The following is a 112,466-nucleotide window of genomic DNA, read 5'->3' as shown; positions in this document are numbered from 1 at the left end:
TCAGCCGGGAGATTTCCACCGAGCGGGCTCCCGCGAGCGCGTGGCCGGAGCCGGTGAGCAGTTGGACCGGTTCGTCGTAGACCCGTACCGACTCGATGCCGTCGGCCGCCCGTCCCGCCGACTGGGGGACCGCGCGGAAAGTGGCGTCGATCGTGCCGGATCGCAGGGCGGCGACGGCCGCGTCGGCGTCGAAGAGGGTGACGACGTCGAGCTCGATGCCGGGGTGCGTGCGGTGGAAGGCGCGCAGCAACTCCGCGGGGGCGAGGCGGCGGCCGATCACGTCGACGCGCAGGGCCCGGCTGCCGGGCCGTACCGAGGCGGCCGCCCGTTCCGCGGCCCGGAGCAGTTCGCGGGCGTGCGGCAGGAACGCCTGTCCGTCGATGGTGAGCCGGGCGCCGCGCGGAGTGCGGGTGAACAGCCGCGCCCCGAGGTCCTTCTCCAGCGCGGCGACCCGCTTCGAGACGGCCTGCTGGGTGACCGCCAGCCGGTCGGCGGCCTCCTGGAAGCGCCCCGCGTCCGCCACGGCGACGAAGGTGCGTACGGCGTCGAGATCCATGCGGGAAGCCTAGGGCGTCCCGCCACAACCCCAAGTTGTGGCCGGGCGCTGCCGTGGTTGTTTGATCGGCGGGCCCGGCACTCGGTTGGATGGCGTCGGCCAACGTGAGGTTGTCGGCGAGGGGGGTTCGGGCGTGGGCGGGAGACGGTCGCTGGGGCGGCGGTTCGGGTGGCTGTGGGCGGCCTACGCGGTCAGCGCCTTCGGCACCTCGTTGTCGTTCGGGGCCTTCCCCCTGGTCGCCGTCGTGGTGCTGCACGCCGGCCCCGCAGCGGTGTCCGCGCTGGCGGCCGCCGGGCTCGCGGTCGGGGCGGCGGTGGCGGTGCCGCTCGGGCCCTGGGTGGAGTTCCGCCGCAAGCGGCCGGTGATGGTCGCCATGGACCTCGTACGGTTCGCCGCCCTGCTGAGCGTGCCCGCCGCCTACGCGCTCGGGGCGCTCAGCTTCCTCCAGCTCCTGGCCGTGTCGGTGGTCGTCGCGGCGGCCGACATCACCTTCACGGCCGCCTCCGGGGCCTTCCTCAAGTCCCTCGTCGGCCCCGAGGACCTGCTGGTGGCCGGCGGGCGGTTCGAGGCCACGAACTGGACCACCATCGTGATCGGCCCCCCTCTCGGCGGGGCCGCCATCGGGCTCTTCGGACCGGTGACGACCCTGCTGGCCGACGCCGTCAGCTATCTGCTGTCGGCGCTGGGGATCCGCGCGATCGGCGGCGGCGAGCCCCGGCCCGCGCCGGCGGGAGCGGCGAAGGGTTCCCTCCTCGAAGGCTGGCGCCACATTCTGGCGAGCCCCGCCCTGCGGCCCCTGTTCTTCAACACGGTCCTGGTCAACGCCCTGATCATGGTGCCCGTGCCGCTGCTGACCGTCCTCATGCTCGGTCCGCTGGGCTTCGCCCCCTGGCAGTACGCCCTCGCCTTCTCGGTGCCCTGTCTCGGCGGTCTGCTCGGCTCACGGATCGCCCGTCCCCTGGTCACCCGGTACGGACAGCACCGCGTCCTGCTCACCTCGGGCGTCCTGCGCGCGTGCTGGCCGCTCGGCCTGGCCTTCGTCGGCCCCGGTACGGCCGGGCTGCTGCTGGTGATGGCCGTGGAACTCGGGGTGATCACCTCCTGTGCCGTCTTCAACCCGGTGTTCTCCACCTACCGGCTGGAGATGACGCCGACCGACCGGGTGGTGCGCACCCTGTCCGCCTGGTCGGTCACCGGCAAGCTGACCACCGCGGCCCTGACCGCCCTGTGGGGCCTGCTGGCCACCCTCACCGGAACCCGTGAGGCGATCGCGCTCGCCGGCCTCCTGCTGCTGGCCACCCCGCTCCTGCTGCCCAGGCGGCCCGCCACGGTGCCCGCCGTCGGTCAGGACGCGCTGCCCTCGACCGCGGGATCCCCGTGATGCCGGACCATCCGGGCCGGGGTCCCTCTCCCCGGTGAGGGCGGACCAGGGCGGCAGTGCTGGTGGCGGCACTCGCAGGCGCGGCGCGCTGCGCGCCGGTGCGCGCGCCGAGGGCCGGCTTCCGTGACCCCGTAGCCGTCCACCCGGTAGTCCTTGCCGTTTCCCCGGCCAGGCACGGGAGCAGCCCCGCCTCGGCGTTCCCCTCGCCGCGCGCGGCCTCGCCCCGCAGGCCGGCCGCGATCCTGTGTGACCTGGTGACCTGGTGACTTGGCCGACGGCGACGGCGACGGCGACGCGGAGGCCGGAGCCCTACCCGCGGACCGGGGGGGGCTCAGGCCCCCTCCGCGCACGCCCCTCAGGTCACCGGTGTCTGCACCCGCGCGATCAGCAGCGCCACGTCGTCGGAGTTGTCCGGCTGGTGCAGGGTGCGCAGCAGCAGGTCGCAGACCTCCTCCAGCGGGCCGTCGGGGCTGTCCAGCAGGTCGAGGAGCGCGTCCAGGCGCTCGTCGAGCGGATGCTGCCGGGTCTCGACGAGACCGTCCGTGTACAGGACGAGCCGGTCACCGGGGGCGAGGTCGACGGTGGTCGTGGAGAAGGCGACACCGCCCACGCCCAGCGGCGCCCCCGTGGGAAGTTCGAGCAGTTCGGGCGGCCGGCCGGGGCGCAGCCGTACCGGAGGCAGATGCCCGGCGTTGGCGATCCGGCACTGCCCGAGCCGCGGATCGTGCACGGCGTACACGCAGGTGGCGATGGAGTGGTCCAGGTCCTCGGTGATCCGGTCGAGGTGTTCGAGGAGCTTGGCCGGGTCGAGGTCGAGGGAGGCCAGGGTGGTCGTCGCGGTGCGCAGCCGCCCCATGGTCGCGGCCGCGTTGATGCCGCTGCCCATCACATCGCCGACGACGAGCGCGGTCTTGCCCTCGCCCAGCGGGATCACGTCGAACCAGTCGCCGCCGACCTCGGCCGTGGCGCCCGCGGGCTGGTAGCGGGAGGCGACCTCCAGGCCACCGGTCACCGAGGGGTGGCTGGGCAGCAGGCTGCGCTGGAGGGTGAGGGCGGTGTTGCGGGCGTCCTGGTACCAGCGGGCGTTGTCGATCTGCACCGCCGCCCGCGCGGCCAGCTCCCGCGCCAGCAGCAGGTCGTCCTCGCCGAACGGCTCCGGATTGCGGACGCGCTTGAGGTCGAGGGCGCCGAGCACCTCGCCGCGCGCGATCAGCGGCACGGCCAGGTAGGAGTGCACCCCGGCCCGGCCCAGCAGCGCGGCCGCCTCCGGTGAGCGGGCGATCCGGGCGAGATCCTCGGGCCCGACCTGCGCGACCAGGACCGGGCGTCCGGTGCGCACGCACTCGGTGACCAGGCGCTCGGGGGCGTAGCGGGCGACCTGCCCGGGCGGATCGGCCGCGCCCAGGGCCTCCGGGGCGCCGGCCGCGTCGACGGCCAGGGGGTGCATCACGGCGGGCTCGGCGGGCCTGAGGGTGCTGGGCCTGCCCTGCACCACCGCCTCCAGCAGGTCCACGGCCGCCACGTCCGCGAGTTCCGGGACGGCCACGTCGGCCAGCTCCCGGGCCGTGCGGTCCAGGTCCAGGGTGGTGCCGATGCGGGCGGAGGCGTCGGCGACGAGCGCGAGGCGGCGCCGGGCCGTCTCGGCCTCCACGGTCGCCAGATGCTGCTCGGTGACGTCCAGCACCGAACCCGCCACCCCGAGGACGGTCCCCAGAGCGTCCTCCAGGCGGTAGAGCGACACCGACCAGGCGTGCTCGGTGTCCGGGTCGGCGGGGGTGCGGCCGACCGTGTGCTGGTCGACGAGCGGCTTGCCGGTGCGCAGCACCTCGAGCGCGGCGGCCTCGAAGGCGGCCACGTCGAGATGCGGCAGGACCTCGCCGATCTTCCGGCCGACGTGTTCCGCGGCCGGGACGCCGTTCAGCTGCTCCAGGGCCGGGTTCACCGAGACGTAGCGCAGCTCGGTGTCCAGCACGGCCAGCCCGATCGGGGACTGGGAGACCATCCGGGTCGACAGCGCCACGTCCCGCTCCAGGCGGCGCACGGTCGACTGGTCGGCGCACAGGCCGAGCGCGTAGACGTGGCCGCGGTCGTCGAGGAGGCGCATGTTGCGGAACTCGACCAGCCTGGTGCCGCCGTCCTTGCGCCGGACGGGGAAGGCGCCGGCCCAGCTCTGGCCGGTCTCCATGACGTCCGCGAACAGCTTGACGACCAGGTCGGCGTGCTGTTCGTGGATCATCAGATGGGCCGCGTACCGCCCGAGTGCCTCCTGGGCGCTGTAGCCGAACAGCTCCTCGGCCTGCGGGCTCCACAGCACGATGCGGCCTTCGGCGTCCAGCACCACCGAGGCCATGCCCAGCTCGTCGAGCAGTCCGCTCGGCCGTACCGGCCCGCGCGCGGGCTCACCGGCCGGGGACGCGGGCCCGGCGCCCCGTGGCGCTGGCTCTCCGCCCTCGGGAGCGGGTATTCCGGCTGCACCCATTGCACGAACCGCCTTCGACCGTCCTCGCGGCACGCCGTACCCCCGTGCCGACTTCCCCTTGTTCTACCGCGCTCAACGGTCTCCGTGACCACGCGGTCGTGTTCTTCCACCATCCCTCAACACGGGGGCGCGCGTCCGGTGAAGTGCGCCGGGGTGACGAAGGCCCCTTCGCCGCGCCGACGGCGTCCCTCTCCGTTCCGTGGATCGCCTCCTGTTCATTCGTTTGGCCTGTACATGACCGCCGTAGGGCGCCAGACTGTCCGCCGATCCACCTCACCCCCCGCCCCAGGAGCCCCGGGAGTCATCCATGCCCCTGCGCGCCAGACAGCGTTGTCACGCGGTCTTCGCAGCCCTTCTCACCCTCACCGCGACGGCCCTCCTGGCCGCCGCCCCGCCGGCCTCCGCCGCCGACACCTGGACCGAGGCCGGCTCCGACCGCGCCAACCCCCTCACCGAGAGCCAGGGGCTCGCCTCGGTCGAGGTCCCGGCCGGATCCGCCAACCGGTACACCGGCATCGGCACCATCCCCGTCGGCGTGAGCAGCCGCGGCTGGAACCACGTCGGCGACCCGGACGCCTCCTACGACGGCCACTACATCGAGCCCTACCAGGCCGACTCCGGCACCGCGAAGATGTACCGCGTGCAGGCGCCGGACGGCACCTGGTCCGAGTACGTCCACACGCTCAGCCCCGGCGAGGCGCTGAACAACTCCTGGGTCGCGGTCTCGCCCGACGGACAGTGGATGCTCTCCGGTGAGTACGGCACCATGACCCGCTTCCTGGTCTTCCCCACACCCGGCGTCAACGCGAGCACCTCGCCCTCGGCGAACCTCCCGCAGGCGGCCACCGTCACCCTCGACCACGCCGTCCGCGACGTACAGGGCTGCGACTTCCTGAGCGCCACCCAGCTGCTGTGCTCCTCCGACGACCCGGCGGGCACGCTCTTCGGCTACACCAAGCCGCTCCTTCAGATCGACCTGTCCGCCGCCCCGACCGGCTCGGCGAACGTCACCGGGCACGTCACGGCACTGCGCCAACTGCCCCTGAGGAGCTCCTGCTCGGGCGAGTTCGAGGCGGAGGGCATCGACTACGACCGCCGTACCGGAACCCTGCGCGTGATCGTCGTCTCGCCCGGCTTCTGTGTGCTGACGGACAGCAAGACGTACCGCTTCACCAGGAGTTGAGCCGGAAGCAGGCCTTTGAAGGGCAGGTGCCGGCCGGCCGTGAAATGGGGGTCGGCACCGATGTCGGGACGCGGGGGCCGGATGCGACGGTGGGACAAATACCCCACTGAACCAAGGGAGACGTCGCATCCACCCCCGTGAGACACAGCACGCACGTCCGTCCGCGCCCCCGGGGGAGGTGACCCGTGGGACACACTGACACCCTGCTCGCGATGGGCGGCGCCTTCCTGGCCGCCGCGTTCCTCGCCCGCCTCGGCGGCCGGATCGGACTGCCGACCATCCCGCTGTTCATGCTCGCGGGCATCCTGCTCGGCCCGCACACCCCCGGCCTGGTCCTGGTCGAGGACGCGCACGACTTCGAGATGCTCTCCGCGCTCGGTCTGGTGCTGCTGCTGTTCTACCTGGGCCTGGAGTTCCATGTCGACGACCTGCGCACCGGTGGCAGGCGCCTGCTCGCGGCGGGCGGGATCTACTTGGTGGCCAACGTCGGCGCAGGACTCGGTTTCGGCCTCGCGCTGGGCTGGGGGAGCCGGGAGGCACTGGTCCTCGCCGGGGTCCTCGGCATCTCCTCGTCCGCGATCGTCACCAAGATCCTCATCGACCTGGGGCGGATCGGCCGCCCCGAGACCCGGCTGATCCTCGGGGTGATCGTGGTGGAGGACATCTTCCTCGCGCTCTACCTCGCGGCCCTCCAGCCGGTCATCAGCGGCGCCAGCGGCCCCGTGGAAGTACTTCTCCAGGCGGGCAAGGCCTTCGGGTTCCTGCTGGTGCTGGCCGCCGCCGCCCGCTACGGGACCCGCTGGATCGGCCGGCTGGTCCAGGTCCGGGACGACGAACTCCTGGTCATCAGCTTCCTCGGCGCCGCCGTGCTCGTCGCCGGGGTCTCCGAGGTGCTCGGTGTCGCCGACGCCATCGGCGCGTTCATGGTGGGCCTGATCCTGGCCGGCACGCCCTCCGGGCCCCGTATCCGGCGACTGGTCCACCCGCTGCGTGACGCCTTCGCCGCGATCTTCTTCTTCGCCTTCGGGCTGTCCATCGACCCCGGCGTCGTCACGTCCGTCGCCGGTCCCGTCGCCGCCGCGGCCGCCGTGACCATCGTGATGAACGTCGTCGCCGGCCTGCTCGTCGCCCGTCTCTACGGCTACGGCGCCCAGGCCGCCGCCGACATCGCCACGACCCTCGTGGCCCGGGGCGAATTCGCCCTGATCCTGGGCGCGATGGCGGCCGGCGCGGGGCTCGACGCGCGACTGGCGCCGTTCATCGCCGGGTATGTCCTTGTCCTGGCCGTTCTCGGCCCGGTGGCCGCGGGGCGGGCCCATCTGCTGGCCCGGGTCCTGGGGGCGCGCCGGTCCCGGGAGCCGCGGGACGACACCGCAGCGGTGCCGGTCTCCGTCGCGGCGGGGGCGGACGCCGAACGGTAGGGGCCCGTGTGGAGGAGGAGTCATGTGCCGGCCCGACGACGAACACCTCACCGACCTCGCGGCACGGCTGGAGCGCGACGACCCACGGTTCGCGCGTGCGCTGGGGTCGGGCCGGCCCGCCCGGCCCCGCGAGTACCGGCGCACCGGCGCCTGGGGGACCCTGGCCGTCGCCCTGACCCTCCTGACCTCGGGCATGGCTCTGCCCGAGGGCATTCTCGTCGCCGCCGGCCTGGTCCTCGCGGGGATCGCCGTACCCCTGTTCGATCCGCACCGGGACCGTCCGCAGCGCCAGGACCGCCGCCGGTAGTGCTCTGGGAAAGGTGGTGCTTTTCTGGGGGTGTGGCGCGGCTCGCGGGGAACCCGTCGGTCCGGTCACCGCCACGAGAGGAGCGACCACGATGGATCGTGAGCGAGCGCACGAGGAGTCCGTCTCCCTGGAGATCAGCGGATGCAGCGCGGAGGACGCGCGCATCGTCTTCGACACGCTGTCCGCGTGCTTCGAGTCCGACCGGGGTGCGGACGACGTGCCGCAGCAGTTGCACGAGTCGCGGCCGATGGTGTGGATGGGGACGTTCGAAGTGACCGAGGCGCGTTCCTGTCCGCCGCCGGCGCCCTTGTCGTCCTCCGTCGAGGCCGACGCGCAGGGCGGTTACTGGGCCATCGAGCAGCTTCGGACGACGTTGGACTCGATGTTCACGGTGCGGGACCTGTCGTCCGCGTCCGGGGATCAGGAGCGCGAACTGCATGTGCGGCTCGAGAGCCGCTGACGGGTTGCCGGGTCTTTACGACACCGTGGTGGCCGGTCGCACCCCGAGGGGTGGGGCCGGCCATCACGTGTTCGTACACCTGAAGCCACCAGAGCGTGGTCCGGATCACCCCTCCCCGGTTGTGCAACTAGTTGCATAAACGCGTCGCCGTCCTCTAGAACAGAGAGGCACGAGACCGCGACGGAGGGGCCCCATGAGCCGATACCCGCACCTGCTGAACCCGCTCGACCTGGGCTTCACCACGCTGCCGAACCGCGTCCTGATGGGCTCCATGCATGTCGGCCTGGAGGAGGCCGAGCGCGGCTTCGAGCGCATGGCCGCCTTCTACGCGGAGCGAGCACGCGGGGGAGTGGGGCTGATCGTCACCGGCGGCATCGCGCCCAACGACGAGGGACGGCCCGGTGAGGGCGGCGCCAAGCTCACCACCGACGCGGAGGCCGAGCAGCACCGGGTCATCACCGACGCCGTGCACCGCGAGGGCGGCCGGATCGCCATGCAGATCCTGCACTTCGGCCGGTACGCCTACCACCGGGACCTCGTCGCCCCGAGCCCCCTCCAGGCCCCGATCAGCCCCTTCGTGCCCCGCGAGCTCACCGACGCCGAGGTCGAGCGGACCATCGACGACTACGCCCGCGCCGCCCGCCTCGCCCGCGGGGCCGGCTACGACGGGGTGGAGATCATGGGCTCCGAGGGCTACCTCATCAACGAGTTCATCGCCGCGCAGACCAACCACCGCACCGACCGCTGGGGCGGCTCGTACGAGAACCGCATGCGCTTCCCCGTGGAGATCGTGCGGCGGGTGCGCGAGGCCGTCGGCGAGGACTTCATCATCGTCTACCGGCTGTCCATGCTGGACCTCGTCCCGGGCGGCTCCACGCTCGACGAGGTGATCACGCTCGCCCAGGCCGTCGAGGCCGCCGGGGCGACCATCATCAACACCGGCATCGGCTGGCACGAGGCCCGCATCCCCACCATCGCGACCTCCGTCCCGCGCGGCGCCTACACCTGGGTGACCAAGCGCCTCATGGGCGAGGTGTCGATCCCGCTCGTGACCACCAACCGCATCAACACCCCCGACGTGGCCGAGGAGTTGCTCGCCGACGGGTACGCGGACATGGTGTCGATGGCCCGCCCGATGCTCGCCGACCCGGAGTTCGTGAACAAGGCGGCCGCCGGGACGCCCGAGGCCATCAACACCTGCATCGGCTGCAACCAGGCCTGCCTCGACCACACCTTCAGCGGGAAGATCACCTCCTGCCTGGTCAACCCGCGCGCCTGCCACGAGACCGAGCTGGTGCTCTCCCCGACCCGGCTGACGAAGCGCGTCGCGGTCGTCGGAGCCGGCCCCGCGGGTCTCGCCTGCGCGGTCTCCGCCGCCGAACGCGGCCACCAGGTCACCCTGTTCGACGCCGCGAGCGACATCGGCGGCCAGCTCAACGTCGCCCGCCGGGTCCCCGGCAAGCAGGAGTTCGACGAGACGATCCGCTACTTCCGCCACCAGCTCGATGCCCACGCCGTGGACGTACGGCTCGACACCCCGGTGACCGCAGGGGACTTGTCCGACTACGACGAGGTCGTCGTCGCCACCGGCGTCAGCCCGCGCACCCCCGACATCCCGGGCGTCGACCACCCGAGCGTCGTCGGCTACCTCGACGTCCTGCGCGACAACGCCCCCGTCGGCGACCGGGTCGCGATCCTCGGCGCGGGCGGCATCGGATTCGACGTCGCCGAGTTCCTCACCGACGCCGGCGACAAGGCGAGCGAGGACCCGGCCACGTACTTCCGCCAGTGGGGCGTCGACATGGACTACACGGCACCCGGCGGACTCACGGCCCCCGAACGCCCCGCCCCGCCCCGCACCGTGCACCTCCTCCAGCGCAAGACCAGCAAGGTCGGCGCCGGGCTCGGCAAGACCACCGGCTGGATCCACCGCACCGAGCTCAAGCACCGGGGCGTCACCATGGTCCCAGGGGTGCGCTACGACCGCATCGACGACGCCGGACTGCATGTCACCGTCGGTGAGGAGAGCACGGTCCTGGAGGTCGACACCATCGTGCTGTGCACCGGGCAGGAACCGCGCCGGGACCTGTACGAGGAGCTCGTCGCCGCGGGCCGCAGCACGCACCTGATCGGCGGTGCCGATGTGGCCGCCGAGCTGGACGCCAAGCGTGCCATCAAGCAGGGCACCGAGGTCGCGGCGGCTCTCTAGACGAACAGACGCCGTCCCTAGGATGACCCCATGTCACTCCCGCACGCGATCCTCACCGCACTGCTCGAAAGGCCGTCGGCGGGGCTGGACCTGACCCGCCGGTTCGACAGGTCGATCGGCTACTTCTGGTCGGCCTCGCACCAGCAGATCTATCGCGAGCTGGGAAAACTGGAGGCCGAGGGGCACATCCGGGCCATTCCCACGGCCCAGCCGACCCGCGGGCAGAAGAAGAGCTACGAGGTCCTGCCCGCGGGCCGCGCCGAACTCGAACGCTGGACGGCCGCGGCGCAGGACCCCAAGCCGCACCGGGACACGCTCCTGCTGCGGCTGCGCGCGGCCGCCGTCGTCGGCACGGAGGGCCTGGAAGCCGACCTGCGCCGCCATCTCGACCTGCACCGACGGCAGTTGGCCGAGTACCAGGAGATCGAGAAGCGCGACTTCCCGCCCGGCAACGACAGCGCGCAGGCCAGGCTTCAGCACCTGGTCCTGCGCGCGGGCATCGAGCTGGAGACCTTCTGGACGCAGTGGCTCGCCGAGGCACTGCGGGAGTTGGCCGAACTCCCGGACAGCTGACGGCCTTTCGCGGGCGTACGGCCCGACCGATGGCGTTTCAGAGGCGGTACGGCCGCGAGCGCCTGCGCAGGAACCACCCCGCGGCCACCGCGCCGACCGCCACCAGGCCGCCGCCGGCCGCCAGGGTCAGGGTGCCGTAGTCCTCGGTGGCGCCGCCCAGGCCGCCCATGACACCCCGGGACGGGGAGGCCGTGGCCGTCGACGAGATCGTGGGCGTGGCGGACCCCGAGACGATGATCGACTGGGTGCCCGCCGTGCTGTTGTTGTAGGCGCACATCACGATGACGGTGTACGTCCCCGGGCTCACGTTGGACCAGGCAGCGGACTGGAGCGACGTGGTCCCCGACAGGGCGACCTGCCGCCCCTGGCTGAAGTTCGCCTGGCTGCTGGTGAGGAGCGAGGCCGTGCCCCAGCCGCCGGTGGGGGCGGTGCGGGAGCAGGCGGTGGTCGTGACCGAGACCGTGGATCCGGAGGTGCTCACGGAGATGCCCGTTGCCGCGGCGGCGGGCCCGGCGGTCAGGGCGAGCGGCAGCGCGGCGACGGCCGCGACGGTCAGGCCGGAGCGGAGAAGAAGCTGAGAAGTGCGCATGGACTGCCCTCCGGCGGCACGGTCGGCGGTACATCCGTGGCGCCGCCGAGGTGGGGGAAGCCCGTGCTGCCTCAGGGGTAGCCAACGCGCCCCCGGCCCGGTCCGCACACGGAGCGCGGCCGGACAGGTGACGGATCACCTCGTCCGGCGCGGACGTGAGCGGCCGTCACGGGGAGGCCCCGGCCCCCGTCGTCACGGACCGCTGCGCCGACAGCCCGCCCCAGGTGCCGTCGGGCAACCGCGCCCGGATCCGCACCCGGTGCCGCTCCCCGGCCTCGCGTCCCAGGTAGAAGCTGTACGTCGCCCTCCCGCGCGGAGGCGTGCCGCCGAACACGAGCGAGGTGGCCGCCCTGCCGTCGAGGTGGACCTGGTACTCCGTGACGACGCCGTCCGTCCGGGGCGGCGTCCAGGCCAGGTCGAGGTAGTACGCGCCGTCGCTCCCCCGCCGGGTGGCCGCGCGGAAGTCCGTCGGCGCCGTGTCCCGGCCGTCGTCGCTGCCCGGTGTGGTCAGGCGGACCGGGTCCGAGGCCGGCGAGAGGTTGTCGGCCGCGTCCCGGGCCCGGACGGTGAAGGCGTACCGGGTGCCCGGACGCAGCCCGGTGACCACGGCCGCCGTCTGGTCGCCGCCCACACTGTGGATCTTCGTGCTCCCCTGACAGATGTCGTACGACACCACGTCCCGGTCGTCCGTGGCGGCGGCCCAGCTCAGCTGGACGGCCCGGCTGCCCGCTGTGCGGCCGCGCAGTTCGCCGGGGCGGGTCGGGGCCGAGCGGTCCGCCGCCGTGACCGCCGGGGTCCTCGCCCACACCTCCCGGCTGGGCGGGCCGAGACGGCCCTCGCTGTCGCGGGCCCGCACGCTGAAGACATACGGGGTGGCGGGCTCGAGCCTGGTGACATCCACCATGTGCTGTGCACCAGGCACTTCCTCGACCTTTGTGGCGCCGCGATATACCTCGTAGCGCTCGATCCCCGCGCCGACGGCGTTCCACATCACGTGCACGCTGGTCGCGCTGCCCGCGGCGGCGGTGACGCCCACGGGGGCGGCGGGCAGCCGGCCGCTCTCGCCGTAGTCCGGTCCGTCCCGTCCGCAGGAGCCGACGAACACGAGGGCGGCACACAGGCACAGGGGTACGGGAACGCCTCGCACGTCGCTGCCTCCCGGACGGACACCACTGACGCAATGGTCCGGACCAATATGGCGCCGTTCGTGGGACCGCAGCAAGAGGGCGGACCGCGTGGGCCGGGCGCGGGAGGGTTTCGTATGCTGAAGGATCTCACGGCCGAACTCTCCCTGAGGGAAACGGAGTTCGCGCCGGCGGCGCGGGCCGCTGTCGTCGCTGTCCCCGCGCCCTGGCGGGTGGCCGGGAGGCCGGGGTCCGTCGGGGCCCGGGCCCCCGGCCCCTGCCCCGTCCGGCCCCCCTGCGGTGGCCGCTCCGCTGAGGCGGCATCAGATTGGGCTGAGTGCTCGTCAATGCCGCCGAGGAGAGGGTCCTTTATCGTGCGTGTCCAGTCGCTGACACTGGCCGCGGCAAGTGCCGCTCTGCTGGCCCCGACGACGTCTCCCGCCATGGAGCCCACCGCCGCCGGGACGCAGCCGGTGGTGGCGGCGCGCGAGGGCGAGGTCGGGGCCGCCGAGCTCCTGGCCAGGGCGCGCACGTGCGACCCCGTCTCGCGCGGCCGCTACCGCAGCGACGACGGCACGGCCGCGAGCATCCCGGTCTGCGGCACCCGGGACGCCGTGTTCTGGAAGGCCGACATGGACATCGACTGCGACGGCCGGCCCGGCAGCCGCTGCAACCGGCGCACCGACCCGCTGTTCTCCGACGCCACCGCCTACCAGCAGTCCGACGGCCGGTACCTGAGTGCCGAGCGTCTGCCGTACATCGTGGTGCCGGCCCCGAGCCGGATCTGGGACCACCGCGAGCACGGGGTGCGCGGCGGCGCGGTGGCGGCCGTCGTGTACGGGGACCGGGTCCAGTACGCCGTCGTCGGGGACGTGGGCCCGGGCCACATCATCGGCGAGGCGTCCTACGCCACCGCCAAGGCCCTCGGGATCCGCCCGGATCCGCGCGGGGGTGGCACACCTTCCGGCGTCACCTACATCGTCTTCAGGAACTCGCAGGTGAAGCCGATCGAGGACCATGCCGCCGCCGTCGCGACGGGGGAGCGGCTGGCGAGACTGTTCGTGCGGGAGAAATGAGCTCGCGACGCCGGCGCCGATCGCGCGACGGCGCAGGGCCGAGCCGATGCGGACCCTGCGCTCGGCCCTGGCCGTCGCCGGAAGGGGTCAGGCGGAAGCGGTCACACCTTCCGGTAGCTGTACGCCTCCGCGGCGGCCGCCTCCACCGCCGCGAGGTCCGCCCCCGTCGCCGCCGTGACGACCGCGGCCACCGCTCCCTCGACGAACGGGGCGTCCACCAGCCGTGTGCCCTCCGGGAGTTCGTCACCCTCCGCCAGCAGCGCCTTGACGGTGAGCACCGCACTGCCGAGGTCCGTCAGGACGGCGACCCCGGCGCCCCGGTCCACGGCGGCGGCCGCGCCGGCGATCAGCTCCGCGCTCGTCCCGAGTCCGCCGCCCTCGGTGCCCCCGGCAGCGGCGACGGGCACCTCGGTACCGCCGCCCGCGAGCCCCTTCGCCAGCTCCGCGACGGACGCGGCGACCTCCGCGCTGTGCGACACCAGCACGATCCCGACCAGCTTCCCGTCACTCACCTGCGGCCTCCGCGAGCGCGGCGATCAGCAGGGCGGCCGAGGTCGCGCCCGGGTCCTGGTGCCCGATGCTGCGCTCGCCGAGATAGCTGGCCCTGCCCTTTCGGGCCTGCAACGGCGTGGTGGCCAGGGCGCCCTGCTCGGCGGCCGTCCGTGCCGCGGCGAAGCCGGTACCGAGGGCGTCGACGGCCGGTACCAATGTGTCGATCATGGTCTTGTCGCCCGGGGCGGCACCGCCGAGCGTCATGACGGCCTCCACTCCGGCCCGCAGCGCCTCGGTGAGCTGTGCGGCATCGACCTCCGCGGCGTCCCCGAGGGCCTTGCCGGTCCGCCGCAGCAGCGTCCCGTACAGGGGCCCCGAAGCGCCGCCGACGGTCGAGATGAGCTGCCGTCCGGCCAGGGTGAGGACCGCGCCCGGAGTGTCCGGGGCCTCCTTCTCCAGGGTCGCGGCGACCGCGGTGAACCCGCGCTGGAGGTTGCTGCCGTGGTCGGCGTCCCCGATGGGCGAGTCGAGGGCGGTGAGCCGTTCCGCCTCGCGGTCCACAGAGGCGGCGGTCGCCGTCATCCAACGGCGGAAGAAGTCGGCGTCGAGCACTGGATCTCCTTGCGTGGTCGGTACGTCGGTCGCCTGTTCACACTCCCCAGCGCAGCCCCGCCGTCTTCACCGGCGCGTCCCACAGACGCAGCAGCTCCTCGTCCACCTGGCACAGGGTGACCGAGGCACCGGCCATGTCGAGCGAGGTGACGTAGTTGCCGACCAGGGTGCGCGCGACGGCGACCCCGCGGTCGGCGAGCACCCGCTGCACCTCGGCGTTGAAGCCGTACAGCTCCAGGAGCGGGGTGGCTCCCATGCCGTTGACCAGCACGAGCACGGGGTTGCGCGGGCTCATGTCGTCCAGGATCGCGTGCACCGAGAAGTCGGCGATCTCCCGCGAGGTCATCATCGCCCGCCGCTCCCGGCCGGGCTCGCCGTGGATGCCGACCCCGAGTTCCAGCTCGCCGGCCGGCAGGTCGAAGGTGGGGCTGCCCTTGGCGGGAGTGGTGCAGGCGCTGAGGGCGACTCCGAAGCTGCGGGAGTTCTCGTTGACCTGCCGGGCGATCGCCTCCACCCGCTCCAGCGGCTGCCCCTCCTCCGCCGCGGCCCCCGCGATCTTCTCCACGAACAGGGTGGCGCCGGTGCCCCGGCGGCCTGCCGTGTAGAGGCTGTCGGTCACCGCCACGTCATCGTTGACCAGGACCTTCGCGACCTGGATGCCCTCGTCCTCGGCGAGTTCGGCCGCCATGTCGAAGTTGAGCACGTCACCCGTGTAGTTCTTCACGATGAAGAGCACACCGGCGCCGCTGTCCACCGCGGCCGCCGCCCGCACCATCTGGTCGGGCACCGGCGAGGTGAACACCTCGCCCGGGCAGGCCGCCGACAGCATCCCGGGTCCGACGAAACCGCCGTGCAGCGGCTCGTGCCCGGAGCCGCCACCGGAGATCAGGGCCACTTTCCCTGCAACGGGGGCGTCCCGCCGTACGATCACCCGGTTCTCGACGTCCACCGTCAACTCCGGATGGGCGGCCGCCATGCCGCGCAGGGCGTCCGCGACCACGGTTTCCGGGACGTTGATCAGCATCTTCATGAGTACCTCCGGATGGGAACAACGGACGGGCTCGGCACCGCCCTGTCGGCAGTATCGACCTTGTGGCAGTGAAGGTCACGTGCTGACGCGGCGTCCCGCAGGTGCCGCAACTGCGTCCCCCGCCCCCGGCGTCCATGGCCGTAGACCCGTTGTGGTGCGCGGCTCCGCGCTCTGTTCCGGTCCATATGAGAGGCGTGGATTTAGCGGGTACCGTAGCCCTCACATTGGCGCGAAAAGGCTGATAAGGCCGAAGGGAAGGGTGGTGATAGTGGACTCTCCAGTTGCGGCGTCGTATGACGATCTGCAATCGTTGCCGGCGCTTTTCGAGGCGGTTTCGAACGGAACCGTCCCTGAGCGTGGCAGTTCCTGGCAGGCGTTGCGTGCTCTGTTCCAGGCCGCGGAAGTGGGCCTGGTGAACCTGGGGGAACTGGCGGCCGCAGCTGTGAACAAGCTCCGGGCCGGTGACGAGGCGGGAGCGACCCGTTGCCTGGAGTGGATGGTCGGTTTCGGCCGCGTATGGAACGAGCTGGCCTGGCTCGTGCAGGACTTCTCCCCTCTCGACGAGGAGGACGGCCCGCACCTTCTCGCCGTCGTGAGTTCTCCGTCGTGGCGGCACCTGGTGAATGTGGAGCGGGAGCTCGCACAGGAGCTGAAACCGCTCGCGGAATCCCGGTCGGCAGTGCAGTGGAAACGGCATGTGCTGCGGTACGCGATGCTCCAGCGGACCTGCCTCGAGTACTTCTGCGTGGCCGGGGCGCCGAGCGGGTATGAGGACTTCGTGCAGCCGGAAGCGGTCCGAGAAGCTGTGCGAGAGCGGCAGCTGCCGGGGGAAACGGTATTCATGCAGTTCCGGGCTGCCCATCAGATGCCGGAGCTGCTGGTCCAGGTCGTCAACGACCACATCGAGCGTGCCGTCGACGCGATGGACCGCGAGGAGGAGCACCGGGCCGTGCCCCTGCTCCGACGGGCGGACCGCCTTCTCGACGCCGTCGTACGCATGACGGATCTGCTGGTGGACCAGTTGACGACCGAGGAATACCACGGGATCCGGGTGGCCCTCGGCCTGACCAGCGGCAGCCATTCCGTCGGGCTGCATTTCGAACTCATGCGGGATTTGTATCCGGCCCTGGCCCGAATGTCCCAGGGCGGTTCTCAGGAAATCCGGACCCTGACCCGGACGATCGGGCTGCACATCGACCGGTGGCGGCTGGGACACATCAACCTGCCGCGTACCAACCTCGGGGGAGCGGACACCGGCACGAGAAGCCTCACGGGATCTCCCGACGCGCTGCAGACCGTGGCGCGCATGCGGGAGGCGGGCAGGTCCCGCGATCCCTACGCACAGGCGGAGCGGCCGTTCCGGGCCACGGACTGGACGTCCGACACCCCGCCGCTCGCGGAGATCGAGAGGCGTCTGCTGGGGGATGTCGCGCAGGAAACCCAGGAGCGCTTCCAGGACGTGCAGGACCGCACCGGACGGTACGCCGGATCACCGGGCTTCTCCGCTCCACCCAAGAGGTGCCCGAATCGGCCGAATTGAGGGGGAAACCAGGCCGTGCCCGATTCCGATCTCCGACGATTCCTCAGGCGTCATTTCACCGCCATCGACCTGCTGAAGATCATCCTGTCCCTCGCCTCCGGATACGGAATCGCGCTGCTCGTCGAGGACACCCGGGTGGGCGTCGGTGTCCTCGCCCTGTGCCTGCTGGCGGCTTCGGGGGCCTTCGCCATCGACCGGCTCAGGCTCGCCACGGAGGACGAGGTCTCCGGCGCGCTGCGGGAGACCAAGGAGCAGGTGCACGCCGACCTGAGCACGCTCAATCGCGAGGTCTCGACGCATCTGTCCCGGCTGCGCAACGAGTTGGACCGGCACATCGACCTCGTCCACGCGGGGGTGCGGTTCGTCCCCGACAGCCAGGGCGACGAGGAGGACGGGACGGGGTACGACGTCGCCACGGCCGCCGTGCGCAAGGCCCGCCGCCGCATCTACGTCGTCAGCGACTACAGCCCTCCCGAAGGGGAGGGGGCGACCCTCCTCGACCCGCCGGACAACAGGTCGGAGTATCTCGACGCGATAGAGGACTGCCTCAGCCGGCGCCTGTCCGTCAACGGCCGGGCGGACGGCCCCCTCTCGTACCACCGGCTCATCCAGCGGCCCCCCGAGATCTACGCCGAGATGGTCCAACGCTCCGTGAACGGCGTGGAGTTGCGCCGCGAGGACATGGCGGGGGACCTTCAGGCGTTCGGGCATCTGGCCCGGGTCATGGACATCGCCCGGCATGCCGGGGCCAACCGCCGGATCGACATCCAGATGCGGGTGATCCCTTTCCTGCCCAACTGCCCGTCGATCCTGCTGGTCGACGACGAGGAACTGCAGTTCACCATTCCGACCCGTATCGATCAGCCCGGGGACCGCTTCGCCCTGCTCGGGCTGCACGGGGTGATGGTGATGGAGGACCGCGCTTCCGGAACCCAGTTGTGCGACCACTTCAGCAGCCTGTTCGGCCGTCTGAAGACCAAGTCGCTCCCCATCGTGAAGGTCAGGGAGTGAGGTCCGCCCCTGCCGCTCCGGCCGCTGCCAGGTAGCCGAGCGTCTGAGCCAGCGCCACCTGGCCGACCGCGTCGTCGGGCGGAAGGAAGAAGGGGCTGTGCAGGCCGGCCGGGACGAAGCCGGGGCCGCCGGCCAGACCGACGAAGATCATGACCGACGGCCAGCGGGTGCCGTAGCGGGCGAAGTCGTCCCCACCGCAGGAACGCCACGGCTCGGCGAGCCGCACACCGGCCTGCCGCGCGACGGTGCGCGTGGCCTGGGTCAGCCGGGGGTCGTTGACCAGCGCGGGCTCGTCCCTGGTCTGCCGTACGCTGCCGGCGCAGCCGTGCGCCTCGGCGACCTGGGAGACGACGGAGTGCACGAGCTTGCGCAACCTCTTGTGGTCGTCGCCGTCCATCGCGCGCAGGGTGCCGAGGGCTCGTGCGCTGGACGGGATGACGTTCTCGCCGGAGCCGGCCGAGAGGTGGCAAATACTGAGGACCGCCGGATTCAGGGGATCCACCCGGCGGCCGGTCAATGTGTGCAGCGACACCACCACCTGGGCGAGAGCCAGCACCGGGTCCAGGGCCGTATGCGGATAGGCGCCATGCCCGCCCCGGCCCTCGACGAGGATCTCGAAGCCGTAGGTGGCGGCGTTGACCGTGCCGGGATCCGCTCCCAGCCGCCCCCACGGGATCTCCGGATGCACATGGGCGCCCACGGCCGCCCGGACGGCCCCGACCGAGACGTCGTCCTTGAGGATCTCCTCGGCCCCCGACGGGGTGCGCTCCTCACTGGCCTGGAACACGGCGAGCAGCGGAGCGGGCAACCTGTCCCGGAGCCGGTGCGCCGCGCGGACCAGCGCGACCAGCGCGGCGCAGTGCACGTCGTGTCCGCAGGCGTGCATGCGTCCGTTCGCGGCGGCGTAGGGGGCCTGGGTCTCCTCCCGGAGTTCGACGCCGTCGAGTTCGGCGCGGACGAGGACCGCGGGTCCCGGACCGCCCACCCGGGCCACCAGGTTCGTCGTGCCGTTCACGAACGCCGGCCGCACGGGCAGGGAGTCGGCGACGAGACGCGCGGTGGCGAACTCCTGCCCGCCCAACTCCGGCACGGCGTGCAGCCTTCGGCGCAGCGGCACGGCGAAGGCGAGCTCTGTCCGCGCAGCCGCCACGAGGTCCCGAAGCACGATGCCTCCGTTCCCAGCCTCACCCGAGCATGGCAACAGGAACGGGGACTGTACAGACGCGGACGCCTTCCCGCGAAGGCCCGGCCGGTTCACGGGAGTTCGGCGTGGCCGTCAAGCCGAGAGCAGTCCCCGTCCCAGCCAGTCGCCGGTGTCGCGGACGCCGGGCAGGGCGAAGAAGTAGCCGCCGCCCGTGGGGGAGATGTAGTCGACGAGGGGCTCGTCGATCAGACGGGTCTGCGTGGCCTCGAACTGGCGCTGTACGTCCTGCTGGTAGCAGCAGAAGACGAGGCCCATGTCCAGGTCGCCGACGGCGTCGACACCGCGGTCGTAGTTGTAACCCCGGCGCAGGATTCGGGAGTTGTCGGTTCCGGCGGTGCGCGGGTTGGCGAGGCGGATGTGCGCGTCCAGGGGGATGGCGGTGCCGTGCGGGTCCTTGGCGTAGTTCGGGACGTCGGTCTCCCCGGAGCCGTCGAGCGGGGCACCGGTGTCCTTGCGGCGGCCGAACATCAGCTCCTGCTCGGACAGCGAGACCCGGTCCCAGAACTCGACGAGCATCCGGATGACCCGGATGACCTGGTAGCTCCCGCCGTGCGCCCAGGCCGGCTCGCCCTGTCCGCCGCCCACCCACACGAGCCGGTTCATCTCACGGGCCGAGGTCACCTCCGGGTTGGCGATGCCGTCCTTGAAGCCGAGGAGGTTGCGCTGGGCGCCGCTGGGGCGGGGGACGTTCTGGAAGCCGTCGACACGCCACTTGATCTGCATCGCGCCCCGGGTGTGCTTGGCGATGTCGCGCAGTGCGTGCAGCACCGTGTCCTGGCGGGCGGCGCAGAGCTGAAGCGACAGATCGCCGTGGCACGCGGCCGGATCGAGGTTGTCGTTGGGGAAGGTCCGCATCGGGGTGAGCCGGCGCGGCTTGGCCTTCGCGAGGCCGTAGCGGTCGTCGAAGAGCGAGGCCCCTACGCCCACGGTGACGGTGAGGGCGTCGGCGGGGACGTCCGGGCCGAGGATGCCGTTGTCGGAGGGCGGCGCGCCCACGCCGAGGTCGGCCGGGACGCCACCGGTGGTGAGAAAGCGGGCACGCGAGGTCAACGTGCGCAGCAGCTCGGCCAGTTGGGCGCGGTCGTCGGCGATGACGTCGAAGGAGACGAACGTGGCCGCGGCCGGTGCGGGGGTGAGGATGCCCGCCTGGTGGGTGCCGTGGAAGGGCACCTTCGCCGTGCCGGCGTCGTCCGCGGCGTGTGCCTCGGCCGTGCCGCCGCTCGCGCTGAGGGCGAAGGCGCCGCCGGCCAGTGCCGCGCCCGCGGCTGAGGCGCCGAGGGCCGTGCGCACGAAGGAACGGCGCCCTGCCCCGGCGGGACAGCCTGATGCTTCGGTCGACGGCATGGGGTGGTTCCCTCCGAGGTGCTGGTGCTGGTGCTGGTGCTGGTGCTTGTGCGCAGGCTCGTGTGCGTGTGCGTCGGTCTTCACGCGGACTTCCTGATCTCCAGCAGGTCCGGCACCGGCGACAGATCCTCCAGGAGCTGCCCGGTGGCCCCGTTCAGCCGGGCTCGCGTGGTCGCGTCGAGCCGGTCGACCGGGGTCCAACTCCCACCGTGGTGCGCGGAGTCGAGCAGTTTCTGCACCCGGGCGATGTCGGCGCCGACGGTGGGCAGCAGACGCGGGGCGCGGCTGGTCAGCAACGGCCGCAGGACGGTGAGCAGTTCGCGGGTGCCGGCGAGATTGGCGTCGGCGGTGGCGAGTTCGGTGCCGCTGCCCTGGTCGGCGTCGCCGGTCAGTTCGAACTGGAGGGTGTTCTCGAGGATCTCGTGGGCGCGCAGCGGCAGGTCCCCGGGGTCGAAGTCCTGGGTGGGGAACGCCTTGCGCAGTCCGGCGGCGTCGGCGGCCAGCCGCTCGGCGGGCGCGGTCAGTCCGCTCGCGGACTCGCCGTGCCACAGGCCGTACTCGATCCGGTGGAAGCCGGAGAAGTCCTTGTCGTGCACTCCGCCGGGGAGTCCGTCCGGCCTGCCGTCGATCTTCTGGTCGTAGTCCTGGAAGGTGCCGTAGGCGGCGCCGAGCGAGGCGTAGGTGCGGTGCGCGGTCAGCCAGTCGGCGCGGGCCGTGCCGAGACGGCCCGCCCTGACATCGGCGCTGAGCCGCCGGGTCTGGGTGGCCAGGGCGGTCAGGCCCTTGTCGACGTAGGCCTTGTACGCCGTGAGGGGCGCGGTGAGGTCGGCGGCGGAGACCGGGACGACCGCCGTCGTGGTCCCACCGCCGCCCGTGACCCGGACCACGCGGGAGGTGACCGCCTTGCCGGTGCTGGGCACACAGCGCCAGGCGTATGTGCCGCCCGTGACGGTCGCGGCCAGATCGCGGGTGGTGCCGGGTGCGAGGCCCTCGACCTCGCCGTAGACCGCGCCCGTGTCCGGGTCCATGAGGTAGACCTCGGAGGTCCTGGTCCCGGTGTTGTGCATCCGGAAGGTCCGGCGGCCCGGCTTCGGTGCGGTGAAGCCCTGGCCGCAGTCCGTCTCGGACACGGCCACGGTCTGGGCACCGGCCGGACGGGAACCGCCGAGGGCCACGGCCGCCCCCGCCAGTACGGCGGGCACGGTGACGACCGCGACGGGGACGGCCCAGGCGGGGCGGCGCCGGGCGGACGCCGCCGGGCCGGCGGGCTTCGTCTCCCGCGCCTTCGGGGCGGGCGGCGCCGGACGGGTCGCAGCGCCGCGCAGGAACAGCGTCATCACCACCGCGAGATAGCCCGCGTACGCGGCCACCTGGAGCCAGGTCATGGTCGGCGTCAGGTTGAACACGCCCTGCACGAGGGTGCTGTACCAGGCCCCCGCGTCGACGCTGCCGCCCAGATCGACGGCGTACGACGTCCCGCCGGGCAGCACCCCGCCCTCCTGGAGGTCGCGCAGACCGTACCCGAGCACGCCCGCCGCGATGACGACGAGGACGGCTCCGGTGGCGGTGAAGAACCTCGTCAGGTTGATGTGCAGGACGCGGCGGTACAGCCCCCAGCACAGGCCCGCCGCGAGGACCAGGCCGATGCCGGCACCGGTCAGCGGACCCGCGGACTCGCCGGCCGCGCGGGCCGTGGTCCACAGGAACAGCGCGGTCTCCAGGCCCTCGCGGCCCACCGCCAGGAACGACGTGACGATCAGCATGCCCGCGCCCATGCCCAGCGCCCCGGTGACCTTCTCCCGGATCTCGCCGGAGAAGGTGCGCGCCGAGCGGCGCATCCAGAACACCATCGCGGTGACGAAGCCGACCGCCACCACGCTCAGGGCGCCGCCGAACGCCTCCTGGGCGGTCCCGGACAGGGATGCCGCGGTGAAGGTCAGCACGGCGCCGAAACTCAGGGCGAGGGAGACCGCGGCCAGGACGCCCGTCCACACCTGCGGCAGCCGGGCTCGCGCACCGGACCGCACCAGCGTGGCGACGAGAACGGAGACGATCAGCCCGGCCTCCAGGCCCTCCCGCAGTCCGATGAGGAAGCTGGGAAACGCGTCGTCCCACATGGGCGCTGAGACCCCTTCTGACAGTCGTTCTCGGCCCGCCGCGGTCGCTGGTTAGCGAAGGCACGCCTTACTTACGCCGACCATCATGGGTGCACGCAGGCAGGCTTCCGGTCATGGATCAGCAGTTATCCGGTCATCTCCCTGCAATGGGGCAGCAAAGATCGCCACGCCGCCGGTTGCCATGCACCGTGCCGCCCCGGTCGCCACGTCACCGCCGTGCGGGCGATCACCCCCGCAGCGGATTGGCGCGGGCCACCGCCAGGAGGTACCAGGCGGTGGCGCCGGTGTGCCGGTACGGGTAGTAGCCGAACCCGAAACCGGTGTCGAGCGGGCTGCTCGCCGAGACGACCCCGGAGCGCGCCGGGAGGGCCGTGCCGCCGACCGTCTGGGCGCCGCCGAGCAGGTCCTGGGCGCGCTCGATCGAGCCGAGCAGCCTGCGGGCGCGCTTCTCGTCGCCGGAGTCTCCCCGGTGGCGCAGCGCGAGCGCGAGGTGGGCGGTGCCCTCGAACCAGACGCCGTTGCGGTCGGGCCTCGGCTGGCCGTCCGCGATCGGGGCGCCCTCGTTCGCCAGCAGGCTCGCGGAGCTGAAGGTGACGCCCTCGTAGGACTGCCCGGAGGGAACCGTGCTGTTGGGGTGGTCGGCGGTGTCCCGTACCGCCAGCTCGGCCGCGGCCCAGTCGAGGGAGCGGGAGTGGGCCGGGGAGGCGAGGGCGAGGTGGGTCCAGGTCTGGGTGTCCTCCGGGACGGGGGACCTGTTGACCGTCACGCCGTCGTTGGTGCCGGTGTAGAAGAAGCCCCCCGACGGCTCCCACATCTTCTCGACGAAGGCCCTGGCCCGCGCGCGGCGCTCCCGCCAGACCCTGTCCCCGGTCAGCCGGGCCAGCCGCCCGAACAGGCCGACCAGGTCGGTGTTGTGCTCGGTCGAGGTGAACGGCAGTCTCCGGTCGGCCCCGTCGACCCCGAACTTGTAGCCGCCCAGCGGCTCGTCGGTCCGTCCCACCCGCTCGATCCACTCGCCGATCCGCACCGCGCCGGTGAGGAAGCGCCGCTCACCGGTCCGCCCGGCGAGCGCGCTCAGCGCGATACCGGCCCACGCCATGTCGCCCACGGCGGTTCCGGTGAAGCCGAACTGTGTACCCACGTTGGCCGTACCGTCCGCCTTGACGAACCCGTCCGGCTGCGGGGAGCCGTCGTAGAAGGTGTACGGCCCGACGTTGTACGCCTGCCGCAGCCGGCCGTCGTCGAACACGGGGTCGTGGGTCTGGGCGTACAGCAGCGCGTCACCGAGGGCCACGGCCCGCGACTCGCCCCCCGGGCAGGCGAGATGTGCCAGGACGGCGAGGGCGTTGTCGTACGTGAACGCCGTGCTGAACAGTCCCGCCTGGTCCGTGTAGCTCTGGGTGAGCCGGAGGGCACCGTGGTCCGGGTAGGCGTCCATGGCGGTGGCGAGGAAGGTCTGCGCGCGGCGGGGCGCGGAGGCCGCGGACGCGCCTTGCGACGCCCGGGCGGTGCCGGTGCTGGTCGCGGTGAGGGCCGCGACTCCGAGGCCGGCCCCGATGAGCGTACGGCGGCTGAGGGGCGGGCGGGGGCTGCCGGTCATGGGTCTCCTCGGGAGGTACGGGCCGCGATGGGTGAGAGCGCTCTCAAAGGGGCGGGCTCATTCTGCTGTGGCGCAGGAGGCGGGTCAACGCATGGGATCCGCAAAGTAGTTGGCGGTGTCTGGGGTGAGCCGGTTCGCGGGGGGAGGGGGGCTTCACCGGCTGCCGTCGGTGTGCGCCCTGGGCCTGCCTGCCCGGGAGTCAGCCGGACGGGGCGCTCGGCCCCGCCGTCCTCGGCATGCTGCGGACCACCCGGGCGCCGGACAGCTTCCCCCTGGGATCTGGCCGACACCGGTCTGACCGGACCAGACCGGCCCGGACCGGAACGGCGGGCGAGCGGATCGTCGCGGGGCGGAGGCGCCCTGTGGGAGGCCTTCCTGGCCGGGCAGGGGCCGTGCCAGGCGGGTGCGGGGAGGTCTGACCGACCGGGGCGATGCCAGATGGAGCGACGGCTTCCCGGGCGTCGCGACACCCCCCTCGACACTCCCTCGACACCCCCGTTGACCTCCCCACCCCCTGGGTACCCGTACGCCATGAGCACCCCCTTCCCGCCCCACGCACTGCACGACTACGCGCTGCTGGCCGACGGTGAGCGCGGGGCGCTCATCGGGCCCGACGGCGCCATCGGGTGGATGTGCGCCCCCACCTGGCACGACGAGGCAGTCTTCGCCGGTCTGGTCGGCGGTCGGGGCGCGTACGCCGTCACTCCTGTCGGCCGGTACGTCTTCGGCGGCTACTACGAGGACGGCACGCTCATCTGGCGCAGCCGCTGGGTCACCGACGACGGCATCGTCGAGTGCCGTGAGGCCCTCGCCTTCCCCGGCGACCCGGACCGCCTCGTCCTGCTGCGGCAACTGCGCGCCGTGGACGGCCCCGCCCGGGTCCGTGTGGTCCTCGACCCGCACAGCGACTACGGCGCGACACCGATCGACCGCGGCTCGGTCCGCCGTGCCGACGACGGTGTGTGGGAACTGCGCACCGGACGGCACCGATGGCGCTGGCAGGGAGCCCCCCACGCCGTCGCGGGGGAGCGGGGGCTGACCACCGAGATCGAGCTGAAGCCCGGCGAGCGGCACGAACTCGTCCTGGAGTGCGCCGTGTCCCCCCTGCCGGCCGAACCCCCGGAGCCGGAGCGGGTCTGGGCCGCCACCGAAGCCGCCTGGCACAAGACCGTCCCCGCCCTCGACGGCACCGTCGCCCCCCGCGACGCACGGCGGGCGTACGCCGTCCTGCGCGGCCTCACCGCGCAGGGCGGGGGCATGGTCGCGGCGGCCACGACCAGCCTGCCCGAGCGCGCCGAGGAGGGCCGCAACTACGACTACCGGTACGTGTGGATCCGCGACCAGAGCTACGCGGGCCAGGCCGCCGCGGCCGTCGGCGCCCACGACCTCCTCGACGCGGCCGTCGGCTTCGTCACCGAGCGCCTGCACGCGGACGGGCCCCGGCTGGTGCCCGCCTACACCGTGCACGGCGACCCCGTCCCCGCCCAGCGCGAACTCGACCTGCCCGGCTACCCCGGTGGCTTCGACCGCGTCGGCAACCAGGTCCGCGAGCAGTTCCAGCTCGACTGCTTCGGCGAGGCCCTTCTGCTGCTCGCGGCCGCCGAACGCCACGGGCGCCTCGACGCGGGCCACTGGAAGGCCGTGGAGACGGCAGTGCGGGCCATCGCCGGCCGGTGGCGTCAACCCGACGCGGGGATCTGGGAATTGGGCGACCGACTGTGGACCCACAGCAGGCTCATCTGTGTCGCCGGGCTACGGGCCGTGGCCGCGGCGGCACCCCGCCATCCGCTCGCCGACACCTGCACCGCCCTGGCCGGCACGCTCCTCCACGACGCCGAAAAGACCTGCCTCCACCCCGACGGCCACTGGCAGCGCACCCCCGACGACCCGTCCGTGGACGCCGCCCTGCTGCTGCCCGGCGTACGCGGAGCCCTGACCGCCGACGACCCGCGCACCCGGGCCACCCTCGCCGCGTGCCGTCGTGAACTGGCCGACGACCACTTCCTCTACCGCTTCCGACACGACGAGCGCCCCCTGGAAGAGGCCGAGGGCGCCTTCCTGCTGTGCGGGCTCGTCATGGCGCTCGCCGAACACCAGCAGGGCCGAACCGTCGAGGCGTACCGCTGGTTCGAACGCAACCGGGGCGCCTGCGGGGCCTCCGGCCTGTACGCGGAGGAGTTCGACATCGCCCAGCGCCAGCTGCGCGGCAACCTCCCGCAGGCCTTCGTGCACGCACTGCTGCTGGAGACGGCCGCCCGGCTCGGTGAGTGAGGGGCGGCCGTCTCCAGCAGCAGTGCGTGCAGGGCGGTGGGTGTCAGCCGCCCCCCGGCCCGCCACTGCCGAACGATCCGCTGCTGCCCTCGTCCCAGCGGGGCCGTTCCTGCGACGACCCGGTCCGGGTCGGACTGTTGCCGTGGTTGGGCAGTTCGTGCGGGGTCAGCCGGGTGTCGCTGCGGGGCACCTCGTCGGGCTCCCGGTGCTCCCGGACCTCACGGACCGGCCCGTCATCGGGCAGCCTCGGCTGTTCCTCGGGAGTGGGCGGACGCGACTCGCGGCGCCTGAGGCGGGAGCCGAGGAAGAAGGCGCCGATCAGCACGGCCACGACCACCACTCCCGCGGCGATCACTCCGGCCGCGAGGCCGCCCCGGCCCGCGGCCATGTCCATCCATTCGCTGTTCAGGGCTTGGTTCATGCCACGCGAGTACCCCTGGTCACCGGAGCGAACCGACCCGTCCCGCAGAGACGGAAACCCGCGGGATCTCGGGGTTTGGCGGCCCGGAGCCCGGCTACCCGCCCGTTGTGACGACTTCGACTTCTCAGCAGGAGCTCTTCCGGTTCCTGGAGGACCGGTTCGCGTGTGCCCAGGCCTGCACCGAGTGCGCACGGGCCTGCGCGCTGCGTGCGAGCCTGGTCGACCCGGACGGGAGCGAGGAGCAGGAACTACTGCGGCGCAAGGGCATCATGTGCGCCGAGGTGTGCGACGCGACCTGCCGGGTGCTGTCCGAGGAGAACCACCTCGACGAGGCCGGCATCCGCGTCCAGCTGGAATGGTGCCGGTCGGTGTGCCTGGAGTGCGCGCAGGTCATGGACCGGCACGCCGGTTGCGAGGACGCCGCCAAGGCGTGCCGCGAGTGTGCCCAGGCCTGCACGGACTTCATGGCGACCCTCGTCTGACCGTTCCCAATTTCTGGAACACGTTCTACCGTGTGCGCCGTCAGGACCGGCCTGGGAGCCTGGAGGCGCCGTGCATCTCGACCACACGCCCGAGCAGCAGCGGCTGCGCACCGAACTGCGCACCTACTTCGCCGACCTGGTCCCGGACAACGCGCACGCGCGCTTCACCGACCGGGACGCCCAGAAACGCTTCTACCGCGACACCATCCGCCGCCTCGGCATCGACGGCTGGCTCGGCGTCGGCTGGCCCAAGGAGTACGGCGGCCGCGGCCTGACCGCGATGGAACAGTTCATCTTCTTCGACGAGGCCGCCCAGGCCGGCGTACCGCTGCCGCTGATGGCCCTCAACACCGTCGGGCCGACGATCATGCGGTACGGCACCGAGGAGCAGAAGTCCTGGTTCCTGCCGCGCATCCTCTCCGGTGAGATCGACTTCGCGATCGGCTACAGCGAGCCCGACGCGGGCACCGACCTGGCCTCCCTGAAGACCCGCGCGGTGCGCGACGGCGACGAGTACGTCGTCAACGGCCACAAGATCTGGACCACCAACGGGGACACCGCCGACTGGGTCTGGCTCGCCGTGCGTACCGACCCGGACGCCCCGCCGCACAAGGGCATCACCATGCTCCTGATGCCGACCACCGACCCCGGTTACTCCTGCACGGTCATCAACACCCTCGCCTCGCACGACACCACGGCCAGCTACTACGAGAACGTCCGCGTCCCCGTCTCGCACCGGGTCGGCGAGGAGAACCAGGGCTGGCGGCTGATCACCAACCAGCTCAACCACGAGCGCGTCACGCTGGCCGCCCACGGCACCATGGCGATCCGCGCCCTGCAGAACGTCCAGCGCTGGGCCATGGAGACCAAGCTGGCCGACGGCCGCCGCGTGGTCGACCTGCCGTGGGTGCGCCGCCGCCTCGCCCAGACCCACACCCGGCTCGACGCCCTCAAACTCCTCAACTGGCGGATGGTGAACGCCGTCCAGGACGGCACGCTCACCCCGCAGGACGCCTCCGCGGTCAAGGTCTACGGCTCCGAGGCCCGCCGGGACGCCTACGCGTGGCTCATGGAGATCGTCGCGGCGGCCGGCGCGCTGAAGGAGGGCTCGGCGGGAGACGTCCTCCACGGCGAACTGGAGCGCGGGTACCGCTCGGCGGTGATCTTCACCTTCGGCGGCGGCAACAACGAGATCCAGCGGGAGATTATCTCGTGGATCGGTCTGGGTATGCCGAGGGTACGGCGTTAGCCTGCGGGCATGACAGGTGACCCGGGGTTGTTCGGTCCGACGTCCGTGACCTGGCAGATGCACGGCGACCCGATGATGTGGGTCGCCGGCATCCGCGCCCTCTACCTCCAGGCCCTGCACCCGCGGGCGGTGCGCGGAGTCATGCAGAACTCCGACTTCCGGCGCGACGCCTGGGGCCGGCTGATGCGCACCGCGAACTTCGTCGGCACCACGACCTACGGCACCACCGAGGCCGCCGAGAAGGCCGGCGCCCGGGTCCGGAAGATCCACAGCATGCTCGGGGCGACCGACCCCGGCACCGGCGAACGCTACGGCGTCGACGAACCCGGCCTCCTGCTGTGGGTGCACTGCGCGGAGATCGACTCCTACCTCCAGGTCGCCCGCCGCTCCGGCTTCCCCCTCACCGACGAGCAGGCCGACCGCTACATGGCCGAACACCGGGTGAGCGCCCGCCTGGTGGGCCTGGACCCCGACGCCGTACCGGCGAACCGGGCGGAGATGGCCGCCTACTTCGACAAGGTGCTGCCCGAACTCGCCGCCACGCCGGAGTCCCGCGCCGTGGACGACTTCCTGCTCCGCCCGCCGACGCACCCCCTCCTGGTCCCGGCGCGCGAGGTGCTGTGGCGGCGCGTGGCGCAGCTGGCGTACGCCGCCCTGCCGCCGTACGCCCACGAGCTGTACGGCAGGAAAGCCCCCGAACCCACCGCTGTCACCCGTCGGTTGCGTGCCACCGGCACCCTGCTGCGCTGCGTCCCCGCACGTCTGCGCTGGCAACTCCCGCCCAAACACATCCTCCGTGCCATGGCACGGCTCGGACCGGGCACCCGGCCCGCCCCGTACAAACTCGGACGATAGGTCGCCATACTGGACGAGCCAGGGGAGGGCGGGACGAACTCTACGGGGGCGGTCGCAGGAGATGGGGGACAGCAGGCTCATCCAGGGGCGGTACCGACTGCTCGACCTGATCGGGCGCGGGGGCATGGGCGAGGTGTGGCGGGCCCGCGACGAGTCGCTGGGCCGCCATGTCGCCGTGAAGTGCCTCAAGCCGCTGGGCGGGCAGCGCGACCAGTCCTTCACCCGGGTCCTGCGCGAGCGGTTCCGGCGGGAGGCCCGGGTGGCCGCCGCGCTCAGCCATCGCGGGGTGACCGTCGTCCATGACTTCGGCGAGTTCGACGGTGTCCTCTACCTGGTGATGGAGCTCCTGGAGGGGCGCAACCTCAGCCAGCTCCTGGAGGACAACAAACAGCACCCCCTGCCGGTCGCCGACGTCGTCGAGATCGCCGACCAGGTCGCCGCCGCCCTCGCCTACACTCACCAGCAGGGCATCGTGCACCGGGACCTGAAGCCCGCGAACATCGTCCGGCTCACCGACGGCACCGTGAAGATCTGCGACTTCGGCATCGCCCGCCTCGGCCACGACGTCGACTTCACCTCCCGGCTGACCGGCACCGGCATCGCGATGGGCACCCCGCACTACATGTCGCCGGAGCAGATAGGCGGTTCCGAGGTCGACCAGCGCAGCGACCTGTACTCCCTGGGCTGCGTGCTGTACGAGATCGCCACCGGGGCACCGCCGTTCGACCTGGAGGACGCGTGGGCGATCCTCGTCGGCCATCGCGACACCCCACCCCGGCCGCCGCGCAGCCACCGCGCCGAACTCCCCGAGTACCTCGACAAGGTCATCCTCGACCTGCTGGCCAAACAGCCCGAACAACGCCCGCACGACGCGCGTGAGCTGGGCCGACGGATCACGCTGGGCCGCACCACACCGGCGTACGTGCCCACCGTGGTGACCCCGCGCCCCGACTTCGACCCGCCTAGGCCGGACCGGGCCCGCGAGACCCGGCTGCCCTCCTGGACCCGGGGCATGACGACCGGCCACAAGGCCACCGGCGCGGGCCTCGTCACCACACCCCCGGACGCCGGGGCCGGTCTCACCGGTGAGTGGATCGCCCGACCCGCCACCGGCCGCGTCGAGGAGCCCGTGCCGGACCAGCCGCCGCCCTCCGCGCAGGCCCTCACGGCGCTCGCCGGACGGCACAACGCGGGGCTCAGTCTGGGGCGCCTGGGCCGCTGGGCGGAGGCCGGCGAGGTGCACCGCGCGGTCGCCGCCGAACGCGAGCACCTGCTCGGCCCCGACCACCCCGACACCCTGGCCAGCCGCTACGAGGTCGCCTTCACCCTCAGCCGCACCGGCCGCGCCGCCGACGCCCTGCGCGAGTACAAGCACGTGGCCGCGACCAGGACCCGCACCCTGGGCGCCGACCACCCCGACACCCTCGCCGTCCGCCAGGAGATGGCGTACGTCCTCGGCCAGTTGGGCCGCCACTTCGACGCCCACCAGGTCTACAACTCGGTGCTCGCCGCCCGCGAGCGCGGGATGGGCCCGGACCACCCGGACACCCTGCGCTGCCGCCACAACCTCGCCTTCAACCTCAGCAGACTCGGCCGCCTGGAGGACTCGTACCGCATGGCCTGCGAGGTGGCCGCGGCACGCGCCCGGGTGCTGGGCCCGGAGCACCCCGACACACTGGTCACCCGTTACGAAGTCGCCTACGCGCTCGGCCAGTTGGGACGCTGGGGCGAGGCCCTTCAGACCTATCACGAGGTCGCCGAGGCCCGAGTCCGGGCCCTCGGCCCCGGCCACCCCGACACCCTCGCCGCCCGCTACGAGGTCGGCATCAGCCTCGGCCGCCTCGGGCGCAGCGCCGACGCGCTCCAGCTCTACCGCGACCTGATCGAGGACCGCACCCGCGTCCACGGCCCGGCCCACCCCGAGACCCTGCGCGCCCGCCACGGCCTCGGCGTCAACCTCGGACGCCTCGGCCGCTGGGAAGAGGCCCTCGCCGAGTCCCGGGACGTGTGCGCGATCCGCGAACGTGTCCTTGGCGCCGACCACCCGGACACCCTGGTCAGCCGCCGCGAGGTCGCCGTCGGCCTCGGCTGGCTCGGCCGCTGGACGGACGCCCTGACCGAGTACCGCACCGTGGCCGCCGCCCGCGAACGCGTCCTCGGCGCCGACCACCCCGACACCCTCGCCAGCCGCAACGACGAGGCCCACTGCCTGGAACAGCTCGGCCGGGGCGCGGAGGCGGTCGAGCTCTACCGCCGGGTCGCGGTACTGCGGCAGCAGCGGGCCTCCGGAGCGCGGTGACCCGGGAGCGGGGCCGTGGGTCGGCTGCCGCGCACCTCTGGCCGACCTAGATCACCACGTGTTACGAAGAACCATGCCTGCACACGAGGGACACCACCGCCGCTACGACGCCGTCATCGTCGGCGGGGGCCACAACGGCCTGGTCGCCGCCGCCTATCTGGCCCGGGCCGGACGCTCCGTACTGGTCCTGGAGCGGCTCGGGAACACCGGGGGCGCGGCGGTCTCCACGCGGCCGTTCGCGGGGGTGGACGCCCGGCTGTCCCGCTATTCGTACCTGGTCAGCCTGCTGCCCAGGAAGATCGTCCGCGACCTCGGCCTGGACTTCCGCGTCCGCACCCGCAACGTCTCCTCGTACACCCCCGTGGAACGCGACGGCAGGCCGACCGGACTGCTCGTCGGCGGCGGTGAGCGCCGCACCAGGGAGGCCTTCGCCCGGCTCACCGGCGGCGAAGGCGAGTACCGGGCCTGGCAGCGGTTCTACGACCTGACGGGCCGCGTCGCGCAGCGGATCTTCCCCACTCTCACCGAGCCCCTGCCCACCCGGGACGAACTGCGGTTGCGGGTGGACGACGAGGAGGCCTGGCGGGTCCTGTTCGAGGAGCCGATCGGTGTGGCCGTGGAGGACCGTTTCGCCGACGACCTGGTCCGGGGCGTGGTCCTGACCGACGCGCTCATCGGCACCTTCGCCGACGCCCACGACCCCACCCTCAAGCAGAACCGCTGCTTCCTCTACCACGTGATCGGCGGCGGGACCGGCGCCTGGGACGTGCCCGTCGGCGGCATGGGCGCCCTCACCGACGCCCTGGCCACCGCGGCACGGGAGGCGGGCGCGGTCCTCGCCACCGGACACGAGGTCGTCGGGATCGCCGCGGACGGAAGCTCGGCGGAGATCACGTACCGCACCGCCGAGGGGGAGGGCACGGTCGCCGCCCGGCACGTCCTGGTCAACGCCTCTCCGCGGGAGCTCGCCACCCTCACCGGCGACGGGCCGCCCACGCCCGCCGAAGGCGCCCAGCTCAAGGTCAACATGCTCCTCAAGCGCCTGCCCCGGCTGCGCGACACCGAGGTGGACCCGCGCGAGGCGTTCTCCGGCACCTTCCACATCGCCGAGGGCTACCAACAGCTCGCCGTCGCCCACGCCCAGGCCGCCGCCGGCCGGCTGCCCGACGCCCCGCCCTCCGAGATCTACTGCCACTCCCTCACCGACCCGACGATCCTCGGCCCGGACCTCGTCGAGCAGGGCTACCAGACCCTCACCCTGTTCGGCCTGCACACCCCGGCCCGGCTCTTCGACCGGGACAACGACGCCGTACGCGAGGAACTCCTCAAGTCCACCCTCGCCCAGCTCGACGCCCACCTCGCCGAACCGCTGGCCGACTGCCTGGCCACGGACGCGGACGGCCGGCCCTGCATCGAGGCGAAGACCCCGCTCGACCTGGAACGGGACCTGCGGCTGCCCGGCGGCAACATCTTCCACCGAGAACTGTCCTGGCCGTACGCCGAGGAGGGCACCGGGCGGTGGGGCGTGGAGACCCGCCACGCGAACGTGCTGCTGTGCGGGGCGGGCGCGGTGCGCGGCGGCGGGGTGAGCGGGGTGCCGGGGCACAACGCGGCGATGGCCGTGCTGGAGGAGCTGGGCGGCTGACGCCCCCCCCGCCTGCCTGCCCGTACCGTCAGGCCCGGATCCCGCCGTCGACCCGGAGGACCACTCCGGTGACGTACGAGGCCCGGTCGCTCAGCAGCCAGGCCGCCGCCTCGGCGATCTCGGCCGGGTCGGCGCCGCGGCCCAGGGGGGTCTGTGCGACGAGTTGCTCGACGATGCCCGGGGAGCTCGTCTCCCACTCGTCGATCATCTCCGTCAGTGTGGTGCCGGGGGCGAGGGCGTTGACGCGGATGCCCTCCGGGCCGTACGTGGCGGCGGCCGACGCGGTCAGGCTGTTGACCGCCCGCTTGGCGGCGCCGTACGCGGGCAGCCACGGGTTGGCCATCAGACTGCCGACACTGGAGTTGTTGACGATGGCGCCGGTCCCGGCGGTGGCCCGGATCGCGGCGATCTCGGCGTTCATCGCCAGCCAGGGGCCCTTGAGGTTGACGGAGACGACGTGGTCGAAGTCGGCCTCGGACAGCTGGTCCATGGGGCCGGGCTGCTGGATGGTCGCCCCGTTGTTGAAGGCGACGTCGAGCCTGCCGTACAACTCGACGGCCCGGTCCACGGCGGCGCGCACGCTCGCCGGGTCGGCCAGGTCACAGCGGACGTAGTCGGCCGTGCCGCCCGCCGCGCGGATCTCCTCGGTCACCGCCTTGAGCTGGGACTCCGTGCGGGCCGCGAGGAGCACACGGGCGCCTTCGCGGGCGAACAGCCGGGCGGCCGCCGCGCCGATACCGCGTCCGGCACCGGTGACGAAGGCGACCTTGCCGGCGAGCAGATGAGTGGTGGTCATGGTGTTGTCCATGGAGACGAGCCTGCGGCCGGCGCCGAGGCGCATCCAGGCACCGGCAGTACCTGGCTGGGCAGCCCGCCGCCCGCGCACACTGGGACCGTGGACCGACGAGAACTGGCCGACTTCCTGCGCAGCCGACGCGCGCGCATCACCCCCTCGGACGTGGGGCTGCCCGCCGGGCCGCGCCGCCGCACCCCGGGTCTGCGCCGCGAGGAGGTGGCCCAGCTGGCGTACATCTCCACCGAGTACTACACCCGCCTGGAGCAGGCACGCGCTCCCCGTCCCTCCCTGGAGGTCCTGGCGCAGGTGGCCCGCGCCCTGCGCCTGTCGGACGCCGAACGCGACCACCTCCACCACCTGGCCGGCACCCCGCCGGGCCCGCCGCCCGGCCCCTCCCGCGAGGTGCGGCAGAGCATCGTGGACCTGCTGCACCGGCTGCCGCAGGCCGCCGCGATCGTCATCTCGGCCACCCACGAGGTCATCGCCTGGAACGACCTGGCCGCGGCGCTCATGGAGGACTTCTCCGCCCTGTCCCGGCGCGACCGCAACCTCGTGAGGCGCGCCTTCCTCGGCCCGCACCCGGAGGGGCGGCCCCTGTACGGGGTCTCCGACGGGGAGGAGTTCGCGGTCTCCTCGGTGCAGCAACTGCGCGCCGCCTCCGCCCGCTATCCCGATGATCCGGAGCTGACCGGCCTGGTGGCGGAACTCCTCGACGGGAGTGAGGAGTTCGCCCGGCTGTGGGCCGCCCATGACGTCACGGCCGGCCCCACGCTCTGCAAGACCTTCGACCACCCCGTCGTCGGTCCGGTCGTCGTCAACTGCGATGTCCTGGACATCGCCGACCGCGACCAGCACGTCGTGATCTACACGGCCGCCCCCGGCTCCCCGTCCGAGGAGGCGCTACGGCTGCTGTCGGTCATCGGCACCCAGCGGCTGGACATCCGCGGCTGACCTCCCAGTCACCGGAACACCCGCAACCGTATCCGGCGACCTGAATCTGACGGAGCATCAGAAAACCTCTTCCGTCGTCCGGAGGTCTGCGGCATCCTGCGCCCATGCAGACGGAGCTGAGCAAGAAACTGGGAGTCGAGCACGCCGTCTTCGGCTTCACGCCGTTCCCCGCCGTCGCCGCGGCCATCAGCCGGGCCGGCGGCTTCGGAGTGCTCGGCGCGGTCCGCTACACGGCCCCCGACGACCTCAAACGCGACCTCGACTGGATCGAGGCCCACGTCGACGGCAAGCCGTACGGCCTGGACGTCGTCATGCCCGCCAAGAAGGTCGAAGGGGTGACCGAGGCGGATGTCGAGGCGATGATCCCCGAGGGGCACCGGCAGTTCGTCCAGGACACCCTCGCCAAGTACGGCGTGCCCGAACTCGCCGAGGGCGAGGCGTCCGGGTGGCGCATCACGGGCTGGATGGAACAGGTCGCCCGCAACCAGCTGGACGTCGCCTTCGACTATCCGATCCGGCTGCTCGCCAACGCCCTGGGCTCCCCGCCCGCCGACGTCGTGGCCCGGGCGCACGAGCGCGACGTCCTGGTCGCCGCCCTCGCGGGCAGCGCCCGGCACGCGGTCAAGCACAAGGAGGGCGGCATCGACATCGTGGTCGCCCAGGGCTACGAGGCCGGCGGCCACACCGGGGACATCGCCTCCATGGTCCTCACACCGGACGTCGTCGACGCCGTGGACCCGCTGCCCGTGCTGGCGGCGGGCGGAATCGGCAGCGGTCAGCAGGTGGCGGCCGCGCTGGCACTCGGCGCCCAGGGGGTGTGGCTGGGCTCCATATGGCTGACCACCACAGAGGCGGAGCTGCCCTCGCCCAAGCTGATCGAGAAGCTGCTCGCGGCCGGCTCCGGCGACACCGTCCGCTCCCGCGCGCTGACCGGGAAACCCGCCCGCCAGCTCCGTACGGAATGGACCGACGCCTGGGACTCCGCCGAGGGGCCCGGCACCCTGCCCATGCCCCTCCAGGGCCTGCTGGTCGCCGACGCCGTCTCGCGCATCCAGAAGTACGAGGTGGAGCCTCTGCTGGGTACGCCCGTCGGCCAGATCGTCGGCCGGATGACCAGCGAACGCAGCGTCCAGGCCGTCTTCGACGACCTCACCCGCGGCTTCGAAAAAGCCGTCGATCGCATCAACCGCATCGCCGGAAGGAGCGGCCAGTGACGAGCACACCTCCCGCGGGCTTCTGGGCCCAGGCCGCCCAGGACCCTTCGCGTACGGTCCTCATCGCCCCCGACGGCTCGCCGTGGACCGCGGGCCGCCTCCACGCCGCCGCCAACCAGCTCGTGCACGGACTGCGGGCCGCCGGCCTCGAACGCGGGGACGCCTTCGCCGTCGTCCTGCCCAACGGACCGGAGTTCTTCACCGCGCATCTCGCCGCCAGCCAGGCCGGCTTCTACCTGGTCCCGGTCAACCACCACTTCGTCGCTCCCGAGATCGCCTGGATCGTCGCCGACTCCGGCGCCAAGGTGCTGATCGCCCACGAGAGGTTCGGGGAGACCGCACGCCAGGCCGCCGACGAGGCCGGCCTCCCGGCGAGCCGCCGGTACGCGGTCGGCGAGGTCGGGGGCTTCCGGCCGTACGCCGAACTCCTCGACGGGCAACCGGAGTCGCCCCCCGCTGACCGTGAACTCGGCTGGGTCATGAACTACACCTCGGGGACGACGGGCCGCCCGCGCGGTATCCGGCGGCCCCTGCCCGGCAAGCTGCCCGAGGAGGCGTATCTCGGCGGCTTCCTCGGCATCTTCGGCATCCGGCCCTTCGGGGACGACGTCCACCTCGTCTGTTCGCCGCTGTACCACACCGCCGTCCTCCAGTTCGCGGCCGCGTCCCTGCACATCGGGCACCGGCTGGTCCTCATGGACAAGTGGACGCCCGAGGAGATGCTGCGGCTCATCGACGAACACCGCTGCACCCACACCCACATGGTCCCGACCCAGTTCCACCGACTGCTGGCCCTGCCCGAGGACGTGCGAGCGCGCTACGACGTCTCGTCCATGCGGCACGCCATCCACGGCGCCGCCCCCTGCCCCGACCACGTCAAGCGGGCGATGCTCGACTGGTGGGGGCCCTGTGTGGAGGAGTACTACGCGGCCAGCGAGGGCGGCGGAGCCTTCGCCACCGCCGAGGACTGGCTGAAGAAGCCCGGGACGGTCGGCAAGGCCTGGCCGATCAGCGAACTCGCGATCTTCGACGACGACGGCAACCGGCTGCCGCCCGGTGAACTGGGCACCGTGTACCTGAAGATGAACACCGGCGGCTTCGCCTACCACAAGGACGAGGCCAAGACGCGGAAGAACCGCATCGGAGACTTCTTCACCGTCGGCGACCTGGGACTCCTCGACGAGGACGGCTATCTCTTCCTCCGCGACCGCAAGATCGACATGATCATCTCCGGCGGGGTGAACATCTACCCCGCCGAGATCGAGTCCGTCCTGCTCCAGCACCCCGCCGTCGCCGACGCCGCCGCCTTCGGCATCCCGCACGACGACTGGGGCGAGGAGGTCAAGGCCGTGGTGGAACCGGCCCCGGGCCACACACCCGGGCCGGACCTGGCCGCCGACGTCCTCGCCCACTGCGCCGATCGACTCGCCGGATACAAGCGCCCGAAGAGCGTCGACTTCATCGCCGAGATGCCCCGCGACCCCAACGGCAAGCTGTACAAGCGACGGCTGCGGGACCCGTACTGGGAGGGGCGCTCCCGGCCGGTGTGAGCCTCAAGGCCTCAGGAACGGACCCGGACCACCCTCAGCGCCGGCGACGACAGAATGTCCTTCTCGCAGAACCGGGACGTCACCCACTTCTCCGCCGAGAACAGCCGCGTCTGGTCGCTGAAGTGCGGTGAGTCCGGGTTCGAGGACTGGGAGTACGTCAGCAGGGTCCGGGCCACCGGGCAGCGCCCGCCGTCCCAGCCCACCGCCTGGATGTAGCTGGACCCGCCCGCCGGGTCCCACACCGGCTCGACCTTGTTCCACACCGTTCCTGTGGACTGAGCGGGAGTGGGTCCGTCAGCCGCGCGCCCCGAACGGTCTTGGGCGTACTGGTCCCCGGCGTACTCGACCCCGGGGCGGCGACACGCATCCTGTGCGTGGTCCGGGCCCGGGAGGCCCCGGACCATCTCTCTGGTGGAGCGGGGGCCCCGCACGCTGACGCCGTACCCGGTGTCCCAGGCCGCACGATCACGTTAGCCCGATCGGCCCAGGACTCCGCAAGCCCGCAAGTAGACGATCACACGATCTAGCTAATTCGCCCTCGTGTGCACTCTCCGGCGAGCATCTACAACCCCCAGCGACTCGGTGCCGCAGGGGAACGGCGATGCGCTCGCCGCGTCCTCCGCCGTGAGGCCGCCCGCGGTCACCCGGTTGGCGAACTGCTGCGCCTGAAGGTCCCGTACGGTCAACCGCCCCCGCGCGGCCATCGCGGACACGTCCCGCAGCGCACCGCGCGTCCGCATCGAGCGCTGGGTCCCGACGGTGCCGAACACCCGCTCGTACCCGGTGACGGGGCGCTCGGCATTGGCCAGCCAGGCACTGTCGTTGGAGTTCTCCGCGTACGGCGCGTCCTTGAGCACCGGCATCTTCGCGGGCCCGAAGATCCCCGGCTGCACGGCGTCCGGATCGCTGCCCAGGGCGCAGTCGCCGCGCGAGCCGTCCAGGACCGCCACACCCGAGGCGGGGTAGGTGACCTTGCCCAGCGGGGTGGAACAGCGCTGTGCCAGCTCGTCGGTGATCCGGGGGAGCACCTGGGACTGCGTGAACAGGGTGTGCCCCCGTGAGTCGGCGGCGATCGTGTTGACCCACGGCAGCCCCTGCGTGCGCTTCAGCGCGCCCAGTACGTCGCTCGTGCCGCGGGCCCTGCTGAAGCCGAGGGCCGTGTCGGAGGCGCGCAGGTTGGTGGCGTTCGGGTCGTTCAGGGCGTACGCCGTCGTGGTCGTCCAGGGCAGCGGCAGCGCGGCCCCGAGCGAGGTGACGACCGGTCCGTACCGCGTCCACCACTGGGCCCGCGTGACCGGTGCGCCGTCCTTGACGGCGACGGTCACCTCGCGCCTGGTCATCCGCTCGGGCCTGCCGTCCAGCAGATACGTGGTCGGGTCGGCCGGGTCCAGGGTGAGCTGGTGCAGGTTGAGGGTGACCCCGGTGGCGACGGTGTGGCTCCAGGCCACCTGGGCGTTGTGGCCTATGGAGATGGTGGCCGAGCCGAGCAGCGAGCCGCCCGCGATGTTCAGTTCCCCGGGGATGGTCTGCTGCGACTGCCAGAAGCGGCGGCCGCCCTGCCAGGGGTAGTGCGGGTTGCCGAGCAGGAGTCCGCGGCCGTTGGCCGTCGTGGCCCCGCTGAAGGCGACGGCGTTGGAGCCCATGTCGGCGGAGTCGGCGGCGAACAGGTCCCGGGCCGCGCGGGCGGCATCGCGTGCGTTTGGCGCTTCGGCCGTCGGGGTGGTGGGCGCGGGCGGCTGCGCGGCGGTGATGCCGTCCACGGCCCTGCCCTGGCCGCCCAGCACGGCCGGCGCGAAGTTGCGCGCGGCCACGTCCTGGACCGACACGGGACGCACCCAGTCGGCACCCCGGCACGCCGGGTGGGTGATCCGGTTCTTCCTCAGTCAGGTGTTGTAGCCCGCGGCGAAGCCCCGCATCAGGTCCTTCACCGCACGGCTCGGACCGCGCGGTGCCGGTTCGGCCATCAGCCGCTCCACCGTCCCCGCCTCCCGCACCCCGCGGAAGTACAGGTCGCTGGAGACGTTCTTCGTGGCCGAGGAGAGCGCTGCGTCGGCGGGCGCGTCGGCCCCGAAGAACCGCGAACGCTCGCCGCGCACGGTCACGAACCCGTCGGCGAGCGTGCACATCTGGTCGGCGGCCTGCGCCCACCCGGTGCCGAAGCCGAGGTCCGCGTAATTCTTCGCAAGGATGTGCGGGATGCCGTACTCGGTGTAGCGGATGGTGGCGGACAGACCGCCGTGGGACGGATGTTCCTGTTTCTGCCGGTCCTGCGCGGCTGCGGCCGGCAGGGTGCCGACCGCAGCGAACAGGGCCACGGCAGCGATGACGGCGCGTCTGGGGCGGGTGCGCATCGTGCCTCCCAACGTCATTGAGGGAAGGAGCGGTTGAGCGTACCAACCGGTAGGTTGTCCCGTATGACGCCTGGACACGGCAGTACGGTTGACGGGGTGCTGCGGCGCAGCGCCCGGCGCACCCCGGCACGCGTCGCGGTGGAGTACGGCGAGCGAGCGTGGACGTACGAGGAACTCGACGACGCCGTCTCCAGCGCGGCGCGCCTGCTCCTCGACCAGGGCCTCGACCCCGGTGACCGGGTCGGCGCCTACGGCCACAACTCGGACGCGTACCTGATCGCCTTCCTCGCCTGCGCCCGCGCGGGGCTGGTGCACGTGCCGGTCAACCAGAACCTCACCGGGGACGATCTCGCGTACATCGTCGGCCAGTCGGGCAGCACGCTCGTCCTCGCGGACCCCGACCTCGCCGGGCGACTCCCCGACGGCGTCCGTACGCTGCCCCTGCGGGACACCGACGACTCCCTGCTGGCACGCCTGGACGCCACGACGCCGTACGACGGTCCGGAGCCGCGCAGCGAGGACCTGGTCCAGCTGCTGTACACCTCGGGCACGACGGCGCTGCCCAAGGGCGCGATGATGACCCACCGCGCCCTGGTGCACGAGTACCTGAGCGCCATCACCGCCTGCGACCTGAGCGCCGGCGACCGCCCCGTGCACTCGCTGCCGCTGTACCACTCGGCCCAGATGCATGTGTTCCTGCTGCCGTACCTCGCGGTCGGCGCGACGAACATCATCCTCGACGCGCCCGACGGCGACCGGCTCTTCGACCTGATCGAACAGGGGCGCGCGGACAGCCTGTTCGCCCCGCCCACGGTGTGGATCGCACTGTCCAACCGCCCCGACTTCGCCACCCGCGACCTCGGCGGACTGCGCAAGGCGTACTACGGCGCCTCGATCATGCCGGTGCCCGTCCTGGAACGGCTGCGCGAGCGCCTGCCGAAGCTGGCCTTCTACAACTGCTTCGGCCAGAGCGAGATCGGCCCGCTGGCCACCGTCCTCGCGCCCGACGAGCACAAGGGGCGGATGGACTCCTGCGGCCGCACCGTGCTGTTCGTCGACGCACGGGTCGTGGACGAGGACGGCAAGGACGTACCGGACGGCACGCCCGGCGAGATCGTCTACAAGTCCCCGCAGCTGTGCGAGGGCTACTGGGACAAGCCCGAGGAGACCGAAGCGGCCTTCCGGGACGGCTGGTTCCACTCCGGCGACCTCGCCGTGCGGGATGCCCACGGGTACTTCACGATCGTCGACCGGGTGAAGGACGTCATCAACTCCGGTGGCGTGCTGGTCGCCTCACGCCAGGTCGAGGACGCCCTGTACACGCACGACGCCGTCGCCGAGGTCGCCGTCGTCGGCCTGCCCGACGAGCGGTGGATCGAGGCCGTCACGGCGGTCGTCGTCCCGCGCGGTGAGGTCACCGAGGCCGAACTCCTCGACCACGCCCGGGAGAAGCTCGCCCACTTCAAGGCGCCCAAGCGGGTGCTGTTCGTGGACGAGCTGCCGCGGAACGCGAGCGGGAAGATCCTCAAGCGGGAGCTGCGGGACCGGTTCGCGTCCTGAAGGGCCGGCGGGCGAGGCGGGCCGGGCTCGACGGCTAGCGGGGGCGCTGGTCGACGATCCGGCGGATCTTTCCGACGGACCGCTCCAGTGACTCCGGTTCGACGATCTCGACACCGACCGACACCCCGATGCCGTCCTTGACAGCCGCCGCGATGGCCCGCGCGGCGGCGTCGCGGGCCTCGGGCGTGGCGCCGGGCCGGGCCTCCGCGCGCACGGTGAGGGCGTCCAGGCGGCCCTCGCGGGTGAGGCGGAGCTGGAAGTGGGGCGCGACGCCCGGGGTGCGCAGGACGATCTCCTCGATCTGGGTGGGGAAGAGGTTCACCCCGCGCAGGATCACCATGTCGTCGCTGCGGCCGGTGACCTTCTCCATCCGCCGGAACACCCGGGCCGTGCCCGGCAGCAGCCGGGTCAGATCCCGGGTGCGGTAACGGATGACGGGCATGGCCTCCTTGGTGAGCGAGGTGAACACCAGCTCACCCTCCGCCCCGTCCGGCAGGACCTCCCCGGTGATCGGGTCGACGATCTCCGGGAAGAAGTGGTCCTCCCACACATGGAGCCCGTCCTTGGACTCCACGCACTCCTGCGCGACGCCCGGGCCGATCACCTCGGACAGCCCGTATATGTCCACGGCGTCGATCGCGAACCGCTCCTCGATCTCCCGGCGCATCTCCTCCGTCCAGGGCTCGGCACCGAAGACGCCCACGCGCAGGGAGGTGCTCCGCGGGTCGACGCCCTGCCGCTCGAACTCGTCGAGAAGGGTGAGCATGTACGACGGGGTCACCATGATGATCCGGGGTTCCAGGTCCTGGATCAGCTGGACCTGGCGGGCCGTCATGCCGCCGGACGCGGGGACGACCGTACAGCCGAGGCGTTCGGCGCCGTAGTGTGCGCCGAGGCCACCGGTGAACAGTCCATAGCCGTACGCCACATGCACCACGTCCCCGGGCCGGGCGCCGGCCGCCCGGAGGGAACGCGCCACCATGTCCGCCCACAGGTCCAGGTCGTTGTCGGTGTATCCGACGACTGTGGGGCGCCCGGTGGTGCCGCTGGAGGCATGGATGCGGCGCACATGGTCCCGGGGCACGGCGAACATCCCGTACGGATAGTTCTCGCGCAGGTCGGCCTTCGTGGTGAACGGGAACCCGGCCAGATCGCCCAGGGACCGGCAGTCGTCCGGCCGGACACCGGCCTTGTCGAAGGACTCCCGGTAGAACGGCACATGCTCGTACGCGTGCCGCAACGACGCCCGCATCCGCTCCAGCTGCAACGCCCTGAGCGCCCCGGCATCCAGCCGTTCCCCCGAGTCCAGCAGCTCCGCCGCATCCGTCATCGGAACGCCCCTTTCGCCAACCCCATCATTACGGGCGACCGATCATTCGGTCCATGTGCTGGGATCAGTAATCCAGGCGATCGCCCGCGAGGCAAGAGGCGCGCGGGACCATCGGGGGCGGGGCCCGCCGCACAATGAGTCCGTGGACCTGCGACCAGAACTGCTTCCCCCCGTGGTACCGGAGTCACGGCTGCGGGAGCTGCGCCGTGAGATCGAGCGGATCGAGGAGCTTTTGGAGGGCGGCGAGCGAGCGAGGGCGGAAACGGCGATCACCGCCTTCAACGAGGCCACAGGGCAGGCGTACGGGGCGTACGACTTCCTCGGGTACGCCGCGTCGCGGAGCGCGGAGGAGTTCGCCCTGGAGGCGGCACGGCCCAGGCACCCACGCGTGCCGGACATCACCCCGGACGAACTCGCCGAAATCGTCCGCCGGAGCCTCGCGAACGGGCCCGACCAGGACCACTACCTGCTGCTCTTCGAGACGAACGTGGCGTATCCGGGAGCGTCGGACCTGATCCACAACCCTCCCGCGCACCTCGCGGACGCCTCCGCCGAGCAGATCGTCGACGCGGCTCTGGCGTACCGTCCCGTCACCCTGTGAGCGAAGCCGGCGCTCTGCCCTCGGCAGAGCCGGCCGTGGACCTTCGCCCCACCGGATACGTTCACTGGTATGGACACTGTCAAGGCGAACGGCATCACTCTCGCGTACCGGTCGTGGGGGCCCGAGGACGCGCCGCCCGTGCTGTTGCTGCACTGCCGTGGGGCGGACGGCGCGGACTGGGCCGGGATCGCCGAGCGGCTTGCCTCGGGGGCGTCCCCGCGGCGCGTGTACGCGCCGGATCTGCGAGGTCACGGGCGGAGTGACTGGCCCGGAGCGTACGCGTACGAAGAGATGCGCGACGACATGCTCGGCTTCCTGGCCGTCCTCGGCGTCGACCGGGCCGACGTCGTGGGCCATTCGCTCGGTGGAGCCGTGGCCTACCTCCTCGCGCAGGGCGCGCCCGGTGTCGTACGACGGCTGGTCCTGGAGGACGTACCCGCGCCGTTTCCCCTCGACCCGCCTCGGCCACCCGCCCCCGCACCGGACACCGACCCGCCCTTCGACTGGGCCATGCTGCTGGCCACCGACGAACAACGCAACGCCCCCCAACCCGTGTGGTGGGAGCACATGGGGCGGATCACCATGCCGACGCTGCTCATCGGGGGCGGCCCCACCAGCCTGATCCCACAGGAGCAGGTGGCCGCGCTGGCCTCAGCGATACCCGACTCGCGGCTGGTGACCGTCGGTGGCGGTCACCTGGTGCACGAGGCCAGGCCGGAGGCGTTCCTCGACGTCGTCGTGCCCTTCCTGGAAGCGCCGCCGGACGTCACTTGGCGAACGCCGTCATGAAGCGGTCGCGGAACTTGTCCATACCCCACTCGGGCGCGTTGTCGGCGGGCTTGAGACCGTCCGTCCAGTTCCAGCTGTCGACCCGGTCCAGCACCTTCGGGTCCTTGGCGACGATCGTGACCGGCACGTCCCGGCTGGCGGAGCCCTTGGTGACCGTGGGCACGGGCTGGTGGTCGCCGAGGAAGACGAGGACCGTCTTCTCGTCGCCATAGCGCTGCATCCACTGGGTCAGGCTGTCCACGGAGTACTGGATGGCCTTGCGGTACTCGGTGCGCACCCGCTCCTGGCTCTTCCAGACCTCCGTCGGGTTCGTGCCCTCCTTCTTGATCTGCTCGAAGACCGAACCGTCCCCGAGGTCGTTCCAGTCGATCGTGTGGGCGATCGGTGACCAGGGGTTGTGGCTGGAGGCCAGGATGATCTCCGCCATGATCGGGTCGCGGTCCTTCTTGCCGTGCTCCAGCTTCTGGAAGGCCTCCAGGCTGAACTGGTCCGGCACCGGCGTCCAGCTGAAGTAGGGCCCCTTGTACCCGAGGTGCGTGGAGTCGTAGATGTGGTCGAGGCCGAAGTACTTGCCCTCGGGCCACGACTTGCGCACACCCGGCACGATGCCGACCGTGCGCCAGGCGCCGGTCTTCTGGAAGTAGCTGGTGAGGGTCGCGCGGTCACTGCTGGTGAGGTTCAGGTACCGCTGCTGGTTCTTGACCCACAGACCTGACAGGAACGTCGAGTGGGCCATCCAGCTGCCGGCACCCGTCACGGGGGACCTCAGCCAGCCGCTGCGGGACGCGAACCCGGCCGCTTTGAGCGTCGCGTCGCCCTTCCTGAGCGTCGCGTCCATCTCCGGTGCCATCGCCGGGTCGTCGATCGCCACCCGGCCGTAGCTCTCGATGAAGGTGAACAGGACGTCCTTGCCGCGCAGACCGGTCAGGAGCCGGTCGGGAGGAGTGGCGGCGAAGGCGTCGACGGCGGACTCCTTCTCGAAGACCTTGGCGTCGCCCAGTCCGTTGCGCACGTGCTGCACCCGGTTGGCGAGGAACTCGGTGTTGCCCTTGGTGGCGAACGAGACACCGCCGAACTGCACGCCCACCGTGAAGCAGGTGACCCACACGGTGCCCAGGACGAGGGTGGTGCCGACGGCTGTGTGGCGGTGCCGGGACATCACGTCCGTCAGCCGGACCATCGCCCAGGTGCACAGCGCGAGCAGGCCGATGAACAGGACGATCACCCCGGTCACCGCGAGAATCTCGCCGGTGCGGCCGAACGACTCCCGGAGCCAGTCCGTCGCGTTGCCCAGCATGATCCAGTCGAAGACCAGGTCGAACGGCCGGGCCAGGGTCTGGTAGAAGCCCATGTCCATGAACTTCAGGACGGTGAACAGCCCGAGGAAGAGGCCGAAGAAGACGGCGCCGATCCGGCGTGCCTTCGGCGGCAGCACGAGGAGGACGGCCGCGATGACGATCGCCTCGACGGGGAGCCGGAAGAACGACCGGACGTTCATGTGGTCGAGCCGGTTGGGGAAGAGCAGCACGAGCAGCACCAGAAGACCGGCCAGCACGGTCGTCCCCACGGAGACACCGCGGGCCGTACGGGGGTAGCGGTGGCGCCAGCCGAACCAGCCGGGGCGCGCCACCTCGTTCTGTGCAGCCGCCTCAGCCGCCTCTGTGGCCTCTGCGGCCTCCTCCGTCACTTCTTCCCCCGTGGCACCCCCACTGTCCGCATCCGCCCCGCCCCCAGTGGTGTCCGGCAGTTGACGAGAGCGAGTGAAGAGTGACACCCGGTGGTCCTTCCGTGCGGTCTTGCTGTGACGTGCGGTCCTGCCGCTACGGCATGACGAACAGGGCCCGTGGGCCGAGCCTGCCACCACCAGTACGTTCGCACGTCACGTTCGGTTCAATCGCACGGGGGCCGGTATCGGACCCTCATCCGTCGGCCGCGACCGCCGCCACCCTCTGCGCCCACCGGTAGTCCGCCTTGCCGCTCGGCGACCGGTGGATGGACTCCGCGATCACCAGCTGCCGCGGCACCTTGTACCCCGCGAGCCTTGACCGGCAGTGCGTCTGGAGCTCGTCCAGGGACATCCGCCCCGCCCCTTCGCGCAACTGCACGACGGCCGCCACATGGTGCCCCCACTTCACGTCCGGCACTCCGGCCACGAGTACGTCGTACACGTCCGGATGCGCCTTGAGGGCCTGCTCGACCTCCTCCGGGTACACCTTCTCGCCGCCCGTGTTGATGCACTGCGAGCCCCGGCCGAGAACGGTGACGACCCCCTCCTCGTCGATGGTGGCCATGTCCCCGAGCAGCACCCACCGCTCGCCGTCCTTCTCGAAGAAGGTCTCGGCGGTTTTCCCCGGGTCGTTGTAGTAGCCGAGCGGCACATGACCGCACTGTGCGACCCGGCCCACCTCGCCCACGGCCACCGGTTCGTATGTGGCCGGGTCGACCACCTGGGTCCGGGCGTTGACCCGGACGCGGAAGCCGCGCTCGGGGCCGGAGTCCTCGGTCGCCGTTCCGTTGAAGCCGGACTCGGAGGAGCCGAAGTTGTTGAGCAGCATGGCGTTCGGGACGAGTGCCCGGAACTGCCGGCTCACCGTGTCCGACATGATCGCGCCCGACGAGGACACGCTGAACACCGACGACATGTCGGTGTCCTTCATCGGGCCCTCCAGCGCGTCGATGAGCGGCCGCAGCATCGCGTCGCCCACCAGCGACATGGCGTTGACCTTCTCCCGCTCGACGGTCCGCAGCACCTCCTCGGGCACGAACTTGCGGTGCAGGACGACCCGTTGGCCGAAGTTGAAGCCGATGAGGGAGGTCAGCGTCGAGGTGCCGTGCATCAGCGGGGGAGTGGGGAAGAAGGTGATCCCCGCCCCGCCCGCCGCCACCCGCTCGGCGAGCTCCTCCGGCCGCTTGACCGGCTCCCCGGTCGGTGCGCCGCCGCCCAAGCCCGAGAAGAACAGATCCTCCTGGCGCCACATCACGCCCTTGGGCATGCCGGTGGTGCCACCGGTGTAGATGATGAACTGGTCGTCGCCCGAGCGCGCCGGGAATCCCCGCTCGGGCGAGGCGGAGGCCTCGGCGTCCGCGAAGTCCACCGCGGGCAGCCCGCCGGGCTGCGCCGCACCGACCCGCACCAGCTGCCGCAGCTGTTCCGTCTGCGGCAGCGCGGCCGCCACCCGGTCCGTGAACTCGGCGTCGAAGACCAGCCCCACCAGATCAGCGTCCCGGTAGAGGTAGACCAACTCCTCTTCCACATAACGGTAGTTGACGTTGACCGGGACGATCCGCGCCTTCAGGCAGCCCAGCAGCGTCTGCAGGTACTCCACCCCGTTGTAGAGGTGCAGTCCGACGTGCTCGCCGGCCCGTACTCCGCTGTCCAGCAGATGGTGGCCGATGCGGTTGGCCGCGACGTCCAGCTCCGCGTACGTGAGCCGGCGCTCCGCGCCCGTACCGGGAATGTCGATGTACGCGAGCGCCTCACGGTCCGGCACCACGTCCACGACCGACTCGAACAGGTCGGCAAGGTTGTACTCCACCGGCTCCTCCTGACCCGACACGGCCTGGCTGTTGGACGGTTCGCCGGTCATCAGAGCAAAGGGCGGCGTGACTGTGAAGGGTTCGCGCGAATAAATCTGACTGTCTGTCAGAAAACTCTTGAAGTGCATCGGCACCTCCTGCAACCTGTTCTCGTTCTGGCAGAGGGGAGACGGGCGATGGGTGGCACGGAACATCTCGACATCCAGCGCGAGGGCGCCACACTGGTGCTCACGCTCAACAGGCCGGAGGCGAAGAACGCGCTCTCGTTGCCGATGCTGGTCGGCCTGTACGACGGCTGGGTGGAGGCGGACGCGGACGACTCGATCCGCTCGGTCGTCCTCACCGGCGCGGGCGGCTCGTTCTGCGCCGGCATGGACCTCAAGGCCCTCGCGGGCAAGGACACCGGCGGCGAGCAGTACCGGGACCGGCTGAAAGCCGACCCGGACCTGCACTGGAAGGCCATGCTCCGCCACCACCGCCCGCGCAAACCGGTGATCGCCGCCGTCGAGGGCTACTGCGTGGCGGGCGGCACCGAGATGCTCCAGGGCACCGACATCCGGGTGGCCGGCGAGTCCGCGACCTTCGGCCTCTTCGAGGTCAGACGCGGCCTGTTCCCGATCGGCGGCTCCACCGTCCGGCTGCAACGCCAGATCCCGCGCACCCACGCGCTGGAGATGCTGCTCACGGGGCGCCCGTACACCGCGCGGGAGGCCGCCGACATCGGCCTGATCGGTCACGTCGTCCCCGACGGCACGGCACTCGCCAAGGCTCTCGAGATCGCCGAACTGATCAACGATTGCGGTCCGTTGGCGGTGGAAGCGGTGAAGGCATCGGTCTACGAGACCGCCGAGATGACCGAGACCGACGGACTCGCCGCCGAACTCGGGCGCGGCTGGCCGATCTTCGACACCGCCGACGCGAAGGAAGGGGCCCGTGCTTTCGCCGAGAAGCGGCCGCCCGCTTACAGGCGTGCGTAGGGCTGCGCCGGCTTGGGCGGTTCAGAGCCGCGGGTCCGCCGTGCTGGTCGCGCAGTTCCCCGCGCCCCTGAAGGGGCGCCCTCCCCGCACCGACCTCTGAAGGAGGCAACGCGCCGATGGCTGAAGTACTCAAGGCGCCGCTCGTCGTCGAATTTCCCTTCACCCGTTCCCTCAGCCCCGTCCAGAGCGCCTTCCTGACCGGTCTTCGTGAACGCGTGATCCTCGGGGTCAAGACCCGTGACGGCCGCACCCTGGTCCCGCCCGTCGAGTACGACCCGGTCACCGCCGAGGAGATCCGGGACCTCGTCCACGTCGGCGTCACCGGCACCGTGACCACCTGGGCCTGGAACCACGAACCCCGCCGGGGCCAGCCGCTGGACACGCCCTTCGCCTGGGTCCTGGTGAAGCTCGACAACGCCGACACCGCCCTGCTGCACGCCCTCGACGCCCCCGGTCCCGACGCCGTCCGCACCGGCATGCGTGTCCGGATCCGCTGGGCCGAGGAGCGCATCGGCGCCATCACCGACATCGCCTGTTTCGAGCCGTACGACGGAGACGATTCGGAAGTCACCGTCCACGCGGGCGAGTTCGAGGACCCGGTCCACGGCATCGTCGCCCACGCCCGTCTCGACTACACCTACTCACCCGGCCGCGCCCAGACCGCCTACATCAACGCCCTCGCCGAACAGCGGGCCGTCGGCGAGCGCTGCCCGTCCTGCCGCAAGGTGTACGTCCCGCCGAGGGGTGCCTGCCCCACATGTGGCGTGGCCACATTGGAACAGGTGGAAGTGGGTCCGGCCGGCACGGTGACCACCTTCTGCATCGTCAACATCAAGGCGAAGAACCTCGACATCGAGGTCCCGTACGTCTACGCCCACATCGCCCTGGACGGCGCCGACCTCGCGCTGCACGGCCGGATCGGCGGGATCCCGTACGACCAGGTGCGCATGGGACTCAGGGTCGAACCGGTGTGGACCGAGGGCGGCCGGTATCCGGACCACTACCGCCCGACCGGCGAACCCGACGCGGAGTACGACACCTACAAGGAGCTGCTGTGACCCGTGACATCGCGGTCGTCGCCTTCGCCCAGTCCGACACCCGGCGCTCCACCGAGGAACTCTCCGAGGTGGAGATGCTCATGCCGGTCCTGCACGACGTCCTCGCGCAGACCGGCCTGAAGACCGCCGACATCGGCTTCACCTGCTCCGGTTCCTGCGACTACCTCGCCGGGCGCGCCTTCTCCTTCACCCTGGCCCTCGACGGCGTGGGCGCCTGGCCGCCCATCTCCGAGTCGCACGTCGAGACGGACGGCGCGTGGGCGCTGTACGAGGCGTGGACCAAGCTGCTGTCCGGGGACGCCGACACCGCCCTGGTGTACTCCTACGGCAAGTCCTCGCCCGGCTCCCTCCGGGACGTGCTCACCCGGCAGCTGGACCCGTACTACGTGGCCCCGCTGTGGCCCGACTCCGTCGCCCTCGCCGCCCTCCAGGCCCAGGCACTCATCGACGCGGGCCACACGGACGAGCGCGAGCTGGCGGCGATCGGCGCCCGCAGCCGGGACACCGACAACCCGCACGCCCAGCTCAAGGGGCCCGTACCGCAAGGGGACTACCTCGTCCGACCGCTCCGCACCGGGGACTGCCCGCCCATCGGCGACGGGGCCGCCGCCGTGATCCTCGCGGCGGGGGAGCGGGCCCGGGAACTGTGCGAGCGCCCCGCCTGGATCCGCGGCATCGACCACCGCATCGAGGCCCACTCGCTCGGCGTCCGCGACCTGACCGACTCGCCCTCCACCCGCCTGGCCGCCGAGCGGGCCGGGGCCTTCGAACGGCCCGTCGACACCGCCGAGTTGCACGCGCCGTTCACCTCGCAGGAGGTCGTCCTGCGCAAGGCGCTGCGGCTCGACGACTCCACCCGGGTCAACCCGTCGGGCGGTGCCCTCGCCGCCAACCCGATGATGGCCGCGGGGCTCGCCCGCATCGGCGAGGCGGCGGCCCGTATCCACCGGGGCGAGTCCGACCGGGCCCTCGCCCATGCCACCTCCGGGCCCTGTCTCCAGCAGAACCTGGTCGCCGTACTCGAAGGGGATCCCCGATGAGCAAGGAGCCCGTGGCCGTCGTAGGCATCGGCCAGACCAAGCACGTCGCGGCCCGACGGGACGTGTCGATCGCCGGGCTCGTCCGGGAGGCCGCCGTGCGGGCCCTGGAGGACGCCGAGCTGACCTGGGCCGACATCGACGCCGTGGTGATCGGCAAGGCGCCCGACTTCTTCGAGGGCGTCATGATGCCGGAGCTGTACCTGGCCGACGCGCTCGGCGCGGTGGGCAAGCCGATGCTGCGGGTGCACACGGCCGGCAGCGTGGGCGGCTCCACCGCCCTGGTCGCCGCCAACCTGGTCGCGGCCCGCGTGCACGGCACCGTCCTCACGCTCGCCTTCGAGAAGCAGTCCGAGTCCAACGCCATGTGGGGCCTGTCCCTGCCCATCCCCTTCCAGCAGCCCCTGCTGGCCGGGGCCGGCGGCTTCTTCGCACCGCACGTGCGCGCGTACATGCGGCGCACCGGCGCGCCCGACACGGTCGGCTCCCTGGTGGCGTACAAGGACCGCCGCAACGCGCTCAAGAACCCGTACGCCCATCTGCACGAGCACGACATCACCCTGGAGAAGGTCCAGGCCTCACCCATGCTCTGGGACCCGATCCGCTACTCGGAGACCTGCCCGTCCTCCGACGGAGCCTGCGCGATGGTGCTCACCGACCGGGCGGGGGCCGCGCGGGCGCCCCGGCCGCCCGCCTGGATGCTCGGGGGCGCCATGCGCAGCGAGCCGACCCTCTTCGCCGGCAAGGACGCCGTGTCTCCGCAGGCCGGCAAGGACTGCGCGGCCGACGTGTACCGGCAGGCCGGTATCGCCGACCCGCGCCGGGACATCGACGCCGTCGAGATGTACGTGCCGTTCTCCTGGTACGAGCCCATGTGGCTGGAGAACCTCGGCTTCGCCGACGAGGGCGAGGGCTGGAAGCTCACCGAGGCCGGGGTCACCGAACTGGACGGTGACCTGCCCGTCAACATGTCGGGCGGGGTGCTGTCCACCAATCCGATCGGCGCCTCCGGCATGATCCGCTTCGCCGAGGCCGCCCTCCAGGCGCGCGGACAGGCCGGGGAACACCAGGTGGAGGGCGCCCGCAAGGTGCTCGGACACGCCTACGGCGGCGGATCCCAGTTCTTCTCCATGTGGCTCGTGGGGTCTGAGCCCCCTGATGCGTGAACCGACTCCTGAAAGGTCCCCCTCACGTGGCCTGTCGGCGGTCGGAGTCGATCGCTAGGCTGGCCGCGGACGACGCAATCGGGAGGAGCACGGACGTGGCCGAGACCACCATCCAGCAGCAGCCGCTCATGGGCTGGGAGAAGCCGGAGCTGGACCTGAGCAACGCCGATTGGCACTCGAGCAGCCGCGGTCTGGGGGATGTACAGATCGCCTTCGTCGAGGGGTTCATCGCGATGCGCAACAGCGGCCGCCCGGAGAGCCCTTCCTTGATCTTCACCCCCGCGGAGTGGGGCGCGTTCGTGTCAGGGGCGCGGGAAGGAGAGTTCGACCTCACCTGAGGGTGAGCACGAGGGGACGTGAACCGACAGCCGGCCAGAGCCTGACTGCGCCGACACGGACCCGCGCGGCTCCCCGGAGGCGTACGCTGAGGTGCCTGTAGGTCACGGTGCGCGCTCGCTCCCCGCGCGGGTGTGCCGCCGTGACGGGGGGTGCGCCATGGTGCAGCGCAGTGTGCGCAGCAGAAGGACTCTCCTGGAGCGGGAGAGCGAACTCGCCGCCGTCGACGAGGCGTTGGGAGAACTCACCGGGCTGCGCACGGACGGCACCGAACCGCACGCACGTCCCCGCGGCGCCCTGCTCGCCGTCGCCGGCCGGCCCGGTATCGGCAAGACGACCCTGCTCACCGAGGTGCGTCGGCGGGCCACCGAGCGGGGCTGCACCCTGCTGGCCGCCCGCGGCGGAGACCAGGAACAGCGGGTCGCCTTCCACGTCGCCCGCCAACTGCTGCAACCGCAGTTCGCCGGAGCGGGCGAAGCCGACCTCCGTGCCCAGCTGGGCAGTTGGTACGACATCGTCGGCCCCGCCCTCGGCCTGTGCGCCCCGACCGACGGAGCGCCGCCCGACCCGCAGGGCCTGCGCGACGGACTGGACTGGGTGCTCACCCACCTCGCCGTCCTGCGCGCCCCGATGGTGCTGGTGCTCGACGACGCCCACTGGGCCGACCCCGAATCGCTGGGCTGGCTGGCCGCGTTCGCACCCCGCGCCGAACAACTCCCGCTGCTGGTCGTCGTCGCCTACCGGCCCGACGAACTCCCCGACCACGCCGAGCCGTTCAGGGCCCTGCCCGGCCGCGCCGGCGGGCGCCCGCTCGACCTGGAACCCCTCAGCGCCGTCGCCGTCGCCCGCCTCGTACGGGAGACGCTCGGCCCGCACGCCGACGACGCGTTCTGCCGCGAATGCTGGGCCGTCACCGCGGGCAACCCCTTCGAGACGGTCGAACTGACCGCCAAGGTGCACGACCGCGGGGTCACCCCGACCGAGGACGCCGCCCATCTGCTCCGCGACCTCGCGGCCGCCGTCAAGGGCAGCGGACTGGTCGCCCGCCTCGAACGCCTCGGCGCCTCGACCGTCCGCTTCGCCTGGGCCTGCGCGGTCCTCGGCACCGAGATCCACCCCCACCTCGCCGCCGCCGTCGCGGGCCTCGGCCACGAGGAGGCCGCCGACGCGGCCGACGCCCTGCGCGGCGCCCGCATCCTCACCGGCGTCGAATCCCTCGAGTTCGTCCACCCGCTCATCGCCACCGCCGTCTACCGGGCCATCCCGGCCGGATTCCGCGTCGCGCTGCACGGGCAGGCCGCCTGGTGCGTCGTCGACGACGGACGGGGATCCGCCGCCGCGGCCCGCCACCTCCTGGAGACCCACCCCGACGGCGACCCCTGGGTGGTCCAGCAACTGCGCGCCGCCGCCGCCGAGACCCTGCGCTCCGGCGCCCCCGACGCGGCCCGCAGCTATCTCGCCCGCGCCCTGCGCGAACCACCGCCCTTCGAGGACCGGGCCGCCGTCCTGTACGAACTGGGCAGCGCCTCCCTGCTCACCGAACCGGCCACCACCGTCAACCACCTGCGCGCCGCCCTCGACGAGCCCATCGCCGAACCCGGCCTGCGCCACCGCATCGTCTACCGGCTCTCCCAGGTCCTCGCCCACAGCGACCGCCTCGCCGAGGCCTCCGACACCCTGGCCCGCGAGATCGAGGTCACCGGTGACGCCCGCGTCAGACTGCGCATGGTCGCCGAACAGTTCATGTGGGACGCCTTCCGCGCCGACGAACCCGACCACCCCTCCCGCTCCCGCCGCATGACGCGCCTCGCCGACCGGCTCACCGGCCGCGACCTCACCGAGCGGTACATCATCGGCCTGCGCACCTGGGACGCCGTCCTGCGCGGCGAACCCGCCCACATCGCCCTCCAGCACGCCGAGCGCGCCCTGGCCGGCGGACTCGGCTGGGCCGAGCCCGACCGCGGCTTCGAGGTGCCCGTCCTGGTCGCCCTCGCCTTCACCTACGCCGACCGCCCCGGCCGCACCGAGGAGCTCTTCGCCGCCGGGATCGCCGACTTCGAACGGCAGGGCTGGCGGGGCGCCCATCTCTCCTTCGCCTACACCCTGCTCGCCTACGTCCGGTTCCGCCGCGGCCGCCTGACCGAGGCCGAGGACTTCGTCCGCGCCGGGCTGCGCCTCGCCGAGCGCGTCGGTCCCGGCACCCCGGCCCACTGGTACGCCGTGGGCATCCTCATCGAGGTCCTGCTGGCCCGCGGCCGGGTCAACGAGGCCGCGCAGATCGCCGAGGACTACTCCTTCTGCGCCCCCTACCCCTCCGCGGTGGTCTTCCCCGACGCCCAGACCGTACGCGGCGAGCTGCTGCTGGCGCGCGGCCTCACCAAGGACGCGGCCGCCGAACTGGCCGACGCCGGGCGCCGCCTGGAACCGCGCGGCGTCCGCAACCCCGCATGGTGCCCCTGGCAGCTCCACCTGGCCCGCGCCCAGAGCCACGACGCCCCCGACCTCGCGGCCGCCACCGCCCTCGAAGCTGTCGCGCGGGCCCGCCAGTTCGGCGCCCCGTCCGCGGTGGGCCAGGCCCTGCGGCTGGCCGCCGAGGTCGCGTCCGGCTCGGCCCGGGTGAAGCTCCTGGAGGAGTCCGTGAACCACCTGGAACGCTCCCCGGCCGCTTATGAGCTGGCCTGTGCGCTGGTCGCCCTGGGCACGGAACTGCGCCGCACGGGCCGCGCCCGGGAAGCCGCCGAACTCCTCTACCGGGGCCTCGACACAGCGGTCCAGTGCGGTGCCGACGCCCTGGTGGAGACCGCCCGTGACGAGCTCACGGCGGCCGGCCTGCGCCCCCGCCGCCTGCACAGCACGGAGACGGACACCCTCACGGCACGCGAGCGCAGGGCCGCGGACCTGGCGGCGGAAGGCCGTACGGAGGCGGAGATCGCGAAGGAGATGGGCGTCGAGGAGCCGACGGCGGTTCGTCTGCTGTCCGCCGTCTGCCGCAAGCTGGGAACGGACCGTACGGGCCTGCGGACGCTGAGTCATCCCACCTAGGGGTGCGGGGAAATACGCGACCGGGCCCCACCCGTCCGTGCCCGCACGACCCCCTCACCGCCCATTACCATGGGCGCATGTCGTTCCTCCGCCGCCGCAGCGCAACCCCCGCCGGTCCAGACTTCGACGTACTGGCCATGGACCCGGGTGACTGGCCCGGCAACCTCGGCGCGGGTCTGCTGCCCGCCCCCGACGGCACCTGCCAGGGCGTCTTCCTGCGCTACGACCTCTTCGGCGGCCGCGGCCCCGCGATGATCATCGGCAACCTCCCCGAGGGCTCCCCGGCCCGCGAGGTCGCCGAGGGCGAGGTCCCCTTCGAGGTGGCGCAGCTGCTGATCGCGCTGGAGAACGACGAGGAGGTGACCGTCACCGACACCGAGGACATGCCGGTGATGCAGGGCGACAACCTCCTGATCGTGCGCCGCCTCAAGCTCTCCGAGAGCCGGATCTCCTGCGTCCAGTTCGACCGCAGCGACAACGTCCTGGTGACCATCGCCGCCTGGGACCGCCCCATCACGGACGATCTGTACGCCCTCCTCAAGCCGCTGCCGGCGGAGCTCTTCCAGCAGGGCTGACAGCCGGCCGGCGGCTCCACTGCGACGAGTGGAGCCGCCACCTCCGGCACGTCCCCTACCGGCGCTGTACCGACGGCTTCACCTCGACGTCCGCCGCCCGCACGAACGCCACCCGGTGGCCGTACTGGATCTCGTAGTACGGGTCCTTGCCGGCCACGACCTTGTGCGAGTCCGTCGTGAAGGTGACCGCGTAGTAGTACTCGCCGGGCACCTTGTCACCGACCACGTACGTCTGGCCCTTGAGCACCTTGTACGGCAGCGGCGACACCGCCTGGACGGGAACCCCCGTCGGATAGGCGGAGGCCTCCGGGTAGGCGCGCCCGTAGACCGGGACGCTGTCGAGGCCCTCCTTGGGGGTGACGACGAGACCGGCCGCGCTCACCGCGGTCGGGTCGCTCGCGGGGTTCTTGAACCAGGCCTTCTGGCCCAGGTACCAGATCGCCGTCCAGTCGCCGTCGCGGCCGGCGACCGCGTACTGCTGGCCGGTGGAGACCCGCGACGACAGGTCGTTGACGTCGGTCGTCGGAGCCCTGCCGCCCAGACCGATGTCCGTGATGAGAGCGGAGCTCTCGTCGGGGGCCGAGTAGAGCCGTACCTCGCTCGAACCGTGGGACGCGCAGGGCTCGCCCTTGGTGACGCAGCCCGTGTACGTCGGCCGGTTGGTGGCGTAGTCGGGCCGGATCGTCACCAGACCGCCCTGCTTGGGGGCGGTGGCCCTGAACGGGTGGCCCAGCAGCTCGAAGTAGTGCCGCCAGTCCCAGTACGGGCCGGGGTCGGTGTGCATGCCCGCGACGGTCGAGGTCGTCGGGCCCGGCACGTTGTCGTGGCCGAGGATGTGCTGCCGGTCCAGCGGGATGCCGTACTTCGCGGAGAGGTACTTCACCAGCCGCGCGGAGGACCGGTACATCGCCTCCGTGTACCAGGCGTCCGGATTCGCCAGGAAGCCCTCGTGCTCCAGGCCGATCGACTTGGCGTTGACGTACCAGTTCCCCGCGTGCCAGGCCACGTCCTTCGCCTTCACATGCTGGGCGATGTGACCGTCGGTCGAGCGCAGGGTGTAGTTCCACGACACATAGGTCGGGTCCTGCACCAGGTTGAGGACCCCCTCCCAGGTGCCCTCCGTGTCATGGATGACGATGTACTTGATGCTCTGCGAGGCCGGACGGTCGCCCAGGTCGTGGTTGCCGTAGTCGTTGTCCCCGAACTCCTCGTACGGCGCCGGGATCCACTCGCAGGACACGGTCTTCGGGCACTCGGTGTTGCCGGCGCTGAGCTTCCTGAGGCCCGTCCGGGCGAGCTGCGCGGTGTCCGGGGCGAGCTCCGGCCGGCCGGCCAGGACGACCTGCTGACCGGCGTCGGTGGTGCGCGCCTCGCCGGTGCGCAGCACGTCGAAGACGTCGTTGGCGTACGCCGCCGCGGTCGCGCTGTCGTCGGCGCCGGAGAAGCGGGCCACCGCGCCGTACCAGTCGGCCGGGTCCTGGCTCAGCGGCTCACCCAGGTCCCGCTGGGCGGCGGCCAGCAACGCGGCGCCACCGGCGACGTTCGCCGCCGGGTCGGTGCGCAGGTCCCGCGCGCTCAGGCCGGTCAGCTCGGCGGCCTTCGGCAGGGTTTCGAGACGGGCGGGGAGGCCGGCGGGCGCCGGGGCCTTCGTGTCGGGCACGAGGGCGGGGCGGGCGCTGTCACCGCGCGCGTCCTCGGTGCCCTCGCTGTGGTGCGGCGCCGAGGCGAGCGCGGTGCGGGCGTCGGTGAGGTGCATCGGGCCATAGCCCCCGGTCACGCTCGGCGCCCCGGCGTGTGTGTCCCAGCGGGACTGGAGATACGAGACACCCAGCAGGACGCTCTGCGGCACGTGGTACTCGGCGGCCGCCGCGGCGAAGGCCCGCTGGAGGCCGGCCGCGGAGTCCCCGGCCTGCGACGGGGCCGCGCCGAGCAGGGGCAGCAGCAGCGCGCTGCCGGCCAGCGTGCCGAGCATCCTCCGGGTGGCTCTGTTGGGGTCGGTGGCGGATCCTCGCAATGCAGCCTCCTGGGGCGATCGAGTGCGATGAGCCGAGCGGGGCCGGACGTGCGTCAGTGCTACCGGCTTGTCGACGATCCGTCAATCATGCCCAGGGGCAGGGGTTTTCCCCTGTCAATCCGCGCCAACGGGAGTTTCGTGGCGGCGGCCCTGCGGGCCTGCGGGGCGTCAGTGGCGTACACCAATGGCCCCTGGCGAGAAGTGGTACATGCGAAGGTCCGCGGCGCGCCCCTGTTCTTCGGGGCGCGCCGCGGACCTCCGTCCCCGTCAGCGAGTGCCGACCGCCGCGCGTACGGCCCGGCGGGCCAGCTGGCAGTCGTCGTGCAGCCGCCTCAGCAGCAGCCGCTGTTCCTCGCCGGACGGCGCAGCACCGGGGTGGGCCGCGCCCGGTGCCGCCGGGGTCGCGTCGTGCATCGAACGCTGCACAGCCGTCTCGTAGGTACGGATCTCACGGGTCAGGACGAGCATCAGGTTCACCAGGAACGCGTCCCGTGAGGCGGGCCCCGCCGACTGGGCGATCTGGCTGATCTGACGGCGGGCCACGGGGGCGTCGCCGAGGACCGACCACAGGGTCGCCAGGTCGTACCCCGGCAGATACCAGCCCGCGTGCTCCCAGTCCACCAGCACTGGACCGGCCGGTGAGAGCAGGATGTTCGAGAGCAGTGCGTCGCCGTGGCAGAACTGGCCCATGCCCTGCCGGCCCGCCGAGTGCGCGATGCCGTGCAGCAGCTTCTGGAGGTCGCCCATGTCCCGGTCGGTCAGCAGCCCCAGCTCGTGGTAGCGGGAGATGCGGGCCGCGTAGTCCAGCGGGGCGTCGAAGGTGCCCGCCGGCGGACGCCAGGCGTTGAGCCGGCAGACCGCGCCGAGCGCCGCTCTGATGTCCGCGCGGGGCGGGGCCTCCGCGGGATGCCGGTGCAGTGCCGCCACCCGGCCGGGCATCCGCTCGATGACCAGCGTGCAGTTGTCCGGGTCCGCCGCGATCAGCCGGGGGACGCGCACCGGAGGCCGGTGCCGGACGAAGGAACGGTAAGCGGCTATTTCGTGCCGGATCCGCTCGGCCCATACCGGGGAGTGGTCGAGTAAACACTTGGCGACGGCCGTGCTGCGTCCCGTCGTACCGACCAGGAGCACGGAGCGTCCGCTGCGGCGCAGTACCTGCACCGGGGCGAACTCCGGGCAGATCCGGTGCACCGACGCGATCGCCGTGCGCAGCTGGGCGCCCTGGGGGCCGGACAAGTCGAGTCTCCCGCTGAGCGGTTGGGTGCCGAGCCCCGGAACGCGCCGTGCCCTGCCGGTACCCGGTACGGGGGCCGTCGGCCGCGCGGGGTCGAGGTAGGGGCCACCGCCCGCCGGGCGGAGATGCGGCGACCGGGGCGGGGCGGACACGGAGGACGATGCTGCGTACATGGGCGAGACAGATCCCTTCGTGTGCCTGCTGTGCCTGGGAAAGCAGTGCGCCGCCCGACCCGGATCACCGGGTGCACCCTGGGGAATGTCCCTGTGCGGTCCGGGTCGGGGTGGCGCTTTCCTACCTCACCGCATATGCCGCGTGGCACACCATCTGGCGAACCCTGGCGAACCCTGGCGAATAGTCCCGGAGCAACTGACCCGGGGCTACTGTCAACTCAGCCGAGAACCTGGGGGCTTGACGTGAGCGGACAACCCAACACCCGACTCTCGGACCTGTTCGGCCTGGCCGGCTGGTCCAAGGGTGAACTCGCGAGGCTGGTCAACCGGCAGGCGGCGGCCATGGGCCACCCCCAGCTCTCGACCGACACCTCCCGGGTGCGGCGGTGGATCGACATGGGAGAGATCCCGCGCGATCCGGTGCCGCGGGTGCTGGCGGCTCTGTTCACCGAGCGTCTCGGCCGTGTCGTGACCATTGAGGATCTCGGTCTGGTCCGGCACGGGCGTACGGGGAAACGGCAGGGCGACGGGAGCGCGGAACATCCCGACGGCATGCCGTGGGCGCCCGACCGAACCGCCGCGGTCCTCACCGAATTCACGGGAATGGACCTCATGCTCAACCGACGCGGCCTGGTGGGTGCGGGTGTCGCGCTCACCGCAGGCTCCGCACTAAGCAGCGCCATGCACGACTGGCTGCACACCGATCCGGCCCTGACCGCCGACGCCCCCCAGTTCGACGACCCCCTGCACGCCGACCCCGCTGAGTTCGACCGTTACGAGGCCGCCCCCATCGGGTCGCAGGAGATCGAGGAGCTGGAGCGCTCGGTCGAGGTGTTCCGGGCCTGGGACGCGGCCCGCGGCGGCGGGCTGCAGCGCAAGGCGGTCGTGGGCCAGCTCAACGAGGTGGGCGGCATGCTCGCCTACCGGCACCCCGACCATCTCCAGCGGCGCCTGTGGGGCGTCGCCGCCAACCTGGCCGTCCTCGCGGGCTGGATGTCCCACGACGTCGGCCTCGAACCCACGGCCCAGAAGTACTTCCTGATCGCCGCCCATGCCGCCCGAGAGGGCGGTGACCGGCCCCGCGCCGGCGAGGCGCTCTCCCGGGCGGCCCGCCAGATGGTGCACCTGGGCCGGCCCGACGACGCGCTGGACCTGATGAAGCTCGCCCAGTCCGGCTCGGGGGAGCAGGTACTGCCCCGCACCAGGGCGATGCTCTACACCATCGAGGCCTGGGCGCAGGCCTCCATGGGCAAGGGCCAGGCGATGCGCCGCACCCTCGGACAGGCGGAGGACCTCTTCGTCTCCGACAAGAGCGACGTACCGCCGCCGAGCTGGATGCAGACCTTCAAGGAGGAGGACCTGTACGGCATGCAGGCCCTGGCCTACCGCACGCTGGCGGAGCACGAGCCGGGTGCGGCCGCGCACGCCCAGCACTACGCGGAGAAGGCCCTCGCCCTGCGCGTCGACGGACGGCAGCGGTCGAAGATCTTCGACTTCCTGTCCATGGCCTCGGCCTGCTTCATCGCGGACGACCCCGAACAGGCGGACCGTTACGCGCGGTTGGCGCTGGTGTCGATGGGCTCCAACTCCTCCCACCGCACCTGGGACCGGCTGCGTCAGATGTACCGGCTCACCGCCGAGTACGCCGGCTACCCGAAGATCAACGAGCTGCGGGAGGAGATCCGGCAGGCGTTGCCGAAGCCGAAGGGAAGGGGTGGCAACAGCGCACGGGCGTGAGCTGGTGATGACGTCACGCTTGTTATGAAGTCACCTTGGCGATGAGCACACAGGCGTCGTCCTCGCGCTCGGTCTCGCCGAACTCCTCCATGACCATCCGCACACAGTCCTGGGCGGTGCGCGCCCCTCCGAACCGGGGGGCGAGGTCCAGGAGACGGTTCACGGCAGCCGTGGTGTCCCGTCCGGGCACCAGTCCGTCCGTGTGCAGCAGGAGCAGGTCGCCCGGTTCGAGGGTCTCCTCCGCCTGCGCGTAGACGGCTCCGGAGGTCGCGCCGAGGAGCACGCCGTCGGGGGAGTGCAGCCTGCGCCCCGTCCCGCCCCGGAACAGCAGCGGGGCGGGGTGCCCGGCCTGTGCCCAGACCAGGGTGCGGGTGGCGGGGCGGTAGCGGCAGCAGACCGCGCTGCCGAGGGCCGGCTGCACGGTGGCGTCGAGCAACTGGTTGAGCAGGCCCATGAGCCGGCCCGGCTGGGTGCCCGCCATCGCCATGCCGCGGACGGCACCGAGGAGGGTCGCCATGCCGGAGGCCACGGAGACTCCGTGGCCGGTGAGGTCGCCGACGCTGAGGAGGGTCTCGCCGTCGGCCAGTTCGAGTGCGTCGTACCAGTCGCCGCCGATCAGGGCGCTCGACGACGACGGCAGATAGTGGGCGGCCAGGTCCAGGGTCCCGGCGCCCCGGTGCGGGAGCCGCAGGGAGCCACGCCACGGCGGCAGCACGGCCTCCTGAAGCTCGACCGCGAGCCGGTGTTCGCTCTGCGCGCGCTGCCGGTGGAGTTGTAACGAGTCACGGGTCTCGCTCACCGCCCGTTCACTGCGGCGCAGTTCGCTGACGTCCCGCAGCACGGCCCACATCGAGGCGGTGCTGCCGTCGGCGGCGAGCACGGGCTCGCCCATCATGTGCACGGTGCGCACCGCGCCGTCCGGGCGCACGACCCGGAACTCGCCGTCTATGCGCTTGGCGTCGACCAGACAGTCCGTGACCATGACTGTCAGCTTCGGCCGGTCCTCGTCGAGCACCAGGGAGGGGAGCTCGTCGAGGGTGAGCGGGGGAGCGGTGCGGTCGCGGCCCAGGATCTCGTACAGCTCTCCGGACCAACTGGCCTCGTCCGTCAGCAGGTTCCACTCCGCGCTGCCGACCCGGCTGAGCAACGAGCCGCGCCGGGGAGCGGGCGGCGCGGTTCGCGCGGTGGACTCGGCCCCGGGTGCCGAGGGCACCGGCGGCGGCCCGTCCCGAAGCTGCGCCAAGTGGGCGTCCAGATCACTGAGTTGGTGCAGCGCGAGGTCGTAAAGGGCGCGCTGCCAGCGCTCCTGGGGGTCCGCGTCGTCGCTGGGCGCGTCCCGTCGTACGGCGTCCACGTCGCCCTTGAGCCGTCGCGCCTGTGAGATGAGCGCGTCGACCGAGCCGCGTCCTGGCGGCTGGGCGGCGGGGTGGTCCGCGGAGAGGTGGGACGGCATGACGCACTCCGATGCGGGGACGGTTCGACCAAGGCGGGACGGAGGGACCGTTACGACTGTTGCACAGGCCGCGACGCGCTGTAAGGGATTCGGCAACACACGATTCGGTGGTGCTTCTGGCATATGCCACAGTCTTCGCGGAGCGCTCGAACCGGACGTGTCGTCTACGCCGTTCGGTGCCCCAAGTCGTAGGTGCCATACGTGACTTGAGGGGTCGTCGGGGTGGTCGACCCAGGGTTCATTTTTGTGTTCGACGGCCTTGTGTTCTAAGGAGTGTGGCACAGGCTGAACGCGCCCGGGCGCACGTGTGTGACGCAGGTCACATAAACTCACCTTCGTTCAGGCGTAATGCAAACGCCACCTGCGGGCTCCTAAGAACATGGACACGACCTTCGAGCAGCCCACCCCCGCCCGACTGATCACCGCGGAGCACCAGCAACTGCCCGTCCCCGCCACCCTGCGCTACGGCTCCGCCGACCCGCTGGCCGTGTGCGTGGACTTCCCGGCCGAGGTCTCCCTGGACGGGCGGGGGGTGACCTGGACCTTCGCCCGTGCCCTGCTGGAGGAGGGCCTGCGTGGACCGGCCGGCGGCGGGGACGTGCACATCTGGCCGTGCGGCCGGGACACCACGGTCGTGGAGTTCCACTCGCCGTACGGCCTCGCCCTCCTCCAGTTCGACACGCCCGCCCTGCGCGCCTTCCTGCTGCGGACCTACACGATGGTGGGCGCCGGGGACGAGGACCTCGGGGAGGCCGTCGAGCGGGGGCTCGGCGCCCTCTTCGGCAACGTCTGAGTGCTCAGTACCGCAGCACGCCCGCGATCCCGTCGGCGCCGCCCAGTGTGCCGTCCGGCACGAAGCGCACGTCGGCGCCGGTTTCCAGGCACTGCTCGACGATCTCGTCCACGATGTCCTCGCGGGCGTCGAGGTCGCCGCTCTCGGCCGGGATCAGATGGTCGCCGCCCTCGTCGCGGACCGTCACCCGGTAGTTCTCCTCGACGGCGAGCAGGCGCACCCGGCCCTCCCGTGCGCTCTGCCAGATCTCGTCGACACCGGCGGCGAACGCCCGCCGGCCGCGTGCCGATTCGAGCTCGCGGGTCACCGCTTCGGTGCTCTTGCGGGCCTCGGCGGCGACCAGGGGCCGCACCGCCTGCCACACCGCGTCCGGGGTGCCGTGCGCGAGCCCGCCGTGCGGGACGTGCACCGCGTCCTTGGTGACGCTTCCGACGTCATCCAGCGCCGAGAGCGCCGCGGTCTCGCCGGTGATGTACAGCGGGCGCGGGTCCTCGCGCAGGAGTTTGGTCATCGCCGTGTCGGCGTCCCGCAGGAAGTGCCGCGTGTCCTCGTCCCGGTAGGTGCTCGGCATGTCGCCGATCCGCTCCAGGCGTTCGGCGTCGAAGTTCTCGCGGGTCCGTGTGAGCGGGAAGCCGCCGGCGTGGTGCTCGGTGACCCGGTCGACTCCGCCGTTCCACAGCGTGGCGCGGTCGGCGGAGACCGACAGCACCCAGAACGGGCGCTCCGAGGCCTGCGCGGAGACGAGGTTGCGGGTCAGGAAGGTGTCCGAGAGCACCACGCGCTCCGGGACCGCGCGGGCCAGGGACCACACCTGGTGCTCGCCCGGTGCGGCGAAGATCACCAGTCCGTCCTCGGTGTGCGCCAGATCGATCTCGGCGAGGGCCTGGTCGAGTTGCCGGGAGACGTCGACGCGCCGCTCCCGGGGGACCGCCGGATCGGTCTCCAGCTGCTTCTTGGCCGCGGCGACCACATTGCGCAGCCGCACCGGGTCCTGGGTGTTCTCGGGTTCACGGCGGTGGGTCGGTGTCAGGACGGACACCGCCGGATAGGCGCGCGGGCGGCGCAGTTCGGAGAGGGTCGCAGGGCTGAGTGCGTGCTCCATAACAGCACCATAGAACCGATCGGCCGATCAGGCATTTGGGGCAACATGATCGGACATTCAGGGTGTTTCGTTATTAACGTGATGATCCCATGGCGAAGAACGACACCGAGACCCAGGCGCCCCCCGTCACCGCGAAACTGAGCCTGCCGACGCTGACCACGATGGTCGTCGGTTCCATGGTCGGCGCGGGTGTCTTCTCGCTGCCCCGACGGTTCGCACAGGAGACGGGCGTCGCCGGGGCGCTCATCGCCTGGGCGGTCGCCGGTACCGGCATGCTGATGCTGGCCTTCGTCTTCCAGAACCTCGCCGTCCGCCGCCCCGACCTGGACGCCGGGGTGTACGCGTACGCCAAGGCCGGCTTCGGTGAATACCTGGGTTTCTTCTCGGCGTTCGGCTACTGGGCGAGCGCCTGCGTGGGCAACGTGACGTACTGGGTGCTGATCATGTCGACGGTCGGCACCCTCTGGCCCGCGCTCGGCGAGGGCGACACCGTGCTCGCGGTCGTACTCTCCTCGGCGGGCCTGTGGCTGTTCTTCGCGCTCATCAGCCGGGGTGTGAAGGAGGCGGCGGCGATCAACCGGATCGTCACCATCGCCAAGATCGTGCCGATCCTCGTCTTCGTGCTCCTCGCCCTCTTCTACCTCGAACCGTCCGTCTTCGCCGACAACTTCGCCGGAGCCGACTACGCGGGCTCACTGTTCCAGCAGGTCAAGGGCACCATGCTGGCAACGGTCTTCGTCTTCCTGGGAGTCGAGGGCGCCAGCGTCTACTCCCGGCACGCGCGCCGCCGCGAGGACGTCGGCCGGGCCACCGTCCTCGGTTTCCTCAGCGTCTTCGCGATCTTCGCCTCGGTGACCATCGTGTCGTACGGCCTCATGCCGATGAGTGAGATCGCCGAACTGCGCCAGCCCTCCATGGCAGGCGTCCTGGAGCACGCGGTCGGCACCTGGGGCAAGGTCTTCGTCAGCGTCGGCCTGGTCGTCTCCGTCCTCGGCGCCTATCTCGCGTGGACGCTGATGGCCGCCGAGGTGCTGTTCGTGGCGGCCAAGGACGACGACATGCCCCGGTTCCTGAAGCGGTCGACGGCGGCCGACGTCCCCGTGCCCGCGCTGGTCATGAGCACCCTGCTCAGCCAGCTCTTCCTCGTCGTCACCCTGTTCTCGGACGACGCCTTCAACTTCGCCCTGGATCTCACCAGCGCGCTCACCCTGATCCCGTTCCTGCTGGCGGCCGCCTTCGCCGTGCGCGTCGGGGTGCGGGCCGAGCTGGTGATCGCCATCCTCGCCACGCTCTACACCGCGTTCCTCATCTACGCCGCCGGCCTGAAGTTCGTCCTCGTCTCCTTCATCGTCTACGCCCCCGCCACCGCGCTGTTCGTGATGGCCCGCAGGGAGCAAGGCAGACAGCTGTTCTCCCCGCGCGAACTCGTCGTCCTCGCCGGCTCGATCACCGGGGCGGTCCTCGGGATCGTCGCCCTTGTGCTGGGCTGGATCAGCCTCTGACCCTCGCACATGCTCGGAAAGGTGCACCTCGTGACCAGTAGCTCGTACGGCGTCCACTCCGAGGTCGGAAGGCTGCGCAAGGTGCTGGTCTGCGCGCCCGGGCTCGCGCACCGCAGGCTCACCCCCACCAACTCCGACGACCTGCTCTTCGACGACGTGATGTGGGTGGAGAACGCCCAGCGCGACCACGCCGACTTCGTCAACAAACTGCGGGAACGGGACGTGGACGTCGTCGAGTTGCACGAACTGCTGGCGCAGACGATGGCGGTCCCCGGGGCCAGGGACTGGCTGCTCGACCGCAAGATCGTGGCCAACGAGGTCGGCATCGGACTCATCGACTCCACCCGCGCCTACCTGGAGACCCTCGAACCCGACCGGCTCGCCCGCTGCCTGATCGGCGGCCTGGCGACGACCGACCTGCCCGAGGAGTACCGCACCGCCCCCATCACGCTGGCCCGCGAGTCGACCGGCATGCGCGAGTACCTGATGCCCCCGCTGCCCAACACCCTCTACACCCGCGACACCACGTGCTGGCTCTACGGCGGCCTGACCCTCAACCCGCTGTACTGGCCCGCGCGGCACGACGAGACGCTGCTGATGAAGGCCGTCTACACCTTCCACCCCGACTTCGCGGGCGCCACCGTCTGGTGGGGCGATCCCGAACTCGACTGGGGGCAGGCGACGTTCGAGGGCGGCGACATCATGCCGGTGGGCAACGGTGTCGTGCTGATGGGCATGAGCGAGCGCACCTCGCGGCAGGCGATCACCCAGGTGGCCGCCGCCCTGTTCGCGAACGGCGCCGCCGAGCACGTGATCGTGGCCGGGATGCCCAAGCTGCGCTCCGCCATGCACCTGGACACCGTCTTCACCTTCGCCGACCGCGACCTGGTGACCCTGTACCCGGCCATCATGGAGGCCGTCCACACCTTCTCCCTGCGGCCCTCCGACAAGGTGCCCGGCATCGAGGTCGTCGACGAGGGATCCGCCGCCTTCGTCGACGTCGTCGCCAAGGCCCTCGGCCTGCCGGAGCTGCGGGTGGTCGAGACGGGCGGGGACGTGTACGCCTCCGAACGCCAGCAGTGGGACAGCGGCAACAACGCCGTCGCCCTGGAGCCCGGAGTGGTCTTCACCTACGACCGCAACACCCAGACCAACACGCTGCTGCGCAAGGCCGGCGTCGAGGTCGTCACCATCGTCGGCGCCGAACTGGGGCGCGGCCGGGGCGGCGGACACTGCATGACCTGCCCGATCGTGCGGGACCCGGTCGAGTTCTGACGACTCACGCCGGGACCGGCTCCAGTACGGCGGTCAAGGAGCCGATCGCGGCACGAGCGTACTCAGTCGTCACCTTCCGCCCCGCACGAGCTGCCGTTCGGTGGCAGGGTGCCGTACAGCAGGAAGTCGTCGACCTTGCGGTGCACGCACTTGGAGGAGCCGTAACCGGTGTGGCCCTCGCCCTTGTTGTCGAGGACCACGGCCGAGTCGCCGAGGCGCTTCGCGCTCTCCACGGTCCAGCGGTACGGCGTCGCCGGGTCCCCGCGGGTGCCGACGAGGAGCATCTTCGGGGTGGACACGTCGCGCACCTTCTCGCGGATGAAGTCGGTGCCCTTCGGGCGGCCGTAGCACATCAGATACTCGGTGAGCCGGTAACGGCCGAAGAGCGGGGACGCCTGTTCGTAGGCGGCGCGCAGCCTGGTGAGGTTCCGGGTGATCCGGTCGGCGCCGGGGCGGTCGGGATCGTCCGCGCAGTTGACCGCCATCAGCGCCGCCGGAAGATTGTCGAGCGGTACGTCCTCCACGTCGGCGAGCGTGTCGTGCGTCGGATCGTCGGAGGGAGGGCGCGCACGGGTGAGGAAACCGGAGCCGCCGCCCGCGAAACCGAGGACGCCCGTCGTGTCACCCTGCTCCACCAGTTCGGCGAGCGCCCGCTCCAGCGAGGGCCAAAGATCCTCGCTGTACAGGGCCTGGCCGATGGCACCCACCAGGTCCTGTCCGGTGAAGTCGGGGCCGAAGTCCGTCGGCACCGGGTCCTCGTCCAGCGACGCCACGAGTCGTGCGACCTGCTCCCGGGCGCCGCGCGCGTCGGTGCCGAACGGACAGGCGATGTCCTTCACGCACCAGTCGACGAAGTCCTCCAGCGCCGTCTGCTGCCCGGCCGCGCCCGCCACGCCCTGCTCGGACAGCGGCTCGGTGAGGGTGTCCACCCCGTCCAGCACCAGCCGGCCCACCTTCTCCGGGAACTGGGCCGCGTACACCGCCCCGAGCCGGCTGCCGTAGGAGAAGCCGAGGTAGTTGAGCTTCTTGTCGCCGAGGGCCTGGCGTATGACGTCCAGGTCGCGGGAGACGTTCACCGTGCCGATGTGAGGGAGCACGGGCCCGGAGTGCTTGGCGCACTGGTCGGCCGCCTTCCGCAACCTCCCGAGCACCGACCGGGGATCCCGGGCGAGCGCCGTGTCGTCGCCGGTGGCCGCCAGCGCCTCGTCGGTGCCGGCGCCGCAGCTGACCGGGGAGGACCTGCCCACGCCGCGCGGATCGAAGGACACCACGTCGTACGCGTCCGTGAGGGCCATGAAGTCGTCGCCGTCGGCCGCGAGTTCGGGCACGCCCGCGCCGCCCGGGCCGCCGAAGTTCAGCAGCACCGAGCCCCGCTTGTGCCGGGTCGCGGCCCGGTAGCGGCCGAGCGCGAGCTCGATCGTGCCCGCGCGGGGTCTGGCGTAGTCGAGGGGGACCGTGACCTTTCCGCACTGCAGGTCCGCGGGGGCCTCCATGCCCACGCATTTCGACCACTTGATCTTCTGGCGGTAGAAGCGCGACAGGTCCGGTCCGGAGCCGTCCGCGGTCACGGACGGCAGTCCGGCGCCGAGCAGGGCCAGCCCCACGGCTCCGGAGAGAGCGCATCGCCGCCTCGTCACCTTGGCGAGCATCCATGCCTCCAAGGACGCCCATCGGCGCCCTCGATCACGATAAGCGGCCCTTCGGCGGTACGCCTCCGGGCGGGCGGGATCATGAGATGTGCCCCACCCTGTGCCGCCGGCGACGGGCCGCGGCTCGCCCCTACCCCTCCGCCGTCACCCCCGTCAGCAGCACCATCCCGGAGTCTCCGTGGTCCGGCGGTGTCGGATCCGTGTCGACGCGGGTGACGGAGAGCTCCCGGGTCAGCGGGCCGAACACCTCCCTGACGCCCGCCGGGGTCACCGGGCAGCCCGGCCAGCGGGAGGTCGGTCCGATGCGGTAGGTCGGCATGTTCTCCATGAACGCGGCCACCAGGTACCCGCCCGGCACCACACACCGGGCGAACGCCCGGCAGAAGTCGGCGAACTCGGCGACGTCCTCCGTGGCGCCCTCGGCGACGAAGTGCATGGACGCCAGCTCGTACCCGCCCGGCTCCAGGTCCCGGACGTCCGCGTGGACGACGTGCACCTGCGCCAGCGATCCCGCGAGGGTTCTCGGCACGGCGGGGTTGAGCTCGCGGCACAGGGTGTGGAAGGGCAGCCAGCTCGCGTCGGGCCCGCAGACGATCTGCCGGTGCAGATACGCCACGTTGCCGGCGCCGGCCTCGACGGCGTCCACGTGACGGCTCACCGCCGACGCGAGGATCAGCGGGTAGAGGTTGGGCCCGGCGCCGAACTCCACCGACCGGCCGACCGCTCCCGGTGCCAGACGCCGGTAGAACCCGGAGTGATGGGCGATCACTTCGGCGTCCGAGGGGTGCACCTCCCGGTAGTTCTCGGCGAGATAGTCGGCGACCGGCCAACGGTCCCAGTCCACGTCGTCGTTGTGCGTCATCGTCACCGTGTCCACCTCCTCAGTTCCTGGACCGCAGCCGGAAGCGCCCCGCCGGCGCGGTCAGCGTGGTGTTGAGCCGGTCGAGCCCCGCGTGGGAGGCGAGGATCTCCGGGGAGGCGCGGGTGTCGGCGAGCGGTCCCGGCGGGCCGGCGACCAGCAGGACGCCCGGGTTCTCGGCGGCCGGGCGGTCGGGCGGTGTCATGGCGCACACCAGGACGACGGGCAGCCCCTCCAGCCGGGCGGCGATGTCCGGTCCGAGGTCGGCGGGGGGCCACTCGGCGGGCCTCGCGGGGCAGTAGGGGCGCCGCCTCCTCGGCCGACAGCAGCCGGGTCCGGTGGCGGATCTCCGGCCCCAGGACCATGTCGACGGCGGCCTCGCAGGACCGCGCGACCTCCTGCTGCCGTATCGCCGACACCAGGGACCCGGCCGCCCGGCGCAGGGCCGGCTCGCGGGCCATGGCTCCCCGGTGGGCCACGACCATGCCCGCCAGCCGCAGGATGACCAGCAGGAACAGCACAGCCGAGAAGGCGGCGATCACGGCCGTGTGGTGGGCGGTGTGGGTGACCGCCTCGTACAGCAGGATCGCCGGGGCGATGAAGGTGACCGCCGCCGGCATCAGGAGCCGGTGCGGCGGCGGGAGCGGGGACCGCTTCTGCGGTACGGCGGCGGTGAGCGCCGTCATCGAGGGGTGCAGGGCGGCCAGGCCCCAGGCCGTGTAGAAGACGATCCACCCGGAGTCCAGCGGGGTGCCGGCCTGCCACACGGAGTTGAGCTGGAGGATGCCGTACGCGGTGCCGAAGCCGAGCAGAGTCAGTGAGCCGACCACCAGCAGCTGCACCGACCGGTTGTGCCCATTGACGGGGCCCGGGGTCAGCAGCAGGGCCGGCACCAGCACGACACCGAGGGGGCAGGCGATGCTGATGGCCCGCTGCTGCCAGGTCGGGCCATCGGCCTCGGCGAGCGGTTGTACGAGGTACACCCACACGGGCAGGGCGAGTCCCGCGGTGAAGATCAGCGCGTCCAGCAGGCTGGGCAGGTCGTGGCCCGCCCAGCGGCGGCGGATGAGGCCGTAGAGGCCGGCCGCGAAGGGCGGGTACGTGGCGAGACAGAAAGCGTCGGCGGGGGAGGGGAAGGGGCTGGAGACGCCGGAGTCGCCGGAGTACCCCTCCATGACGTTGTAGTACGTGTCGCCCGTGGTGAAGGTGAGCAGGCCCGCCGCCGGCGTCCACCAGGGCCAGCGGTGGGCGGGACGGTGCAGCCGGACGCCGAGGAGCACGGCGCAGACACCGGCCAGTCCGATGAGGGCCCACAGCGGTGCGCGCGGAGGGGACCGTCATGGAGAGGAGGGTGGCGAGGACGACCAGGGTGAGGTGCGCGGCCATCGGCCGACGTGCCGGCTGCACGGGCAAGCGCCTCCCCCCACTGGCCACTGGAGGAGACCGGGCCTTCCATCTGGTCCGGGATCCATCTCGATCGTAGGCACCGGGGGTCCGGGGCTGCATCCCGGGAGATGGTGTGTCAGCCCTGGTGGAACCGCCGGTGCAAGTCCCGCACACGCTCCGTCAGCTCGGGCACCGGGCCCTCCACGGCCACACCGGGGGCGACCTCGTTGACCGGCAGGGGCCGCACCGGTGGCGCCGGAACCCCCAACTGGGTTAGCCATTCGGTCAGTTGCTCGGACGAGGCGACGTACACGATGCGTCCGAGGCCCACCCAGGCGTGCGCGGCCGCGCACATCGGACAGTGCTCACCGGAGGTGTACACGGTGGCCGCGGCCCGCTCGCCCGGAGTCAGACGCGCCGCCGCCCAGCGGGCCAGCTCGAACTCGGGGTGCCGGGTGCGGTCGCCCGAGGCCACCCGGTTGTGGTCCTCGGCGAGGATCTCGCCCTCGGCGCTCACCAGGACCGAGCCGAACGGCTCGTCCCCGGCCTCCAGCGCCTCGGCGGCCAGCTCGACGCAACGCCGCAGATACGGCAGTTCGGTGTCCTTCACGACCATGGAATCGGCCCTCCTCGCCCCGAGCCTAAGGTCACCGCCGCGTCGCCGGAAACGCGTTTCGGGCCACGGTGACCACCCCGAGGGCCCCCGCGACCAGCGGCAGCGCGGTCCACGGCAGCGCCCCGGCGCCCAGGCCCTCAAGGACGACACCCCCCGTCAGCGAACCCGTGGCGATCCCGGCGTTGTACACCGTGGTCTGCAACGACGTGGCCGCGTCCGCCCGCTCCGGGCCCGAGGCGTCGACCAGCGCCGTCTGGATCAGGGTCGGCGCGCCCCCGAAGGCGACGCCCCACACGGCGACCGAGATCAGCAGTACGCCCGGCACCCCGGCGGCGAGCCCCAGCACGGGCATCACGGCCGCGCACAGCCCCAGCGCGGCGAGCAGCGCCGGCCGCGGGCACCGGTCCACCAGCGCCCCGGTGATCCAGATCCCCACGACGGTCGCCGCCCCGAACACCAGCAGGACCACTCCCGTACGGCTGAAGCCGGCGTGCGCCGCGAACGGAGCGACGTAGGTGTACATCACCTGGTGCCCCACCAGCAGGAACAGCGTGACGGACAGGACGACCGGGATGCCGGGCAAGGTGGCGACCCGGACGAGCGGTACGCGCGCGTGCGGCGTCTCCCCCGGGAAAGCGGGCACCCGCCGTCGCACCCAGCCCACCAGCAGCACCGCGAGCCCGGACAGCAACCCGAACGCCGTGCGCCAGCCCACCGCTCCGGCCAGCGCCGTTCCGGCCGGGACGCCCAGGGAGAGGGCGAGGGTGATCCCGGCCAGGACGATCGCGATCGCCCGGCCGCGCCGTCCGGCCGGCACCATCCGTGCCGCGTACCCGGCGAGCATCGCCCACAGCGTCCCGCCCATGCCCCCGGCCAGCAGCCGCGCGGCGAACGTCAGAGGGTACGACGAGGACAGCGCCACCACCGCGTTGCTGACCGCGAAGCCGAGCAGCGCCCCGACGAGCACCGGCCGGCGCGGCAGCCCGCGCAGCAGCGCCGTGAGCGGGATCGCGGCGGCGAACGACGCGACCGCGTACCCGGTGACCAGGAAGCCGATCCGGGCCTCGGAGACACCCAGAGCCGGGGCCATGCGGGGCAGCAGACCCGCGGGCAGCAACTCGGTGAGCACGGCGGTGAAGGCGGCCGTCGACAGGGCGAGGAGCCCCGACCACGGCAGCGGAGCGGACGCGGACAGGGCTGTGCCCTTGGCCTGGGAGACGGTGGTCATGCGACCATGCTCGGACCTTCACATCAGTGTGAAGGCAAGGGCGACCCGGGAGTGTGTCATGAGAATCGGTGAACTGTCCCGCCGCACCGGAGTCCCCACCAGGCTGCTGCGCTACTACGAGGAGCAGGACCTGCTCCACCCCGAGCGGGCCGACAACGGCTACCGCGCCTTCGGCGAGGCGGCGGTCCGGGACGTCCAGCAGATCCGCGGGCTGCTGGACTCGGGCCTGACCACCGAGATGATCCGCACGATCCTGCCGTACCTGTCGGGGCCGGAGGAGATCCTGCTGCCGCCCGAACACCTGACGCCGGAGACGGCCGCACTCCTGGAGGCGCACGTCGACCGCATCCAGGCCCGCATCGACTGCCTGGCCCGCAACCGCGACCGGCTCAGCGCCTATCTGGCGGCGGTGCGCGCGGAGGCCGGGCGGCCGTAAACGCCATTGCCGCGGAGGCGTGCGGGTGATGGAGTGAGCCCATGGATCATGTTGCGGTACTCGCCCTCTTCGACCGGGACATGCGCGAAGGCGCCCAGCCCGACGGTCCCGGCGCCCGCGTCGAGCGGGTCGGCGGCGTGGTCCGCCAGGTCGCCGCCGAGCACGGATGGGACGGTGTCGTCTGGTCCGACCTGGACGAGTCGACCGCCGACAAGGCGATCGCCGAGCAGATCGCCTACTACACGGGGCGCGGCCGCGAGTTCGAGTGGAAGCTGTACGGCCACGACCGGCCCTTCGACCTGGGAGAACGGCTGCGGGCGGCCGGGTTCACGGCCGAGCCCGAGGAGACGCTGATGATCGCCGAGGTCGCCGACCTCACCCTGGACGTGGAGCCGCCCGAGGGGGTCCGCTTCCTCCCGGTCACCGACCGGGCGGGCGTCGACCTGGTGGCGGACGTGCACGAGAAGGCCTTCGGCACCGACAGCTCCCGTCTGCGGCACCAACTGCTCGCCCGGCTGCGGGACGACCCCGACACCGTGGTCGCCGTCGTCGCGCTCGCCGGGGACGTGCCGGTCAGCGCGGCCCGCATGGAACTCGTGCCGGGCACCCGCTTCGCCGGCCTGTGGGGCGGCGGCACCGTCGAGGGCTGGCGCGGCCGCGGCATCTACCGCGCCCTGGTCGCCCACCGCGCCCGGGCCGCCGTGGACCGCGGATACCGCTACCTCCAGGTCGACGCGCTGCCCACCAGCCGCCCCATCCTGGAACGCCTCGGCTTCGAACCGCTGACGATCACGCAACCGCACGTGTACCGGCCGCGGCTTTGAAAGTGATCACAGGTCGAGCTGGTACTCCACGGCCCGGTGTGTCGGCAGGTATCCGAGGGCGTCGTTGACGGCGCGCATCGGGGCGTTGCTCTCCGCGGTGTCGGTGCACAACCCGGCCAGTCCCGGGTGCCGTTCGAGGGCATGGCGGACGGCCGCGGCCTTCATCCAGCCGGCGAGACCACGCCCACGATGCCCGGGGAGCACGGCGGTGCCGTAATGCTGGCCGTCGCCCAACCCGTCGCCGGGCACGACCAGTTCGGAGAAGCCGACCACGCTGCCGTCCGCCGCGTCCACGACGGCGACCGTGTGCAGCAGCTCACCGCGCCGCGCGACCGCCTCCGCAGCCGCGACTACGCGGTCGACGTCCCAGACGACGGTGCCGAAGTCCGTGCCCTCCATCGGCATGTCGTTCATCGCCCGCCGCGACTGGGCGAACGAACGCGCCAGTGCGTCCGGCACGGTGCCCTCCCACTCGGTCAACCGGTAGCCGGGGTGGGGCAGTTCGACGAGCGCGTCGATCGCGGCACGGTCGACGTCGGCCAGCGTGAGCCGGGCGTACGTGAGCGCCAGGACCTGCCGGAAGCCCCGTGCCGCGAGGAACAGGTCGCCGGGGGCGCCCTGCACGGCCTGGGCGATCACCGACCGCCGTCGCTCCGCCTTCGCCGCGTCCACGGCGGCCTCCAGAAGCCGGGTCCCCACGCCCTGGCGCCGCTCGGCACCGTGCACCGCGAGCTCCAGTTCGGCGAGGTGCTCCTGCCCCTCTCGGGTGAACAGCCGCAGGAAGGCGGACCCGAGCGGGACACCGTCCTCTCCGGATGCCAGCCAGGCCAGACGGCGGCTGGAGGCGGCGGGCTGCGGATCGGCGAGCGGGATGATGGCGAAGAAGGACAAGCGGGTCTCCGGCAGGGGTGGGCGGGGTGGGGCGGCGGGCGCTTGAAGCCTGCCGTCGTGCTCTGGCGTCCGCAACGGATTTGCGGCCAGGGCGAGTGCGGGGGCCGGTCATATCGGCGCGCGGCGCAGGCGTCTGTGTCGAGGTGGCTGCCTGTGCCATGGCGTCTGGGGTGCCACGGCTTCCGGGCGTGCCGCAGCGCTTGCGCTTGCCGCGGCATCTGCGTGTGCATCGTCGTCCGGGCGCGGCACGGTGGCATCTGCGTGCGCGACAGGAACCCGGGTACGCCGGGGCACGTGCGCGTGCCACGACACCTGGGCCTGCGTGGTCAGTTGACCCACTGCGTCCTGTGCCCCGGCACCTGCGCATGAGCCGGCTCTACGCCGGACACCGACCCTGAGGCCGGCGGCTCCCTCGACGCGCGCCGCCTCTTCCCTGCGCGGCGATTCGCCTGCCCCGGCACGGCTCCTGTGTGGCGCGGTTCTGGGCGGGGCCTGTTCGGCGGGGCACGGCCTTTGACCTTCGGTGGCTTCGTCGACGCGTGCTGTCTCTTCCCTGCGCGGCGGCTCGCCTGCTCCGGCACGGCTCCTGTGTGGTGCGGTTCTGGGCGGGGCCTGTTCGGCGGGGCACGGCCTTGGACCTTCGGCGGCTCCCTCGACGCGTGCTGTCTCTTCCCTGCGCGGCGGCTCGCCTGCTCCGGCACGGCTCCTGTGTGGCGCGGTTCTGGGCGGGGCCTGTTCGGCGGGGCACGGCCTTTGACCTTCGGTGGCTCCGTCGACGTGTGCCGTCTCTTCCCTGCGCGGCGGCTCGCCTGCTCCGGCACGGCTCCTGTGTGGCGCGGTTCTGGGCGGGGCTCGTTCGGCGGGGCACGGCCTTTGACCTTCGGTGGCTTCGTCGACGCGTGCTGTCTCTTCCCCGCGCGGCAGCTCGCCTGCCCCTACCCGCGCCGCCACTTCCACGCGCGTCGGCTTCCCCGCCCCGGCAACGGTCCCCGCACGCCCCGGCTCTGGGTAAGGCCCGTTCTGCGCGGCGCAGCCCCTACGCTTGGCGGCTCCTCCAGGCCCGGCGCCTTCTCCACGCCCGGCGGCTCCCCTCACCCGGCACAGCCCCTGCCCACCCCGCCTCTGCGCACGTCACCGCCCCAACGCACGTCACCGCCCCCACGCTCGACACCACCCCCGACGCGCGAAGGCGCGCCGGAGATTCCGGCGCGCCTTCGCGCGATTTGGGGCACCGCCCCGGCACCGCCTCGTTCCCACAGAACTCAGCGGCGCGCCTTCGACCGGTCCAGCGCCGCCACGCCCAGCGCGGCGAGGCCGATCTGGATGAGCCACTCGACCCAGTCGACGCCGTCGGTGTCGGCCACGTCGAAGGCCCCGGCGATCGCCGAGCCGATCAGTGCGGCCACGATGCCGACCAGGATGGTCCACAGGATCCCGATGCGCTGACGGCCCGGAACCACGAGCCTGCCCAGGACACCGATGACGATGCCGATCACAATGGCACTGATGATGCCGTCGACTTCCATTTCCGCCCCTTTTCCGATGAGCCCGGATGCACTCCGGATGCCCGCTGGCGGCGCCGACAGTCACGTGGTGTCCCAACCGCCGGTCAACACCGGGTCAATCCTCGGCCGGAGCGCCCGGACCGTTCTGTTCAGCCTTCTGGGTGCCATGTACCGTTCAAATTGATCGTGTATCTATGCGCGTAGTTCTCGTCCCCGCATCACCCTTCCCCCCCAACTCCTCACGGAGGTATGCAGATGCCCGGACTCACCCTTCCCCGCCGCAGACTCGGCGCGCTCCTCGCCGGCGTCTCCCTCGTCGCCGCGGGTGTCGTCGTGCAGGCCACCGCCACGCCCGCCGCCGCTGCCACCCCGCACCGGATCCTGTTCGACAACGCCCATGCCGAGACGGCCGGCAACGCCGACTGGATCGTCTCCACCAGTCAGCCCGACCCCCTCGGCCAGGACTCCTCGCCCTCCGCCGAGACCGACTGGACCGGCGCCCTCTCCTCCTGGGGCGTCGCCCTCCAGAAGACCGGCGACTACAGCCTCAAGACCGCGACGAGCGCCCTGACTTACGGCGGTTCCTCGGCAACCGACCTGTCGAACTTCGACACCCTGGTCCTGCCCGAGCCCAACACGCTCTTCACCGCCGCCGAGAAGACGGCGATCATGACCTTCGTGAAGAACGGCGGCGGCCTCTTCATGATCTCCGACCACACCGGCGCCGACCGCAACAACGACGGCGAGGACGCGGTCGAGATCCTCAACGACCTGATGACCAACAACAGCGTCGACTCCACCGACCCGTTCGGCTTCTCCATCGACTCGCTGAGCATCAGCTCGGACTATCCGTCGGCCATCAGCGACAGCACCAATCCCGTCCTGCACGGTTCCTTCGGCACCGTCACCAAGAGCCTCATCGCCAGCGGCACCACGGCCACCCTCAAGCCCGCCGACAACGCGAACGTCAAGGGCCTGCTCTACCGCACCGGTTACTCGGGCAACACCGGAGCCTTCTTCGCCACCAGCACCTTCGGCAGCGGCCGGGTCGCCTTCTGGGGCGACAGCTCACCCATCGACGACGGCACCGGCCAGTCCGGCAACACCCTCTACGACGGCTGGAACGACTCCGGCGCCACCAACGCGGCCCTCGCCCTCAACGCCACCGCATGGCTCGCCGGCGGCGGCAGCAGCACCGGCGGCGGGGGCACCGGCGGCGGTTCCACCTGCACGTCGGCCCAGCTCCTCGGCAACAACGGCTTCGAGTCCGGCAGTTCGACCTGGACCGGGACCAGCGGAGTGATCACCAACTCCGGCAGCGAGTCCCCCCGTACCGGCTCCTACTACGCATGGCTCGACGGCTACGGCTCCGCGCGCACCGACACCCTGTCCCAGTCGGTGACGATCCCGTCCGCGTGCACCACCGCCACGCTCAGCTTCTACCTGCACGTGGACACCGCCGAGACCACCACCAGCACGGCCTACGACACCCTCAAGGCGCAGGTCCTGAACAGTTCGGGCACGGTGCTGAGCACCCTGGCCACGTACTCGAACCTCAACGCGGCCTCCGGCTACACCCAGCGCAGCTTCAGCCTGGCGGGCTACGCCGGACAGACCGTCACCGTCAAGTTCACCGGCACGGAGGGCTCCACCCTTCAGACGTCGTTCGTCATCGACGACACGGCGCTGAACGTCAGCTGATCCGGGCCGGTATCCACCCGGCCGGCCGTCTCCTCGGCCGCGATGTCCCTCACCGTGCGCCCGTCGGTCACCCCACGCAGCCTGCCGACGGGCGCACCTGCCACGGGGTCTCAGGCGCGCGGCCGGCAGGTGCGCAGGACGGCCTCGGATCTCCCGGACGGCGTACTCCGCCACCAACCGCACCGCCCGCCCGGCCAGCCCCGGCCCCCGGTGGGCGGGACCGACGCCGTAGGCCGGCTCCAGGTCCCGCTCGTCCGCCCCGCTGCCGAACAGCAGAACCTCACCCCGCGGGGGTGTCCCGTCCGTGGTGATGGCCAACCGGACCTTCCGCCCCTCGGCCTGCCCCTCCCTCGCGCCGGCGAGACAGGCCCGTCCCGTGTCCAGGTCGAACGGCGACGCCACCGGCGTCCACCGGGCCATCTCGGGATCGTCGTACGGCGCGACCAGGTCGGCGAGGTCGGTGTCGGCCCACGCGCGCAGCCGGACGCCGTAGTCTTCGAGACGCTCCGGCGGGACGAGGGTGAGGGTTCGGTTCGTGTCCATGGACCGATCCTGCCGTGGAAAGGCGGTCGTATGGAGGAGTCGGTGCTCGGCGGCGGCGCGGTCAACGAGGTCGTCCGGGTCGGAGAGACCGTACGGCGCCCGCCGTCCGAACGGTCGCCTTTCGTGCGGGAGTTGCTCGCCCTGTTCGAGAGCGCGGGCTGGCCGGGCGCACCGCGGTTCCTCGGCGTCGACGAACTCGGCAGGGAGACGTTCGGCCACATCGACGGCCGGGCCGCCGTGACCCCGCGGGAGCGCGCCGCGGCCCGGACCGACGAGGCCCTCGCGGAGGTGGCCCGGCTCGTCCGCGTCTTCCACGACCTGACCCACGGAACGGCGCTCGCCGGCGACCAGGACGTCGTCTGCCACAACGACCTGGCGCCCAAGAACACCGTGTACGCCGCGTGGCGGCCCCGTGCGTTCATCGACTGGGACCTGGCCGCTCCGGGCGAGCGGATGCACGACATCGCCCATGTGTGCTGGCAGTACCTCGACCTGGGGCCGGGCATCGTGGACGTACGGGACGCCGCCCGCCGTATCCGGCTGATCTGCGATGCCTACGGTGTCGACGGGCGGGACGAGGTGCTGGACACGGTGCTGTGGTGGCAGGACCGGTGCTGGAAGGGGATCGAGGCGGGCGCGCTGCGGGGCGAGCGGGCCATGATCGGGCTGCGCGCGGCGGGGGCCGTGGACGAGGTGCGGGCCGCGGCGGAGTGGGTCGCGGAACACCGGCGCGAACTCGGGCTCTTCCTGTGAGCACGCGGAAGGGCCGGCCCACGCCCGGTGGACCGGCCCGCCGTCTTTTGTGCCGGGGATCGTCTACGGCTTGGGGGCGCTCTTCGCGGCCGTGACGGTGCACATCAGGCCCAGGATCACCGCGAGGGCGCCGATGATGATGTTGTTCAGCGCCACACCGGCGTCGGGGCTCTCGCCGACGACCCAGGGAGCGATGATCATCCAGACGCCGACCGCGCAGAAGGCCCAGCTGAGGCCGTACATGCGCTCAGGGGTCTGGGTGAAGCCGAGGGCGAGCAGGCCGATCGCTATGCCCACGATGAGGTTGTGGGTCACGAGGGCGGGCTGGCTCGTCGTGTAGTGGAGTATCCAGGGGGACACGGCGCAGTACAGACCGAGCAGGAACACCGGTCCGTCCACGAGCGCCACATCGCGGCCGCCGAGCATGCGGGCGTAGCGTTCCCGCATTTCCGGAGCGTCGGGGTGGCTGGTGATGTCACCTCTGGTGTGCGAGACGTTGGCCATGACTCGTCTCCTTTGACTTACTGGCCTGACCGCGTCTGGTGCGGTGTGCGGTAAGCGCCGCCTGGGCCCATTCTGCGCTTATTTTTCCTTTATGTGTAGAGGTATCGACAACAACTTGCATCGCTTCTGCGTCGTAGAGTCGCCGTATGAAGGAGAGCCCACCGGACACCGCGACGAGCCTCACCACCGGTGCCCTGGCCCGTCGCCTGGGAGTGTCGCCCACCACGCTGCGCTCCTGGGACCGTCGCTACGGCATCGGACCCGCCGTTCGCACCGACGGCCGGCACCGCCGGTGGACCCCGCGCGACATCGCCGTACTGGAGGCGATGTGCCGGCTCACGTCCGCCGGTGTGCCGCCCGCCGAGGCGGCGCGTGCGGCGAAGGAGTCCGCGTCCCCGGGGACGGTTCCGCAGCGAGCGCCCGAAACCCCGACACGGTCCCGGGCGGCCGGCACGCTCCCCCTGGGCGATGTGCGGCAGGAGTGCCGTGGCCTCGCGCGTGCCGCCGTGCGCCTGGACGCGCCCGCCGTGGAGGAGCAGCTGACCGCGGCGGTCGAGACCCACGGCCTGGCCGTGGCCTGGCAGGAGGTGATGGTGCCCACGCTGCATGCCGTGGGGCGCAAGTGGGCCTCGTCCGGGGACCGTTACGTCGAGGTCGAGCATCTGCTGTCCTGGCACATGTCCACCGCGCTGCGCCGCTGGACCCGCCCGCCGGTACGGCACGGCGACGTGCTCGGACCCGGGCCGGTGGTGCTGGCCTGCGTCCCGGGTGAGCAGCACACCCTGGCGCTGGAGGCACTCAACGCCGGCCTGGGCGAACTGCGTCTGCCCACCAGGATGCTCGGGGCCGCCGTACCCGTGGAGGCGCTGACCGCGGCGGTGGACCGGCTCGGCCCGGCGGCCGTGGTGCTGTGGGCCCAGGCCCGCTCCACGGCGAGCCTGCCGCTGGCCCGGCACCTCGCCGGTGCCCAGTGGGGAGTGAAGGGCGCGCGCAGGAGGCCCGTGGTGATGCTCGGCGGGCCCGGCTGGCTCGGCCGACCCGGCCCGGGAATGCTGCGGCCGACGGTCTTCGAGGACGCCCTGGACACCCTGGCCGCGCTGTACGCGCCGGAGCGGCCGACGACCCCCGGCTGACCTCGGTCACCTCACTCCCGCCCACGCGCCCGCCTGAAGCGGGCCAGCCCTTCCGGCAGCTCCACGATCGGATCCGGGTAGTCGAGCGCCGCCCGTTCCGCGCCCCGCAGTTTCCACGGCTCGTGCACCAAGGACCCCTCCAGCGCGGCCAGTTCGGGCACCCAGCGGCGGACGTACGTGCCGTCCGGGTCGTACCGCTTGGCCTGGATGACGGGGTTGAGGACCCGGTTGGGCCGGGTGTCCGTGCCGGTGCCCGCCACCCACTGCCAGTTGAGCTGGTTGTTGGCGAGGTCGCCGTCGACCAGCAGGTCCAGGAAGTGCCGGGCGCCGATCCGCCAGTCCACGTAGAGCGTCTTGGTGAGGAAGCTCGCGGTCAGCAGCCGGCCCCGGTTGTGCATCCACCCCTCGTGCCGCAGCTGGCGCATCGCCGCGTCGATGACCGGGTAACCGGTGCGGCCCTCCTGCCACGCCTCGATGTCCTCGCCCGCGGTGCGCTCGGAGCGCCAACGGTCGTGCCGGGTGCGGTAGTCGGCGGCGGCCGCGGCGGGGCGGGCCGCGAGCACCTGCCGGTTGAAGTCGCGCCAGGCGAGCTGCCGTACGAAGGCCTCGGCGCCCGCACCGCCCAAGCGGCGGGTGCGGTGGACGAGTTCGACGGGGGAGAGGGTGCCGAAGTGGAGGTGCGGGGAGAGCCGGGAGGTCGCGTCGCCGGCCAGGTCGTCGTGACGGTCCTCGTACCCGGCCACGCCGGACCGCAGCCAGCCGGTGAACCGCTCGCGGCCCTCCGTCTCACCGCCCGGGGCGAGTCCTTCCGAGAGCCCGGCCAGGTCGGCACGGGAGGGCACCGGCTCGGAGCCGACGGCGTCCGGGACCCGTACGGTCGGCGGGGCCGCGAGCGGGTCCCGCAGCCGCTCCTTGCACCAGCGCCGGAAGTAGGGCGTGAAGACGGCGAAGTGGTCCGAGCCGGCCGGGACCACCTCGCCGGGGGCGACGGCCGTGGTCACCGTGTCGTGCACGTGCAGCCGTACGCCCTCCGCCTCCAGGACCCGGCGCAGCCGCTCCTCCCGCCGATGGGCGTACGCGCTGACGTCGGCGGTCATGTGCACCTCGTCGGCGTCCGCCTCCGCGGCGACCTTGCGCACCTGGTCGACGAGGTCGCCGGAGCGCACGACCAGCCGGCCGCCCCGCTCGCGCAGACCGGTGTCGAGGTCGCGCAGACAGTCCGCGAGGAACGCCAGCCGGTTGGGGGCGGCGAATCCGGCGGCGTCCACGGCACGGTCCCGTACGAACAGCGGGACGACCTGCTCGGTGCCGTCGAGGGCCGCCGTGAGCGGCGGGTGGTCGTGCAGGCGCAGGTCGCAGGTGAACAGGACGACCGAGATGCTCATGGTGCGTACTCCGGGGTGCGGGGAGGTCAGGGGACGGGGGCGTGCTCCGGAGCGCGGGCCGCCGAACCCGCCGCGGCCCGGGCGATGTTGCGGGCCATGCCGCCGAAGACGATCGCGTGGAAGGGCGCGACACTCCACCAGTAGGCCTGGCCGAGCAGGCCGTGCGGATGGAACAGGGCGCGCTGCCGGTAGCGGGTGCGGCCGTCGTCGCCGGTCGCCACGCCCATCTCCAGCCAGGCCAGGCCCGGCAGCCGCATCTCGGCCCGCAGCCGCAGCAGCCGGCCGGGCTCGATCGCCTCGACCCGCCAGAAGTCCAGCGAGTCACCCACCCGCAGCCTCGCCGCGTCCCGGCGTCCGCGGCGCAGCCCGACCCCGCCCGCCAGCCGGTCCAGCAGGCCCCGTACCGCCCACGCGAAGGGGAAGGAGTACCAGCCGTTCTCACCGCCGATGCCCTCGACGACCCGCCACAGTGCCTCCGGCGAGGCGTCGACCGGCAGCTCCCGGTGGTCGCTGTAGAGACTTCCGCCGGCCCAGTCGGGGTCGGTGGGCAGCGGATCGCTCGGGGCGCCCGGCACCGAGGCCGACGACCACCGGGTGGTGACCCGCGCTTCCCGCACCCGCCGCAGAGCCAGCCGTACGGCCTCGTCGAAGCCGATCGGAGCGACGGGCGGGCCGGGGAGATGGCCGGCGATGTCGTGCTCGTGGCAGACCACCTCGTGCCGCAGCGACTCGGTGAGGGGCCGGGCGATGGCGGCGGGCACGGGGGTCACCAGGCCCACCCAGTGGCTGGAGAGCCCGGGGGTGAGCACCGGCACCGGCAGGATGACCCGGCGCGGGAGCCCGGCGACCGCCGCGTACCTGAGCATCATCTGCCGGTACGTGAGCACCTCAGGGCCGCCGAGATCGAAGGCCCGGTTGACCTCCGGCGGCATGCGGGCGCTGCCGACGAGGGCCCGGAGCACATCGCGGACCGCCACGGGCTGGACGCGGGTGTGCACCCAGCTCGGCGTGACCATCACCGGAAGGCGCTCGGTCAGGTACCGCAGCATCTCGAAGGAGGCGGAGCCCGAGCCGATGACGACGGCCGCTCGCAGGACGGTGGCCGGGACCCCGGAGCCGAGCAGGATGCGGGCCACCTCGGCGCGCGAACGCAGGTGCGGGGAGAGCTCGTCCTCGGGCACGTCCGCCGGGATGAGCCCGCTGAGGTGCACGATCCGTCGCACGCCCGCGGCCCGGGCCTGTTCGGCGAAGATCCGCGCGGCCCTGCGGTCGGTGTCCTCGAAGCCCTTCCCCGCGCTCATGGCGTGCACCAGGTAGTACGCCACGTCCACCCCGTCCAGGGCCCGGGCCACGGACGCGGCGTCGGTCACGTCACCGGCCACCACCTCGGCGCGGCCGGCCCAGGGGTGGTCGCGCAGCCGGTCCGGGGAGCGGGCCAGGCAGCGTACGCGGTGACCCGCCGAAAGCAGTTCGGGGACGAGCCGGCCGCCGATGTACCCGGTGGCGCCCGTCACCAGGCAGCGCAGACCCTCTCCTGTGCCGTCGTGTCCTGTGCCGTCGTGCTCCATCGGCCCTGTCCTCCGTCCCGGTCCCCCTGCTGATCACTTCCGTGCCACGGCCCGCTTCGGATGCGGTGTGCCGTGAACGGTCGGCGGGGCGGCCTGGGCGGGGTGCGGGCGGCGAGCCGCTCTCTCACGGGCCAAAACGCCGAAAACGCGGGACATGGTCGCGTCCGTCGCGGGAAGCCGCATTCGTACGAGACAAGACGGTTCGAGTGGTGGATCGATGCTGGAGGTGTTCGCTGCTATGGGCGCGAAGGTGTTGGAGCGGTTTCCTGCGGGAGCTCCTCGCGGATCGTGGCCGGCGGAGGAGTACGCGGCGCAAAGGCGTGCGCAGGGTGAACCGGCGACCGTGGTGATGGATCTCCAGTCCGACGCGTTCCTCGTGGTGGTCCCGGGGCGTGACGAGGACTGACCGCGCCCTCGGCCGCGGGTCTGACGGGCGGGCTCAGGAGGAGCCGGTGAGGGTCCCTCCCAGCTGCCGGGCCCGGCGCACGAACGCCTCGTGCAGATCCCGGGCCGCCCGCGGCACGGACTCGGCCCTGCGGCGCTGAAGCATCAGCAGCACCCGGGTCGAGTCCGACTCGATCGGCCGGTGGGTGATCGTGCCCTGCCGCTCCAGCGGATCCCCGACCACGCTGAAGTCCGGCAGCACGGTCACCCCCAGCCCTTCGGCCACCATCAGCTTGCCCATCTCGGCGCCGTCGGTGGAGTACGCGAAGGACGCGCCACGGCCGTCGAGGAGCCGGTGGACGAAGCGGTGCATGACATAGCCGGTACGCATCGCGATCAACGGCTGGGTGAGCAGATCGTCCACCGACACACACGTCCGCGCGGCCAGCGGACTGTCCGGGCGCAGGCACACCACCGGCCGCCCGTGCAGCAGCCGGGTGGACTCGAAGCCGGCCGGGGTGTCGTCGCCGTCGAGGTGGTTGACCAGGCCCAGGTCGAACCCGCCCTCGGCGAGGGCCCGTTGGATGTCCGTCTGCTGCGCGCCGACCACCTCGACCTGGGTGACCGGGTGCGCGGCCCGGAAGTCCCCGACCGCCGGGATGAGCAGCGGCACGGTCGCCGCGTTCACCGTGCCGACGCGGACCATACGGCTGATGCGGTGCTGTTCCCCCGCCGCCGACCGCAATCGGTCCACCGCCTCCAGCACGCCGACGATGTGCGGCAGCAGTTCCCGGCCCTCCGCGCTCATCGTCGCCCCGGACCGCTTGCGCTCCAGCAGGTCGACCCCGAGCTCCCGCTCCAGGTTCCGCACGGTCTCGCTCAACGCGGGCTGCGACAGGCGCAGTTCCTCCGCCGCCCGGCGCAGCGAGCCGAGCCGTGTCACCGCGGCGATGTATTCCAGCTGTTCCGTCCGCATGCCACGCAGAATGCGGGCCATTTCCCGCCCGGTTCAAGGGTTTCCCTGTCACACGTTCGTGAAATTCAATGGTCCGCGATACGAGACCGGTCGGGTTTTCCTTGACGCCTCTCGCGGACGGCTGTCACGATCGACGGCATGAAGATGCGACTGGACCTCACGCGGCGACGCCATGTCGACCTCGCGCGCGTCTCCAGCGCCTCCTGTTGCGCCGCGGCCTGATCAACCTCCCTGCGATCCGCCGCGCTTTCCCTTCTTTTCGAGAGTTCCACGCCTGAATTCCGCGCACCCGCGCACCCCTTGAATTCGGCGTGCCCGAAAACATTCCGCAACAGGAGTCACGCATGCCTGCCGCGCCCGTCAAATTCGCCTACTGGGTCCCCAACGTCAGCGGGGGACTCGTCACCAGCAGGATCGAGCAGCGCACCGACTGGGGCTACGACTACAACCGCGAACTCGCCGTCCTCGCCGAGAACAACGGCTTCGAGTACGCCCTCAGCCAGGTCCGCTACATGGCCAGCTACGGCGCCGAGTACCAGCACGAGTCGACCAGCTTCAGCCTCGCCCTGCTGCTCGCCACCGAGCGCCTGAAAGTCATCGCCGCCGTCCACCCCGGCCTGTGGCACCCCGGCGTCCTCGCCAAGCTGGGCGCCACCGCCGACCACCTCTCCAAGGGCCGTTTCGCCGTCAACGTCGTGTCGGGCTGGTTCAAGGGCGAGTTCACCGCCCTCGGCGAGCCCTGGCTGGAGCACGACGAGCGCTACCGGCGCTCCGAGGAGTTCATCACCGCCCTGCGGAAGATCTGGACGGAGGACCACGCCGAACTCGCCGGTGACTTCTACCGGTTGCGCGACTTCTCCCTCAAGCCCAAACCGCTCAACACCGACGAGCGGCCGCACCCGGAGATCTTCCAGGGCGGCAACTCCACCGCCGCGCGCCGGATGGCCGGCCGGGTCTCCGACTGGTACTTCTCCAACGGCAAGGACTTCGACGGAGTCGTCGAGCAGCTCACGGACGTCCGCAAGTCGGCCGCCGAAGTCGGGCGCACCGCCCCGAAGTTCGGCCTCAACGGCTTCCTCATCGCCCGGGACACCGAGGCCGAGGCCCGCGAGACCCTCCGGGAGATCGTCGCCAAGGCCGACCACGAGGCCGTCGAGGGCTTCGGCGCCGCCGTCAAGCAGGCCGGCCAGTCCACCGGCGACAAGAAGGGCATGTGGCAGGACTCCTCCTTCGAGGACCTCGTCCAGTACAACGACGGCTTCCGCACCGGCCTCATCGGCACCCCGGAGCAGGTCGCCGAGCGGATCGTCGCCTACAAGAAGCTCGGCGTGGACCTCCTCCTGCTCGGCTTCCTGCACTACCACGAGGAGGTCGAGTACTTCGGCAAGCGGGTGCTGCCGCTCGTCCGCGAACTGGAAGCCCAGCTCCCCGAGTCCGTCCCCGCCCACGCCTGAGGAGGCCACCGACATGAGCACCGCCACCCACACCGACTGGCAGACCCGTCCCGCCCCCGAGACCGCTCAGGACTGGATCGCCCGCGCCGCCGAGGTCGCCGCCGTCCTCGCCACCGACGCCGCCGAGCGCGACCGCGCGGGCGCCACCCCGTACGCCGAGGTCCAGCTCCTCAAGGACGCGGGCCTCGTCACCCTCCTCGGCCCCACCGAGCACGGCGGCGGGGGCCAGGACTGGCCCACCGCCTACCGGGTCGTCCGCGAGATCGCCAAGGCCGACGGCTCCATCGGCCAGCTCCTCGGCTACCACTACCTGTGGTTCTGGGCCGCCCGCCTGGTCGGTACCCGCGAACAGTGGGAGCACGTGGAGGCCGAGGCCTCCCGGAACCGCTGGTTCTTCGGCGGCGCGGTCAACCCGCGCGACAAGGACGTCGTCGTCACCGAGGACGGCGACGACCTCGTCTACACCGGCCGCAAGACCTTCTCCACCGGCAGCAAGGTCTCCGACGTCACCGTCCTCGAAGGCGTCCTGGAAGGCACCGACCAGCACATCTTCGCGATCGTGCCCTCCGACTCCGAGGGCCTGACCTTCCACGACGACTGGGACAACATCGGCCAGCGCCTCACCGAGAGCGGCGGCGTCACCCTCGACGGCGTCCGTACGCCCTGGTCGTCGGCGGCCGGATACGTCGACAAGGTGTTCCAGCCGCGCGTCTACAACACCCTCAACGTCCCCACCATCCAGCTGGTCTTCGTCAACTTCTACCTGGGCATCGCGGGCGGAGCCCTGGAGACGGCCGCCACCTACACCCGCGAGAAGTCCCGCTCCTGGCTGCACGGCGGCTTCGAGCGCGCGGTGGACGAGCCGTACGTCATCGACATCTACGGCGACCTCACCGCCAAGCTCTGGGCGGCCGAGGCCCTCGCCGACGCCGTCGCCGCCGAGGGGCAGCGGCTGCACGACGACCCGGACGCGGTCACCGAGCAGACGCGCGGCGACTTCGAGGTCCGGGTGGCCGCCGTCAAGGCCCGCGCCACCGACGTGGCCCTGGAGATCGCCGGCCGGATCTTCGAGGTGACGGGCGCCCGCTCCACGGCCACCTCGGAGGGCCTGGACCGGTTCTGGCGCAACGTCCGCACCCACACCCTCCACGACCCCGTCGCGTACAAGCGGCGCGAGGTCGGCCGCTGGGTCCTCGTGGGCGAGCTGCCCGAACCCACCTGGTACTCCTGACCCGCTCCCCTGGGGCGCCCCCTCCTGAACAGGGGGCGCCCCTCCTCCCGAAAGAGGACCCCATGGCCACCGTCCTGTCCGTCTCCGGCAGCCCCTCCGCCTCCTCCCGGACCAACCGCCTGCTGCGCCACCTCGACCGGCGCCTCGCCGCCCAGGGCCACGAGGTGATCCCGCTCGACGTCCGCACCATCCCCGCCGAGGCCCTGCTCGGCGCCGACTTCCGGCACCCGGCGATCGTCGAGGCCACCGAACTGTTCGCGCGCGCCGACGGGGTCGTGGTCGGCACCCCGGTCTACAAGGCGTCCTACTCCGGAGTCCTCAAAGCCCTCCTGGACCTGCTCCCGCAGTACGCCCTGGCCGGCAAGACCGTGCTGCCCCTGGCCACCGGCGGCTCCACCGCCCATGTCCTGGCCATCGACTACGCACTCCGGCCGGTCCTCAGCTCCATGGGCGCCGCCCACATCGTGCAGGGCTGGTTCACCCTCGACAAGGACATCAGCGTGCACGAGGACGGCTCACTGACCGTCGCACCCACCGCGACCGAGGCGCTCACCCAGGTCGTCGACCAGTTCTCGACCGCGCTGGGACGTCGGCCGGTGCTGGCGGCGGCGGGCTGACCGTGGCGACGACCCAGGCCACCCAGGCCCCCCACGCCATCCAGGAGACCCAGGCCACCCTGGCCGTCCAGGCCGCCCATGTGATCGCCGACGACGCGGAGGCCCTCGCGGTCGCCGCGTCGCTCGCCGAGGAGTTCCGCGCGGGCGCCTCCGCCAGAGACGCGGAACGCAGGCTCCCCCGCGAGGAGCTGGACCGACTCTCCGCCTCCGGACTGCTCGCCGTCACCGTCCCCGCCGACCACGGGGGCGCCGACGTGAGCGCGCCCACGCTCGCCGAGATCTTCCGGCTGCTCGCCGCCGCGGACGCGAGCCTCGCCCAGATCCCGCAGAGCCACTTCGCCTACGTCAACGTGATCAGGCGTCAGGGCACCGACGAGCAGCACAAGTTCTTCTTCGCCGAGCTGCTCGCCGGCCGCCGCTTCGGCAACGCCCAGTCCGAGGCCGGCACCAAGCACGTCCAGGACATCCGCACCCGGCTGCACCGGAGGGCGGACGGCTCCTACCGCCTCGACGGCGTCAAGCACTACTCCACCGGTGCCCTGTTCGCCGACTGGATCCCCGTGCTGGCCCGCGCCGAGGACGACAACCTGCACGTCGCCTACGTGCCCGGCAACGCGCCGGGCCTCACGGTGATCGACGACTGGGACGGCCTCGGTCAGCGTACGACGGCCAGCGGCACCGTCCGTCTCGAAGGCGTCGAGGTCCCGGCCGACCGGGTCCTGCCCCACCACCTCACCTTCGAGGGCCCGCAACTCCACGGCGCGGTAGCGCAGTTGCTGCACGCCGCGATCGACGCCGGGATCGCCGGGGGAGCGCTCGCGGAGGCCGCCGAGTTCGTCCGGACGAAGAGCCGCCCCTGGTTCGAGAGCGGCGTCGAGACGGCCGCCGAGGACCCGCTGCTGATCCAGCGCTTCGGTGAACTCGCCGTCCAGGTGAGGGCGTCGGAGGCCCTGCTGCGGGAGGCCGCGCGGGCGGTGGAGGCCGCCCGGGCCGATCTCACCGACGACTCGGCGGCCGAGGCGTCCATCGCGGTCGCCGCCGCCAAGGTGCAGGCCGCCCAGGCGGCGGTGGAGGTGGCGAGCGCCCTGTTCGAGGTGTCCGGAACCCGCTCGGCCCTCAACTCCCTCAATCTGCACCGCCATTGGCGTGACGCCCGCACCCACACCCTGCACGACCCGGCCCGCTGGAAGGTCCAGCACATCGGCAGATACGTGCTCAACGGCACCCGGCCGCCGCGCCACGGCCTCCTCTGACGAACAGCTAACACCGAACAGCGGACCTCCCCGATCGGAGCATCCAGATGTCCCTCACCTTCCACTGGTTCCTGCCCACCAACGGCGACAGCCGCCATGTCGTCGGAGGTGGCCACGGCACGCCCGCCACCGTCTCCGGGCGGGACCGGCCGCCGACGGTCGCCTACCTGAGCCAGATCGCCAGGGCCGCCGAGGACCTGGGGTTCGTGGGAGCCCTCACGCCCACCGGCGCCTGGTGCGAGGACGCGTGGCTCACCACCGCGATGGTCAGCCAGAACACCGAGCGGCTGAAGTTCCTGGTCGCCTTCCGGCCCGGCTTCGTCTCGCCCACGCTCGCCGCCCAGATGGCGTCCACCTTCCAGCGGCAGACCGGCGGGCGGCTGCTGCTGAACGTGGTCACCGGCGGGGAGAGCCACGAGCAGCGGGCCTACGGGGACTTCCTCGACAAGGACGCCCGCTACCGGCGTACCGGCGAATTCCTGAACGTCGTACGGGGGTTGTGGGAGGGCAAGACCGTCGACCTGCACGGTGAGCACCTCCAGGTCGAGGACGCGAAGCTGGCGCGGGTTCCCGACCCGGTGCCCGAGGTGTACTTCGGCGGGTCCTCGCCCATCGCCGGCGAGGTCGCCGCCAAGTACGCCGACGTGTACCTCACGTGGGGCGAGCCGCCCGCGCAGGTCGCCGAGAAGATCGCCTGGATCCGGCGGCTCGCGGCCGCGGAGGGCCGCACCCTGCGCTTCGGGATCCGCCTGCACGTCATCACGCGGGACACCTCCGAACAGGCCTGGGCCGAGGCCGACCGCCTCCTGGCGGGCTTCGACCCCGAGACCGTCAGGTCGGTACAGGCCGGGCTCGCCCGCAGCGAGTCCGAGGGGCAGCAGCGGATGCTCGCCCTGCACGGCGGCGGTGGCCGCGACGGCCTGGAGATCCACCCCAACCTGTGGGCCGGTATCGGCCTGGTGCGCGGCGGCGCGGGCACCGCGCTGGTCGGCAGCCACGACGAGGTCGCCGAGCGGATCAAGGAGTACCAGGCCCTCGGTATCGACGAGTTCGTGCTCTCCGGCTACCCCCACCTGGAGGAGGCGTACTGGTTCGGCGAGGGAGTCCTGCCGCGCCTCGCCCAGCAGGGCCTGTGGCAGCACCCGTTCGGGGAGCGGGTCGCGCCCTCGGCGCAGGTGCCGTTCGCGAACTAGAGCCTCACCGCGTACGCTCACGGGCTCGACCTGCGCCATCGTCGAGAGGAACAGCCCGTGAGCGACTGGCAGTTGACCAGGACCTTCCGCAGCAGCTCCGGTGAGGTCCGCTGGGACAGTCTCGGGGACCCGGGCCGCGACCCCGTGGTCCTCCTCCACGGCACGCCCTTCTCCTCCTACGTGTGGCGTGCCGCGGCCCGCGCCCTGGCCCGCCGCCACCAGGTGTTCGTGTGGGACATGCCCGGCTACGGGACCTCCGAGAAGTCCGCCGGCCAGGACGTCTCCCTGGCCGCCCAGGGCAGGGTCTTCACCGAACTCCTGGCGCACTGGGGTCTGGAGCGGCCCCGCGTGGTGGCGCACGACTTCGGCGGTGCGGTGTCCCTGCGCGCCCATCTGCTGCACGGCGCCCGCTACCACTGCCTCGCCCTCGTCGATCCGGTCGCGCTGGCCCCCTGGGGAACGCCGTTCTTCCGGCTCGTCGGCGGGCACTCCGACGTGTTCGACCAACTGCCGCCCGCCCTGCACCGGGCCCTGGTCCGCGAGTACGTCAGCTCGGCCAGCAGCCCCGGCCTGCACCCCGCCGTCCACGACCGGCTCGTCGAACCCTGGCTCGGCGGCACCGGCCAGCCGGCCTTCTACCGCCAGATCGCCCAGGCCGACCAGCGCTACACCGACGAGGTGCAGGACCGGTACGGCGAGATCGCGGTCCCGACCCTGGTGTGCTGGGGCGAGGACGACACCTGGATCCCCCTCGAAAAGGGGCACGAACTCGTCGCCCGCATCCCGGGCGCACGCCTCGAAACCGTCCCCGGAGCCGGCCACCTCGTCCAGGAGGACGCCCCCGCACACCTCACGGCCGCCCTCGTCGACTTCCTCGCCTAGACCTGCGCCAGGGCGTCCAGATGCGCGCGGCGCACCTCGGTCGTCTGGCCCTGCACGAGGAGGAACATCCCCTCGCGGAACAGCCGTTGGGCCGTGCCGTCGAGTGCCATGGCCCGGCCTCCGCCGGCCACCACGGCCGCGGTCGTGGCGGCCCGCATGAGGTCGTACGACCGTGTCTTGAGCGCCAGCCGTTCCGCGACGCGCTCATGCGGGACGGGATGCTCGGCCAAGGTGTAGGCCTGCCCGCGCACCTCGTCGAGGCGTCCGCGGAAGGATGCCGCGGTTTCCGGCTCGCCGGCCTCCTCCAGTACCCGGAGAGCCGCGTACGCCACCCCGAACACGGCGGGGGAGGCGTTGGTGTTGCGAGGCCGGTCCACCAGCGCGAACTCCTCCTGCGGAGTGCGCAGCACCACGGCGTCCTCGGGCAGCCACAGCCCGTCCAGTTCCAGGGAGACCGTCCGGGCCGCGGTGAGCGCCGCGAGCCGCATCGGCTCCGAGGCCCGCAGTCCCGGCTGCTCGCGTGCCTCGGTGAACGCGAACACCACCTCGTCGGCTTCCGTCACCCCGGCCAGCAGCATCACGTCGTTCAGCCCCCAGCCCGTGTACCAGGGCACCCTTCCGTCGAAGCGCACGCCGCCCCGCTCGGCCGTCACCCGCACCGGCACCCGTGGAAAGGCGCGCACGTGCGCGTACGCGATCCCCGCGAGGAGTTCGCCTCTCGCAAGCGGCCCGAGGAGCCGCTCCCGCACCGGCAGGGCGGACCCCGCGAGGATCCGCACGGGCGAGTGGTGCTGCGTCTGCACGAACCAGGTGGAGCAGCACGCCCCGGCGAGGATCTCCTGGACCTCCCGCGCCACCGCGCCCGGTGCGTCCGCACCGCCGTACTCCCTCGGCGCGCTCACCCCGAGGAGACCCGAACGCCCGATCGCGGCGAGGTGACTCGCGGGCACCCCTTCCTGGTCGACGCGCGCCGCGTGCGGGGCGAGGAGGCTGTCCGCGAGGGCGCGGGCGGAGGCGAGGAGCGGGTGCGGTGCGGTGGTCATGCGGAAGATTCTCCCGATCCCGTCGCGCGCGGTGTCGATCCGGGGGTGTGCCGTTCGTGTAGGAGGTGAGACAGACTCACAGGAGGAGAGCGACATGCAGTACTACCTGCTCAACGTCATGCAGCCCAGCTGGGACGAGGTGCCCGCCCCCGAGGTGCTGGCCGAGATCGGCGAGCGGCTCGACGCCTTCCACCAGGAACTGCGCGAGGCGGGCGCCTGGGTCTTCGCCGGGGGACTGCACAGCCCCGACTCCTCGACCGTGCTGCGGCCGCGCGACGGCGACGTACTGATCACCGACGGGCCGTACGCCGAGGGCAAGGAACAGCTCGGCGGCCTGTGCATCGTGAAGGCACCCGACCTGGACGCGGCCCTGGAGTGGGGGCGCAAGGCGGCCCTGGCCACCACCCTGCCCATCGAGGTGCGGCCCTTCCAGCACCAGTCCGAGGACTGATGACCCCGGCCGTCGAGGCCGTCCTCCGCGAGGAGGACAGGTGACCCCGGACACCGAGGCGCCCTTCCGCGAGGCGGAGGAGGACACGTGACCCCCGACATCGAGGGCGTCTTCCGTGAGGAGTACGGCCGCGCGGTCGCCGTCCTCGTCCGCTTCCTCGGCGACATCGACCTCGCCGAGGAAGCGGTCCAGGACGCCTTCGCCACGGCCGTGCGGCGCTGGCCGGAGACCGGTGTGCCGCCCAGCCCCGCCGGCTGGATCATCACCACCGCCCGCAACCGCGCGATCGACCGGCTGCGCCGCGAGTCCACCCGCGAGGCCCGCCACGCCGAGGCCGCCCTGCTGCACGCCCCCGACGCACCGCCCGAGGAGGGCCCCGTGCGCGACGAACGGCTCCGCCTGATCTTCACCTGCTGCCACCCCGCGCTCGCCCCCCAGGCCCGGGTCGCCCTCACCCTCCGCCTGCTCGGCGGCCTCAGCACCGCACAGATCGCCCGCGCCTTCCTGGTCCCCGAGCCGACGATGGCCCAGCGCCTCGTCCGCGCCAAGGCCAAGATCCGCGACGCCCGCATCCCCTACCGCGTCCCCCGCGACGCCGACCTCCCCGACCGGCTGAAAGGGGTCCTGGCCGTCGTCTACCTCATCTTCAACGAGGGCTACGACGGCACACCCGAACTGTGCGCCGAAGCCGTACGCCTGGGCCGTCTGCTGACCGAACTGATGCCGGACGAGCCCGAGGCCACCGGCCTCCTCGCGCTGATGCTGCTCGTCGAGTCCCGCCGACGCGCCCGCACCGACCACAGCGGCGCACTCGTACCGCTGTCCGAACAGGACCCGGCCCGATGGGACCGGGAGCTCATCGCCGAGGGACAGTCACTCGTACGGCGGTGTCTGCGCCGCAACCGGCCGGGGCCCTACCAGATCCAGGCCGCCGTCCAGGCCGTGCACAGCGACGCGCCCACCGACTGGGCGCAGGTCCACCGGCTGTACGACCAGCTCATGGCGGTGGCCCCGAGCCCGGTCGTGGCCCTGAACCGCGCGGTCGCCGTGGCCGAGACCGAGGGACCCGCGCGCGCCCTCGCCCTGGTGGACGCGCTGGACCTCGACGGCTACCACGTCCTGCACGCCGTCCGGGCCGACCTGCTGCGCCGCCTCGGACGTGCCTCGGAAGCCGCGGACGCCTACGCGAAGGCCGCGGAACTCACCGGGAACCCGGCCGAGCGCACCTATCTCGAACACCGCCGCCGATCGCTGTGACGTGGGCTCGGAAGCAGCTGCCGAGCGCGTCCGGGGGAGTGAGTGACCTGGTCCCGGAAAGTAGTGACGGCGGTCCGGAATTTACCCGGGCACGAAAAGGTTGCAATATACATCTGACCGTCGAGACCCAGGCCGCAAGGCCCGCACACCCCAGCGAGGCACCAGTGAACCACCCCGCCCCCGAGCAGCCCGCCGACGTCGTGGCGCGACTGCGCGCCACCTTCCGCAGCGGCCGCACGAAGCCCGTCGAGTGGCGTACGACCCAGCTGCGCCGTCTGCGCGAGATGCTCACGGAGAAGGGCACGGAACTGGCCGCCGCCCTCCACGCCGACCTCGGCAAGAGCTCCACCGAGGCCTTCCGCACCGAGATCGACTTCACGATCCGCGAGATCGACCACACCCTGGACCACCTCACCGACTGGCTGCGCCCCGAGTCCGCCCCGGTCCCGGCGCACCTCGGCGCCGACGCGAGCGCCCGGACGCAGTACGACCCGCTCGGCGTGGTCCTCGTCATCGCCCCCTGGAACTACCCGGCGCAGCTGCTGCTCGCCCCGGTGGTCGGCGCCCTCGCCGCCGGCAACGCGGTGGTCGCCAAGCCGAGCGAACTGGCCCCGGCCACCTCCGCCGCCGTCGCCCGGCTGCTCCCCGCCTACCTGGACACGGACGCCGTCGCCGTCGTCGAGGGCGGCATCCCGGAGACCACGGCCCTGCTGGCCGAGCGCTTCGACCACATCTTCTACACCGGCAACGGCACCGTCGGCCGCATCGTCCTGCGCGCCGCCGCCGAGCACCTCACCCCGGTCACCCTCGAACTGGGCGGCAAGTCCCCGGCGTTCGTCGACCACGACGCCGACCTCGCCGTCGTCGCCGACCGGCTGGCCCGCGGCAAGTTCCTCAACGCCGGACAGACCTGCGTCGCTCCCGACTACGTCCTGACCGACCCGGAGACGGCGGCCGCCCTGGAGCCGCTGCTGAAGAACGCCGTCGAGACCGTGTACGGCAGCGACCCCGCCGACTCGGGCGAGTACGGCCGCATCATCAACGAACGGCACTTCGACCGGCTCACCGGCCTCCTCGACTCCGGCCGTACGGTCGTCGGCGGCGCGAGCGACCGGGCGAGCAAGTACATCGCGCCCACCGTCCTCGCCGACGTCGACCCCAAGTCCCCGGTGATGCAGGAGGAGATCTTCGGCCCGATCCTGCCGATCGTCACCGTCCCCGGCCTCGACGACGCCATCGACTTCATCAACGACCGGGACAAGCCCCTCGCGCTGTACGTCTTCACCGACTCCGACACGACCCGCCGCCGCATCGCCGACGAGACCTCCTCCGGCGGCCTCGGCTACGGCCTGCCCCTCGCCCATCTCACCGTCTCCGACCTGCCGTTCGGCGGGGTGGGGGAGAGCGGCATGGGCAACTACCACGGCCGCTACTCCATCGAGACCTTCAGCCACCGCAAGGCGATCCTGGAGAAGCCGCTCGGCTAGGCACGGGAAGCGGTGGGGTACCCGGCGGACCGAGGTCCCGCCGGGCACCCCCGCGGGTGCCGCGACGGCGGAACCACCGTTTGCTTCTAGCCTGAAGGCGACGACAGCACTCGTGGCGCGGAAGACGGGGGATCCTCGATGCACGACTGGGCGATGCCGACGGGCTGGGCATCTTCGACCGCGGCCCGCAGCGGGGACGGCTTCCTCGCCACCCCCTTCTCCGAGCGCTGCGCGGGCCTCGTGGAAGCCGGACACCACGTGTTCCTCGGCATCAGCCCCGGCAACGGCTACTTCTCCGAGGACCGTCTCGTCGCGCTGCTGCGCTGGGCCGCCGCCCGCTTCACCCGGGTCGAGATCGCCCACCCCGACGCCGACACCGTCGCCCGCACCTACCTGGGCCGCGGATACGAACCCCGGCACGCCCGCGCCCGCGCCCACCGGGACGTACGCCAGACGGCCAACCGGATCTCCCGCGCCGTGACCACCGCGCGGATCGACCCGGACCGGCTGCATGCCGCGCGGTTCTCCGACTTCTACGACACCCCGGCCTACCGTACGGCTCTCGAGCGCGTCGCCCGCGCGCACCTTGAGCAGCCCGCCTTCCACGCCACCTGCGTCCGCATGGTCACCGGCGTGCTGCGCACCACCATGCCCGCCGACTGGACCCCGACCGCCGGCCAACTGGCCGCGGGCGCGGAGTACTTGGACCGCGAACTCCCCTTCCTCCTCGACACCCCGGCCGTCCTCGGCGTACCGGCGTCCGTCTTCGCCTACCGCGCCACCCCGGCCCTCGCCGGATTCCTCTACGGCCCCGACGCCGTGCTCCCGGCCGCGCACACACAGGGATTCGTCACCGTGGAACCCCTTCCGAAGGCGGAGTGAGCGCCCCCGGGCGTGGCTGGACGAGCTCGCCCGGGCCGCGTCCGGCAAGCTCGACACCGACAGAGATCCGCACCCCCGCAGGGAGTTGACGTCATGACCGACAAGCTCACCGTGAGCGTCCTGGGCACCGGCATCATGGGCGCCGCGATGGCCCGCAACCTCGTCCGCGCCGGACACACCGTCCGGGCCTGGAACCGCAGCGCGGACAAGGCGCAGCCGCTGGCCGCCGACGGCGTCGAGATCGCCGGCAGCCCCGCCGCGGCCGTGCGCGACGCCGATGTCGTCCTGACCATGCTGTACGACGGCCCCGCGACCCTGGACGTCATGCGCCGCGCCGCCGAAGGGCTCCGCCCGGGCGCCGCGTGGGTGCAGTCGACCACCGCCGGCATCGAGGCGATCGCCGACCTGGCCGACTTCGCCCGCGAGCACCGGCTGGTCTTCTTCGACGCGCCCGTTCTGGGCACCCGCCAGCCCGCCGAGGCCGGCCAGTTGCTGGTCCTCGCGGCCGGCCCGGTCGACGGCCGCGCCGCCGTGACCCCCGTCCTCGACGCGGTCGGCGCACGCACGGTGTGGACCGGCGAGGACGGCGCCGAGGGCAGCGCGACCCGGCTGAAGCTGGTCGCCAACAGCTGGGTGCTCGCGGTGACCAACGCCGCCGGGGAAGCCCTCGCCCTCGCCAAGGCCCTCGGCGTGGACCCGCAGGGCTTCTTCGACGCCATCGACGGCGGCCCCCTCGACATGGGCTACCTGCGGGCCAAGTCGGGCCTTGTCCTCAACGATCAGTTGTCACCGGCCCAGTTCGCCGTCTCCACCGCCGCCAAGGACGCCCGTCTGATCGTCGAGGCCGGGGAGCGGGGCGGGGTCCGCCTGGACGTGGCCGCCGCGAGCGCCGAGCGCTTCGAACGCGCCGCCGCCCAAGGCCACGGCGACGAGGACATGGCCGCCGCCTACTATGCGAGCTTCGACGAGAACGCCTGAACCCGAGGATCCCGAGGAGGACTCTTTCGTGTCCAAGCCCCCGCTGCCCCCCGAAGCCGTCGAACTGCTGCGCCGCCCCAACCCCTGCGTGATGGCGACCCTGCGCTCCGACGGGACGCCTGTGTCGACGCCCACCTGGTACCTCTGGGAGGACGGCCGTGTCCTGGTCAACCTGGACGAGGGCCGGGTCCGGCTGAAGCACCTGCGCAGCGACCCGCGCGTCACCCTCACCGTGCTGGACGCCGACAACTGGTACACGCACGTCACCCTCATCGGCCGCGTGACCGAGACGTACGACGACGAGGACCTCGCGGACATCGACCGCCTCTCCACCCACTACGGCGGCCGTCCCTACCCGAACCGGGTCCGGGCCCGCGTGAGCGCCTGGATCGAGGTCGAGCGCTGGCACGGCTGGGGCGAGATGAAGGACAACGACCAGGCCTCGGGGTGACGCCCCACCCGCAGGGGAGAGTCAGGCGTCGCTGCTCAGCGGGTGGCTGAAACCCTGGCCGGAGATGAGACGGGCGCCTTCGGCGAGCTCCGCGGCGAAGCGTTCGACGGCCTCGTAGGGGAAGCGGTGGCTGGGGCCGCTGAGCGAGAGGGAGGCGACGACCTTGCCGGTGCGGCCGGTGACGGGCACCGCCACGGCGGTGAGCCCCTCGTCCCACTCGCTGCTGCTGACGGCGTAGCCCCGCCCGGCTGCCTCCGTGACCCAGGACCGCAGCCGGTCGAGCTGTGCCTCGCCCTGCGGTGAGGCGACGGCGACCCGGCGCAGGAACGCCTCGGGGGCGTCCCGCAGCAGGATCTTCGAGGAGGCGCCCGCCCACAGCGGCTGCTCGTCGCCGACGTCGACGACATGGCGCAGCGGGTGCGGGCTCTCCTCGTGGGCCACGCAGATGCGGTGGACGCCCCGGGCGACGAACAGATTGACGGTCTCACCGAGCCGGTCCGCGAGGTCCCGCATGACCTTGCGGGTCTCCTGCGGCACCTCCCACTGGCTGCGCGCGAGATACGCCCAGCGCCACAGCGCGGGCCCCGCGGTGTAGCCGGACGGGTGCGAGCCGAGCAGGCCGGTCTCTTCCAGGGTCTGCACCAGACGCAGTGCGGTCGTCTTGGCGAGCCCGGTCGCCGAGGTGATCTCCCGCAGGGTGACGACGGGCCGGTCCTCGGTGAGCAGGGTGAGGATGTCGAAGGCCCGGCGCACACTGCGCACCCCGCCCGCCTGCTGGTCGGCGTCGATCCCCGCCCGCGTCTGTCCTTCGCTCACCCGCTGCCTCCGTGTTCCCCGTGAATCCGCTGCTGCTGATCCCGACGGTAGTCCGCTGCGCGGACCGGGGAAACCGCAGCGCCGAAGAGAATGGGGGCCGAAGCCCTTGGTGCCGATCAGAGGTACGCCCCGTATTGTCCCGCCGGACGGTCCTGGAGATCCGCACAGTGGACGTCCGGGCCCGCAGTTGACCCGTCGCCGTGCCGAGGCCTGCCTTCCGCCTGCCGCACCTTGTCCGGGGAGACCACGCCATCTAGGCTGACCGCACAGCGGATCAATAGGACCATCTAGTGGTCGCTTGGGAGTCTCAGTGAAAGCAGCGGTCCTCACGGCACCCGGACGGATCGAGACGGCCGACCCACGCGGCAGGCCCTTCGTCCACCCCGTGCCCGACGGCCCCGCCGACGCGGACCTCGCCTGGTCGTCGCGCCGGCGCCGACGACCAGGGCCTGCTGTGCCTCACCCTGTCCCGCCTCGGCGTCGCACCCACCCGCCGGCCCTGCGCCCCGCCGTGGACCGGGCCGCCCCCGGAGCCACCGTCGTGCTCGTCGGCCTGAACGCCGAGCGGCTGCCGCCGACCACCGACGACATGGTTCGGCGCCGGCTCGTGCTGCGCGGCTCGATGATCTACGACCACCCCGGCGACTTCACCGCCGCCCTGACCGACCTGCCCGACGCCCGTCCCGGAGCCGTGATCGACGCCCGCTTCCCGCTCACCCGGGCGCGGGAGGCCTTCGCGGGCGCCGCGGGACGGGCCGGGAAGACCTGGATCGACTTCGGGAGCGAGTAATGCCCATGACCTCTGCGAACACACATGAGACCTCGGGAGCGAGGTTGCGCAGGTCCATCGCCACCGTCTGCCTCAGCGGCACCCTCACCGAGAAGCTGACGGCCGCCTCACGGGCCGGTTTCGACGGCGTCGAGATCTTCGAGAACGACCTCCTCGCGAGCCCCCTCCCGCCGGAGGAGATCGCCGCCCGCACGGCCGACCTGGGCCTGCGGATCGACCTCTACCAGCCGATGCGGGACATCGAGGCCGTCCCGGAGGAGACCTTCGCCCGCAACCTGCGGCGCGCCCGGCACAAGTTCGAGCTGATGCGCAGGCTCGGCGCCGACACCGTCCTCGTCTGCTCCAGCGTCTCGCCGCTGGGGCTCGACGACGACGCCCTCGCGGCGGAGCAGCTGAGCCGACTCGCCGACCTGGCCCAGGAGTTCGGGATCCGGGTGGCCTACGAGGCACTCGCGTGGGGCCGGCACGTCAGCACCTACGACCACGCGTGGCGGATCGTCGAGGCCGCGGACCATCCGGCGCTCGGCACCTGCCTGGACAGCTTCCACATCCTCTCCAGGGGTTCCGACCCCAAGGGCGTCGAGGACATCCCCGGCGACAAGATCTTCTTCCTCCAGCTCGCCGACGCCCCGCTGATGGCCATGGACGTCCTCCAGTGGAGCCGCCACTACCGCTGCTTCCCGGGCCAGGGCGGCTTCGACGTCGCCGGACTCCTGCGCCACGTCCTGAACGCCGGATACGACGGCCCCCTGTCCCTGGAGGTCTTCAACGACGTCTTCCGCCAGGCGGACGCGGGCCGCACGGCGCTGGACGGACTGCGCTCCCTGCTGGCTCTGGAGGAGAGCGCCGGGGTCTCCCCGCTCCCCGCCCCCGTGATCCCCTCCGGAGTCGCCTTCGCCGAACTCGCCACCAGCGACCCCGAACCCGTCGGCGCACTCCTCACCGCTCTCGGCTTCACCCGCACCGCCCGCCATCACGGCAAGCCCGTCGACCTCTGGGAACAGGGCGAGGCCCGCATCCTGGTCAACGCGGGCACCGCCGGCCGCCGTACCGACACCACCCTGGCCGCCGTAGGCCTGGAGACGGCGGATCCGGCGGCCTCCGCGCGGCGGGCGGAAGCCCTGCTCGCGCCCGCCCTGCCCAAGCGCCGTACCGCACAGGACGTTCCGCTGGAGTCGATCGCGGCCCCCGACGGCACCGAAGTCCTGTTCTGCGCCACCGGCCGCTCCGAACTCCCCAGCTGGACCGACGACTTCGCGTACACGACCGCGGGCGCGACCGCGCAGACCGTCGCCATCGATCACCTCGCGCTGACCCAGCCCTGGCTGCACTTCGACGAGGCGGTGCTCTTCCACCGCACGGTGCTGGGCCTCAGCCCGCACGACACCGTCGAACTCGCCGACCCCTACGGCCTGTTCCGCAGCCGCGCCCTGTCCGCCTCGACCGACGGGCCCCGGCTCGTCCTCAACCTCGCGCCCACCGCGGAGGAGGGGGGCGAACCCCGGGCCCGGCACGTGGCGTTCGCCGTCGACGACCTCGTCGCCACGGTGCGCCGCGTCCGGGCGGCAGGGGCAGGACTGCTGCGCGTCCCGGCGAACTACTACGACGACCTGGAGGCCCGGTTCGAGTTCGCCGAGGGGGAGTTGGAGACGTACCGCGAGCTCGGCATCCTCTACGACCGCGACGAGCGGGGCGGCGAGTTCCGCCACTGCTACACCGAGACCGTCGGCCATGTCTTCTTCGAGTTCGTGCAGAGGACCGGCGGCTACGCGGGGTTCGGCGCGGCCAACGCCCCCGTCCGGCTGGCCGCGCAGCGCAGGCAGGAGTTCGTCAAGGGCAGGCAGTGAGAAGCCGGAGGTGTGTCATGATCCGCCGATGACCACCGAAACGATCACCGCGGACGCGGCAGGCACCTGGACACTCGGCGACCTCACCGTCAGCCGCGTCGGCTACGGCGCGATGCGGCTGACGGGCAGTGCGGCCTTCCACTTCGGCACGCCCAGCGACCGGCAGCGGTCGATCGCCGTGCTGCGCAGGGCGATCGAGCTGGGCGTGAACCACATCGACACCGCCGCCTTCTACTTCTCCTCGCTGCGCTCCGCCAACGAGATCATCAACAGCGCGCTGTCCCCGTATCCCGACGACCTCGTCATCGCCGCCAAGGTCGGGCCCTTCCGGGACTACACGGGGGAGTGGGGCACCTCGGCACGGCCGGAGGACCTGCGCGGCCACGTCGAGGAGAACCTCCGCCAGCTCGGCCGCGACCACCTCGACCTGGTGTACCTGCGCCGGATGCGCCAGGACTCGGTCGCCGAGCACTTCGGGGCCCTGGCCGAACTGCGCGACAAGGGCCTGATCCGGCACCTCGGCATCTCCGACGTCGAGCCCCGCCACCTCGCCGAGGCGCAGGCCATCGCGCCGGTGGTGTCCGTGCAGAACCGCTTCGGGCTCGACTCCCGCAACCGGCTCACCGACGACATGGTGCGCATCTGCGGTGAACAGGGCATCGCCTTCGTGCCGTTCTACGCGATCGCCGGGGACGCCGGACCCGAGGGTGCCACCACCGCCCACCAGGAGGCGGTGCTCTCCGTCGCACGGGCCCACGATGCGACCCCCGCCCAGGTCCGGCTCGCCTGGACCCTCGCCCAGGGCCCGCACGTTCTGGCGATCCCCGGCACCGGCAACCCCGACCATCTCGCCGAGAACATCGCGGCGGGCGCGCTGAGACTCACCGAGGAAGAGCTGGACACCCTGAACTCACTGCACCGGAAGGCCGTTTGAGAGATCGCCCGGCCCAGTCAGACGACCCACACACCGTCCTCCATGACATGCCGTCCGCGCATCTCGTGCACGCCGTCGAGGGCCTGCACCGTGCGCGGGCGGACCTGGAAGAAGGCGTAGGAGTCGCTGTCCTCCCGCGGGTCCCAGCCCGTCTTCGCCCTGAAGGCGTCGATCGCCGCGGCCGGCACGTCCTTCCCGCCGTACGTCCGCACGTCCCCGTCGATGAGCACGACGTCCTGGGTGTCCCCGAAGGCCAGCCGGGTACGGCCGCCGTCGCGCAGATTGCGGCCCGTGGGATTGGTGATCCGGGTCGACAGCCAGACGGACGCGCCGTCCCAGACGAACCACAGCGCGACCAGGCACGGCAGCCCGCCGGCGTCCGCCGAGGCCACCCAGATGTCCGTCTCCCGCTCCAGCCGGGCCAGTACGTCACGCTTGCGCTCTTCGGGTCCGCGGCCCTCGGTGATCGTCATGGCCGGGACGCTACCGGCCGCCCGGCCCCGCCGCCTCGGTCCGGGGCCCTACGACCACCGGCCGAGGCGCGGGTTTGCCCCTTGCGGCCTCGGCCGGCGGACCGGCCGGTGTCGGCGGGGCCGCACAGTGGTTCCTGCCGCTGCTGTGGACGGTCGCCCACTTCGCTGCGCGACAACGACTCCGCCGGGCGGCCGAGCGCACCGACCGCGCCACCCCGAGGGCCCCGAAAACCGGACTGGCGCCGCCGAAGTTTTACGTATAACCTCTCCCGTCAACCACCCGTCCCGAGAGGTTCCGATGAGACGCATCGCCCTGGTCACCCTCGTCGTCGACGACTACGACGAGGCGATCCGCTTCTACACCGGGGCCCTCGGCTTCCGGCTCGTCGAGGACACCCCCCGCCCCGACGGCTCCCGCTGGGTCGTCGTCCGGCCGGACGAGCGCGAAGGCGGCACCGACCTGCTGCTCGCCCGCGCCAAGGACGAGGCCCAGCGGGGCCGGGTGGGGGACCAGACCGGCGGCCGCGTCGGCTTCTTCCTGCACACCGACGACTTCGCCCGCGACCACGCCCGGATGCTCGCCGCCGGCGTGACCTTCCTGGAGCAACCCCGCCACGAGCCCTACGGCTCGGTCGCCGTCTTCCAGGACCTGTACGGAAACCGCTGGGACCTGCTCCAGCCCGCCGACTGACCCTCCCGCCGCCCCGCTCGACGTTCGAAGAAAGACCTCGCCATGACCGCTACGCGCGTAGACGCCGACCTGATCCGCCGCCTCCCCAAGGCCGTGCTGCACGACCACCTCGACGGCGGCCTGCGCCCCGCCACCGTGGTGGAGCTCGCGGCCGAGGTCGGCCACACCCTGCCCACCACCGACCCGGACGAGCTCGCCGCCTGGTACTTCGAGGCCGCCAACTCCGGTGACCTGGTGCGCTACATAGCCACCTTCGAGCACACCCTCGCCGTCATGCAGAGCCGCGAGGGCCTGCTGCGCACGGCCGAGGAGTACGTCCTCGACCTGGCCGCCGACGGGGTCGTGTACGGCGAGGTGCGCTACGCCCCCGAGCTGAACACCAGGGGCGGGCTGGCCATGGCCGAGGTCGTCGAGACCGTCCAGGAGGGCCTGGCCGCCGGTATGGCGAAGGCCGCCGCCGCGGGCACCCCGGTGCGGGTCGGCACCCTGCTGTGCGGGATGCGGATGTTCGACCGGGTGCGCGAGGCCGCCGACCTGGCCGTGGCCTTCCGGGACGCCGGTGTCGTCGGCTTCGACATCGCGGGCGCCGAGGACGGCTTCCCGGCCGCCGACCACCTGGCCGCCTTCGAGCACCTGCGCCGCGAGAACGTGCCCTTCACCATCCACGCCGGTGAGGCCCACGGCCTGCCCAGCATCCACCAGGCCGTGCAGGTCTGCGGCGCCCAGCGGCTCGGCCACGGCGTGCGGATCACCGAGGACATCCCCGACCTCGCGGGCGGCAAGCTCGGCCGGCTGGCGGGCTGGGTCCGGGACCGCCGTATCGCCCTGGAGATGTGCCCCACCTCCAACCTCCAGACCGGCGCCGCCACCTCGATCGCCGAGCACCCGATCACGGCCCTGAAGGACCTGGGCTTCCGGGTCACCCTCAACACCGACAACCGGCTGGTGTCGGGGACGACGATGACTCGGGAGATGTCCCTGCTGGTCGAGGAGGCGGGCTGGACGGTCGAGGACCTGCGCACGGTCACGGTGAACGCGCTCAAGAGCGCCTTCATCCCGTTCGACGAGCGCAAGGCCCTCATCGAGGACGTCGTCCTGCCGGGCTACGACGCCGCGCTCTGAAGCAGCCCCCGCAGATAGGCGGCCTGTCCGACGTGCTGGAGATCGTCGGACAGGACGCTGACCAGCCGGACGCCCAAGGTGACCGGCGGGTCCCAGTTCTCGTCCACGACCCGTTCCAGGTCCCCGGCGCTCAGCCCGCGCAGGGCGTCGAGACTCTGGGCGTGCACGGCGTCGTAGTAACCGGTCAGTAGGTCGGCCGAGTCGACCCGCACCTTGGCGACCTGCGCGGAGGTGTGGCCGTAACCGATGTCGCGGGGCTTCAGGTCCAGGCCGAAGCGTTTCTCCCAGTCCTGCGTCAGCCACACCTGGTCGAGGCCGAGGGCGCCGGCCACGTGGTCGTCCTGGACGCGGGTGAGGTGCCAGACCAGCCAGGCGACGGAGTTGGCCTCGGGACCGGGACGGTGGATGAGGTCGTCGGGGGTCAGGCCCTCGACGGCGGCGTGGACTTCTTCCTGGATGCGGCCGAAACCGTCGATGAGGATGTCCTTTGCATGCATGACATCCACCATCGCGCATCGCGCCGCGTCACGCGTCGGAATCCGGCTCCCGCGTCACGCGTCGGAATCCGGCTCCCGCGTCACGCGTCGGAATCCTGGTCCCGCGTCACGCGTCGGCAATCCAGCTCCCGTGGAAGCCCAGGGGCACCCGTCCCGGCAGATGGATCCGGGCCACCGGCTCGCCCGTGAAGTCCTGGGCCGCGAGAATCACCAGGTCCGAGGCCCCGCGATCGGGGTTGTGCACATACGCGATCGCGTACCCGTCGTCCTCGGCGGCCTTCCCGTCGCAGGGGTCGGACGGCACGAACACCGCCTCGCTCGCCGCCGCGCCCCGCGGCAGCCGGTGCACCTGTGAGGTGCCCCGCAGCAGGTCGTGCTTGATGAGCGCGTTGCTGAACGCCCGGTCGGGAGGCGGGTTGCCGTCGACCGCCTGGTAGGCCACCGCCATCTCCGCGGAGGCCGCCGAGTAGCCGTAGCGGTGCCGGCGGGACACCAGCGCCTCGTTGACCCGCGGGAACTCCTGGGGCCGGTCGTCGAGGGTCCGCACCCGCACCCGCCCCTGACGCAGGTCGACCGTCCAGCGGTCCAGCCGTGGGGTGCCCGCCCCGTACGGGCCTCCGGAGCCGTTGCCGGCCACGAGGAAGGGGGCGTCGAAGTTGGTCATGTCGATGACCAGGTTCGAGCCCTCCTCGTACGCGTTGAGGGTGTGCGAGTAGTACACCGGGTCCACCTCGAACCAGCGGACCGCGCCGCCCTTGCGGGGCAGCACCCCGACCCGGGCCGGATGCCGGTCGTTCCAGACGTACGGCACGATGTCGCCGCGTTCGGCGCCCGCCGGGTCGAAGGTGACCGGCATGTCGAGGATCACCACGTGGTTCTCGGTGAGCGCGAAGTCGTGGATCATCGGCGCGTCCGCCACCGGGATCCTCGTGGTGCGCGAGACGCGGCCGCTCGGGTCCACGACCAGGTGCCGCACATGGTCCCAGGTCGGGTAGTAGGCGATCGCGTGCAGCTCACCGGCCTGCGCGTCGAACTTGGTGTGCGCGGTGAACGCGCCCTCCAGGGTGCCCCGGAAGTCGTAGGTGCCGACGGTGTTCAGCTCCTCGTCGAGCTCGTACGGCAGCGGACCGCTCTCCTGGAGTGCGAGAATCCGCCCCCGGTAGGGGATCACATGGGTGTTGCACGGGAAGTCGTCCGGCGGCACGGGACGCGGGTAGGGCTCGCCCAGCTTCTTCGCCACCTGGGAGGAGCGCACCCAGCGGTTGCGGTACCACTCGGCGCGGCCCTCGCGCAGCCGCACGCCGTGCACCATGCCGTCGCCGAGCATCCAGTGGTGGGCACGCGGGTCCTCCAGGCCCAGGACGTTGGGGCCGTTGCGCAGATAGCGGCCGTTCAGTTCGCGCGGAATGCGGCCGGTGACCGGCAGGTCGAAGGCCGTCAGTTCCTCCGTGACCGGCTTGAACGCGCCTTCCAGGAACGGGAAGCGGCGTGCCGCCCCGGTGGCCGCCGCGGCGGGCAGGGCACCCGCTCCGGTGCCGACGAGCGCGCCCGCCGCCGTGATCGCCGCCGCGCCGCGCAGTACGTTCCGTCGTGTGGGGTCCGTCATCTTCCTTACTCCTGACCGTAGTTGTCCTCGGGTACGGTCAGGAGTCTGGTGCGCGGGACGGATCGGGTCAGGAGGGGTGGGCCCCGTCCTGGGGTGTACCCAAGCCCCCTGTTTCCAGCAGGGACATCAGCGCCCGGGCCGCCGGGCTGGTGGCCTGTGAGGGCGGAAGCAGCGCGACCGTCTCGTACACGGTCTCGCCGGTTCCCTTCACCGGAAGTGCGGTCAGCGACGCCCGCTTGTGCCGGAAGTGGCGCGGTACGACGGCCACGCCGAGGTTCTCGTCCACCAGGTCGAGGAGGCTGTGCACGTCGTTGACCTCCAGGGCGACGTTCCGGCGCAGGCCCGCGTCGGCGAAGGCGGCGTCGGTGGTGCGGCGCGGCCCCCAGTCCGGATGGAAGTCGACGAAGACCTCGCCGTCCAGGTCCTCCGGCGTCACGGCCGCGCCCACGGCCGCGAGCCGGTGGCTCGGATGGCACAGCACGGTCATGGGCTCGCTCGACAGCGGTACGACGCGCAGCTGGTCGGTGTCCTCCTGCGCCGCCCGCACGGCGAAGGCCAGGTCGAGGCGCCCGGCCGCCACCTCCTCCGCCAGCGCGGCCGAGCCCGCCTGGCGCAGACAGATCTCGACGTCCGGATGCTGCCGCCGGAACGCCGCGAGCAGTCCCGCCACGTGCAGCCCGGCGATGCACTGCTCGGAGCCGAGCGCGAGCATCCCGCGCAGCACCCCCTGCACCGCGGCCACCGCCTCGTGCGCCGAACGCACCTGCGCGAGGATCCGCTCGGCCTCGCCCAGCAGGGCCCGCCCGGCCGGGGTGAGCGTGACCCGGCGGGTGGTCCGCACGAACAGCGGGGTCTGCAGCTCCCGCTCCAGCGCCCGGATGGACGCGGACAGCCCGGACTGGGACACCAGGAGCCGCTCGGCGGCCCGGGTGAAGTGCTGGTCCTCGGCGACCGCCACGAAATGCTGGAGATGGCGCAGTTCCATGATTGAGAAGCCTATCCGCTTAATTCCATCGGATTCTTCTGTTGGACCAATGCCCCCAGGTCGCGAAAGAGTGGGCGGAGGATTTGAGGACCCTCGTGCCAACCCCTCAGGAGTCGCGTTGTACACCGCACACCCCGACCGCTACGCGGAGATGCCCTACCGGCGCACCGGACGCAGCGGCCTGAAGCTGCCCGCGATCTCGCTTGGCCTGTGGCACAACTTCGGCCCCGCGGACCGTACCGTCGAGACCCAGCGGGCCATCCTGCGCCGCGCCTTCGACCTCGGCGTCACCCACTTCGACCTCGCCAACAACTACGGCCCGCCCCCCGGCGCCGCCGAGTCCGCGTTCGGCGAGGCCCTCAAGGCCGACCTCGCGTCCTACCGCGACGAGCTGATCATCTCCACCAAGGCCGGCTACCTGATGTGGCCGGGGCCGTACGGCGAGTGGGGCTCCCGCAAGTACCTCCTCTCCTCGCTGGACCAGAGCCTCACCCGGATGGGCCTGGACTACGTCGACATCTTCTACTCGCACCGCCCCGACCCGGAGACTCCCCTGGAGGAGACGATGGGCGCGCTGCACACCGCGGTGCAGCAGGGCAAGGCGCTCTACGTCGGCATCTCCAACTACTCGGCCGAGCAGACCCGTGAGGCCGCCCGCATCCTGGGCGAGCTGGGCACCCCGCTCCTCATCCACCAGCCGCGCTACTCGATGCTGGACCGCCGCCCCGAGGACGGCGGCCTCCTCGACGCGCTGGACGAGCTGCAGGTCGGCTCCATCGTCTTCTCCCCGCTGGAGCAGGGCCTGCTCACCGGCCGCTACCTCGACGGCATCCCCGAGGACTCCCGGGCCGCGAGCGACAGCCCCTTCCTGAACTCCGACGCGGTCACCGAGGACCTGGTCCAGCGGCTCCGCGAGCTCAACGACATCGCCAAGGGCCGCGGCCAGACCCTCGCCCAGCTGGCCCTGGCCTGGGTCCTGCGCGGCGGCCGCGTCACCTCGGCCCTCGTCGGCGCGAGCAGCCCGAAGCAGATCGAGGACAGCGTGGGCACCATCGCCAACCTGGACTTCGACGCGGAGGAACTGGCGAGGATCGACGCGATCGTCAAGGCGTGACGGGCGCGGCCGTCACGCGCGGACAGCTGCACGGACCGGGCACCGGCATCAGGCCGGTGCCCAGGCCCCGTTGACCCTGTGGCCGTGGGAGAGCCGCCGTATGAAGCAGTCCGGTCTCGGCCGCGAGGGCGGACGGGTCGGCATCGACGAGTTCCTGGAGTACGAGTACCTCGCCATCCCCGTGGTGGAGAACTGATCAGCCGGTCCGCTCCTCGATGTGCACGGTCACGGTGTCGCCGGCCTCCTTGCCGATGGCCTTCCGTACGTCGGCCTTGACCGGCAGCATGTGGGTGCCGTCGCCGAGGGCCATGAAGGAACTCCGGAAGGGGTGTCCGTCGATCGTCCCGCGGACCTTCACCAGTCCGCGGGTGCCGAAGAACTCGACGGAGGCGGGCCAGCGGACACAGGTCCAGCTGCCCTTCTCAGGGCTTTTGGTGAGGACCGCGGTGAACTCCGCGTCCACTTTTCCGGTGACAGCCATGATGTCCTCCCTCGCCGACGGACTCCTCTTCAAGGGGCCACCTTCAAGAGACCACCGGCGAGGGAGAAACTCATCGCGGCCGTTCCTCAGGCTCCCGCGGGCACTCGGTCCAGGAATCCGTACACCGTCCTGATCCGTCCGTCCCCGGCCAGCGTGATCACGTCGGATCCGGCGACGGGGGCCGAGTCGTCGGTGTCGCTCACCAACTCCCAGGAGAACCGCGCGGTGTCGTGATGCCCCTGGACGGAGCCGGTCACCCGGAAGGTGAAACCGGGGAACTGCTCGTGGGCCGCCGCGATCACCGCGGCGATCTGGTCGTGGCCGACCACGTCGGCGAGGGGGTCGGTGTAACCGCCCCCCACCGCCCAGGCGGCCGCCACCGCCTTCGTGCGCGCCTCCGGTTCCCGTGCGTTCCAGGCTTCGAAGTAGCGGGCGACGGCACTCTCGTAACGGTCTGTGTTCGCGGGCATGGGGAATCAGCCTCCGTCGAGGTCATCTGCGCTGGTGGGACCTGGTGACTCAACCCTGCCCGCGCGGCCCGCGGTCGTCGATTACCTCTCGGGTCATGACGTTTGAACGTGTACCCGTCAGATTTCGGCCAGGAGTGTCGGTGAATATGCCAGGAGACTGGCCAAAAAGACGTGGTGACAGTGTTTCAGTAGTGAACATACTCGACTGACAGGCCCTTCACATCGAGCGAGGTGGCCGTCACGTACAGCAGCAAGAGCGCGCACCGCACACGAGCCGCACGGAAAGCGAGGCCCTGCCGACAGGCGAACGAAGCAAGCGGGGGAGTGGATCGTGCACGACGAATTCCTGTGCCATGTCACGGGGTACGGCATCTGCGACGGGCGGCGCATCGGTGTACCGCTCGGAACCTATCGCGCGCCCACCCTTGCCCTCGCCCTGTGGTGGTTACGGGACCGGGCCTCGTGGATCGCCGACCGATTGGACCCCCAGCCCGAGGCCGAGTACTTCCCGGCGGGCGCCCTCGCCCCGGTCGCCGACACCGTGCTCGACGTGCCCGCCGTCATGCGGGCCTGGTGTGCCGACCTGTACCAACAGGAACTGGTCGCCGACGAGTTGGCGGCCGGCCGACTGATCCGGATCGCCGCGAGCGACGACACCACGGAGTACGAACTCCTCGCCGAGTCCGTCGACGCGGTGAGAATGCACCGCATGACCTCGCCGCTCTTCACCCCGGTGGCCTGACCCGACCCGGCGGCCGCCCTTCCCCTGGCCCGGGCGGGCCCTTTTCGCCCATGACCTGAGCCGCGCTCAGGGCTCACCCCCCCGGTGCGCTGAGTTCCGCCGCCGGTCTTCATCCCCGTCGCCCGAGCCGCGGCCGCCCGCCGTTCCCGCGACCGAGGCGCAACCGGCCCGCAACTCCCATGCCTGAGGTGCACCGTCGCCCTTCACTCCGGCGGCCCGAGCGACGCGGCTGCGCCTCGCGCGGGTGCGCTTAGCCGCCCTCCCTGACCTTCCCCCCCGTCGACCTGTCGCTCCCGCGACCCGAGGCGCGCCTCGGCCCTTGCGCCCATGCCTGAGGCGGACCGTCGCACGTCCCTCCCGTGACCTGAGCGGCGTGGCTGCTCCTTGTCCAGGTGCGCGGAGCCCCGCCGGTCCTCATCCCCGGGCTCGACGCGCACCACTGCCTGCGCTCCGGTGTGCTGAGTTGCCCTCCCTGCCCTTCACTCCCGTCGGCCTGCCGCTCCCGCGATCCGAGGCGCGCCTCGGCCCTTGCGCCCATGCCTGAGGCGGACCGTCGCCCGTCCCTCCCGTGACCTGAGCGGCGTGGCTGCTCCTTGCCCAGGTGCGCGGAGCCCCGCCGGTCCTCATCCCCGGGCTCGACGCGCACCACTGCCTGCGCTCCGGTGTGCTGAGTTGCCCTCCCTGCCCTTCACTCC

Annotated in this window: 98 protein-coding genes and 2 pseudogenes (1 of these 100 running past the window's edge); 59 read left to right on the top strand and 41 right to left on the bottom strand. The window is 72.0% G+C overall.

The window, feature by feature from the left end; translation table 11 throughout:
- Positions 1-556, bottom strand: partial view of a LysR family transcriptional regulator gene (locus ACFYZ8_RS08595; RefSeq protein WP_388531268.1) — the 5' portion only. It extends 371 nt beyond the left edge of the window; the window shows 556 of its 927 coding nt (coding positions 1-556); the start codon lies at positions 554-556; the stop codon falls past the left edge of the window.
- 133 nt (positions 557-689) lie between these two features.
- On the opposite strand from ACFYZ8_RS08595, the gene ACFYZ8_RS08590 reads away from it, so the two are divergent.
- Positions 690-1,937 carry an MFS transporter gene (locus tag ACFYZ8_RS08590; RefSeq protein WP_388531271.1) on the top strand — a complete coding sequence of 416 codons (1,248 nt, stop codon included), beginning with the start codon at positions 690-692 and terminating at the stop codon, positions 1,935-1,937.
- Between the two features lie 355 nt (positions 1,938-2,292).
- Here ACFYZ8_RS08590 and ACFYZ8_RS08585 read toward each other — a convergent pair whose 3' ends face one another.
- The gene (locus tag ACFYZ8_RS08585; protein WP_388531274.1) at positions 2,293-4,416 is read right to left on the bottom strand and encodes a SpoIIE family protein phosphatase; all 2,124 of its coding nucleotides are present in this window, start codon (positions 4,414-4,416) and stop codon (positions 2,293-2,295) included.
- A 307-nt stretch (positions 4,417-4,723) separates the two neighbouring features.
- Between ACFYZ8_RS08585 and ACFYZ8_RS08580 the strand changes: the two genes are divergently transcribed.
- The 6 genes from ACFYZ8_RS08580 (at position 4,724) to ACFYZ8_RS08555 (ending at position 10,569) form a co-directional block, all read left to right on the top strand.
- Positions 4,724-5,599: a hypothetical protein gene (locus ACFYZ8_RS08580; RefSeq protein ID WP_388531277.1), complete on the top strand. Its 876-nt coding sequence runs from the start codon at positions 4,724-4,726 to the stop codon at positions 5,597-5,599.
- Positions 5,600-5,784: 185 nt separating this feature from the next.
- Entirely contained in the window at positions 5,785-7,020 is a 1,236-nt protein-coding gene (locus ACFYZ8_RS08575) for a cation:proton antiporter (protein WP_388531280.1), read from the top strand.
- 22 nt (positions 7,021-7,042) lie between these two features.
- Positions 7,043-7,327, top strand: coding sequence for a DUF3040 domain-containing protein (locus ACFYZ8_RS08570; RefSeq protein WP_359036992.1), 285 nt, complete (start codon positions 7,043-7,045; stop codon positions 7,325-7,327).
- Between the two features lie 91 nt (positions 7,328-7,418).
- The gene (locus ACFYZ8_RS08565) at positions 7,419-7,787 is read left to right on the top strand and encodes a hypothetical protein (RefSeq protein WP_359036994.1); all 369 of its coding nucleotides are present in this window, start codon (positions 7,419-7,421) and stop codon (positions 7,785-7,787) included.
- A 193-nt stretch (positions 7,788-7,980) separates the two neighbouring features.
- Positions 7,981-9,996 (top strand): FAD-dependent oxidoreductase, encoded by a 2,016-nt coding sequence (locus ACFYZ8_RS08560; protein ID WP_388531283.1) that lies wholly within the window; start codon positions 7,981-7,983, stop codon positions 9,994-9,996.
- Positions 9,997-10,026: 30 nt separating this feature from the next.
- The gene (locus tag ACFYZ8_RS08555) at positions 10,027-10,569 is read left to right on the top strand and encodes a PadR family transcriptional regulator (protein WP_359036998.1); all 543 of its coding nucleotides are present in this window, start codon (positions 10,027-10,029) and stop codon (positions 10,567-10,569) included.
- 37 nt (positions 10,570-10,606) lie between these two features.
- Here the strand turns inward: ACFYZ8_RS08555 and ACFYZ8_RS08550 are convergent, their stop codons facing one another.
- A complete protein-coding gene (locus ACFYZ8_RS08550) occupies positions 10,607-11,158 on the bottom strand; it encodes a hypothetical protein (RefSeq protein ID WP_359037000.1) in 552 nt (183 codons plus the stop codon).
- Positions 11,159-11,324: 166 nt separating this feature from the next.
- Positions 11,325-12,305 carry a fibronectin type III domain-containing protein gene (locus tag ACFYZ8_RS08545; RefSeq protein WP_388531288.1) on the bottom strand — a complete coding sequence of 327 codons (981 nt, stop codon included), beginning with the start codon at positions 12,303-12,305 and terminating at the stop codon, positions 11,325-11,327.
- Between the two features lie 351 nt (positions 12,306-12,656).
- On the opposite strand from ACFYZ8_RS08545, the gene ACFYZ8_RS08540 reads away from it, so the two are divergent.
- Complete coding sequence (locus ACFYZ8_RS08540) at positions 12,657-13,358, top strand: glycoside hydrolase family 75 protein (RefSeq protein WP_359037004.1); 702 nt, start codon at positions 12,657-12,659, stop codon at positions 13,356-13,358.
- Positions 13,359-13,459: 101 nt separating this feature from the next.
- Here ACFYZ8_RS08540 and ACFYZ8_RS08535 read toward each other — a convergent pair whose 3' ends face one another.
- From ACFYZ8_RS08535 to dhaK, 3 genes are read right to left on the bottom strand one after another with little or no spacing between them, the layout of a single operon-like run.
- Positions 13,460-13,870: a PTS fructose transporter subunit IIA gene (locus ACFYZ8_RS08535; protein WP_359037006.1), complete on the bottom strand. Its 411-nt coding sequence runs from the start codon at positions 13,868-13,870 to the stop codon at positions 13,460-13,462.
- Positions 13,863-14,462: a dihydroxyacetone kinase subunit DhaL gene (gene dhaL, locus ACFYZ8_RS08530; RefSeq protein WP_359037008.1), complete on the bottom strand. Its 600-nt coding sequence runs from the start codon at positions 14,460-14,462 to the stop codon at positions 13,863-13,865. The genes ACFYZ8_RS08535 and dhaL overlap by 8 nt, the downstream gene beginning before the upstream one ends.
- Positions 14,463-14,499: 37 nt before the next feature.
- Positions 14,500-15,492, bottom strand: coding sequence for a dihydroxyacetone kinase subunit DhaK (gene dhaK / locus ACFYZ8_RS08525; protein ID WP_359037010.1), 993 nt, complete (start codon positions 15,490-15,492; stop codon positions 14,500-14,502).
- Between the two features lie 376 nt (positions 15,493-15,868).
- Between dhaK and ACFYZ8_RS08520 the strand changes: the two genes are divergently transcribed.
- Together ACFYZ8_RS08520 and ACFYZ8_RS08515 are read left to right on the top strand one after the other, a co-directional pair.
- Entirely contained in the window at positions 15,869-17,032 is a 1,164-nt protein-coding gene (locus ACFYZ8_RS08520) for a hypothetical protein (protein WP_359037012.1), read from the top strand.
- A gap of 15 nt (positions 17,033-17,047) precedes the next feature.
- Positions 17,048-18,043, top strand: coding sequence for a hypothetical protein (locus tag ACFYZ8_RS08515; protein ID WP_359037015.1), 996 nt, complete (start codon positions 17,048-17,050; stop codon positions 18,041-18,043).
- Here the strand turns inward: ACFYZ8_RS08515 and ACFYZ8_RS08510 are convergent.
- The 4 genes from ACFYZ8_RS08510 to ACFYZ8_RS08495 form a co-directional block, all read right to left on the bottom strand.
- On the bottom strand, positions 18,033-19,208 hold the full coding sequence (locus ACFYZ8_RS08510; protein WP_359037017.1) for an amidohydrolase: 1,176 nt from the start codon (positions 19,206-19,208) through the stop codon (positions 18,033-18,035). The two genes, ACFYZ8_RS08515 and ACFYZ8_RS08510, sit on opposite strands and share 11 nt — an antisense overlap.
- 111 nt (positions 19,209-19,319) lie before the next feature.
- Complete coding sequence (efeB, locus tag ACFYZ8_RS08505; protein WP_388532102.1) at positions 19,320-20,591, bottom strand: iron uptake transporter deferrochelatase/peroxidase subunit; 1,272 nt, start codon at positions 20,589-20,591, stop codon at positions 19,320-19,322.
- Positions 20,592-20,671: 80 nt separating this feature from the next.
- Positions 20,672-22,708: an iron uptake transporter permease EfeU gene (gene efeU / locus ACFYZ8_RS08500; protein ID WP_388531294.1), complete on the bottom strand. Its 2,037-nt coding sequence runs from the start codon at positions 22,706-22,708 to the stop codon at positions 20,672-20,674.
- 226 nt (positions 22,709-22,934) lie between these two features.
- Complete coding sequence (locus ACFYZ8_RS08495) at positions 22,935-24,308, bottom strand: Tat pathway signal sequence domain protein (protein WP_388531297.1); 1,374 nt, start codon at positions 24,306-24,308, stop codon at positions 22,935-22,937.
- Between the two features lie 531 nt (positions 24,309-24,839).
- Between ACFYZ8_RS08495 and ACFYZ8_RS08490 the strand changes: the two genes are divergently transcribed.
- Positions 24,840-26,579 (top strand): glycoside hydrolase family 15 protein, encoded by a 1,740-nt coding sequence (locus tag ACFYZ8_RS08490; protein ID WP_388531300.1) that lies wholly within the window; start codon positions 24,840-24,842, stop codon positions 26,577-26,579.
- Positions 26,580-26,622: 43 nt separating this feature from the next.
- On the opposite strand, the gene ACFYZ8_RS08485 is transcribed toward ACFYZ8_RS08490, so the two are convergent.
- The gene (locus ACFYZ8_RS08485) at positions 26,623-27,000 is read right to left on the bottom strand and encodes a DUF6479 family protein (protein ID WP_359037025.1); all 378 of its coding nucleotides are present in this window, start codon (positions 26,998-27,000) and stop codon (positions 26,623-26,625) included.
- A 107-nt stretch (positions 27,001-27,107) separates the two neighbouring features.
- Here ACFYZ8_RS08485 and ACFYZ8_RS08480 point away from each other — a divergent pair, with 107 nt between their 5' ends.
- The 5 genes from ACFYZ8_RS08480 to ACFYZ8_RS08460 all read left to right on the top strand — a co-directional run bounded on the left by ACFYZ8_RS08480 (position 27,108) and on the right by ACFYZ8_RS08460 (position 33,530).
- Complete coding sequence (locus ACFYZ8_RS08480; RefSeq protein ID WP_359037027.1) at positions 27,108-27,482, top strand: ferredoxin; 375 nt, start codon at positions 27,108-27,110, stop codon at positions 27,480-27,482.
- 70 nt (positions 27,483-27,552) lie between these two features.
- On the top strand, positions 27,553-28,731 hold the full coding sequence (locus tag ACFYZ8_RS08475) for an acyl-CoA dehydrogenase family protein (protein ID WP_388531304.1): 1,179 nt from the start codon (positions 27,553-27,555) through the stop codon (positions 28,729-28,731).
- A gap of 9 nt (positions 28,732-28,740) precedes the next feature.
- Complete coding sequence (locus tag ACFYZ8_RS08470; protein ID WP_388531307.1) at positions 28,741-29,586, top strand: oxygenase MpaB family protein; 846 nt, start codon at positions 28,741-28,743, stop codon at positions 29,584-29,586.
- 61 nt (positions 29,587-29,647) lie between these two features.
- Positions 29,648-31,885 carry a tetratricopeptide repeat protein gene (locus ACFYZ8_RS08465; RefSeq protein WP_388531310.1) on the top strand — a complete coding sequence of 746 codons (2,238 nt, stop codon included), beginning with the start codon at positions 29,648-29,650 and terminating at the stop codon, positions 31,883-31,885.
- A 73-nt stretch (positions 31,886-31,958) separates the two neighbouring features.
- Positions 31,959-33,530 (top strand): phytoene desaturase family protein, encoded by a 1,572-nt coding sequence (locus ACFYZ8_RS08460; RefSeq protein WP_388531313.1) that lies wholly within the window; start codon positions 31,959-31,961, stop codon positions 33,528-33,530.
- Positions 33,531-33,558: 28 nt separating this feature from the next.
- On the opposite strand, the gene ACFYZ8_RS08455 is transcribed toward ACFYZ8_RS08460, so the two are convergent.
- Positions 33,559-34,371, bottom strand: coding sequence for an SDR family NAD(P)-dependent oxidoreductase (locus ACFYZ8_RS08455; protein ID WP_388531315.1), 813 nt, complete (start codon positions 34,369-34,371; stop codon positions 33,559-33,561).
- Positions 34,372-34,425: 54 nt separating this feature from the next.
- On the opposite strand from ACFYZ8_RS08455, the gene ACFYZ8_RS08450 reads away from it, so the two are divergent.
- The 3 genes from ACFYZ8_RS08450 to ACFYZ8_RS08440 all read left to right on the top strand — a co-directional run bounded on the left by ACFYZ8_RS08450 (position 34,426) and on the right by ACFYZ8_RS08440 (position 38,041).
- The gene (locus tag ACFYZ8_RS08450) at positions 34,426-35,277 is read left to right on the top strand and encodes a helix-turn-helix transcriptional regulator (protein WP_359037040.1); all 852 of its coding nucleotides are present in this window, start codon (positions 34,426-34,428) and stop codon (positions 35,275-35,277) included.
- 104 nt (positions 35,278-35,381) lie between these two features.
- The gene (locus ACFYZ8_RS08445) at positions 35,382-36,491 is read left to right on the top strand and encodes a nitronate monooxygenase (RefSeq protein ID WP_388531317.1); all 1,110 of its coding nucleotides are present in this window, start codon (positions 35,382-35,384) and stop codon (positions 36,489-36,491) included.
- Complete coding sequence (locus ACFYZ8_RS08440; protein WP_388531319.1) at positions 36,488-38,041, top strand: acyl-CoA synthetase; 1,554 nt, start codon at positions 36,488-36,490, stop codon at positions 38,039-38,041. Before ACFYZ8_RS08445 ends, ACFYZ8_RS08440 begins: the two co-directional genes overlap by 4 nt.
- Before the next feature lie 11 nt (positions 38,042-38,052).
- Here the strand turns inward: ACFYZ8_RS08440 and ACFYZ8_RS08435 are convergent.
- Positions 38,053-40,392, bottom strand: a pseudogene (locus tag ACFYZ8_RS08435) (penicillin acylase family protein).
- Between the two features lie 63 nt (positions 40,393-40,455).
- Between ACFYZ8_RS08435 and ACFYZ8_RS08430 the strand changes: the two are divergent.
- A complete protein-coding gene (locus ACFYZ8_RS08430; protein ID WP_388531321.1) occupies positions 40,456-41,952 on the top strand; it encodes an acyl-CoA synthetase in 1,497 nt (498 codons plus the stop codon).
- 34 nt (positions 41,953-41,986) lie between these two features.
- On the opposite strand, the gene paaK is transcribed toward ACFYZ8_RS08430, so the two are convergent.
- Entirely contained in the window at positions 41,987-43,282 is a 1,296-nt protein-coding gene (gene paaK / locus ACFYZ8_RS08425) for a phenylacetate--CoA ligase PaaK (RefSeq protein ID WP_388531323.1), read from the bottom strand.
- A gap of 142 nt (positions 43,283-43,424) precedes the next feature.
- On the opposite strand from paaK, the gene ACFYZ8_RS08420 reads away from it, so the two are divergent.
- Both ACFYZ8_RS08420 and ACFYZ8_RS08415 read left to right on the top strand, forming a co-directional pair.
- Positions 43,425-43,883 (top strand): hypothetical protein, encoded by a 459-nt coding sequence (locus tag ACFYZ8_RS08420; protein WP_388531325.1) that lies wholly within the window; start codon positions 43,425-43,427, stop codon positions 43,881-43,883.
- 69 nt (positions 43,884-43,952) lie between these two features.
- The gene (locus tag ACFYZ8_RS08415) at positions 43,953-44,672 is read left to right on the top strand and encodes an alpha/beta hydrolase (RefSeq protein ID WP_359037052.1); all 720 of its coding nucleotides are present in this window, start codon (positions 43,953-43,955) and stop codon (positions 44,670-44,672) included.
- On the opposite strand, the gene ACFYZ8_RS08410 is transcribed toward ACFYZ8_RS08415, so the two are convergent.
- Positions 44,650-46,446 (bottom strand): sulfatase, encoded by a 1,797-nt coding sequence (locus tag ACFYZ8_RS08410; RefSeq protein ID WP_388531327.1) that lies wholly within the window; start codon positions 46,444-46,446, stop codon positions 44,650-44,652. The two genes, ACFYZ8_RS08415 and ACFYZ8_RS08410, sit on opposite strands and share 23 nt — an antisense overlap.
- 145 nt (positions 46,447-46,591) lie before the next feature.
- Positions 46,592-48,208 (bottom strand): acyl-CoA synthetase, encoded by a 1,617-nt coding sequence (locus ACFYZ8_RS08405; protein WP_388532104.1) that lies wholly within the window; start codon positions 48,206-48,208, stop codon positions 46,592-46,594.
- A 177-nt stretch (positions 48,209-48,385) separates the two neighbouring features.
- Between ACFYZ8_RS08405 and ACFYZ8_RS08400 the strand changes: the two genes are divergently transcribed.
- From ACFYZ8_RS08400 to ACFYZ8_RS08370, 7 genes are all read left to right on the top strand, one after another.
- Positions 48,386-49,186, top strand: coding sequence for a crotonase/enoyl-CoA hydratase family protein (locus ACFYZ8_RS08400; protein WP_359037056.1), 801 nt, complete (start codon positions 48,386-48,388; stop codon positions 49,184-49,186).
- Between the two features lie 116 nt (positions 49,187-49,302).
- Positions 49,303-50,244: a Zn-ribbon domain-containing OB-fold protein gene (locus ACFYZ8_RS08395; protein WP_388531328.1), complete on the top strand. Its 942-nt coding sequence runs from the start codon at positions 49,303-49,305 to the stop codon at positions 50,242-50,244.
- The gene (locus ACFYZ8_RS08390) at positions 50,241-51,284 is read left to right on the top strand and encodes a thiolase domain-containing protein (RefSeq protein ID WP_388531329.1); all 1,044 of its coding nucleotides are present in this window, start codon (positions 50,241-50,243) and stop codon (positions 51,282-51,284) included. Before ACFYZ8_RS08395 ends, ACFYZ8_RS08390 begins: the two co-directional genes overlap by 4 nt.
- On the top strand, positions 51,281-52,447 hold the full coding sequence (locus ACFYZ8_RS08385) for a thiolase domain-containing protein (protein WP_388531330.1): 1,167 nt from the start codon (positions 51,281-51,283) through the stop codon (positions 52,445-52,447). Before ACFYZ8_RS08390 ends, ACFYZ8_RS08385 begins: the two co-directional genes overlap by 4 nt.
- 95 nt (positions 52,448-52,542) lie before the next feature.
- On the top strand, positions 52,543-52,785 hold the full coding sequence (locus tag ACFYZ8_RS08380; RefSeq protein ID WP_007379863.1) for a DUF397 domain-containing protein: 243 nt from the start codon (positions 52,543-52,545) through the stop codon (positions 52,783-52,785).
- 157 nt (positions 52,786-52,942) lie between these two features.
- Positions 52,943-55,825, top strand: a complete 2,883-nt coding sequence (locus tag ACFYZ8_RS08375) for an ATP-binding protein (protein ID WP_388531332.1) — start codon at positions 52,943-52,945, stop codon at positions 55,823-55,825.
- A gap of 77 nt (positions 55,826-55,902) precedes the next feature.
- A complete protein-coding gene (locus ACFYZ8_RS08370) occupies positions 55,903-56,400 on the top strand; it encodes a hypothetical protein (protein ID WP_359037067.1) in 498 nt (165 codons plus the stop codon).
- A 55-nt stretch (positions 56,401-56,455) separates the two neighbouring features.
- Here ACFYZ8_RS08370 and ACFYZ8_RS08365 read toward each other — a convergent pair whose 3' ends face one another.
- Positions 56,456-58,414: an N-acetylmuramoyl-L-alanine amidase gene (locus ACFYZ8_RS08365; protein WP_388531334.1), complete on the bottom strand. Its 1,959-nt coding sequence runs from the start codon at positions 58,412-58,414 to the stop codon at positions 56,456-56,458.
- Positions 58,415-58,681: 267 nt separating this feature from the next.
- Complete coding sequence (locus ACFYZ8_RS08360) at positions 58,682-59,821, bottom strand: aminoglycoside phosphotransferase family protein (RefSeq protein WP_359037071.1); 1,140 nt, start codon at positions 59,819-59,821, stop codon at positions 58,682-58,684.
- Positions 59,822-60,064: 243 nt separating this feature from the next.
- Here ACFYZ8_RS08360 and ACFYZ8_RS08355 point away from each other — a divergent pair, with 243 nt between their 5' ends.
- A complete protein-coding gene (locus tag ACFYZ8_RS08355; RefSeq protein ID WP_359037073.1) occupies positions 60,065-61,558 on the top strand; it encodes a hypothetical protein in 1,494 nt (497 codons plus the stop codon).
- A gap of 22 nt (positions 61,559-61,580) precedes the next feature.
- On the opposite strand, the gene ACFYZ8_RS08350 is transcribed toward ACFYZ8_RS08355, so the two are convergent.
- A complete protein-coding gene (locus ACFYZ8_RS08350; RefSeq protein ID WP_359037075.1) occupies positions 61,581-63,011 on the bottom strand; it encodes a SpoIIE family protein phosphatase in 1,431 nt (476 codons plus the stop codon).
- 379 nt (positions 63,012-63,390) lie between these two features.
- Between ACFYZ8_RS08350 and ACFYZ8_RS08345 the strand changes: the two genes are divergently transcribed.
- Entirely contained in the window at positions 63,391-63,804 is a 414-nt protein-coding gene (locus tag ACFYZ8_RS08345; RefSeq protein WP_388531337.1) for an SsgA family sporulation/cell division regulator, read from the top strand.
- Between the two features lie 4 nt (positions 63,805-63,808).
- Here the strand turns inward: ACFYZ8_RS08345 and ACFYZ8_RS08340 are convergent, their stop codons facing one another.
- Entirely contained in the window at positions 63,809-64,906 is a 1,098-nt protein-coding gene (locus tag ACFYZ8_RS08340) for a chemotaxis protein (RefSeq protein ID WP_359037079.1), read from the bottom strand.
- 89 nt (positions 64,907-64,995) lie between these two features.
- Here ACFYZ8_RS08340 and ACFYZ8_RS08335 point away from each other — a divergent pair, with 89 nt between their 5' ends.
- On the top strand, positions 64,996-66,408 hold the full coding sequence (locus ACFYZ8_RS08335; RefSeq protein ID WP_388531339.1) for a basic amino acid/polyamine antiporter: 1,413 nt from the start codon (positions 64,996-64,998) through the stop codon (positions 66,406-66,408).
- A 30-nt stretch (positions 66,409-66,438) separates the two neighbouring features.
- Positions 66,439-67,683, top strand: coding sequence for an arginine deiminase (locus ACFYZ8_RS08330; protein WP_389049763.1), 1,245 nt, complete (start codon positions 66,439-66,441; stop codon positions 67,681-67,683).
- A gap of 62 nt (positions 67,684-67,745) precedes the next feature.
- Here the strand turns inward: ACFYZ8_RS08330 and ACFYZ8_RS08325 are convergent, their stop codons facing one another.
- The 5 genes from ACFYZ8_RS08325 to ACFYZ8_RS08305 form a co-directional block, all read right to left on the bottom strand.
- Positions 67,746-69,332 (bottom strand): alpha/beta hydrolase, encoded by a 1,587-nt coding sequence (locus tag ACFYZ8_RS08325; protein ID WP_359037085.1) that lies wholly within the window; start codon positions 69,330-69,332, stop codon positions 67,746-67,748.
- A 130-nt stretch (positions 69,333-69,462) separates the two neighbouring features.
- Entirely contained in the window at positions 69,463-70,194 is a 732-nt protein-coding gene (locus ACFYZ8_RS08320; RefSeq protein WP_388532106.1) for a class I SAM-dependent methyltransferase, read from the bottom strand.
- Positions 70,195-70,196: 2 nt separating this feature from the next.
- The gene (locus ACFYZ8_RS08315; protein WP_388531342.1) at positions 70,197-71,471 is read right to left on the bottom strand and encodes a hypothetical protein; all 1,275 of its coding nucleotides are present in this window, start codon (positions 71,469-71,471) and stop codon (positions 70,197-70,199) included.
- 242 nt (positions 71,472-71,713) lie between these two features.
- On the bottom strand, positions 71,714-72,193 hold the full coding sequence (locus ACFYZ8_RS08310) for a nucleoside deaminase (protein ID WP_388531344.1): 480 nt from the start codon (positions 72,191-72,193) through the stop codon (positions 71,714-71,716).
- A gap of 31 nt (positions 72,194-72,224) precedes the next feature.
- Positions 72,225-73,421 carry an MFS transporter gene (locus ACFYZ8_RS08305; protein ID WP_388531346.1) on the bottom strand — a complete coding sequence of 399 codons (1,197 nt, stop codon included), beginning with the start codon at positions 73,419-73,421 and terminating at the stop codon, positions 72,225-72,227.
- A gap of 58 nt (positions 73,422-73,479) precedes the next feature.
- Here ACFYZ8_RS08305 and ACFYZ8_RS08300 point away from each other — a divergent pair, with 58 nt between their 5' ends.
- Entirely contained in the window at positions 73,480-73,857 is a 378-nt protein-coding gene (locus ACFYZ8_RS08300) for a MerR family transcriptional regulator (RefSeq protein ID WP_359037091.1), read from the top strand.
- A gap of 41 nt (positions 73,858-73,898) precedes the next feature.
- Positions 73,899-74,681 (top strand): GNAT family N-acetyltransferase, encoded by a 783-nt coding sequence (locus ACFYZ8_RS08295; RefSeq protein WP_359037093.1) that lies wholly within the window; start codon positions 73,899-73,901, stop codon positions 74,679-74,681.
- Between the two features lie 6 nt (positions 74,682-74,687).
- Here the strand turns inward: ACFYZ8_RS08295 and ACFYZ8_RS08290 are convergent, their stop codons facing one another.
- Together ACFYZ8_RS08290 and ACFYZ8_RS08285 are read right to left on the bottom strand one after the other, a co-directional pair.
- Positions 74,688-75,572 carry a GNAT family N-acetyltransferase gene (locus tag ACFYZ8_RS08290; RefSeq protein ID WP_388531348.1) on the bottom strand — a complete coding sequence of 295 codons (885 nt, stop codon included), beginning with the start codon at positions 75,570-75,572 and terminating at the stop codon, positions 74,688-74,690.
- Positions 75,573-76,834: 1,262 nt separating this feature from the next.
- Entirely contained in the window at positions 76,835-77,098 is a 264-nt protein-coding gene (locus tag ACFYZ8_RS08285; RefSeq protein ID WP_328784953.1) for a GlsB/YeaQ/YmgE family stress response membrane protein, read from the bottom strand.
- 234 nt (positions 77,099-77,332) lie between these two features.
- On the opposite strand from ACFYZ8_RS08285, the gene ACFYZ8_RS08280 reads away from it, so the two are divergent.
- Positions 77,333-78,778 (top strand): hydrolase, encoded by a 1,446-nt coding sequence (locus tag ACFYZ8_RS08280; protein ID WP_388531350.1) that lies wholly within the window; start codon positions 77,333-77,335, stop codon positions 78,776-78,778.
- Positions 78,779-78,937: 159 nt separating this feature from the next.
- Here ACFYZ8_RS08280 and ACFYZ8_RS08275 read toward each other — a convergent pair.
- Positions 78,938-79,321 (bottom strand): annotated as a pseudogene (locus ACFYZ8_RS08275) (GNAT family N-acetyltransferase); the annotation flags it as partial.
- 30 nt (positions 79,322-79,351) lie between these two features.
- Between ACFYZ8_RS08275 and ACFYZ8_RS08270 the strand changes: the two are divergent.
- Positions 79,352-80,074 carry a phosphotransferase gene (locus ACFYZ8_RS08270; protein ID WP_388531351.1) on the top strand — a complete coding sequence of 241 codons (723 nt, stop codon included), beginning with the start codon at positions 79,352-79,354 and terminating at the stop codon, positions 80,072-80,074.
- Between the two features lie 63 nt (positions 80,075-80,137).
- On the opposite strand, the gene ACFYZ8_RS08265 is transcribed toward ACFYZ8_RS08270, so the two are convergent.
- Positions 80,138-80,578 (bottom strand): SPW repeat protein, encoded by a 441-nt coding sequence (locus tag ACFYZ8_RS08265; protein ID WP_069758543.1) that lies wholly within the window; start codon positions 80,576-80,578, stop codon positions 80,138-80,140.
- Between the two features lie 146 nt (positions 80,579-80,724).
- Here ACFYZ8_RS08265 and ACFYZ8_RS08260 point away from each other — a divergent pair, with 146 nt between their 5' ends.
- Entirely contained in the window at positions 80,725-81,711 is a 987-nt protein-coding gene (locus tag ACFYZ8_RS08260) for a MerR family transcriptional regulator (protein WP_388531353.1), read from the top strand.
- A gap of 11 nt (positions 81,712-81,722) precedes the next feature.
- Here the strand turns inward: ACFYZ8_RS08260 and ACFYZ8_RS08255 are convergent, their stop codons facing one another.
- Together ACFYZ8_RS08255 and ACFYZ8_RS08250 are read right to left on the bottom strand one after the other, a co-directional pair.
- Positions 81,723-83,096 carry a cryptochrome/photolyase family protein gene (locus ACFYZ8_RS08255; protein WP_388531355.1) on the bottom strand — a complete coding sequence of 458 codons (1,374 nt, stop codon included), beginning with the start codon at positions 83,094-83,096 and terminating at the stop codon, positions 81,723-81,725.
- Positions 83,097-83,122: 26 nt separating this feature from the next.
- Positions 83,123-84,664: an SDR family oxidoreductase gene (locus ACFYZ8_RS08250; RefSeq protein WP_359040336.1), complete on the bottom strand. Its 1,542-nt coding sequence runs from the start codon at positions 84,662-84,664 to the stop codon at positions 83,123-83,125.
- Positions 84,665-84,881: 217 nt separating this feature from the next.
- Between ACFYZ8_RS08250 and ACFYZ8_RS08245 the strand changes: the two genes are divergently transcribed.
- Positions 84,882-85,070, top strand: coding sequence for a hypothetical protein (locus tag ACFYZ8_RS08245; RefSeq protein ID WP_359040334.1), 189 nt, complete (start codon positions 84,882-84,884; stop codon positions 85,068-85,070).
- A 33-nt stretch (positions 85,071-85,103) separates the two neighbouring features.
- Here the strand turns inward: ACFYZ8_RS08245 and ACFYZ8_RS08240 are convergent, their stop codons facing one another.
- Positions 85,104-86,024, bottom strand: coding sequence for a LysR family transcriptional regulator (locus tag ACFYZ8_RS08240; RefSeq protein ID WP_359040332.1), 921 nt, complete (start codon positions 86,022-86,024; stop codon positions 85,104-85,106).
- Between the two features lie 138 nt (positions 86,025-86,162).
- On the opposite strand from ACFYZ8_RS08240, the gene ACFYZ8_RS08235 reads away from it, so the two are divergent.
- From ACFYZ8_RS08235 to ACFYZ8_RS08205, 7 genes are all read left to right on the top strand, one after another.
- The gene (locus ACFYZ8_RS08235; protein WP_350760414.1) at positions 86,163-86,246 is read left to right on the top strand and encodes a putative leader peptide; all 84 of its coding nucleotides are present in this window, start codon (positions 86,163-86,165) and stop codon (positions 86,244-86,246) included.
- Positions 86,247-86,368: 122 nt separating this feature from the next.
- Positions 86,369-87,478, top strand: a complete 1,110-nt coding sequence (sfnG, locus tag ACFYZ8_RS08230; RefSeq protein ID WP_388531357.1) for a dimethylsulfone monooxygenase SfnG — start codon at positions 86,369-86,371, stop codon at positions 87,476-87,478.
- A gap of 13 nt (positions 87,479-87,491) precedes the next feature.
- The gene (locus tag ACFYZ8_RS08225) at positions 87,492-88,709 is read left to right on the top strand and encodes an acyl-CoA dehydrogenase family protein (protein WP_359040327.1); all 1,218 of its coding nucleotides are present in this window, start codon (positions 87,492-87,494) and stop codon (positions 88,707-88,709) included.
- 62 nt (positions 88,710-88,771) lie between these two features.
- Positions 88,772-89,326: an NADPH-dependent FMN reductase gene (gene ssuE, locus ACFYZ8_RS08220; protein WP_359040325.1), complete on the top strand. Its 555-nt coding sequence runs from the start codon at positions 88,772-88,774 to the stop codon at positions 89,324-89,326.
- A gap of 59 nt (positions 89,327-89,385) precedes the next feature.
- Positions 89,386-90,579 carry an SfnB family sulfur acquisition oxidoreductase gene (locus ACFYZ8_RS08215; protein ID WP_388532108.1) on the top strand — a complete coding sequence of 398 codons (1,194 nt, stop codon included), beginning with the start codon at positions 89,386-89,388 and terminating at the stop codon, positions 90,577-90,579.
- Positions 90,580-90,626: 47 nt separating this feature from the next.
- Positions 90,627-91,772, top strand: a complete 1,146-nt coding sequence (locus ACFYZ8_RS08210; protein ID WP_359040323.1) for an LLM class flavin-dependent oxidoreductase — start codon at positions 90,627-90,629, stop codon at positions 91,770-91,772.
- Between the two features lie 57 nt (positions 91,773-91,829).
- Positions 91,830-92,654, top strand: coding sequence for an alpha/beta fold hydrolase (locus ACFYZ8_RS08205; protein ID WP_388531360.1), 825 nt, complete (start codon positions 91,830-91,832; stop codon positions 92,652-92,654).
- On the opposite strand, the gene ACFYZ8_RS08200 is transcribed toward ACFYZ8_RS08205, so the two are convergent.
- Positions 92,651-93,697: an acyl-CoA dehydrogenase family protein gene (locus tag ACFYZ8_RS08200; protein WP_388531361.1), complete on the bottom strand. Its 1,047-nt coding sequence runs from the start codon at positions 93,695-93,697 to the stop codon at positions 92,651-92,653. The genes ACFYZ8_RS08205 and ACFYZ8_RS08200 overlap by 4 nt on opposite strands.
- Positions 93,698-93,791: 94 nt before the next feature.
- Here ACFYZ8_RS08200 and ACFYZ8_RS08195 point away from each other — a divergent pair, with 94 nt between their 5' ends.
- The 6 genes from ACFYZ8_RS08195 (at position 93,792) to ACFYZ8_RS08170 (ending at position 99,203) form a co-directional block, all read left to right on the top strand.
- Positions 93,792-94,148, top strand: a complete 357-nt coding sequence (locus ACFYZ8_RS08195) for a YciI family protein (protein ID WP_388531362.1) — start codon at positions 93,792-93,794, stop codon at positions 94,146-94,148.
- An 87-nt stretch (positions 94,149-94,235) separates the two neighbouring features.
- Positions 94,236-95,405: an RNA polymerase sigma factor gene (locus ACFYZ8_RS08190; protein ID WP_388531363.1), complete on the top strand. Its 1,170-nt coding sequence runs from the start codon at positions 94,236-94,238 to the stop codon at positions 95,403-95,405.
- 164 nt (positions 95,406-95,569) lie between these two features.
- Complete coding sequence (locus tag ACFYZ8_RS08185; RefSeq protein ID WP_359040313.1) at positions 95,570-96,892, top strand: aldehyde dehydrogenase family protein; 1,323 nt, start codon at positions 95,570-95,572, stop codon at positions 96,890-96,892.
- Positions 96,893-97,030: 138 nt separating this feature from the next.
- Positions 97,031-97,774, top strand: coding sequence for a tRNA-dependent cyclodipeptide synthase (locus ACFYZ8_RS08180; RefSeq protein ID WP_388531365.1), 744 nt, complete (start codon positions 97,031-97,033; stop codon positions 97,772-97,774).
- 93 nt (positions 97,775-97,867) lie between these two features.
- A complete protein-coding gene (locus tag ACFYZ8_RS08175; protein ID WP_388531367.1) occupies positions 97,868-98,752 on the top strand; it encodes an NAD(P)-dependent oxidoreductase in 885 nt (294 codons plus the stop codon).
- Between the two features lie 28 nt (positions 98,753-98,780).
- The gene (locus tag ACFYZ8_RS08170; protein WP_359040307.1) at positions 98,781-99,203 is read left to right on the top strand and encodes a PPOX class F420-dependent oxidoreductase; all 423 of its coding nucleotides are present in this window, start codon (positions 98,781-98,783) and stop codon (positions 99,201-99,203) included.
- Positions 99,204-99,224: 21 nt separating this feature from the next.
- Here ACFYZ8_RS08170 and ACFYZ8_RS08165 read toward each other — a convergent pair whose 3' ends face one another.
- Positions 99,225-100,019 carry an IclR family transcriptional regulator gene (locus tag ACFYZ8_RS08165; RefSeq protein WP_388531368.1) on the bottom strand — a complete coding sequence of 265 codons (795 nt, stop codon included), beginning with the start codon at positions 100,017-100,019 and terminating at the stop codon, positions 99,225-99,227.
- A 310-nt stretch (positions 100,020-100,329) separates the two neighbouring features.
- On the opposite strand from ACFYZ8_RS08165, the gene ACFYZ8_RS08160 reads away from it, so the two are divergent.
- From ACFYZ8_RS08160 to ACFYZ8_RS08150, 3 genes are read left to right on the top strand one after another with little or no spacing between them, the layout of a single operon-like run.
- Entirely contained in the window at positions 100,330-100,809 is a 480-nt protein-coding gene (locus ACFYZ8_RS08160) for a hypothetical protein (RefSeq protein ID WP_388531370.1), read from the top strand.
- 44 nt (positions 100,810-100,853) lie between these two features.
- Positions 100,854-102,656: a TIM barrel protein gene (locus ACFYZ8_RS08155; RefSeq protein ID WP_359036904.1), complete on the top strand. Its 1,803-nt coding sequence runs from the start codon at positions 100,854-100,856 to the stop codon at positions 102,654-102,656.
- 28 nt (positions 102,657-102,684) lie between these two features.
- On the top strand, positions 102,685-103,590 hold the full coding sequence (locus ACFYZ8_RS08150) for an aldo/keto reductase (protein WP_359036902.1): 906 nt from the start codon (positions 102,685-102,687) through the stop codon (positions 103,588-103,590).
- 17 nt (positions 103,591-103,607) lie between these two features.
- Here ACFYZ8_RS08150 and ACFYZ8_RS08145 read toward each other — a convergent pair whose 3' ends face one another.
- A complete protein-coding gene (locus tag ACFYZ8_RS08145; protein ID WP_388531372.1) occupies positions 103,608-104,063 on the bottom strand; it encodes a pyridoxamine 5'-phosphate oxidase family protein in 456 nt (151 codons plus the stop codon).
- 298 nt (positions 104,064-104,361) lie between these two features.
- Here ACFYZ8_RS08145 and ACFYZ8_RS08140 point away from each other — a divergent pair, with 298 nt between their 5' ends.
- Together ACFYZ8_RS08140 and ACFYZ8_RS08135 are read left to right on the top strand one after the other, a co-directional pair.
- Entirely contained in the window at positions 104,362-104,754 is a 393-nt protein-coding gene (locus tag ACFYZ8_RS08140; protein WP_359036898.1) for a VOC family protein, read from the top strand.
- A 42-nt stretch (positions 104,755-104,796) separates the two neighbouring features.
- Positions 104,797-105,876 (top strand): adenosine deaminase, encoded by a 1,080-nt coding sequence (locus tag ACFYZ8_RS08135; RefSeq protein WP_388531374.1) that lies wholly within the window; start codon positions 104,797-104,799, stop codon positions 105,874-105,876.
- Here the strand turns inward: ACFYZ8_RS08135 and ACFYZ8_RS08130 are convergent.
- The 3 genes from ACFYZ8_RS08130 to ACFYZ8_RS08120 all read right to left on the bottom strand — a co-directional run bounded on the left by ACFYZ8_RS08130 (position 105,858) and on the right by ACFYZ8_RS08120 (position 108,964).
- Complete coding sequence (locus ACFYZ8_RS08130) at positions 105,858-106,373, bottom strand: DUF664 domain-containing protein (protein WP_388531376.1); 516 nt, start codon at positions 106,371-106,373, stop codon at positions 105,858-105,860. The genes ACFYZ8_RS08135 and ACFYZ8_RS08130 overlap by 19 nt on opposite strands.
- Positions 106,374-106,479: 106 nt before the next feature.
- Entirely contained in the window at positions 106,480-107,979 is a 1,500-nt protein-coding gene (locus ACFYZ8_RS08125; RefSeq protein ID WP_388531377.1) for a carotenoid oxygenase family protein, read from the bottom strand.
- 67 nt (positions 107,980-108,046) lie between these two features.
- Positions 108,047-108,964 carry a LysR family transcriptional regulator gene (locus ACFYZ8_RS08120; protein WP_388531379.1) on the bottom strand — a complete coding sequence of 306 codons (918 nt, stop codon included), beginning with the start codon at positions 108,962-108,964 and terminating at the stop codon, positions 108,047-108,049.
- A gap of 118 nt (positions 108,965-109,082) precedes the next feature.
- On the opposite strand from ACFYZ8_RS08120, the gene mgrA reads away from it, so the two are divergent.
- On the top strand, positions 109,083-110,078 hold the full coding sequence (gene mgrA / locus ACFYZ8_RS08115) for an L-glyceraldehyde 3-phosphate reductase (RefSeq protein WP_359036888.1): 996 nt from the start codon (positions 109,083-109,085) through the stop codon (positions 110,076-110,078).
- A gap of 196 nt (positions 110,079-110,274) precedes the next feature.
- Here mgrA and ACFYZ8_RS08110 read toward each other — a convergent pair whose 3' ends face one another.
- Together ACFYZ8_RS08110 and ACFYZ8_RS08105 are read right to left on the bottom strand one after the other, a co-directional pair.
- Positions 110,275-110,559 carry a DUF1905 domain-containing protein gene (locus tag ACFYZ8_RS08110; RefSeq protein ID WP_388531381.1) on the bottom strand — a complete coding sequence of 95 codons (285 nt, stop codon included), beginning with the start codon at positions 110,557-110,559 and terminating at the stop codon, positions 110,275-110,277.
- An 86-nt stretch (positions 110,560-110,645) separates the two neighbouring features.
- The gene (locus ACFYZ8_RS08105) at positions 110,646-111,029 is read right to left on the bottom strand and encodes a nuclear transport factor 2 family protein (protein WP_359036886.1); all 384 of its coding nucleotides are present in this window, start codon (positions 111,027-111,029) and stop codon (positions 110,646-110,648) included.
- Positions 111,030-111,360: 331 nt separating this feature from the next.
- Here ACFYZ8_RS08105 and ACFYZ8_RS08100 point away from each other — a divergent pair, with 331 nt between their 5' ends.
- Positions 111,361-111,771, top strand: a complete 411-nt coding sequence (locus ACFYZ8_RS08100) for a hypothetical protein (protein WP_359036884.1) — start codon at positions 111,361-111,363, stop codon at positions 111,769-111,771.
- The last annotated feature ends 695 nt before the right edge of the window (positions 111,772-112,466 follow it).

This window comes from Streptomyces sp. NPDC001668 (genome assembly GCF_042893155.1).
In the GTDB taxonomy this organism is placed as follows: domain Bacteria; phylum Actinomycetota; class Actinomycetes; order Streptomycetales; family Streptomycetaceae; genus Streptomyces.
This window is presented reverse-complemented; position numbering and strand designations above follow the sequence as displayed.

What these genes read in the sequence shown, in the direction of transcription:
- ACFYZ8_RS08585 (WP_388531274.1), bottom strand. Translation starts at nt 4,416, where the DNA reads ATGGGTGCAGCCGGAATACCCGCTCCCGAGGGCGGAGAGCCAGCGCCA.
- ACFYZ8_RS08580 (WP_388531277.1), top strand. Translation starts at nt 4,724, where the DNA reads ATGCCCCTGCGCGCCAGACAGCGTTGTCACGCGGTCTTCGCAGCCCTT.
- ACFYZ8_RS08570 (WP_359036992.1), top strand. Translation starts at nt 7,043, where the DNA reads ATGTGCCGGCCCGACGACGAACACCTCACCGACCTCGCGGCACGGCTG.
- ACFYZ8_RS08565 (WP_359036994.1), top strand. Translation starts at nt 7,419, where the DNA reads ATGGATCGTGAGCGAGCGCACGAGGAGTCCGTCTCCCTGGAGATCAGC.
- ACFYZ8_RS08560 (WP_388531283.1), top strand. Translation starts at nt 7,981, where the DNA reads ATGAGCCGATACCCGCACCTGCTGAACCCGCTCGACCTGGGCTTCACC.
- ACFYZ8_RS08555 (WP_359036998.1), top strand. Translation starts at nt 10,027, where the DNA reads ATGTCACTCCCGCACGCGATCCTCACCGCACTGCTCGAAAGGCCGTCG.
- ACFYZ8_RS08550 (WP_359037000.1), bottom strand. Translation starts at nt 11,158, where the DNA reads ATGCGCACTTCTCAGCTTCTTCTCCGCTCCGGCCTGACCGTCGCGGCC.
- dhaK (WP_359037010.1), bottom strand. Translation starts at nt 15,492, where the DNA reads ATGAAGATGCTGATCAACGTCCCGGAAACCGTGGTCGCGGACGCCCTG.
- efeB (WP_388532102.1), bottom strand. Translation starts at nt 20,591, where the DNA reads ATGCCGTCGACCGAAGCATCAGGCTGTCCCGCCGGGGCAGGGCGCCGT.
- efeU (WP_388531294.1), bottom strand. Translation starts at nt 22,708, where the DNA reads ATGTGGGACGACGCGTTTCCCAGCTTCCTCATCGGACTGCGGGAGGGC.
- ACFYZ8_RS08495 (WP_388531297.1), bottom strand. Translation starts at nt 24,308, where the DNA reads ATGACCGGCAGCCCCCGCCCGCCCCTCAGCCGCCGTACGCTCATCGGG.
- ACFYZ8_RS08490 (WP_388531300.1), top strand. Translation starts at nt 24,840, where the DNA reads ATGAGCACCCCCTTCCCGCCCCACGCACTGCACGACTACGCGCTGCTG.
- ACFYZ8_RS08485 (WP_359037025.1), bottom strand. Translation starts at nt 27,000, where the DNA reads ATGAACCAAGCCCTGAACAGCGAATGGATGGACATGGCCGCGGGCCGG.
- ACFYZ8_RS08470 (WP_388531307.1), top strand. Translation starts at nt 28,741, where the DNA reads ATGACAGGTGACCCGGGGTTGTTCGGTCCGACGTCCGTGACCTGGCAG.
- ACFYZ8_RS08465 (WP_388531310.1), top strand. Translation starts at nt 29,648, where the DNA reads ATGGGGGACAGCAGGCTCATCCAGGGGCGGTACCGACTGCTCGACCTG.
- ACFYZ8_RS08460 (WP_388531313.1), top strand. Translation starts at nt 31,959, where the DNA reads ATGCCTGCACACGAGGGACACCACCGCCGCTACGACGCCGTCATCGTC.
- ACFYZ8_RS08455 (WP_388531315.1), bottom strand. Translation starts at nt 34,371, where the DNA reads ATGCGCCTCGGCGCCGGCCGCAGGCTCGTCTCCATGGACAACACCATG.
- ACFYZ8_RS08445 (WP_388531317.1), top strand. Translation starts at nt 35,382, where the DNA reads ATGCAGACGGAGCTGAGCAAGAAACTGGGAGTCGAGCACGCCGTCTTC.
- ACFYZ8_RS08430 (WP_388531321.1), top strand. Translation starts at nt 40,456, where the DNA reads ATGACGCCTGGACACGGCAGTACGGTTGACGGGGTGCTGCGGCGCAGC.
- paaK (WP_388531323.1), bottom strand. Translation starts at nt 43,282, where the DNA reads ATGACGGATGCGGCGGAGCTGCTGGACTCGGGGGAACGGCTGGATGCC.
- ACFYZ8_RS08415 (WP_359037052.1), top strand. Translation starts at nt 43,953, where the DNA reads ATGGACACTGTCAAGGCGAACGGCATCACTCTCGCGTACCGGTCGTGG.
- ACFYZ8_RS08400 (WP_359037056.1), top strand. Translation starts at nt 48,386, where the DNA reads ATGGGTGGCACGGAACATCTCGACATCCAGCGCGAGGGCGCCACACTG.
- ACFYZ8_RS08395 (WP_388531328.1), top strand. Translation starts at nt 49,303, where the DNA reads ATGGCTGAAGTACTCAAGGCGCCGCTCGTCGTCGAATTTCCCTTCACC.
- ACFYZ8_RS08385 (WP_388531330.1), top strand. Translation starts at nt 51,281, where the DNA reads ATGAGCAAGGAGCCCGTGGCCGTCGTAGGCATCGGCCAGACCAAGCAC.
- ACFYZ8_RS08375 (WP_388531332.1), top strand. Translation starts at nt 52,943, where the DNA reads ATGGTGCAGCGCAGTGTGCGCAGCAGAAGGACTCTCCTGGAGCGGGAG.
- ACFYZ8_RS08370 (WP_359037067.1), top strand. Translation starts at nt 55,903, where the DNA reads ATGTCGTTCCTCCGCCGCCGCAGCGCAACCCCCGCCGGTCCAGACTTC.
- ACFYZ8_RS08360 (WP_359037071.1), bottom strand. Translation starts at nt 59,821, where the DNA reads ATGTACGCAGCATCGTCCTCCGTGTCCGCCCCGCCCCGGTCGCCGCAT.
- ACFYZ8_RS08350 (WP_359037075.1), bottom strand. Translation starts at nt 63,011, where the DNA reads ATGCCGTCCCACCTCTCCGCGGACCACCCCGCCGCCCAGCCGCCAGGA.
- ACFYZ8_RS08345 (WP_388531337.1), top strand. Translation starts at nt 63,391, where the DNA reads ATGGACACGACCTTCGAGCAGCCCACCCCCGCCCGACTGATCACCGCG.
- ACFYZ8_RS08340 (WP_359037079.1), bottom strand. Translation starts at nt 64,906, where the DNA reads ATGGAGCACGCACTCAGCCCTGCGACCCTCTCCGAACTGCGCCGCCCG.
- ACFYZ8_RS08335 (WP_388531339.1), top strand. Translation starts at nt 64,996, where the DNA reads ATGGCGAAGAACGACACCGAGACCCAGGCGCCCCCCGTCACCGCGAAA.
- ACFYZ8_RS08325 (WP_359037085.1), bottom strand. Translation starts at nt 69,332, where the DNA reads ATGCTCGCCAAGGTGACGAGGCGGCGATGCGCTCTCTCCGGAGCCGTG.
- ACFYZ8_RS08320 (WP_388532106.1), bottom strand. Translation starts at nt 70,194, where the DNA reads ATGACGCACAACGACGACGTGGACTGGGACCGTTGGCCGGTCGCCGAC.
- ACFYZ8_RS08310 (WP_388531344.1), bottom strand. Translation starts at nt 72,193, where the DNA reads ATGGTCGTGAAGGACACCGAACTGCCGTATCTGCGGCGTTGCGTCGAG.
- ACFYZ8_RS08305 (WP_388531346.1), bottom strand. Translation starts at nt 73,421, where the DNA reads ATGACCACCGTCTCCCAGGCCAAGGGCACAGCCCTGTCCGCGTCCGCT.
- ACFYZ8_RS08300 (WP_359037091.1), top strand. Translation starts at nt 73,480, where the DNA reads ATGAGAATCGGTGAACTGTCCCGCCGCACCGGAGTCCCCACCAGGCTG.
- ACFYZ8_RS08295 (WP_359037093.1), top strand. Translation starts at nt 73,899, where the DNA reads ATGGATCATGTTGCGGTACTCGCCCTCTTCGACCGGGACATGCGCGAA.
- ACFYZ8_RS08285 (WP_328784953.1), bottom strand. Translation starts at nt 77,098, where the DNA reads ATGGAAGTCGACGGCATCATCAGTGCCATTGTGATCGGCATCGTCATC.
- ACFYZ8_RS08280 (WP_388531350.1), top strand. Translation starts at nt 77,333, where the DNA reads ATGCCCGGACTCACCCTTCCCCGCCGCAGACTCGGCGCGCTCCTCGCC.
- ACFYZ8_RS08270 (WP_388531351.1), top strand. Translation starts at nt 79,352, where the DNA reads ATGGAGGAGTCGGTGCTCGGCGGCGGCGCGGTCAACGAGGTCGTCCGG.
- ACFYZ8_RS08265 (WP_069758543.1), bottom strand. Translation starts at nt 80,578, where the DNA reads ATGGCCAACGTCTCGCACACCAGAGGTGACATCACCAGCCACCCCGAC.
- ACFYZ8_RS08260 (WP_388531353.1), top strand. Translation starts at nt 80,725, where the DNA reads ATGAAGGAGAGCCCACCGGACACCGCGACGAGCCTCACCACCGGTGCC.
- ACFYZ8_RS08255 (WP_388531355.1), bottom strand. Translation starts at nt 83,096, where the DNA reads ATGAGCATCTCGGTCGTCCTGTTCACCTGCGACCTGCGCCTGCACGAC.
- ACFYZ8_RS08250 (WP_359040336.1), bottom strand. Translation starts at nt 84,664, where the DNA reads ATGGAGCACGACGGCACAGGACACGACGGCACAGGAGAGGGTCTGCGC.
- ACFYZ8_RS08245 (WP_359040334.1), top strand. Translation starts at nt 84,882, where the DNA reads ATGCTGGAGGTGTTCGCTGCTATGGGCGCGAAGGTGTTGGAGCGGTTT.
- ACFYZ8_RS08240 (WP_359040332.1), bottom strand. Translation starts at nt 86,024, where the DNA reads ATGCGGACGGAACAGCTGGAATACATCGCCGCGGTGACACGGCTCGGC.
- ACFYZ8_RS08235 (WP_350760414.1), top strand. Translation starts at nt 86,163, where the DNA reads ATGAAGATGCGACTGGACCTCACGCGGCGACGCCATGTCGACCTCGCG.
- sfnG (WP_388531357.1), top strand. Translation starts at nt 86,369, where the DNA reads ATGCCTGCCGCGCCCGTCAAATTCGCCTACTGGGTCCCCAACGTCAGC.
- ACFYZ8_RS08225 (WP_359040327.1), top strand. Translation starts at nt 87,492, where the DNA reads ATGAGCACCGCCACCCACACCGACTGGCAGACCCGTCCCGCCCCCGAG.
- ssuE (WP_359040325.1), top strand. Translation starts at nt 88,772, where the DNA reads ATGGCCACCGTCCTGTCCGTCTCCGGCAGCCCCTCCGCCTCCTCCCGG.
- ACFYZ8_RS08210 (WP_359040323.1), top strand. Translation starts at nt 90,627, where the DNA reads ATGTCCCTCACCTTCCACTGGTTCCTGCCCACCAACGGCGACAGCCGC.
- ACFYZ8_RS08200 (WP_388531361.1), bottom strand. Translation starts at nt 93,697, where the DNA reads ATGACCACCGCACCGCACCCGCTCCTCGCCTCCGCCCGCGCCCTCGCG.
- ACFYZ8_RS08195 (WP_388531362.1), top strand. Translation starts at nt 93,792, where the DNA reads ATGCAGTACTACCTGCTCAACGTCATGCAGCCCAGCTGGGACGAGGTG.
- ACFYZ8_RS08180 (WP_388531365.1), top strand. Translation starts at nt 97,031, where the DNA reads ATGCACGACTGGGCGATGCCGACGGGCTGGGCATCTTCGACCGCGGCC.
- ACFYZ8_RS08175 (WP_388531367.1), top strand. Translation starts at nt 97,868, where the DNA reads ATGACCGACAAGCTCACCGTGAGCGTCCTGGGCACCGGCATCATGGGC.
- ACFYZ8_RS08150 (WP_359036902.1), top strand. Translation starts at nt 102,685, where the DNA reads ATGACCACCGAAACGATCACCGCGGACGCGGCAGGCACCTGGACACTC.
- ACFYZ8_RS08145 (WP_388531372.1), bottom strand. Translation starts at nt 104,063, where the DNA reads ATGACGATCACCGAGGGCCGCGGACCCGAAGAGCGCAAGCGTGACGTA.
- ACFYZ8_RS08140 (WP_359036898.1), top strand. Translation starts at nt 104,362, where the DNA reads ATGAGACGCATCGCCCTGGTCACCCTCGTCGTCGACGACTACGACGAG.
- ACFYZ8_RS08135 (WP_388531374.1), top strand. Translation starts at nt 104,797, where the DNA reads ATGACCGCTACGCGCGTAGACGCCGACCTGATCCGCCGCCTCCCCAAG.
- ACFYZ8_RS08130 (WP_388531376.1), bottom strand. Translation starts at nt 106,373, where the DNA reads ATGCATGCAAAGGACATCCTCATCGACGGTTTCGGCCGCATCCAGGAA.
- ACFYZ8_RS08125 (WP_388531377.1), bottom strand. Translation starts at nt 107,979, where the DNA reads ATGACGGACCCCACACGACGGAACGTACTGCGCGGCGCGGCGGCGATC.
- ACFYZ8_RS08120 (WP_388531379.1), bottom strand. Translation starts at nt 108,964, where the DNA reads ATGGAACTGCGCCATCTCCAGCATTTCGTGGCGGTCGCCGAGGACCAG.
- ACFYZ8_RS08110 (WP_388531381.1), bottom strand. Translation starts at nt 110,559, where the DNA reads ATGGCTGTCACCGGAAAAGTGGACGCGGAGTTCACCGCGGTCCTCACC.
- ACFYZ8_RS08105 (WP_359036886.1), bottom strand. Translation starts at nt 111,029, where the DNA reads ATGCCCGCGAACACAGACCGTTACGAGAGTGCCGTCGCCCGCTACTTC.